The organism is Micromonospora sp. NPDC051543 (assembly GCF_044454415.1).
Lineage (GTDB): Bacteria > Actinomycetota > Actinomycetes > Mycobacteriales > Micromonosporaceae > Micromonospora.
Map to the genome: position 1 here is coordinate 1 of NZ_JBITDT010000011.1, position 115,343 is coordinate 115,343.

General features: G+C 71.2%; 82 protein-coding genes and 1 pseudogene (1 of these 83 running past the window's edge). 51 read left to right on the plus strand and 32 right to left on the minus strand.

The window, feature by feature from the left end; all coding sequences use genetic code 11:
- Positions 1-236: 236 nt before the first annotated feature.
- The 3 genes from ACIA3K_RS20680 to ACIA3K_RS20690 are packed head-to-tail and all read right to left on the minus strand — an operon-like array spanning position 237 to position 2,517.
- Positions 237-1,253, minus strand: coding sequence for a hypothetical protein (locus ACIA3K_RS20680; protein WP_396802967.1), 1,017 nt, complete (start codon positions 1,251-1,253; stop codon positions 237-239).
- Entirely contained in the window at positions 1,250-2,131 is an 882-nt protein-coding gene (locus ACIA3K_RS20685; protein ID WP_396802968.1) for an ABC transporter ATP-binding protein, read from the minus strand. The genes ACIA3K_RS20680 and ACIA3K_RS20685 overlap by 4 nt, the downstream gene beginning before the upstream one ends.
- The gene (locus ACIA3K_RS20690) at positions 2,128-2,517 is read right to left on the minus strand and encodes a GntR family transcriptional regulator (RefSeq protein WP_355047873.1); all 390 of its coding nucleotides are present in this window, start codon (positions 2,515-2,517) and stop codon (positions 2,128-2,130) included. Before ACIA3K_RS20690 ends, ACIA3K_RS20685 begins: the two co-directional genes overlap by 4 nt.
- 301 nt (positions 2,518-2,818) lie before the next feature.
- On the opposite strand from ACIA3K_RS20690, the gene ACIA3K_RS20695 reads away from it, so the two are divergent.
- Positions 2,819-3,685 carry an alpha/beta fold hydrolase gene (locus ACIA3K_RS20695; RefSeq protein ID WP_396802970.1) on the plus strand — a complete coding sequence of 289 codons (867 nt, stop codon included), beginning with the start codon at positions 2,819-2,821 and terminating at the stop codon, positions 3,683-3,685.
- Between the two features lie 114 nt (positions 3,686-3,799).
- Here the strand turns inward: ACIA3K_RS20695 and ACIA3K_RS20700 are convergent, their stop codons facing one another.
- Positions 3,800-4,648, minus strand: a complete 849-nt coding sequence (locus ACIA3K_RS20700) for an alpha/beta fold hydrolase (protein WP_396802971.1) — start codon at positions 4,646-4,648, stop codon at positions 3,800-3,802.
- 9 nt (positions 4,649-4,657) lie between these two features.
- Positions 4,658-5,491 (minus strand): alpha/beta fold hydrolase, encoded by an 834-nt coding sequence (locus tag ACIA3K_RS20705; RefSeq protein WP_396802972.1) that lies wholly within the window; start codon positions 5,489-5,491, stop codon positions 4,658-4,660.
- A 215-nt stretch (positions 5,492-5,706) separates the two neighbouring features.
- Here ACIA3K_RS20705 and ACIA3K_RS20710 point away from each other — a divergent pair, with 215 nt between their 5' ends.
- Together ACIA3K_RS20710 and ACIA3K_RS20715 are read left to right on the plus strand one after the other, a co-directional pair.
- Positions 5,707-8,574, plus strand: coding sequence for a BTAD domain-containing putative transcriptional regulator (locus ACIA3K_RS20710; RefSeq protein ID WP_396803298.1), 2,868 nt, complete (start codon positions 5,707-5,709; stop codon positions 8,572-8,574).
- A 53-nt stretch (positions 8,575-8,627) separates the two neighbouring features.
- Entirely contained in the window at positions 8,628-9,095 is a 468-nt protein-coding gene (locus ACIA3K_RS20715) for a LuxR family transcriptional regulator (RefSeq protein ID WP_396802974.1), read from the plus strand.
- Between the two features lie 24 nt (positions 9,096-9,119).
- Here ACIA3K_RS20715 and ACIA3K_RS20720 read toward each other — a convergent pair whose 3' ends face one another.
- The 10 genes from ACIA3K_RS20720 to ACIA3K_RS20765 all read right to left on the minus strand — a co-directional run bounded on the left by ACIA3K_RS20720 (position 9,120) and on the right by ACIA3K_RS20765 (position 25,429).
- A complete protein-coding gene (locus ACIA3K_RS20720; RefSeq protein WP_396802975.1) occupies positions 9,120-9,695 on the minus strand; it encodes a copper resistance protein CopC in 576 nt (191 codons plus the stop codon).
- Entirely contained in the window at positions 9,692-10,897 is a 1,206-nt protein-coding gene (locus ACIA3K_RS20725; protein ID WP_396803299.1) for a Dyp-type peroxidase, read from the minus strand. The genes ACIA3K_RS20720 and ACIA3K_RS20725 overlap by 4 nt, the downstream gene beginning before the upstream one ends.
- Positions 10,898-10,920: 23 nt before the next feature.
- On the minus strand, positions 10,921-11,523 hold the full coding sequence (locus tag ACIA3K_RS20730) for a copper chaperone PCu(A)C (protein ID WP_396803301.1): 603 nt from the start codon (positions 11,521-11,523) through the stop codon (positions 10,921-10,923).
- Between the two features lie 231 nt (positions 11,524-11,754).
- Positions 11,755-13,107, minus strand: coding sequence for a ricin-type beta-trefoil lectin domain protein (locus ACIA3K_RS20735; RefSeq protein WP_396802977.1), 1,353 nt, complete (start codon positions 13,105-13,107; stop codon positions 11,755-11,757).
- Between the two features lie 303 nt (positions 13,108-13,410).
- On the minus strand, positions 13,411-14,625 hold the full coding sequence (locus ACIA3K_RS20740) for a nucleotide disphospho-sugar-binding domain-containing protein (protein WP_396802978.1): 1,215 nt from the start codon (positions 14,623-14,625) through the stop codon (positions 13,411-13,413).
- Positions 14,622-15,293, minus strand: a complete 672-nt coding sequence (locus ACIA3K_RS20745) for a VC0807 family protein (RefSeq protein WP_396802979.1) — start codon at positions 15,291-15,293, stop codon at positions 14,622-14,624. The genes ACIA3K_RS20740 and ACIA3K_RS20745 overlap by 4 nt, the downstream gene beginning before the upstream one ends.
- Positions 15,290-15,907 (minus strand): TetR/AcrR family transcriptional regulator, encoded by a 618-nt coding sequence (locus ACIA3K_RS20750; RefSeq protein ID WP_396802981.1) that lies wholly within the window; start codon positions 15,905-15,907, stop codon positions 15,290-15,292. Before ACIA3K_RS20750 ends, ACIA3K_RS20745 begins: the two co-directional genes overlap by 4 nt.
- Before the next feature lie 120 nt (positions 15,908-16,027).
- Positions 16,028-22,219: a S8 family serine peptidase gene (locus ACIA3K_RS20755; protein ID WP_396802983.1), complete on the minus strand. Its 6,192-nt coding sequence runs from the start codon at positions 22,217-22,219 to the stop codon at positions 16,028-16,030.
- Positions 22,220-22,232: 13 nt separating this feature from the next.
- Complete coding sequence (locus ACIA3K_RS20760; RefSeq protein ID WP_396802984.1) at positions 22,233-22,376, minus strand: hypothetical protein; 144 nt, start codon at positions 22,374-22,376, stop codon at positions 22,233-22,235.
- Between the two features lie 98 nt (positions 22,377-22,474).
- Positions 22,475-25,429, minus strand: coding sequence for an ATP-binding protein (locus tag ACIA3K_RS20765; RefSeq protein WP_396802985.1), 2,955 nt, complete (start codon positions 25,427-25,429; stop codon positions 22,475-22,477).
- Positions 25,430-25,528: 99 nt separating this feature from the next.
- Here ACIA3K_RS20765 and ACIA3K_RS20770 point away from each other — a divergent pair, with 99 nt between their 5' ends.
- Positions 25,529-26,776: an FAD-dependent oxidoreductase gene (locus tag ACIA3K_RS20770; protein ID WP_396802987.1), complete on the plus strand. Its 1,248-nt coding sequence runs from the start codon at positions 25,529-25,531 to the stop codon at positions 26,774-26,776.
- A gap of 8 nt (positions 26,777-26,784) precedes the next feature.
- Positions 26,785-27,255, plus strand: a complete 471-nt coding sequence (locus ACIA3K_RS20775) for a MarR family winged helix-turn-helix transcriptional regulator (RefSeq protein ID WP_396802988.1) — start codon at positions 26,785-26,787, stop codon at positions 27,253-27,255.
- Between the two features lie 73 nt (positions 27,256-27,328).
- On the opposite strand, the gene ACIA3K_RS20780 is transcribed toward ACIA3K_RS20775, so the two are convergent.
- Positions 27,329-27,892, minus strand: a complete 564-nt coding sequence (locus ACIA3K_RS20780; protein ID WP_396802989.1) for an ester cyclase — start codon at positions 27,890-27,892, stop codon at positions 27,329-27,331.
- 89 nt (positions 27,893-27,981) lie between these two features.
- Here ACIA3K_RS20780 and ACIA3K_RS20785 point away from each other — a divergent pair, with 89 nt between their 5' ends.
- Entirely contained in the window at positions 27,982-28,605 is a 624-nt protein-coding gene (locus tag ACIA3K_RS20785; protein WP_396802991.1) for a TetR/AcrR family transcriptional regulator, read from the plus strand.
- Positions 28,606-28,650: 45 nt separating this feature from the next.
- Here the strand turns inward: ACIA3K_RS20785 and ACIA3K_RS20790 are convergent, their stop codons facing one another.
- On the minus strand, positions 28,651-29,496 hold the full coding sequence (locus tag ACIA3K_RS20790) for an IclR family transcriptional regulator (protein WP_396802992.1): 846 nt from the start codon (positions 29,494-29,496) through the stop codon (positions 28,651-28,653).
- Positions 29,497-29,630: 134 nt separating this feature from the next.
- Here ACIA3K_RS20790 and ACIA3K_RS20795 point away from each other — a divergent pair, with 134 nt between their 5' ends.
- Complete coding sequence (locus ACIA3K_RS20795; protein WP_396802994.1) at positions 29,631-30,842, plus strand: fumarylacetoacetate hydrolase family protein; 1,212 nt, start codon at positions 29,631-29,633, stop codon at positions 30,840-30,842.
- Positions 30,839-32,356: an aldehyde dehydrogenase family protein gene (locus ACIA3K_RS20800; RefSeq protein WP_396802996.1), complete on the plus strand. Its 1,518-nt coding sequence runs from the start codon at positions 30,839-30,841 to the stop codon at positions 32,354-32,356. Before ACIA3K_RS20795 ends, ACIA3K_RS20800 begins: the two co-directional genes overlap by 4 nt.
- A 242-nt stretch (positions 32,357-32,598) precedes the next feature.
- Here the strand turns inward: ACIA3K_RS20800 and ACIA3K_RS20805 are convergent, their stop codons facing one another.
- Positions 32,599-34,122 (minus strand): alpha-N-arabinofuranosidase, encoded by a 1,524-nt coding sequence (locus ACIA3K_RS20805; RefSeq protein ID WP_396802998.1) that lies wholly within the window; start codon positions 34,120-34,122, stop codon positions 32,599-32,601.
- Between the two features lie 489 nt (positions 34,123-34,611).
- Here ACIA3K_RS20805 and ACIA3K_RS20810 point away from each other — a divergent pair, with 489 nt between their 5' ends.
- The 7 genes from ACIA3K_RS20810 (at position 34,612) to ACIA3K_RS20840 (ending at position 44,105) form a co-directional block, all read left to right on the plus strand.
- Complete coding sequence (locus ACIA3K_RS20810) at positions 34,612-35,625, plus strand: LacI family DNA-binding transcriptional regulator (RefSeq protein ID WP_396802999.1); 1,014 nt, start codon at positions 34,612-34,614, stop codon at positions 35,623-35,625.
- A 91-nt stretch (positions 35,626-35,716) separates the two neighbouring features.
- Positions 35,717-37,891, plus strand: coding sequence for an alpha/beta hydrolase (locus ACIA3K_RS20815; RefSeq protein WP_396803001.1), 2,175 nt, complete (start codon positions 35,717-35,719; stop codon positions 37,889-37,891).
- Between the two features lie 105 nt (positions 37,892-37,996).
- The gene (locus ACIA3K_RS20820; RefSeq protein WP_396803003.1) at positions 37,997-39,337 is read left to right on the plus strand and encodes an ABC transporter substrate-binding protein; all 1,341 of its coding nucleotides are present in this window, start codon (positions 37,997-37,999) and stop codon (positions 39,335-39,337) included.
- Between the two features lie 80 nt (positions 39,338-39,417).
- Positions 39,418-40,359 (plus strand): carbohydrate ABC transporter permease, encoded by a 942-nt coding sequence (locus tag ACIA3K_RS20825; RefSeq protein WP_396803004.1) that lies wholly within the window; start codon positions 39,418-39,420, stop codon positions 40,357-40,359.
- Positions 40,360-41,244, plus strand: coding sequence for a carbohydrate ABC transporter permease (locus ACIA3K_RS20830; protein ID WP_396803006.1), 885 nt, complete (start codon positions 40,360-40,362; stop codon positions 41,242-41,244).
- Between the two features lie 42 nt (positions 41,245-41,286).
- Positions 41,287-43,014, plus strand: a complete 1,728-nt coding sequence (locus ACIA3K_RS20835) for an IlvD/Edd family dehydratase (protein ID WP_396803008.1) — start codon at positions 41,287-41,289, stop codon at positions 43,012-43,014.
- Between the two features lie 65 nt (positions 43,015-43,079).
- Complete coding sequence (locus ACIA3K_RS20840) at positions 43,080-44,105, plus strand: LacI family DNA-binding transcriptional regulator (RefSeq protein ID WP_396803009.1); 1,026 nt, start codon at positions 43,080-43,082, stop codon at positions 44,103-44,105.
- A 24-nt stretch (positions 44,106-44,129) separates the two neighbouring features.
- On the opposite strand, the gene ACIA3K_RS20845 is transcribed toward ACIA3K_RS20840, so the two are convergent.
- Together ACIA3K_RS20845 and ACIA3K_RS20850 are read right to left on the minus strand one after the other, a co-directional pair.
- Entirely contained in the window at positions 44,130-45,536 is a 1,407-nt protein-coding gene (locus ACIA3K_RS20845; protein ID WP_396803011.1) for a ricin-type beta-trefoil lectin domain protein, read from the minus strand.
- Between the two features lie 88 nt (positions 45,537-45,624).
- Entirely contained in the window at positions 45,625-47,016 is a 1,392-nt protein-coding gene (locus ACIA3K_RS20850) for an endo-1,4-beta-xylanase (protein ID WP_396803013.1), read from the minus strand.
- 518 nt (positions 47,017-47,534) lie between these two features.
- Here ACIA3K_RS20850 and ACIA3K_RS20855 point away from each other — a divergent pair.
- Both ACIA3K_RS20855 and ACIA3K_RS20860 read left to right on the plus strand, forming a co-directional pair.
- Positions 47,535-47,765: a hypothetical protein gene (locus tag ACIA3K_RS20855; RefSeq protein ID WP_396803015.1), complete on the plus strand. Its 231-nt coding sequence runs from the start codon at positions 47,535-47,537 to the stop codon at positions 47,763-47,765.
- Positions 47,766-48,158: 393 nt separating this feature from the next.
- Entirely contained in the window at positions 48,159-50,882 is a 2,724-nt protein-coding gene (locus ACIA3K_RS20860; protein WP_396803017.1) for a DNA/RNA helicase domain-containing protein, read from the plus strand.
- A gap of 60 nt (positions 50,883-50,942) precedes the next feature.
- On the opposite strand, the gene ACIA3K_RS20865 is transcribed toward ACIA3K_RS20860, so the two are convergent.
- Positions 50,943-53,297, minus strand: a complete 2,355-nt coding sequence (locus ACIA3K_RS20865; protein WP_396803019.1) for an AbfB domain-containing protein — start codon at positions 53,295-53,297, stop codon at positions 50,943-50,945.
- 278 nt (positions 53,298-53,575) lie between these two features.
- Between ACIA3K_RS20865 and ACIA3K_RS20870 the strand changes: the two genes are divergently transcribed.
- Positions 53,576-54,268, plus strand: coding sequence for a type 1 glutamine amidotransferase domain-containing protein (locus tag ACIA3K_RS20870; protein WP_396803020.1), 693 nt, complete (start codon positions 53,576-53,578; stop codon positions 54,266-54,268).
- Between the two features lie 75 nt (positions 54,269-54,343).
- Here the strand turns inward: ACIA3K_RS20870 and ACIA3K_RS20875 are convergent, their stop codons facing one another.
- A complete protein-coding gene (locus ACIA3K_RS20875) occupies positions 54,344-55,957 on the minus strand; it encodes an FAD-dependent oxidoreductase (protein WP_396803022.1) in 1,614 nt (537 codons plus the stop codon).
- A 190-nt stretch (positions 55,958-56,147) separates the two neighbouring features.
- Between ACIA3K_RS20875 and ACIA3K_RS20880 the strand changes: the two genes are divergently transcribed.
- A complete protein-coding gene (locus tag ACIA3K_RS20880; protein WP_396803024.1) occupies positions 56,148-56,639 on the plus strand; it encodes a cupin domain-containing protein in 492 nt (163 codons plus the stop codon).
- A 149-nt stretch (positions 56,640-56,788) separates the two neighbouring features.
- On the opposite strand, the gene ACIA3K_RS20885 is transcribed toward ACIA3K_RS20880, so the two are convergent.
- On the minus strand, positions 56,789-58,069 hold the full coding sequence (locus ACIA3K_RS20885; RefSeq protein WP_396803025.1) for an MFS transporter: 1,281 nt from the start codon (positions 58,067-58,069) through the stop codon (positions 56,789-56,791).
- 46 nt (positions 58,070-58,115) lie between these two features.
- On the minus strand, positions 58,116-59,306 hold the full coding sequence (locus ACIA3K_RS20890; protein ID WP_396803026.1) for an MFS transporter: 1,191 nt from the start codon (positions 59,304-59,306) through the stop codon (positions 58,116-58,118).
- A 164-nt stretch (positions 59,307-59,470) separates the two neighbouring features.
- On the opposite strand from ACIA3K_RS20890, the gene ACIA3K_RS20895 reads away from it, so the two are divergent.
- On the plus strand, positions 59,471-60,895 hold the full coding sequence (locus ACIA3K_RS20895) for a class I adenylate-forming enzyme family protein (protein ID WP_396803303.1): 1,425 nt from the start codon (positions 59,471-59,473) through the stop codon (positions 60,893-60,895).
- Between the two features lie 43 nt (positions 60,896-60,938).
- On the opposite strand, the gene ACIA3K_RS20900 is transcribed toward ACIA3K_RS20895, so the two are convergent.
- Entirely contained in the window at positions 60,939-61,568 is a 630-nt protein-coding gene (locus ACIA3K_RS20900) for a 4'-phosphopantetheinyl transferase family protein (protein ID WP_396803027.1), read from the minus strand.
- Positions 61,569-61,583: 15 nt separating this feature from the next.
- Between ACIA3K_RS20900 and ACIA3K_RS20905 the strand changes: the two genes are divergently transcribed.
- The 7 genes from ACIA3K_RS20905 to ACIA3K_RS20935 are packed head-to-tail and all read left to right on the plus strand — an operon-like array spanning position 61,584 to position 67,032.
- Positions 61,584-61,871 (plus strand): acyl carrier protein, encoded by a 288-nt coding sequence (locus ACIA3K_RS20905; RefSeq protein WP_396803028.1) that lies wholly within the window; start codon positions 61,584-61,586, stop codon positions 61,869-61,871.
- 2 nt (positions 61,872-61,873) lie between these two features.
- Entirely contained in the window at positions 61,874-62,116 is a 243-nt protein-coding gene (locus ACIA3K_RS20910; RefSeq protein ID WP_396803029.1) for a hypothetical protein, read from the plus strand.
- Positions 62,113-63,228, plus strand: coding sequence for a beta-ketoacyl-[acyl-carrier-protein] synthase family protein (locus ACIA3K_RS20915; protein ID WP_396803030.1), 1,116 nt, complete (start codon positions 62,113-62,115; stop codon positions 63,226-63,228). Before ACIA3K_RS20910 ends, ACIA3K_RS20915 begins: the two co-directional genes overlap by 4 nt.
- Positions 63,225-63,782 carry a beta-ketoacyl synthase chain length factor gene (locus ACIA3K_RS20920; RefSeq protein WP_396803032.1) on the plus strand — a complete coding sequence of 186 codons (558 nt, stop codon included), beginning with the start codon at positions 63,225-63,227 and terminating at the stop codon, positions 63,780-63,782. Before ACIA3K_RS20915 ends, ACIA3K_RS20920 begins: the two co-directional genes overlap by 4 nt.
- 1 nt (position 63,783) lies before the next feature.
- Positions 63,784-65,088, plus strand: a complete 1,305-nt coding sequence (locus ACIA3K_RS20925) for a beta-ketoacyl-[acyl-carrier-protein] synthase family protein (RefSeq protein WP_396803033.1) — start codon at positions 63,784-63,786, stop codon at positions 65,086-65,088.
- A 10-nt stretch (positions 65,089-65,098) separates the two neighbouring features.
- Positions 65,099-66,028: a phytanoyl-CoA dioxygenase family protein gene (locus tag ACIA3K_RS20930; RefSeq protein WP_396803034.1), complete on the plus strand. Its 930-nt coding sequence runs from the start codon at positions 65,099-65,101 to the stop codon at positions 66,026-66,028.
- Between the two features lie 20 nt (positions 66,029-66,048).
- On the plus strand, positions 66,049-67,032 hold the full coding sequence (locus ACIA3K_RS20935) for a phosphatase PAP2 family protein (RefSeq protein ID WP_396803035.1): 984 nt from the start codon (positions 66,049-66,051) through the stop codon (positions 67,030-67,032).
- Here ACIA3K_RS20935 and ACIA3K_RS20940 read toward each other — a convergent pair.
- Positions 66,965-67,762 (minus strand): thioesterase II family protein, encoded by a 798-nt coding sequence (locus ACIA3K_RS20940; protein ID WP_396803036.1) that lies wholly within the window; start codon positions 67,760-67,762, stop codon positions 66,965-66,967. The two genes, ACIA3K_RS20935 and ACIA3K_RS20940, sit on opposite strands and share 68 nt — an antisense overlap.
- Positions 67,763-67,863: 101 nt before the next feature.
- Here ACIA3K_RS20940 and ACIA3K_RS20945 point away from each other — a divergent pair, with 101 nt between their 5' ends.
- Genes ACIA3K_RS20945 through ACIA3K_RS20970 form a run of 6 tightly spaced genes read left to right on the plus strand, consistent with a single transcriptional unit; the run spans position 67,864 to position 89,369 of the window.
- Positions 67,864-75,711: a type I polyketide synthase gene (locus ACIA3K_RS20945; protein ID WP_396803037.1), complete on the plus strand. Its 7,848-nt coding sequence runs from the start codon at positions 67,864-67,866 to the stop codon at positions 75,709-75,711.
- Between the two features lies 1 nt (position 75,712).
- Entirely contained in the window at positions 75,713-82,396 is a 6,684-nt protein-coding gene (locus tag ACIA3K_RS20950; RefSeq protein ID WP_396803038.1) for a thioester reductase domain-containing protein, read from the plus strand.
- A gap of 5 nt (positions 82,397-82,401) precedes the next feature.
- Positions 82,402-84,141, plus strand: coding sequence for an NAD(P)/FAD-dependent oxidoreductase (locus tag ACIA3K_RS20955; protein ID WP_396803039.1), 1,740 nt, complete (start codon positions 82,402-82,404; stop codon positions 84,139-84,141).
- A 23-nt stretch (positions 84,142-84,164) separates the two neighbouring features.
- Positions 84,165-85,925, plus strand: coding sequence for an NAD(P)/FAD-dependent oxidoreductase (locus ACIA3K_RS20960; RefSeq protein ID WP_396803040.1), 1,761 nt, complete (start codon positions 84,165-84,167; stop codon positions 85,923-85,925).
- A gap of 22 nt (positions 85,926-85,947) precedes the next feature.
- Positions 85,948-87,615 carry an NAD(P)/FAD-dependent oxidoreductase gene (locus ACIA3K_RS20965; RefSeq protein WP_396803041.1) on the plus strand — a complete coding sequence of 556 codons (1,668 nt, stop codon included), beginning with the start codon at positions 85,948-85,950 and terminating at the stop codon, positions 87,613-87,615.
- Positions 87,616-87,623: 8 nt separating this feature from the next.
- Positions 87,624-89,369 carry an NAD(P)/FAD-dependent oxidoreductase gene (locus ACIA3K_RS20970; RefSeq protein WP_396803042.1) on the plus strand — a complete coding sequence of 582 codons (1,746 nt, stop codon included), beginning with the start codon at positions 87,624-87,626 and terminating at the stop codon, positions 89,367-89,369.
- On the opposite strand, the gene ACIA3K_RS20975 is transcribed toward ACIA3K_RS20970, so the two are convergent.
- Complete coding sequence (locus tag ACIA3K_RS20975) at positions 89,347-89,937, minus strand: TetR family transcriptional regulator (protein WP_355047930.1); 591 nt, start codon at positions 89,935-89,937, stop codon at positions 89,347-89,349. The genes ACIA3K_RS20970 and ACIA3K_RS20975 overlap by 23 nt on opposite strands.
- 151 nt (positions 89,938-90,088) lie before the next feature.
- Here ACIA3K_RS20975 and ACIA3K_RS20980 point away from each other — a divergent pair, with 151 nt between their 5' ends.
- The 5 genes from ACIA3K_RS20980 to ACIA3K_RS21000 all read left to right on the plus strand — a co-directional run bounded on the left by ACIA3K_RS20980 (position 90,089) and on the right by ACIA3K_RS21000 (position 95,739).
- Positions 90,089-91,225, plus strand: a complete 1,137-nt coding sequence (locus tag ACIA3K_RS20980) for an acyl-CoA dehydrogenase family protein (protein ID WP_396803044.1) — start codon at positions 90,089-90,091, stop codon at positions 91,223-91,225.
- Between the two features lie 31 nt (positions 91,226-91,256).
- Positions 91,257-92,816: an AMP-binding protein gene (locus tag ACIA3K_RS20985; RefSeq protein ID WP_396803045.1), complete on the plus strand. Its 1,560-nt coding sequence runs from the start codon at positions 91,257-91,259 to the stop codon at positions 92,814-92,816.
- 32 nt (positions 92,817-92,848) lie between these two features.
- Positions 92,849-93,367 (plus strand): flavin reductase family protein, encoded by a 519-nt coding sequence (locus ACIA3K_RS20990; RefSeq protein ID WP_396803304.1) that lies wholly within the window; start codon positions 92,849-92,851, stop codon positions 93,365-93,367.
- Between the two features lie 9 nt (positions 93,368-93,376).
- Positions 93,377-94,813, plus strand: a complete 1,437-nt coding sequence (locus tag ACIA3K_RS20995) for a DHA2 family efflux MFS transporter permease subunit (RefSeq protein ID WP_396803047.1) — start codon at positions 93,377-93,379, stop codon at positions 94,811-94,813.
- Between the two features lie 722 nt (positions 94,814-95,535).
- Positions 95,536-95,739 carry a hypothetical protein gene (locus ACIA3K_RS21000; protein WP_396803049.1) on the plus strand — a complete coding sequence of 68 codons (204 nt, stop codon included), beginning with the start codon at positions 95,536-95,538 and terminating at the stop codon, positions 95,737-95,739.
- Between the two features lie 125 nt (positions 95,740-95,864).
- Here the strand turns inward: ACIA3K_RS21000 and ACIA3K_RS21005 are convergent, their stop codons facing one another.
- The gene (locus ACIA3K_RS21005; protein WP_396803050.1) at positions 95,865-96,386 is read right to left on the minus strand and encodes a methyltransferase family protein; all 522 of its coding nucleotides are present in this window, start codon (positions 96,384-96,386) and stop codon (positions 95,865-95,867) included.
- Positions 96,387-96,619: 233 nt separating this feature from the next.
- Between ACIA3K_RS21005 and ACIA3K_RS21010 the strand changes: the two genes are divergently transcribed.
- The 7 genes and pseudogenes from ACIA3K_RS21010 (at position 96,620) to ACIA3K_RS21040 (ending at position 103,999) form a co-directional block, all read left to right on the plus strand.
- A complete protein-coding gene (locus ACIA3K_RS21010) occupies positions 96,620-97,174 on the plus strand; it encodes a TetR family transcriptional regulator (protein ID WP_396803052.1) in 555 nt (184 codons plus the stop codon).
- Between the two features lie 207 nt (positions 97,175-97,381).
- Positions 97,382-97,660, plus strand: coding sequence for a phosphopantetheine-binding protein (locus tag ACIA3K_RS21015; protein ID WP_355047938.1), 279 nt, complete (start codon positions 97,382-97,384; stop codon positions 97,658-97,660).
- Positions 97,661-97,681: 21 nt separating this feature from the next.
- Entirely contained in the window at positions 97,682-99,037 is a 1,356-nt protein-coding gene (locus tag ACIA3K_RS21020; RefSeq protein ID WP_396803053.1) for an NAD(P)/FAD-dependent oxidoreductase, read from the plus strand.
- Between the two features lie 45 nt (positions 99,038-99,082).
- Positions 99,083-100,162, plus strand: a complete 1,080-nt coding sequence (hppD, locus tag ACIA3K_RS21025) for a 4-hydroxyphenylpyruvate dioxygenase (RefSeq protein WP_396803054.1) — start codon at positions 99,083-99,085, stop codon at positions 100,160-100,162.
- A 5-nt stretch (positions 100,163-100,167) separates the two neighbouring features.
- A pseudogene (locus ACIA3K_RS21030) lies at positions 100,168-101,238 on the plus strand (alpha-hydroxy acid oxidase); the annotation flags it as partial.
- 89 nt (positions 101,239-101,327) lie between these two features.
- Complete coding sequence (locus ACIA3K_RS21035; protein WP_396803056.1) at positions 101,328-102,650, plus strand: PLP-dependent aminotransferase family protein; 1,323 nt, start codon at positions 101,328-101,330, stop codon at positions 102,648-102,650.
- On the plus strand, positions 102,647-103,999 hold the full coding sequence (locus ACIA3K_RS21040) for a cation:proton antiporter (RefSeq protein WP_355047941.1): 1,353 nt from the start codon (positions 102,647-102,649) through the stop codon (positions 103,997-103,999). The genes ACIA3K_RS21035 and ACIA3K_RS21040 overlap by 4 nt, the downstream gene beginning before the upstream one ends.
- A 14-nt stretch (positions 104,000-104,013) precedes the next feature.
- Here the strand turns inward: ACIA3K_RS21040 and ACIA3K_RS21045 are convergent, their stop codons facing one another.
- Genes ACIA3K_RS21045 through larB form a run of 3 tightly spaced genes read right to left on the minus strand, consistent with a single transcriptional unit; the run spans position 104,014 to position 107,271 of the window.
- Entirely contained in the window at positions 104,014-105,312 is a 1,299-nt protein-coding gene (locus tag ACIA3K_RS21045) for a glycosyltransferase (protein WP_396803058.1), read from the minus strand.
- The gene (gene larC / locus ACIA3K_RS21050; protein ID WP_396803059.1) at positions 105,309-106,583 is read right to left on the minus strand and encodes a nickel pincer cofactor biosynthesis protein LarC; all 1,275 of its coding nucleotides are present in this window, start codon (positions 106,581-106,583) and stop codon (positions 105,309-105,311) included. The genes ACIA3K_RS21045 and larC overlap by 4 nt, the downstream gene beginning before the upstream one ends.
- Complete coding sequence (larB, locus tag ACIA3K_RS21055) at positions 106,576-107,271, minus strand: nickel pincer cofactor biosynthesis protein LarB (protein WP_396803060.1); 696 nt, start codon at positions 107,269-107,271, stop codon at positions 106,576-106,578. The genes larC and larB overlap by 8 nt, the downstream gene beginning before the upstream one ends.
- Here larB and larE point away from each other — a divergent pair.
- The 5 genes from larE (at position 107,252) to ACIA3K_RS21080 (ending at position 114,362) form a co-directional block, all read left to right on the plus strand.
- Complete coding sequence (gene larE, locus ACIA3K_RS21060) at positions 107,252-108,145, plus strand: ATP-dependent sacrificial sulfur transferase LarE (RefSeq protein ID WP_396803062.1); 894 nt, start codon at positions 107,252-107,254, stop codon at positions 108,143-108,145. The two genes, larB and larE, sit on opposite strands and share 20 nt — an antisense overlap.
- Before the next feature lie 68 nt (positions 108,146-108,213).
- Positions 108,214-110,538: an HAD-IB family hydrolase gene (locus ACIA3K_RS21065; RefSeq protein WP_396803063.1), complete on the plus strand. Its 2,325-nt coding sequence runs from the start codon at positions 108,214-108,216 to the stop codon at positions 110,536-110,538.
- The gene (locus ACIA3K_RS21070) at positions 110,535-111,794 is read left to right on the plus strand and encodes a zinc-binding dehydrogenase (protein ID WP_396803065.1); all 1,260 of its coding nucleotides are present in this window, start codon (positions 110,535-110,537) and stop codon (positions 111,792-111,794) included. The genes ACIA3K_RS21065 and ACIA3K_RS21070 overlap by 4 nt, the downstream gene beginning before the upstream one ends.
- 50 nt (positions 111,795-111,844) lie before the next feature.
- Positions 111,845-113,422 (plus strand): lactate racemase domain-containing protein, encoded by a 1,578-nt coding sequence (locus tag ACIA3K_RS21075; protein WP_396803066.1) that lies wholly within the window; start codon positions 111,845-111,847, stop codon positions 113,420-113,422.
- A 13-nt stretch (positions 113,423-113,435) separates the two neighbouring features.
- Entirely contained in the window at positions 113,436-114,362 is a 927-nt protein-coding gene (locus ACIA3K_RS21080; protein WP_396803068.1) for a lysophospholipid acyltransferase family protein, read from the plus strand.
- A 74-nt stretch (positions 114,363-114,436) separates the two neighbouring features.
- Here ACIA3K_RS21080 and ACIA3K_RS21085 read toward each other — a convergent pair whose 3' ends face one another.
- The gene (locus tag ACIA3K_RS21085) at positions 114,437-114,925 is read right to left on the minus strand and encodes a hypothetical protein (protein ID WP_396803069.1); all 489 of its coding nucleotides are present in this window, start codon (positions 114,923-114,925) and stop codon (positions 114,437-114,439) included.
- Between the two features lie 204 nt (positions 114,926-115,129).
- Here ACIA3K_RS21085 and ACIA3K_RS21090 point away from each other — a divergent pair, with 204 nt between their 5' ends.
- On the plus strand, positions 115,130-115,343 hold the 5' portion of the coding sequence (locus ACIA3K_RS21090) for an aldehyde dehydrogenase family protein (RefSeq protein ID WP_396803070.1). The gene runs 1,313 nt beyond the window's last position; only the first 214 of its 1,527 coding nucleotides appear in the window; the start codon lies at positions 115,130-115,132; its stop codon lies beyond the right edge, outside the window.

Genomic DNA, 115,343 nt, shown 5'->3' on the forward strand with positions numbered 1-115,343 from the left:
CCCTCTATACCGGAGCTCCGCTGCTTCGTCTCCACGACACGCTTGACAGCCCACCGAAACGCCTAACTGAACGGCGTTGCATCTAGATGACTCACCGGCATCAGGCTCATCAGCGTTACCGCCGCCGCTCAGCGCCGCGGTCCCGACCGGCCAGTCGGCTCGCCGATCTGGAGCGCGCGAGCCGTACGCCGGGCCGAACACCACCAGCAGCGCCAGGTCCTCCACCGGCCGCGCCGTCACACCAGTCGTCGGCGTACCCACCAGAGCGACAGCAGGGACAGCGCGACGGTCAACGCGATCAGGAGGCCGAACTCCCGCCATTGCAGGTTCCAGAACTTCGACCCGGGCACGTAGCTCACCTTCAGGCTGAGGTTCTGCTTCTCCAGCCACACCGGGCACGTCTCGTGGTCGCGGGGCGCTTTCGGGCCGCACTGGGTCATGTCGGCCGGACCGCTGAACTCCGCGCCGGTCGAGGTGATCGTGGTGCTCGACACGATCCAGTCGCCCCTGCGATCGGGCTCGACGTGGAGCGTCATCCGCCCGGTGTCGGGGCTCATCGAGATCCCGTACTCACCGTCCACCTCCAGAGGGCTGACCGTGGTGACCGGCTGAGCCAGCCAGGGGCGTACCACGAACGGCGCGGCGACCTGGAGGCCGACCACCAGCAGCAGGGTCACCGCCATCGCGCCGAGGGTTCGCCGTAGCAGCAGCCCGGCGGCGACACCGATCACGAAGGCCAGCGTCGCGTAGCCGATCGGCACGATCCCTCGGGCCGCGAACACCAGCGGATTCATCCGGTCGGCCGAGGCCCCGTCGATCGGCTGCGCCCACTCGGTCAGCGTCAGGCTGAGCAGGCCGGCGCCGAGAGCGGCGGCGCCACCGCCGACCGCGAGCTTGACCAGCAGCCAACGACCCCGGCTGACGGACTGGCTGAAAACCATGCGGTACGTGCCGGACTCCAGTTCCCGGGCCACCAGCGGCGCGCCCCAGAAGATGCCCACCAGGGCGGGTAGCAGGTACAGCGCCCCGATGGCGGCGATGTGGAACTCGCTCGCCCATCGCGGTTGCAGCGCCCGGAGGAAGGCTTCGCCGGCGGCCAGGCAGCCGTCACCCTGGCAGCCGGTGTATCCGGTCTGCGTGGCCAGCTCTCGCACCTCCGCCCAGGTCAGCGTCAGAGCGCCCAGGAGCACCAGCAACAGGGTGCCGGTGGCCAGGGCCGGCATCCGGAACTGCCGCCAGGTCATCCAGATCATCGCTGTCCCTCCAGGACCCGGTCCGGCCGGCTGCCGGTGGCTCCGCTCATGTACGCCAGCACGATGTCCTCCAGGTCCAGCCGATCGACCTGCCACGACGGATCGACGATCGGCGCGGTGCTGCGTACCACCAGGGTCGACTGCACCTCGGTGTGGCTCTGCTCGATCAAGGCGTGCCCCGCGCCCAGGTCGGTGGTCGCACGCCGTTGCCCGACCAGGCGGTGATGGGTTGCGAGCAGGTCGTCCACGTCGCCCGCCACCTGGACCCGCGAGGCGACCAGCACGATCAGGTGGTCGCAGACCCGCTCCAGGTCGGCGACCAGGTGCGAGGACATCACGATGCTCATGTCCTCGTCGGCGGCCAACTCCATCAGCCCCTGCAGAAAGGTGCGCCGGGCGAGCGGATCGAGTGCCGCCACCGGCTCGTCGAGCAGCAGCAGATGGGGCCGCTTCGCCGCGGCGATGGTCAGCGCCAACTGGGCGCGCTGGCCGCCGGACAGTTTGCCCGCCTTCTGCGCCGGGTCCAGGCCGATCTGGGCGATCCGCCGCTCGGCGAGCCCAGCGTCCCAGGACGGGTTGAGGTGGGCGCCCATCCGTAGGTGGTCCGCGACGGACAGGTTGGCATAGACCGGGGTGTCCTGGGCGACGAACCCGACCTGCGCCGACCCGCTGACCGGCCGCGTGCCGAGCACCTCGATTCGGCCCGAGGTCGGACGGAGTAACCCGCAGGCCAGTTGCAGCAGAGTGGACTTGCCTGCGCCGTTGGGTCCGACCAGACCCACGACGTGACCGGACGGAATGTCCAGAGTGCAGTCCTTCAACGCGAAACGCCGGCCGTACCGCTTGCTGAGACCTTCCGCGATCAGCGCGCTAGTCATGCTCGGGCCTCTGAAAAGACCCGAAAGCTGCTGAGGAAGAGCGCCTCGATGCTCTCGTCGTCCAGGCCCGCATCCCGGGCCTCGTTCAGCCAGCGCGTCAGGTCCTGCCGCAGCGGCTCGTGCTTGTCCAGCGAGTCGGCGCCCAGCGTGCGGGTGACGAACGTGCCCAGCCCGGGCCGGGCCACGACCAGGCCCTCGTACTCCAACTCGCGGTACGCCTTGGACACCGTGTTCGGGTTGATCGCGACCCGGGCCACCACCTCTTTGACGGTGGGCAGCTTGTCGCCCTCGTTCAGGACCCCGAGCCGGAGCGCGTGCCGCACCTGTCGGATGAGCTGCATGTACGGCGCAACCCCGGACCGCGAGTCCAGGTGAAACTCGATCACTTCGCCACCCCATTCCACTAGTTGCCTAGCAGAATAGGGCTATGGGGGTCCCTCCGCTACCGAAGACTCGAAACTCGCACCGTGGAATCTCGACCGACCACCCGATGGGTGGAAAGGCTGCCCTTTTGATGCCGTCTCCGTCTTGATTGCTAAATCTGAGTGACTCTCCTGTTTTGCCCAGGAATCCGCCTCACTGTGAGTACGGTGAGGTCGGGCGATCATGCAGCATGCCGCAGCGGTCGAGGCGGGCCGTCACATCTGCCCGCGTTCGGCATCCACTGACCAACGAGGGAGAACAGACATGCGCAGAATCTCGCTACGTCGGCCGAAGGTCATCGCCGCAGCGCTCGCCGCCGCAACTCTGGTGACGGTGCTCGGCTCAAGCACCCCAAGCGTGTTCGCGGACGGCGGCGTGCAACCAACCCCCGACGAGGGGCACCGCACCAGACCAACGATCGTCCTCGTGCACGGTGCCTGGGCCGACGGCTCAAGCTGGAATGGGGAGATCCGCAGACTCCAGGCGCGCGGTTTCGACGTCCAGGTCGCGCCGCAACCCGGCCGAGGGCCGTCGATCGACAGCGGCTACCTGAAGGACTTCCTGTCCACCATCGAAGGTCCCATCGTGCTCGCCGGCCACTCGTACGGTGGCTTCGTGATCAGCGACGCCGCCACCGGCAACAGGAACGTCAAGGCGCTCGTGTTCGTGGACGCCTTCGCGCCGGACAAGGGGGAGACCGTGGAGGAACTCACCGCGGGCTCCGGTTCGATCCTCGAGCCGGCCCTGACCGACCCCACGAGCGTCTTCAGGCTCGTGCCGTTCCCCGGTGCCCCGGAGGGCGCGGCCGACGCGTACGTCCTGCCGAAGGTGTTCATCAAGGGCTTCGCCAACGGTCTGCCCCGGCGGCAGGCGGAGGTGCTCGCCGTGACCCAGACCGCCCTGGCCACCAACGCCCTGGGCGAGCCGGCCACCGAGCCGGCGTGGAAGACGATCCCCGCGTGGGCGGTGGTCGGCACCGAGGATCTGGTCATTCCGCCGGCCCGCCAGGAGGAGATGATGAAGCGGGCGGGGGCCGACATCACCCGGATCGACGCCGGTCACCTGGGCCTGATCTCGCACCCGGACCAGGTCACGAGGGTCATTCTGGAGGCGGCCCGGACGACCGCCTGACGAGGTCTCGTGACATCGGCAGCAGCAGTGGCCGCGTGGGCTGGACCAGCCCACGCGGCCGCTTCCCGACCGGCCGTGGCATCGCGCTGTGCGGTGCCCCGGCCGGCCGCTGTGTCAGTTGGTCGCCTTGGCGGCGGCCTCGATCTGGTTGGTGACCGCACCCGAGTCGCTGACCATGGACAGGTGGGGGGCGTTGATCTGGATGCTGTGCGCCTTGGCCCGCTCGGACATGACGACCTGCTCGGCGGCGGGGATGACGGCGTCCTGCTTGCCGATCACCGACCACGAGGGGATCGTCTTCCACGCCGGCTCGCCGGACTCCTCGACCAGAGCGCCGAAGGCCAGCGGACGCTGCCGGGCGGCCAGCACCGCCACGTCCTTGGCGGGAATGCTCTTGCCGGTGAACGCCGTACCGAAGACCGACGGCTTCACGTACAGGTTGACGTTGCCGGTGTCACCGGGGATCGCGACCTGGTCGAAGACGGCGGACGTGTCGCCCCCGAAAACCGAGCCCGGCACGGCCGAGGTCAGCGAAAAGACGGTGTCGTGCTGGTCCGGGATGTACGCGTCGACGTACACCAGGGCCTTGACCCGCTCGTTGCCCAGGGCGGCATTCGTGATCACCATGCCGCCGTAGGAGTGCCCGACGAGGACGATCGGCCCGGTGATGGTGTCCAGGTACGCGCGAAGACTCGCGGCGTCGCTCGCCACACCCGACAGCAGGTTCGGCGGTACGACCACCCGGTAGCCGTCGCGCTGGAGCTTGGCGGTCACCTTGTCCCAGCTCGACCCGTCCGCCCACGCGCCGTGCACGAGCACGACCGTCGGCTTGGCCGCTGCGGGGCGCGACTGCGTGACGTGGGTCGCCGAGGCCTGCGCGGTGCCGACACCGACACCGGTCAGGGTGAGGACGCCGATGGCCACGCCTACGGAGACGAGGCGACGCCGGAAGGACAATTTCACGGTTTCTCCTTACTGCTGAACGAAATCGAGCAGGGCGGCGTTGACCTGGTCGGCGTGGGTCCAGGCAATGGCGTGCGGCCCGCCCTCGATGACGAGCAACCGGGCATCCCCGACGAAGGCGGGGACCCGCTGGCCGGTCACCCCGATGGGCAGCACGCGGTCCTGGTCGCCCTGGATCACGAGTACCGGCACGTCGACCTTGGCCAGGTCCTCGCGGAAGTCGGTGAGCCAGGTGGGGATACACGCCACCGCGGCGACCGGGGACCCGGCCTCGGCCACGGCCAGACTGGCCTGGAACGCCTCGTCGCTGACCAGTGATCCGCCGTACACGTCGAAGTTGTAGAAGTTCTCCAGGAACTGCTTGAGCCACCCGTTCCGGTCCGCCCGCGCGGCCTGGATGAACCCGTCGAACAACGCCTGCGGCGCGCCTTCGGGGTTGTCCTCCGTCTTCAGCAGGAACGGCGGAATCGGCGACATCAGCACGGCCTTCGCGACGCGCTCGGTGCCGTAGCGACCCAGGTACCGGGCGACGTCACCGGTCCCCATCGAGTGACCCACGAGAATGGCGTCGCGTACGTCAAGTGTCGTGAGGAGCACGTTCAGATCGCTGGCGAACGTGTCGTAGTCGTATCCACCGGCGGGCTGGCTGGAACCGCCCCAACCGCGCCGGTCGTACGTGATGACGCGGTACCCGGCGGCGAGCAGTGCGGCGACCTGCTTCTCCCAGGCCTGCCCGCTGAGCGGGTAGCCGTGGCTGAGCACGACCGGCCTGCCGGCGCCGTGGTCCTCGTAATGGATGTCGATCGAGTCGGCTCCCTCTGAGCCAACGCTGACATGGGGCATGCACACTCCTTGGGCTTGCGTTCCGCGCTGGGAACCCTGCCGAAGGTACGGATGTGTCGGCGTTTCGGAATCACCCGAATCACGTAGTCCCCGGCGTCGTCGGCCGCCCGAAAGACAACGAGCCATGGGCGATGCGGCGGGCCCGGGAGGAGTCGCAGGCTTGGGCTGAAAAGCGAAGCCGCCACCCTTTCGTCTCTAGGATGTCAATCGTGACAATGCCCGACCGCAGGCTCTCGGACGGGCCGCCGTCCCGCTGCGAGTTCAAGGTCTTCGGCGGTATGGGCTGCCGGCGGGATGGTTCGGACGTCGATCTCGGCCCGGTCCGCCAGCGGGTGATCCTCGCCAAGCTCCTCGCGGCCGGCGGTGACGCGGTCAGCCTCGACAGCATCGTCGACAGCGTCTGGGACGACAGACCTCCGGCCAGCGCCGCCAACCAGATCCACCGGCACGTCGGTAACCTCCGCCGGATCCTGGAACCGGACCTGGACGTCCGCGAGACCGGCCGCTTCCTCCTGCCGGCCGGTACGGGCTACCGGCTGATCCTCGCGACCGAGGCATCCGATCTGGCCATGTATCGCGAGCTGGTCCGGCGGGCCCGCGAGGCGCTGGCTGGCGGGGATGCCGTGGCCGGCGTGCGGGCTTACCTGACCGCCCTGGAACTCGGCCGCAGCCCCGCGTTCACCGACCTTCCGGCCGAAGCGTTGCGTTCGGCGGAGTTCGTGGCCATCGAACGGGAGCGCGTCGCGGTGGCGCTCGCGGCCAGCGAAGCCGCGATGGCCCATGGCATGGCCGACGCCGCGCTGACTCCGCTGGTGAGCGTGGCCGCCGCGGCGCCGCTGGACGAGGCGCTGCAGGCGTGCCTGATGCGCGCGTACGTGGCCACCGGCCACCGGGCGGAGGCGGTGCAGGTCTTCGAGCGGACCCGTCAACGTCTCGCCGAGGAACTGGGGGTGGATGCGGGGCCCGAACTGCGGGAGGCGTATCGGGAACTGCTCGCCAGCGGCGGGAGCTCGCAGGACGAGCTGCGTCCGCTGGAGGCGCCCCGGCCCGCGCAGCTGCCGCCGCCGGTCGCGGGCTTCGTCCGACGGAACGACCTGGCCGCGGTGCTCGACGCCCTGCTGGCCGACGCGTTCAGCGACGCGACGATCGTGATCACCGTGCTCGGCGGCATGGGTGGCATCGGCAAGACCGCCCTCGCCGTGCACTGGGCCCACCAGATCGCCAACGAGTTTCCCGATGGCCAGTTGTTCCTCGACCTGCGGGGCCTGGACCCGGACGGACGGGTCATGTCATCGCAGGAGGCGCTCGCCACGCTGCTCGCGTCACTGGGCGAGCCGGCGGTCTCGTCACCGCAGGAGAACGTCGACGCTCAGGCCGCTCGTTATCGCAGTCGCCTCGCCGGTCGTCGCGTTCTGATCCTCCTGGACAACGCCCGTGACTCCGATCAGGTCCGTCCCCTGCTGCCGGCCTCCCGAGGCTGTCTGGTCATCGTGACCAGCCGCCACCGGATGACGAGCCTGGTCACCCGGGAGGGGGCACGTTACCTGCAGGTCGACCGGCTGACCGGGGCCGAGTCCCGGCAGCTCCTGATCAACCGTCTCGGCACCCGCCGCGCCACAATGGACCCGGTTTCGCTGGACAAGGTCATCAGCCTCTGTGCCGGGCTGCCGCTCGCGCTGGCGATCGTCGCCGCCCGCGTGGCGCTCAACCCGGCCCTGCCCATGAGCGCTGTCGTCAGCGCCGTCTCGGCCCCGTCGGCCAGACTCGACGCGTTGTCCAGCGCGGACCCGTCAGACGATGTCCGGTCGGTGTTCTCGTGGTCGTACCGCGCTCTCGATCCATCGGCAGCCCAGGTGTTCCGTGCTCTCGCCGTCCATCCGGGTCCGGGCGTCTCGCTGGAGTCGATGGCGAGCGTCGCCGGGGTCAGTCGGGCCAGGGCCCGCACGCTGCTCACCGAACTGGTGACCGCGAACCTGCTCGACGAGGCCCAGTCCGGGCGGTATTTCCTGCATGACCTGCTGCGGGCCTACGCGGGTGAGCTTCTCGACGAGGATCCAGAGCGGCCGGAGTACGAGCGGCGTCTCGTCATGCACTACCTGCACTCGGCCCGGGCCGCCTACGCGAGGCACCACCGGCAGCCGGTCGGCACCGCCACCGGGACGCCACCGGACGTGACGCCCGAGACGTTCGACAGCGTGTCCCAGGCTGCCGCCTGGTACGCCCGCGAACGGCCAGCGCTGTGGGCGACGATCGATCTGGCCCTCGCGCACGGCCTGGCGAGCGACGCGGCGGCAATGGTCCTCGCGGCCTCGGCGCCAGGCAGCAACTCCATCCCGGCGGGCCGGACGCCGACCGTACTCGCGATCCTCGACCTTGCCGGCGCGCTCGGCGAGCCGCGGATGGAGGCCGAGCTTCTTCGTACCGTCGGTGAGGTCTTCGCCCCGCTGCCACCGGCCGACGAATACCTCCGTCGAGCCCTGGCCATCTTCGAAGGCGCCGGAGACCTCGCCGGTCAGGCCGACGTCCTGCGAAACCTGGCCGTGCTCTCGTCGTCGCGTGGCGACCACGACGCCGCCAACGCGTACGGCGAGCGCTCGGTGGCTCTCGCTCGGCGGACGGAGCGTCAGGAACTGCTCGCCGTCTCGCTGCTGACACTCGCGCGAGCGCGCCTCGGTGCGGGTCGGTTCGACGACGGCGTACGGATCGCGGACGAGGGGTTGGCCATCGCGATGGTGCAGCACCTCGATCACCTGAACGTCCGCTACGCGCAGCTCCTCGCTGAATCGTCCTGGAAACTCGGCCAGCTGGAGCGAGCGGTGACGATCTCGGAGTGGGGACTGGCGGAGAGCGTCAGTGAGTCGAACGGTCCCCGCTGCGCCGTCGCGGCGATCCTCGCGCGTGCCGCGTTCGACCTCGACGACCGGACCCGCGCGGAACAGGGCTGCCAGCGGTTCGAGGGCCTCATCGCCGGCAACGGCTTCCGGGAACTCATCGAGTTCGCCGGCCTCGGGGACGCCGAGACGTACCGAACCATGGTCGCGTACGTCCGGGCCCGGCTGAGTCTGATGAGCGACGCGTCGTGAGCGGGTAGGGCGAGCACTCAGTCTGCACTCGTCGCGCACAGCGGTGCGTTCGGATGGTCGTCGAGACCCCGAACTCTCGCCCGAGGAGCACGATGCACTGCCCCGTAGCCGAGTCTGCCCGCGTTCTTCCAGGTGCGGCACTGACCCCCCGACAGGCACAGATCGCCCTGCTGGTGGCGGCAGGGTCCACCAACATCGAGATCGCGAGACACCTGGTCATCAGCCCCCACACCGTCAAACACCATCTGCGCGGAGTGTTCCACCGGCTGAACGTCGCGTCCCGCCGCGAACTGCGCGGCAGACTGAGCCACCGCCGCACGACCGATCGCTTCGCCCAGAGCCGTCGCCTGACCACTCAGGAGCGCGACATCGCACGCCGGGTCTCGGACGGCGCGTCCAACCGGGAGGTGGCGGCACAACTGTTCATCAGCCCGAGCACGGTGGACTACCACCTCCGCAAGATCTTCCGGAAGCTCGACATCACCTCACGCCGAGAACTGGCCGACCGCCCTCGTCTCTGACGCGACCCGGTGGGAGCGGTCCGATCAGCGGTGCCTCCTTCGTCGCCACAGCAGTCCGGCGCCCACCACGACGAGGACGGCGAGCGCCGCCCCGGCCACGAGGACGGCGGCACCAGGACCGCGCTCGTCCTGCGCGGACGCGGCGTCGGTCACCGGGCTGACGATCGGCGCGGCGCTGGAGTCGGGGTCGGCCACCGTGAACGGGTACGAACCCTGCGCCGGGTGCCCGTCGGTGGAGACGACCCGGTAGGCGACGGTGTACGTCCCGTTGGGCAGCGCTCCGGTGACCTGGATCGATCCCTTCGCCCCGCTGACCACCGCGTCGCCGGTGGGGACCTTCCGCCGGGCGGCGTCGGTCAGCACGATGGTGGCGAACGCGGGGTCGAGCCGCTGACCGAATTCGAGCACGATCTCGGTGGGCGCGCTGGACAGGGTCGACTCCTGGACCGGTGCCGCCGACCGCAGGGTGTTGTGCGCCCATGCCGGGGTGGCCGGGACGAGCGTTGCCACGACGACGGCGAGCACCGCCGCGACGAGCCGTACGGCGATGGGCCCCGATGGCGCCGCGGTCACGGCAGGACTGCGGTCGACGCGGCTCATCCCAGCACCTGCTCGCCGATCCAGCCGCCCGGCGGGCAGCCGGGCGGGACGGCGAAGACGGCGGATCCGATCGGTGTGGTCCATTCGTTGAGCAGGTCCCGGTCCGCCAGCCGGCGTTGGATCGGCAGGAACTGCCGGGCGATGTCGGCCTGGTACGAGGTGAAGATCAGCCCGGCGTCGGCGTGGCCGTCGGCGTTGGGGATGCCGTCGTAGTTGTAGGGCCGGCGCAGGATCTTGAGCCGGTCATCCGTGACGTGCGCGCGGGTCAGGTGGGAGAAGTCGGGGATGACGGTGAGCCCGTCGGGGCCGGTCGCCGCGAAGTCGGGTTCGTCGTGTTCGGCGCTGCCGCTGAGCGGGGCGCCGGTGTCGAGGCGTCGACCGACGGCGAGTTCGCGGTCGGCGCGGCCCAGCAGGTCCCAGGTCTCCAGGTTCATGCTGATGCGTCGGACGACGAGGGTGGTGCTGTCGCGCAGCCATGCCGGGCCGTCGGGTACGAAGACCGCTGCGTCCATCGGCGTGCCGGGGCGGGGGTTGGCGGTGCCGTCGAGTTGGCCGAAGAGGTTGCGTTGGGTGTGGCCGCTCGGCTCGACTCCCGGACTACGGCGAAAGCCCTGCTGGACCCATCGGACGGTGGCGAACGGCCGGCTGTCCTTGAGCAGCACCCGCTGGGCGTGCGCGACGGTGATCGCGTCGTCGGCGCAGAGCTGAAGGAGCAGGTCGCCGCCGGACCAGGCCGGTTGGAGCCGGTCGACGCGGAACGCGGGCAGGTCGGTGACCGAGGCCGGTCGCCGGTCGTCGACACCCGCGGCGCGGTAGAGGCCCGGTCCGAAGCCGAACGTCACGGTGAGGCGGGCGGGAAGGAGTCCGAGTTCGGCCTCGGTGTCGGCCAGGGCCGGTTGCCCCTGGGTGAGTCGGGCCGCGTCGTCGGTGAGCAGCCGCAGCATCCGGCCCAACGCGGCCCGGTCGACGCCGGCTTGCAGGGTGAGGGCCACGAACGACGCGTGGGCCTGCGGTTCGGTCGCCACCCCGGCCTGTCGGGGTCCGTAGAAGGGCTCGACCAGGCTTCCGACGCTCGCCACCGGCGTCGCGTCGGCCACCTGCCCCCCACCTCGTCCGGTGCGGGTCGTGGCGGAGGCGGCGGCCCCCGTGAGTGCTCCTCCGGCGGCCAGTGTCCCACCGGTGAGCAGACCACGCCTGCTCACCGGGCGGACCGGCGACACGCCGGTCACGATGCCGGGCTCATGCTCATCTCCGGCGTGGCGCTCATGCCCGGCATGGGCTCGCCGTGCCCCGGCGCGTAGCTCTCCTGAGCGCCGGTGAAGGGCTTGGCCACGGCGGTGAACTCCTGGGTCCTGCCGTCGGCAAAGGTGAGGGTGACGGTCAGTTGATCCCCGGCCCGGACGGGCCGGGCGAGGTTCATGAGCATCAGGTGGTCGCCGCCGGGCTCCAACGCATGGCTGCCCTTGGCCTTGATGACGATGCCGCCCTGCTTCTGCCGCATGACCATCTTGCCGTCCTTCATGGTCATCTCGTGCAGTTCCATGGGTGAGGCGGAGGTCGCGACGCCGGTCAGCGTGACGTCGGTGTCCCCGTCGTTGACGAGGGTCCCGAAGGCCGCCGTCATGCCCTTGTCGGCCGCCTTCACCCACGGGTCACGGACCGTGACCACAGCTGCAGGGGCGTTGGCGGACATCGACGGGCTCGGTGGCGCGGCCGATGACGAGTCGGACGATCCGCATCCGGTGGCACCGGTCGCCAGGAGCGCGGCGGCGACGGCGAGAGCGACGGCCGAGCGTCGATGTGAACCGAAAGGGCTGGTGGTGCGCATGAATTCGTCCTCCGATGGTTGCTGCTGCTCGTTGGTCGGTCGCCGCAGCAGGAAAGTTCCGGTGCGCGTCACCGATCGGAGTGGAGGGATCTTCGGCACGCGTTTCGTTCCGGCTCGCGCCAGCGCCGTCGTGGGTCGGTGTCCGCGATGCCGCGCGATCGGACCCGAACGACGCGCGCCGCCCGGGACCGAACCCGGGCGGCGCGTCTGCGACAGGTGGCGGGCGATGCCCTAGGTACGCGTGCTCCACTGCTGGTTGGCGCCGCCGTGGCAGGCCCAGAGGTGCAGCTGCGTCCCGTTGGCCGTGCCGGAACTGACGGCGTCGAGGCAGAGCCCCGACTGCGCGGAGGTGATGGTGCCGTTGGAGTTGACGTTCCACTGCTGGTTCGACTGGCCGTTGCAGTCCCAGATGATGACCGCGGTGCCGTTGCCGCTGCCGCCTCCGCTGGCGTCCAGGCACTTGTTGCCGTAGACGGTCAGGGTGCGGTTGGCGGTCCGGGTCCATCGCTGGTTGGCGCCACCGTGGCAGTCGTACAGCTGTGCGCGGGCGCCGTTGGTCATGCTCGAGTTGGGAATGTCGACGCAGCGGCCGGACTGGCTGCCCACGATCAGCAGGTTCTGCTGGCTGGGCGGCGGGGTGGACGGCGGGGGCGTCGACGGCGGGCCAGTGGTGGGCGGCGCGCCGCCGCCGAACTGCGCGAAGAAGTTCCACACCTCCTGCTTGACCCAGCTCCGCGCGCCGCTCTCACAGCCTGCACACCCGTCCACCGGGCCCTGCTGGTGGCCGCCGTCGAACGCGGCCCAGAGCACCGGATATCCGGGCTGGCAGGAGTAGGCGGTGGTGATGTGGGTCCGGCTGCCGGCCGCGGGCTCGGGTGGGTTCTGCGCGGCGCATCCGTTGTTGCGGACGAACCTATCCCGCAACGCCCGGCCGTTCGGGATGTTGTCGTTGATGCCGTGGATCCCCAGGTACGCCACGGGCTGGGTGCCGCCGCTGCATCCGCTGATCGCCCCCGGAGCCGCGATGGCCGCGACCGCGCGGAACACCGTCGGCCGGGAACACGCCAGCGAGTAGCTCATCGCGCCGCCGTAGCTGAACCCGACGGAGAAGAGTTGCGTCGTGTCGACGCAGAGGGCGTTCTCGATCACGCGGACCATGTCGTCGGTGAAGGTGACGTCCTCACCGTTGGCGTTGCCCCAACCGTTGTTGAGGCCCTGCGGGGCGACGAAGATCGTGGTGTTGTTCGCCTGGGAGAGCATGCCGTAGTAGGCCCACGGCGCGCCGTCGGTTCCGCCCGACGCGACCTGGCTGGCGGTGCCGCCCAACCAGTGGAAGCCGAACGCCAGCCGGTGGGCGTAGGTGTTGTTGTAGCTGTCGGGTAGCCGGAGGATGAAGCTCCGGCTCTTCCCGCCGCTCTGGATGGTGTGGGTGCCGCTGGTCAACCCCGGCGCCTTGCCGCAGCCGGCGGTGCTGGCCGCGGCTGCTGGAGCGACGGTCGTGACGACGTACGTTCCGATGGCGATCAGAACCAGGACCGCCATGGCTGCCCCGATCCAGGGGGCGGACAGTCTGCGAAGTGGCACAGCTGGATCTCCTTGTTCGGGTGGATGAACATCCGTCTGCCGTGCGACACCCCGGCTGCTCGGCACGAGATCCATGCGCGGCGCGGGGTGTGCCGTGACGAGGGCCGGCTCAACGCCACCGGTCCTGCGGCCCGTGCGGGACACCGGTGGTCGTCGAATCGTCGGTGGCCCACAACGTTCGCCCGAACACCACGCGACCGACCGTCGGAGGGTGCCGGAGCACCAGATCCGAGGGTCGAACCGATTCGACTCGACGCTAGATCAAACAGTTAGGAGTGTCAATGTCTGAGGATCCGATTCCGGTCACGCGCGGACCGGATCCCCGTCGGAGGCGAGGGCCACCTCCACCGCGTCCGCTGCCGCTCGACGCCCGCCCGCCGCCCGCACCGTCGCCGACGCGGTACGCAGACGCTCGCGGATCGTCGGATCGTGCGTGAGGTCGCGGATGCCGGCCTCGACGTCGCTGCTCGGACCAGCCCCGTTCGACATGGTCACCCCGAGACCGAGAGCCTCGACCCGTGCCGCGACGACGTGCTGTTCGCTGGTACGCGGCGCGCACACCATCGGAACGCCGAACCAGAGGGCCTCCATGACGCTGCCCATCCCGGCGTGCGTGACGAACAGGTCGGCCTGCGCCAACGCGGCGAGCTGGTCGACGTGCTCGTGGACTTCGACCCGGTCGGGCAGCGTCCCGAGATCGGCGATCGGGAGCCCGCCGGTGGACACGAGCACCCGGCGGTTGGGCGCCGCGGCGGCCGCCGCTCGGATCAGTGGCCGTAGCGCCTCGGGCTCGGCCGCCGCGGTGCCCGCGCTCACGTACAGGAGGCGCTCGTGCACTGCCGGTCCGGTGCCGAGCCGCGAGCGCAGGCACGGTCCGACGAAGTGGTGGTCCGAGCCGAAGCCCTCCCCGTTCCACTGAAACCAGCGCGGGAGGAACGCCATCGATCGCCGCTCGCGTGCCTCGGCCAGGTCGCGTACGGTGCCGCGCTCCAGTCCCCAGCGCGCGGAGAACTGGTCGAGCTGGTCCTGCAACGGGGTGAAGGCGGGGTGTGCCGGGTCGAGGACGCTCGTCTGCCCGGTGGCGGCGGCCAACGACCACGCCGGCCCCTGCGCGAAGGACGGAAACATCGCCACCGCCGGCCGATTCAGCAACTGCGCCAGCGCACGGCCGGCCGGATGCGCGGCCCGATCGTAGAGCAGGACGTCGGGAACGTCGCCGCGCAGGACGGGGATGATCTGGGGTACCACGGCGGCTGCTTCCGCCACGAGCACGAACGGGAGCCACACCGCGAAATCGGCCGGCGGCACCGCCGACGACGGGCGCGTGACAAGCGTGGACTCGTACGTCACGACGTCCGCGCCGGCACGTCGCGCGGCGGGTGCCGCGACGTCCGGGGCGAAACAGGTGACCCGGTGCCCGCGGGCCCGCAACTCCTCGATGACGTCGAGGACGGGCAACAGGTGACCAGTGGCCCCGACGGCGAGGACGGCGACGTGCGCACCGGCCTTCGTGCTCACGCGCGCAGCCCGTGCCGGGCGGTGTACCAGAAGAACCAGGAGAGCAGGCCGGCGAGCATGACGACGTACTGCACGTTGGTGACCGTCGCGACCGCGTCCAGGTCGATCACTGACGCGATGGCGACGCGGACCACGGCGTCCAGCATCAGCACGACGCCGACCACCACACTCACCAGGCGCAGGCGGCGCCGGAAGACCGGATCGTCGGTCCAGCGCCGCTGCCACGCCGCAGCGCCAGCATCACCGACCTTTGCCGTGGCGATGGCCGTGCCGAGGTGGAGCATGAACGGCCGCTTCATGGCCAGCGACAGCAGCACCCACGCACCGAGCAGACCGGTGAGCCAGCCGTCCTTGACGTACAGCAGCCGCGCGTCCCCGGTGACCACGCTCAGCGCGCCCCCCGCCAGGAAGAGGCTGACGACGACAAGGCCGGCGACGTCGACCCGCCGGCTGCGGGCGGCGACCAGGACGGCGTTCGCCGCCGGAACCGCCCCGGCGGCGAGGGTGGCCGCCAGCACGCCGGCGCCCAGGGCGCGAAGCGCGTAGTAGACGAGCAGGGGCAGGACCACGTCGACGACGATTCGTCCGACCAGAGCGCGGCGCGCGTCCTGTCCCGGACGCCCGGCGGCAGTCGGCGTCGGCTGGGTGTCGTTCCTGACCGGCCTCACCGAAGCACCTCCCCGCGATCCATCGTGGCCGGTTCGGCGGCGATCGCTCGGTCGAAGAGCGCGCACAACTCCTCCGCGTAGGCGGCCAGGTCCAACCCTGCACCGCTGGCGAACCGCTCGACGGCGGCGTCGACGGCGGCGCGGACCGTCACCGCCATCACCACCGGGTCGAACGTGCGCAGTTCCCCGGACTCCTGGCCGGCGACGAACAGGTGCGCCAGCAGCATCACCGGTACGTCCTCGCGGACGTCCGCATCCGCCGTGTCCCTGGGCAGGTTGCGGACGATCTCGACGGCCGCGCGGGCGTACGCCGGTCGTTCGCCCAGGAAGCGGAAGTTCGAGCGGAGGTACGCGGCGAGCTTGCCGCGTGCCGTCGACTCAGCCTCGATCGCCGGGACCATGACCTGTTGCGCCCGGTCGACGATGTGGCGCAGCGCCGCGGCGACCAACTCCTGCTTGGTGTCGTAGTGGTACGTGATGAGCCGCGTGCTGCTGAGTCGCGCCGTCTCGACGATCCGCGCGAACGTCGCCCCCGCGTAGCCGTGTTCGGCCAGCAGCTCGACGAACGCCTCCAGAATCTGCGTCTTTCGATCGACCTCCGGTGTTATCTGCATAGATAAAAGTTCAGCAGAAGGTCGACTTCCCGTCAAGCGCGTAAGGATCGGTGCGACGCGGGCGGAACACGGCAGAGCCTCCCCGGCGACGTCGCCGGGGAGGCTCTGACCAGTGAGCGGCTATCCCTTCAGGCGCGGGTCCTCCTGCACCTTCAGCGCGTTGAGGATCGGATCGCCCTCGCCCTTCTCCCGGGTGAACTGGATCGTCAGATCGCCACCGGTGTGCTCGACCGTGACCGTGTTCGTGTCGACGGTCAACGCGCCCACCTTCGCCTGCACGTCATGGTCGTACAGCACGACCTTGCCGTCGGCGAGCACGTCGAAGGCGCGCTTGCCGGCCTTGACCTTCTCGAGCTCCGCGAAGTCGAGGCCGATCCGGTACGTGCCGGCGGGGGCGTTCTTGAACACGTAGCTGAACGTGTCGCCGGTCCGCTGGGTGCGGAACAGCGCGTCGTCCGTCGTACCGGCGATGTCGGCCTTGGTGGTGTGCGCCCTACCGCCCACGTAGCCCCACTGCCGCGAGCCGAGCGCCGCATCGGGCGCCCAGAAGAAGCCCGAGGCGTCGACGTACCCGGACCCGCCCGCGTCGACGCCCTTCCAGTAGGCCGACGTCGCCACGCGGACCGGCTTGAGCTGGCTCTCACCCTTGCCGGCGGTGGACGCCACGAGCACGTCCCCGACGAGTACCCCGGGCTTGATGCCGGCGTTGTCGGCCGTCACCGTGACCGTGGTCGACGTGCCGACCGCGAGCGTGACCGGGCCGGTCGCGGCCGGGCCCGTGAGGGCCAGCCACGGCAGGTCGGCGGCCTCGTGCCCACCGTCGTCGGTGCGCCTCTGCTCGCTGACCCGCACCTCGAGCGGTGCGGAACCGGTGTTGGTGATCGTCACGTCGGCCGTCGCCTTCTGGCCCCTGTCGAGCAGCCAGTCGATGTCCTCTCCGGCGACGGTGGCGATGCCCGTGGTCAGCGCCGTGTCGACCACCTCGGCCTGATCCTTCTTGGCGATGGTCACGGGGTGGCTGGCGGTGACGTAGTTCGGCGCCTCCACCTGCACCGTGTTGCCGCCGATGAGCGCCTGGGCCTTCCACCGGCCCTTCACGTCGGTGGTGATGACCCGTTCACCGGCCGGTCCCTTGAGCGTGACGACCGCGCCCTCGATCGGTTTGCCGTCGTTCTTGTCGGTGACCGTACCCTCGATCGTGCCCGCCGCCGGAAGGGTGTACTCCAGGCCCAGGCCGGCCTTCAGGACGGGCTGGTTGAAGGAGTACTGGTTAGCGGGGTTGCGGTTCAGGCTCTCCACGCCGACCGTCGCCGACGAACCCTTGGTGAGCGGGTTGTCGCCGCCGACGCCGTCGCCGTACCCGATCTGGATCCGTCCGTCGGCGAGCAGGGTGACCGAGAAGCTCACCCGGGCGCTCGGGTCGGCGAAGAAGGTGACGTTGCGCCATTCGACGACCTGCGCCGGTACACCGTCCACCTCGGTCCTGCCGAAGTAGATGCCCGCCTCGTCGTCGACGACGAGGTCGTCCCAGAACGGATAGACCGCGTCGACCGGGTACGGCGACGGCAGCGCCGTGTTGCTACCGGACGTGGAGGCGCGGTCGAAGACCAGCGTGCCGTTCGTCGTCACGCACACGCCGTCCCAGGCCGTGTCGTAGAACGGCTGGAGGTAGTCGGCGTCGAAGAACAGCGGGCCACAGAGGTCGTCGCCCTGCCACCCGGACTCCTGGGTGCCCTGGCGGTAGAGCCCGTCGGTCACCTTCATCGAGTACGAGCGACCGGCGGGCGCCACCGGCACCGGACCCGGGTCCGGCTGCTCGGGCTCGGGCTCCGGCTCCGCCGCGTCCGCCCGTGGGTCGAGCGTCACCCGCAGCGCGGCGATGCTCGGGGCCTTGAGGCCCTTCGAGCCCCGCAGCTCCACGGTCAGTGGGCCGCCCTCGTGCTGCACGACGGCCCTACGCCAGTCCGCGGCGTTCGGCCCCACAGCGGCGGCCGGGTCGTACGCGTAGTTCGTCAGCGTCCCGTTCACGAGGACGTCGAACACCCGCTTGCCCTTCGGCGCCTTCTCGATCTCGGCGAAGCCGAAGTCGACCGCGTAGGTGCCCTTGGGCGCGTCCGGGAATCGGTAGAACAGTTGCTTGTCCGCCGCGGTGCGCTGCGACTGGAACAGGAGGTCGTCCGTCGTGCCGGCGATCGGGGCCTTCGTGGAGGTGACCTTCGTCTTGCCCTCGTAGCCCCACGACTTCTTGCTCGCCGGCTGGTCGGCGGACCAGGTGTAGCCGGTGCCGTCGGTGAGCTTCGCGCCGCCGGCGTTGACGCCGACCTGGTACTTCGTGGTCGTGAGCGTCACCGGCACGTACGTCTTGGACTGGCGTCCGGAGTCGGACCGGACCACGATGTTCGCGCCCTCCACGCCGGGCTTGGCGCCCTTCGCGGAGATCGAGACCTGGACGGTCGTCGACTGGCCGGGGGCGAGGGTGCCGCCGGTCGAGGAGAGCGACAACCACGGCAGGTCGGTGAGCAGATCGTCCTCGACGTCGACGAGGACGACGTCGTCGGCGACCTGATCGACCGCCCACAGCGCTCCGGACGAGTCGGTCTCGAGGCCGCCGCCCTGGTTCGCCTTCTGGCCCGGGAACCACCAGGCGTTGACCAGCGAGCAGTCGTCGGGGTCGACCTGCAGCAGTCGGGTGGGCCGGTTCGAGGTGAGGTCGGTGTACCAGATGGTGTCCGACGCCTGGTTGTAGGCCAGGCCGATGATCTCGGGCAGCGGCGGGGTGCAGAACGAAAGGAGCGCGCCCGGGTTGTCGTGCGACGTACCGGCCACGGTTCCGATCTTGCCGTTCCGCCGGCCGCCGACGTAGAAGACATCCTTGGCCGGGTTGTAGGCCAGACCGGTCAGCTGCGAGGTGACGAAGTCGCCCTTGATCTGCCTCGTCTCCTTGCCGGTGTCCCGGTTGAAGCAGTGGATGAAGCTGGCCGGGCTGTCCTCCATCTGGCACATGTCACCGGTCTTGGTGTCCAGCGCCATGTCGAAGGCCCGGTAGTCGGGGTTCCACGCCGCGTCGAACACCTTTCCGGTCTTCTTGCCGGTCACCGTGTAGGCGGTGTTGGTCCGCGCGTTGTAGTCGTGGACCCAGACGTCGCCGTCGTACCCGACACCGGTGGGCTCCTTGTCCTCGATCGCGCCGGGGATCTTGATCCGGGTGATGACGTCTCCGCCGGAGGTCGTGCCGACCTTGGCTGCCGCCTGGGCCTCCGCGCTGCTCGACGTGGCGGCCTTGCTGTCGGTGCTGGACGGCTTCATCCCGCTCGCACCGGCCTTCCAGCCGGCCAGGTCGATCGTGCTGGCCGCACCCGTGCCGGTACGCGCGGTCGCGCCGGTGGCGTCGAGCTCGGGGTGCCGCGCGGCTTCGCCCAGGTCGTACGTGAGCGGGGCGGAGCCGGTGTTGGTCAGCGTCAGCGAACCCACGCCGTTCTGGTCGGTACCCAACAGCGTCTCGAGGCCGTCGGCCTTCAGGCCGGCGACACCCGTGGTCAGACGCGCGTCGATCTTCGCCTGGGCGTAGAGCTTGTCGAGCGAGAACGGGTACGACCCGGTCGTGTAGTTCGGCGCCTCGACCGTCATGGTGTAGTCGCCCGTCGGAAGCTGGCGGTGCACGAGGCCGGTGCCGTTGGTCGTGACGGCCTCGACGAGCCCGTCCCTGGTGCTGAAGGAGACCTTGGCGCCGGCCACCGGCAACCCGTCGTTCTGGTCCACGACGGTCGCGTCGAGGTACCCGAAGTCCGGCAGGTCGTAGGTGACGATCATCCCGTCGCGCAGCGCCGGGGCGTGATCGGAGAACCGGATGCCGTCGACGCCGGCCCAGCCCTGGATGCCGGTGACGGCGTTCGCGCCGGCGGTCACCGGATCGTCGGATCCGACGCCGTCGCCGTACCCGAAGATCATCGTTCCCGAGCGGGTGAACGTGGCCGAGAAGTTGACCGGTTCCGTGTACTCCGAGCGGATGGGGTAGGCCCAGAGCTTGGCGTTGCGGTATTCGACGACGAAGGCGTCCTCACCGTCGACCTTCGTGGCGGCCGTGAAGACACCACCGCCGGGGGCGAACTCGACGGGGCTCTCCAGGTAGAACGGGAAGGCGCCCGCGCCGCCGTAGCCGGGACCGGTGCTGCCGTCGGGAGAGATGATGCCGCGCAGGCCGACGCCGAGGGTGTCGTGGCTGCCGTTGTACAGCGCGATCGGGAACGGCAGCTTCACCGTCGCCCACACACCGCTGCCGAACGTGACCTGCTCGGTGCCGCGCAGGTACTCGCCCTCGGTGACGGCGCAGCTGTAGCCGCCCTTGTCGACGACGAGCCCGACCGGGATCTCGGGCGACTCGTTCTGTGCTGCGACGGTCAGCGGGAGCGTCCTGGGTGAGAAGCAGGAGTTGGGCGTGACGACCAGCTTGTACGCGCCCTCGGGGACAGCGGTGATCGTGAACGCGCCGTTGGCGTCCGTGCGTACCGGCTTCAGCGGGGTGTCCTGGACCGCGACGTCGGCGTTCTGCACGGGCCGCTTCTTGTCGTCCACGACCCGGCCACTGATGTCGTGCCTCGCGGCGGCCGTGAGCGGCAGCTTGACGGAGGTGTCCTGGCCGAGGGTGACCGTGACGGTGGCGGTCGCGGTCAGGTAGCCGAACACCTTGGTGGTGAGCTGGTAGTCGCCGACCGGCAGGTTCGTCGTGAAGCGGCCGTCCTTGTCGGTGCCGATCGACCGGCTGAACGGCCCGCTGATCGTCACCTCGGCGGCGGGGACCGGGGCGCCGTTGGCGGTCACGACACCGGTGAGGGTGCCACCCTTGCGGGGCGCGAGCTCGAGCAGGCGCACCAGGTCGAGCCGGCCCTCGCCGTACTTGTTGTTGAGCTCGGCGGTGCCGCCGCACTCGGTGTCGTCGACGTCGGTGGCCGACTCGGCGAGCAGGCGACGGGTCTCGTCGACCTGTCCGATCAGGGTCGGGTCGTAGCTCCAGAGCGCCGCGACCGCGCCGGCGACGTGCGGTGACGCCATCGACGTACCGGCCATCTCGACGTAGCTGTTGTTCGGATAGGACGAGCGGACGTTGACACCCGGCGCGGAGATCTCGGGCTTGATCCGACCGTCCTCACCCTCGCCCTTGCGGGAGAACGACGCGATCGTGCCGTCCTCCGAGTAGGCGCCGACGGAGTAGGCGCTCGCCGCGGAGCCCGGCGAGGAGACCGTGTCACAGGCCGCGTACGGCGAGGTGTTTCCCGACGACCAGGTGCTGAAGATGCCCGCCGCGGTCCAGGCCTCGTCGACGGCCTGGAAGAAGTCGTCGAAGTCGTGTTCGACGGTCTGGCCCCACGAGTTGTTGACGACGTGTGGGCGCTTGGACGGGTCGGGGTTGTTGCCCTGGAGGTCGGTCGGGGCGAGCAGCCACCAGCCGGAGCGCAGCAGCGACTCGACACCGGTGCTCTCGCAGCAGCCGTTCGTCGCGATCCACTGCGCGTCCGGGGCGACGCCGACGTGGTCGGTGCCGTCGACGCCGACCATGGTGCCCATCGTGTGCGTGCCGTGTCCGTTGTCGTCGCACGGCACCGCCGAGCACGACCCCCGGGTGGCCATCCAGTTGTAGTTGTGGTCGACGGTGCCGTCCGGCTTCGCGCCACGGTACTGACGCGACAGGGCGGGGTGGTCGAACTGGACGCCCGAGTCGAGGTTGGAGACGGTGATACCCGCGCCAGTGGCGCCCATGGCCCACGCCTGCGGGGCGTGGATGGCCTCGAGACCCCACGTGACGACGTCGTCCGCGCCGGCCTTCGGGGCAGCGGGTCGGGCGGCCTGGTCGGCGGGGAGCTTCTTCTCCACCGGCTGTACCAGGGCGACCTGCGGCGTGGCGTGGATCTCGGCGACCTGCACCCGCGCGGCCACGTCGAGGGCGAGCTTCTCGGTGCCGCCCTTGACGAGTACGGCGTTGGCGATCGGGTAGGGGGTGTACTTGACCCCGGCCCGGTCGAGTTCGGTGGAGACGGAGGCCAGGGAGCTCTTCGACGCCGTGGTGAGTGCGTCGTAGACGAACTGACCACGGGCCGACCAGTCGGCGATCTTCTTCGCCGGCCCGAGGTCGGGCTTCGTGTCGAACGTGATCCAGAAGTCGGAGGCCGGCTGCGTGCGGAAGCGGTCCTTCAGGGTCGGCGCGATCTTCCGGGCCGCCGTGCCGGGATCCGGCTCGGCGGCGGACGCCGGTATCGGCTGGAGCATGCTCAGGCCGACCGCTGCGGCCAGCGTTGCCGCGAGGGCTTTGAATCTCATCGGGGTCCTTCGCCTACAGGGGTTGGTAGGGGTCGTGGCTCTCGTGGTCGACGGCACCGTCGGCGTCGCGTACGTCGGAGGCGTCGCGCGGGGTGACGCGCGATTCGCCGAGCCGCTCGGATGGCGGCCGGTGTTCGAGGGCGGAGTCGTCAGGCACGACGGGACGCTCAGGCATTCATCGCCCATGGGCTATGGATCATGGACTCATGCTCGGTGAGCCGGATGGCCTTAGCTATCCGGCGGATACGTCAAAATTCACGATGCGTTGTCGAGGGATTCGTCCTCGGCGAACACACCGGCCTCCACCGCCTTGACCGCGAGCGCGGTCCGGCTGCTCACCTTCAGCTTGCGCATCGCCGCGCGTAGCTGCTGGTCCACCGTGGCCGGCGACTTCGCGAGGATCCGGCTGATCTCCCGGTTCGTCTTGCCGGCGACGACCAGTTGGACCACGTCGAGCTCGCGGGGGGAGAGCTGGTCGCCGTACCCGCGTCGGCCGCCGCGCCACAGTCGCGGGACCTCGGCGCCGTGTTCGCGAAGCCGCTGCGCGACACGGTCCGCGTCGCCGCGGGCGCCGAGCCGGAACAGCCGCTCGTACTGTGCCGCCAGCAGCTCGCCGCCCTGCTCGGTCCGGCCCTGCGCGATGATCGCCTCGGCTTGGCGTTCGCGGGCGCGCACCGCGTCGTAGGGGCGCGGCAACGCGCTCCAGGCACGCGCCGCGCGGTCGTACGCCATCGCCGCGCGGGCGTGGTCCCCGGTCGCGGCGAGCAGCAGGGCGCGACACACGGTGAGCGCGGCGCGCGGCGCGGGCGCCGTACGGCCCCGCAGTCCTCTGGCGAACTGGTCGGTCAGGCGTGTCGCGGCCGTCAGGTCACCGGCGGCGAGGTACGCCTCGATCCGGGCGGGGACGAGGTCCGTCGCCCAGACCCAGACGCCCTTTCGGCGGACCGTCTCCATCGGCTCGTTCGTGATCCGCAGGGCCCGGCCGCTGTCGCCGTCCGTCAGCCACAACCTGGCCAACGCCGCGGCGGCCTCCATCGTGTCGTCGGCCGCGCCGAGACGGGCGGACTCCTCGAGGACGAGCCGGAACTGCTCCTCCGCGGCACGCCGCCGTCCGGCTGCGGCCGCCAGGCGGGCGGCGAGGCGAATGCTGCCCAGGTAGTGTGCCGGCCGGTCCCGGTCGGCGTCGGCGAGTGCCGCGCTCGTCTCCGGAAGGCCGTCCCACCGACCGGTGAGCCACGCCAGGTTGGCCTGTTCGAGTCGGACGTTGTGCTGCAACCGGGACGCCTGCTCGACCTCGGCGAGACCCATGGCCACGTCGAGGTGTTCCTCGGCGTCGGCGTACCGACCCCAGATCAGCGCGCCGGTGCCGACATTCGTGTGGATGCGGGCCACGTCGAGACGCTCCGCCGAGGTCGAGCCACCGACGGGCAGCTCGGCGACGACCGCCCAGGCCTCCTCCTCGCCCAGCATGAGCAACGCCGCGGCGCGGTTACCGGCCAGGTTCAGCCTCTCGGCGGGGGAGTCGATCTGGGTGGTGAGGTCGGCGGCGCGATCGAGCCATCGCCGATGGGTGGACGCCGGCCACGGTCCCGCGTAGGCCCAGCCGAGGTAGGTCATCGCCCGGGCGGCCTCGACCGGGTCGTGGTCGAGGTTGGCGACCGCCTGCTCCAGCTCGCGGAGGGCGGCCTGCGCCTCACCCCCGGTGATGAGAAGCCGACCCAGGGGGTTGCGGATCTCGGCCTGTTGCCGTGCGGAGAGGCCGGGGGTCTCCAGCACCGAGCGCAGGGTACGGATCACCCGGTGGTGTACCTGGTCGACCTCTTCCCGGCGGCCCAGGGCGGCGACTCCGGCGATGCGGGCGACCCGCGCCCGGTCCACCGGCGGCAGCACGGCCCACGACAGCAGGTCGACAAGCATGTCGACCGCCTTGGTGTGGTCGCCCGAGGCGATGGCCAACTCGGCGCTCTGTTCGGCGTACCGCGCCCAGGACGCGGTCTCGCCGGCCTCTCGGAAGTGGTGGGCGAGGCGCGCCACGGGCGGCGGGTGGAGGTGCTCCAGGGCGCGCCCGGCCAGCAGGTGGACGTGTCTGCGGTCGGTCAGCGGGATCGACTCGTAGACCGCGGTGGCGGCCAGCACATGCCGGAAGCGCCACCTGCCGCGGTCGTCTCCGTCCAGGACGCCGGCGCTGGCCGCCTCCGCGATGGCGGCCCGGCACTCGGTCGGCGACAGGCCCGCGGTCATCGCGATCGTCGCCGCTAGGGACCGTTCCGCCAACGTCGCCGCGGCGCGCAACGCCTGCTGCGCCGTGGGCGACAGGCGGCTCACCCGCTCCCGGGTGGAGTCGCGCACCGTCGGTGGCACCTGTAGCTCGCGCAACTTCAGCCGGACCCACTGGCCATCGCGGAAGACGAGATCGGCCCGATCGCACATGAGACGGACCGACTCTTCCAGCGCCAGCGGGACGCCGCCGGTCCGTTCGTGCATGAACGTCGTGAACTCCTGCGAGATCGGATTGCCGTCCAGCATCGAGGACACCAGCGCCGCCGTGTCGTCGGGTCGCATGGGCGCGAGGGCGATCCTCAGCTGCGTCACGCCAGCGGGCAGGCGGGACGTCAGCCGCAGCAGCAGCGAGCCGTCACCGACCTCCTCGGGCCGGTACGAGATGACGAGGCTCGGACCGTCCGAGTGCTGTCGGGAGATGACGAACAGCAGGAACTCCAGCGTCACCTCGTCGGCCCAGTGCGCGTCCTCGAGGACCAGCACGTCGACCCGCAGCGCCCGCAGCAGCTCGTCCAGGGCGCGGAACAGTCGGTGCCGGGCCGCCTTCGCGTCGTCCAGGGGTGGCAGCGCGGGCGGCAGGCTCGCGGACCATTCGGGGAACAGAGGCCGGAGCGCGCCCGCGAGCGCGGTGAGCCGCAGCTGCGACACCGGACTGTCGATCCCCCGGAACGCGTCGACGATCGGCCCCAACGTGAGCGACTCGCGCAGCGGTGGGCACACCGACACCAGGGCGGTGCGCCGGGCCGGGGCGGAGTGCCACTCGCGTAGCAGCCGGCTCTTGCCGATGCCCGCCTCGCCCTCCACCAGCACGATCGCCGGTGGCCGGGCCAGGGCGCCCCGGAGTGCCGCCAGCTCCCGGTCACGACCCACGAAGCGTGGGGTGGAGACGGTTGGTGCGGTCCCGTCGTCCTCGTTTGCGGGGTCGAGCATGCGTGATGATCTCGCTTTTCGGTGCGTCGACACAAGACCATCGCCGCCGGTGGTCCCGGGCGACCTTGCGGAAATCATCTTAGTCATTAAGATAATCGCATGGGCATATCGACGGACTTCTCGGTGGCTATCGCCGGCGGCGGCCTCTCCGGTCTCTGCCTCGCCCAGTACCTGACGCGGGCCGGCATCGACGCGCACGTCTACGAGCGCGACCCCGGCCCCTTCGTCCGGCGACAGGGCTACCGGATCATCCTCGACCGGTACGGGTTGGCCGCGTTGCGCGAGAGTCTGCCCCGTCCGCTGTACAACCTGGCGCTGGCCACCGGCGACGAGCCCGGCGGGCACCTCCGCTTCACCGACAGCCGACTCCGGGACGCGTTCGCCATCGCGTTCAAGGACGAGCCGTACGCGACCCGCCAGGTCGATCGGTTGACGCTGCGCTCGATCCTGCAGACCGGGCTCGACGGGCGGATCCACTACGGCAAGGAGGCCGTCGCGGTGGACAGCGGCGGCCCGGCCGGGCTGCGACTGCGGTTCTCCGACGGCGGGGCCGTCGCGGCGACCGTCGTCGTGGGCGCGGACGGCGTGGGCTCGGCGCTGCGGGCGCAGCTCATGCCCGACGCGGCCCCGGCGAGCGCGCCGATGGCGGGCATCTACGGCCGGTCACCCCTGCGCCGCAACGGGGAGAGCATGATCCCGGACGCGCTGCGCAACAGCGGCGTCCTGGCCATCGCCGACCGACCCGGCCTCGCCTTCTTCTTCACCTCCATGCGGTTCGGCGAGCGGCCACGGGAGGCGTTCGCGCGTCTGGCCCCGGGCAGCTACGCGCCCACCGGCGACGACTACGTGATCTGGGGACTGCTGCTACCACGGGAGGAGGTGCCCATCGCCGTCCGCGGCGACCTGCTGGCGCTCTGGCGACTGGCGGCCGGAATGAGCACGGGCTTCCACCCGCTCGTCCGACGGCTGGTCGCCACGGCCGAGTTGGACGCCACTGTGCTCAACCTCTTCGCCACCGGCCGACGCCCGCAGCGGTGGGCGGTGCCCCGGGCGACGATGATGGGCGACGCCGTGCACGTCATGCCGCCGTTCGGCGCCCACGGCGGTAACACCGCGCTCCGCGACGCGGCCCTGCTCGGCCGCAGGCTGCTCGAGGCCCGGGCGACCGGTCGGGCGGTGGAGGAGGCGATCGCCGCCTACCAGGACGAGATGGTGCCCTACGCCTTCCGCGCCGTCGACACCGCCGGCCGGCTGATGCGCCGTCTCACCGGGGGCGCGGCCGCACCACACTGGGTGTTGACCCGCCTGTTACCTCGGCTGCACCGGGTGACCGTGCCGGAGGCATGATTGCGGGCATGTCCCAGGTGCCGGCCCGTGCGTCCGCGATCGCCGACCTCATGCGCGCCGGGCGGGAGATGTCCCGACTCTCCATGGTGTTCCGGTACGCCATCGCGGAGCGGCTGGGCCTGACCGTGAGTGACCTGGAGTGCCTGGACTACCTGGCGGACGTCGGTTCCGCCACCGCGGGGCAGGTCGCCGAGCGGACCAACCTCACCACCGGGGCGGTGACCAGCATGCTGCGCCGGCTCCAGCAGGCGGGTTACGTGACGGCCGAGCGTGACCCGGGGGACCGACGGCGGGTGATCGTCACCCTGCGCCCGGAGCGGATGGCCGAGCTGACGCGGCCGTACGAGCGGTTCGCCGAGAGGGCCGGACAGCTCGTCGAGGGCTACAGCGTCGAGGAGGTCACGCTGCTGGTCCGGCACTACGACCGCATGCAGGCGATGTACCTCGCCGAGTTGGACCGCCTCCGCCGCCTGCCATGACGACACGGTGCGCGCTGCGGTTGATCGCAGCGCGCACCGTCCGCGTCTCGCCGAACGGATGAGCACCGGTGGCCTACTGCTCGGTGGTCGCCGTGACCTTGAGTTGCGTGACGAGCAGCAGCGTGTCGGCGTTGAGCCAGTAGTCGGTGATGAGGCCACGCCTGATGCGCAGCGTGTCCGTGCCGGTGAAGCGGACCGGGGTGCCGGGCGCGGCGGTCGCGCCCGGGAAGCCCCCGCCGTACGTGCCGTTGGCGACCCAGCGCACGACCACGTGGTCACCGTCGATGATCGGGCCGACCTCGACGGTGAAGTGCAGGTCGGGGAAGGCGGACCGGATCTGGCCGACCAGGTCGGCCATACCGTGTGGACCCTTGACGGCGCTGCCGTCGCCGCCGTCGAGCAGCGCGGCCCGGACCCGGACGTCCGGGGAGATGATCCGCTCGGCCAGCGTGTAGTCGCCGTTCCAGAGCTGAACCCAGGCGCGGGTCACCTGCCGCGCCTGACCGGCGCTGCCGTGCTCGTCGGGCTGCTGGTGGGCGAAGGCCGTCCCGCCGGCCAGAGCCGGTACGGCGCCGCCGGCGAGCGCGGAGCCGCTGATCAGGAGGGTGGCGATGGTGGCTGCGCGGAGGTGCTTCACGATGACTCCTCAGGTAGGTAACACTCGTTCGCTTCCGTTACACCGTATAACTGCAGTAACCTGATGTCAACGCGAGGGGGAGGTATGGCATGGCGGACCAGGCCCGTACGGCCGGTGAGCAGTCGGCGGAGTCGCTCGTCGGGCCGCGCGAGCGCTATCGGCGGCAGGTCCAGGACGAGGTACGCGCACACGCGTGGAAGCAACTCGCCGAGGCTGGCGCGGCGGGGCTGTCACTCAAGGCCATCGCCAAGCAGATGGGGATCACCGCGCCGGCCCTCTACCGGTACTTCGCCAGTCGCGACGACCTGCTCACCGAGCTGATCCTTGCCGCCTACCGCGACCTCGCACAGATGGTCGAGGTCGCGGCCGGCACCGGCGCGACCCCGCGCGACCGGCTGACCGCGATCGCAACGGTGATCCGTGACTGGGCCCGGAGCGATCCGCACCGCTACCTACTGCTGTACGGGACTCCGGTGCCGGGCTACGCGGCTCCGGCCGAGGCCACCGAACTCGCCCGCCGCATCTTCGCCCCCGTGCGTGATGCCTTCTCGCACGCCGGCGAAGATCAGTCGATGCACCGATCGCTGACCTTCTGGACCCGCGTGCACGGGGTGATCAGCCTGGAGGTCGCCGGGCACTTCACCGGCATGCCGTTCGACCCGGCGGGCCTCTTCGCCGCGGAGGTCCGGTCCACGCTCAGCGACCTACCCTGAGGTGGGCCGCCTCCGCCGGGGCGACACCGGACGGCGGGGGCGCGGTCAGGTCGCGGAGGGCCGCGGGTAGCCGATCTCGTACGAGATCTGGTTGGCGGTCTCCAGAAGCAGCGGCAGGTTGCTCCTCAGCTCGTCGAGGCTCGCGATGACCTCGATCGCCGTGATCGAGACGGCGGCGATGACCTGCCCTCGGGAATCCCTGATCGGTGCGGCCACGCACATCACGTAGGTGTCGTGCTCACCGTTGTCCACGGCCCAGCCGCGTTCCTGGATGTCGGCGAGTTCGGCGTCGAGCGCGCCGCGGTCGGCGAAGGTGGTATCGGTGAACCTCTCGAAGACGACGTGCGAGAGCAGCCGCTCGCGATCATCGAGGGGCAGGTACGCCAGGATCGTCTTGCCGACGGCGCTCGCGTAGATCGACACCGCGCGCCCGACCCGGGACGGGAGCTTGACGGCGTCGAACGCCGGACTGTCCACCTTGTCGATATAGATGATCTCGTCACCGGTCAGCTGCGCGAGGTGCACGGTGTGGCCGGTCTCGCGTTGCAGCGCACGCAGGTGTGCGGCGGCCGGCTGGCGCAGGTCCATCGAGCCGAGCGCGAGGTCCGCCAGCTCGATCAGCCCGCTGCCGAGCACGTAGGCGCCCGCGCCGGTACGGCGGACGAAGCGCGCGGACTCCAGGGTGTGCAGGATCCGTAGGGCGGTCGACTTGTGCACGCCGAGCACGTCCGCGGCCTCCGTCAGGGACAGTGGACGTTCGGCCGATCGACGGATGAGGTCGATCGCGCGGCGGATCGATTGCGCCAAGGCTCTGTCTCCCCTCGCACGGCGCGGCATCGCCGCTGTCGTTGCATCATGTGCAATGTAGATGACGCGATGCGCAATCGCCACTTGACAACGTTGCACATGTCGCTACGATCGTTGCAATTTATGAGCTTGACTCCGACTTGTAACGGTGGAGCGACGATGGGTAAGCGGTGCGCTCGGATCGGCCCCGCCGGGGCGACGAATTGACGGCGACCGACGTGCCCTCGCGTTCCGGGATCACCGGCGAACCCCGACTCGAGGACTGGGTCGGCACCGCCGCCGAGGCGTTGCCGGACGACGCGGGCAGCGTCCTGATCGGCCGGATCTGGGATCCGTCCGTCGGTGGCCCCACACCCGTGGTCGTGCGCGACGGTGAGGTCCTCGACCTGAGCCACCGGTTTGCGACCGTCCGGGACATCTGCGAGCTGCCCGACCCCGCCGCGACCGTGGTCGGGCTCGACGGTGCGCTGGTGGGGGACTTCGGGGAGATCCTGGCCAACACGGCGGTCACGACCCGCGACCGCGACCGGCCCTGGCTGCTGGCCCCGGTCGACCTCCACGCGCTCAAGGCCGCCGGGGTGACCTTCCCCATCTCGATGATCGAACGCGTCATCGAGGAGCGGGCCCGCGGCGACCTGGCGCTCGCGGCGGACATCCGGCAACGGATGTTCGCCGACATCGGCGTCGACCTGCATCACCTGGAACCCGGCTCGGCCGAGGCGGATCGGCTCAAGAGCCTGCTGGTCGCCGAGGGCATGTGGAGCCAGTACCTGGAGGTGGGGATCGGTCCGGACGCCGAGATCTTCACCAAGGGTCAGATCCTCTCCGCCGTCGGCACCGGCGTCGACGTCGGCGTGCTCGCCGCGTCGACCTGGAACAACCCGGAACCCGAGATCACGCTCATCGTCCAGTCCAGCGGCCGGATCGTCGGCGCCACCCTGGGCAACGACGTGAACCTGCGCGACATCGAGGGCCGTTCGGCGCTGCTGCTTCCCCTGGCGAAGGACAACAACGCCTCCTGCGCCCTCGGCCCCCTGATCCGGCTCTTCGACGACCGGTTCGGCATGGAACGGGTGCGCGAACTCGCCGTCCGCCTGGAAGTCCGCGGCGTGGACGGCTTCCGGCTGGAGGCGGTGTCGGAGATGACGCACATGTCGCGCGACCCGGAGGACCTGGTGCGGCAGCTGATCGGCCCGCACCACCACTACCCCGACGGCGCCGCCCTGATGCTCGGCACCATGTTCGCGCCCATCCAGGACCGGGGCAGCCCCGGCGAGGGCTTCACCCACAAGGTCGACGACGTGGTACGGATCAGCTGCCCGGCGCTCGGCACCCTGGTCAACCGGGTGCGGCACGCCCAGGAGTGCGAGCCCTGGCACTTCGGCATCCGTGACCTCATGGGCAATCTGGCAAGGAGAGGACTGCTGTGAACGTGGTCAGCACGGTCGATCCGCGCGACGGCCAGCGCCGCGCGACGGATCTCACCGAGACCGACGAGTCCGGGGTGGACGTGGTCGCCGGCCAGGCGTCCCGGGCGACGCGCTGGTTGGCCGACCTGGGCAGGGACGGCCGGGCGGAGCTGCTGGACGCGATCGCCGCCTCCCTCCAGGCCCGCCGGGCCGACCTGGTCGCGGCCGCCGAGGCGGAGACCGGGCTGGCCCACGCGCGGCTGGACTCGGAACTCACCCGGGCCGCGGTCCAGTTCCAGATGTTCGGCGACGTGCTCCGCGACGGGGCGTACGTCGAGGCCGCCATCGACCACGCCGCCGACACCCCGCTCGGGCCCGGCCCGGACGTGCGGCGGATGCTCGTACCCCTCGGGCCGGTCGCCGTCTTCGGCGCCAGCAACTTCCCGTTCGCCTTCTCGGTCGCGGGCGGTGACACGGCCGCCTCGCTCGCCGCCGGCTGCCCCACCGTCCTGAAGGCCCACCCGTCCCATCCGCTGACCTCGCACGCGTCCGCCGCCGCGATCGAGGCGGCCGTCCGCGACCTCGGCGGGCCCGACGGAGTCATCGGGGTCGTGTACGGGGAGCAGGCCGGCCGCTGGCTGGTGCGGCACCCCGCGATCCGTGCGGCCGCCCTCACGGGCTCGGTCAACGCCGCCCGCGCCATCCAGGCGGCCATCGACGATCGACCCGATCCCATTCCCCTGTACGCCGAACTGAGCAGTGTGAACCCGATCGTCGTGCTGCCCGGCGCGGCCGTCGACCGGGCCGACGGGATCGCCGAGGGACTGTTCGCCTCCTTCACCGCCTCCGGTGGCCAGCTCTGCACCAAACCGGGCCTCGCGTTCGTGCCGGCCGGTCCCGGCGGTGACCAGCTGGTCGACGGTCTGCGCGAGAGGGTCGCCGGCTCGGGCGGCGCGATCCTGCTCAACGAGCGCATCCGGGACGCGTACGAGATCCGCTCGGCCGAGTTCGAGCGGGCCGGGGCCCGGGTGTCGGCGCAGCCGCGGGTCGAGCCCGGCGCGGGCTTCGCCGTCGCGCCGAGGCTCCTGGAGGTCGACCTGCCGAAGCTGACCGCCGAGATCGCCGACGAGTGTTTCGGGCCGCTCATGATCGTGGTCCGGTACGACGACACCGCCGACCTCGACGCTGCGCTTCGCGCCGTCCCGCCGTCGCTGACCGGATCCGTCCACAGTGGCCCGGAGGACGACGCCCACGTGGTCAGTGGCGTGGTCGACGTGCTCTCCGCCCGCGCGGGTCGCATCGTCTTCGACGGCTATCCCACCGGTGTCCGGGTCTCCTGGGCCCAGCACCACGGCGGGCCCTGGCCGTCGACGAACGCCGTGCACACGTCGGTGGGCGCGACGTCGATCCGACGGTTTCTCCGGCCGCTGGCATGGCAGGACGCCCCTGCCTGGGTGCTTCCCGAGGAGTTGCGCGACGATTACACCGCGATTGTGCGGCGGATCGACGGGAGGTTGACGCCAGCGGTCGAATAATTGCGTCCACGGTCTCTCGGGTGCATTCTGACGGCACCCGCCGCTGACGCGTGGAATCCGTTGCGAAAATGAGCGGACCGGGCACCCGCGCGCCAATTCGACAGGCGCTCACCGCGTTTTCCTCGGACGCAATTGTGTCGGTCCTGGCTGGACCGCCCACGCGATTCTCCGTACTCCCTGTGGTGGGGAAGTCCCGGCCGCGCGCCCCCGGGCGAAAGCCGGGGGTGCGCGGCCGGGGTGTCCTACGGGGTCACGTCGGTGACGTGCAGCCGAAGCATGGTCCACGACGCGGGCGCGAGAGTCAGGCGGACGCCGAGGTCGGTCGCCTGGACCGTGTCGTTGGGGCGCGGTTCGGCGTGGTCCGGGCCGTCGGCGGTGTTCTTGGCATCGAGGTCGGCGCCACCCACGGTGACGCATTCGACGATCCCGCCCACCTGGGCGCCGGCGAGGTCGACGGTCACCTCGGCCGGGGTGTCGACCACCCGGTTGACGAGGAACACGGTCATCTCCGCGGCGCTGTCGTCCCAGGTGGAGACCGCGTCGACCGCGTCGATGACGCCGTAGCGGTCGGTGGTCGTGGTGCTGCCGTCGCGCAGTACGTCCAGCACGACGCCCCGGGCGTGCCGAGCCGTGCGGGCGAACGGGTGGAAGATGGTCTGCCGCCAGGCCCGGCCTCCCGGTTCGGTCATGATCGGCGCGATGACGTTTACCAGTTGGGCCTGGCACGCCGCGGTCACCCGGTCGCTGTGCCGCAGCAGGCTGATGAGCAGGCCACCGACGACGACGGCATCGGCCACGCTGTAGTGGTCCTCCAGCAGCGGCGGAGCGACCGGCCAGTCCTCGCCACTGGGCGGCGTGGACGGCGCCGCCGACTGGTACCACACGTTCCACTCGTCGAACGCGATCATGATCTTCCGGGTGGACCGGCGGATCGCGCCCACCGAGTCCGCGATGGCCGTGACGGCGTCGATGTACCTGTCCATGTCCTCGGCCGAGGCGAGGAAGCTGGGCAGGTCGTCGTCGACCGGCTGGTAGTAGGCGTGCAGCGAGATCAGGTCGACGTCGTCGTACGCCTCGGTCAGCACGTCGCGCTCCCAGCTGCCGAAGGTCGGCATGCCGAGATGGGACGAGCCGCAGGCGACCAGTTCGAGGTCGGGATCGAAGCGGCGCATCGCCTTCGCGGTCTGCGCCGCGAGTCGCCCGTACTCGGTCGCGCTCCGCTGGCCCACCTGCCACGGGCCGTCCATCTCGTTGCCCAGGCACCACAGGCGGATCCCGTACTCCTCGGCGGCGCCGTTGTCGCGGCGCTGGTCGGCGAGGTGGCTCCCCGCACGGTGGTTGGCATATTCCAGCAGGTCGACGGCCTCGGCGGTGCCGCGGGTGCCGAGGTTCACCGCCATGATGGGATCGACGCCCGCCTTGCCGACCCAGCGCATGAACTCGTCCAGCCCGAAGGCGTTGGTCTCCAGGCTGTGCCAGGCGAGGTCGAGCCGGGCCGGTCGTTTCTCGACCGGGCCGACGCCGTCCTCCCAGCGGTAGGAGGACACGAAGTTGCCGCCCGGATAGCGGACCGTCGTGACGCCCAGCTCGCGGACGAGCGCGAGGACGTCGCCCCGGAAGCCGTCCGCGTCGGCGCTCGGGTGGTCGGGCTCGTAGATGCCGCCGTAGACACAGCGGCCCAGGTGCTCCACGAACGAGCCGAAGATCCGTCGCGGCACCGGTGCGACACGTCGCCGCGGGTCCAGGAGCAGGCGTGCGGTGTTCACGACCGCCCTCCCGGCTGGCTCGGACGAGGCCGGACGGGCGAGGCGGCGCGGTCCGGGAGTGGGGGCGGCGCTGCGTCGAGGTGGGTGTTCAGGGCGGGCTCCTCTCGGAGGAGGCCTCCGACGTCGGGATCCGTGTCGCGGCGCCGGGGACCCGGGGGTGGTGGGTCGGTGCGAGCTCTGGACATCGCCATGATCATCGATTACGTTCGCGATCGATGTAAACGTTACCGATCATGCTCCCCGGAGGGAACACCGCGTTCCGGAAATGGCGCCTGACAGAGAGTGCCGTCCCGTTGTCGACGGGTGTATCCCACGCGCGAAATGGCGCGGCTTTGCACCCCGGGAAGTCCACCTTGCACAATCCCGTCAGGATCCGCTCACCGGTGCCCGCGCGGGGATGAATGGGTCTTGTGTTCGCAATCTCGGTCGGTTACGTTGGCAACATCCTGGAAACGTAACCGATAACGATTGCAGTCCAGAGAGAGCGGCATGATCGAAGCGAATGCGCCGGTAACAATGAGTGATGTCGCCCGGATCGCCGGCGTTTCCACCGCCACCGTTTCGCGCGTCGTCAACGGGCACTACGGCGTCAGCGCCCGCACGATCGCTCAGGTCCGCACCGCCATCGAACAGCTCGGTTACGAGTCGAGCCTGGTGGCCTCGAGCCTGCGGCGCAGCCGCACCAACGTCCTCGGCCTCGTGGCGCACAGCTTCCAGTCGTACACGGCGGAGGTGCTCAAGGGGGTCATGAAGGCGCTCAGCCGCTCCGGCTTCGACCTCATCATCTACGCCAACAGCGACCTCTACGGGTCCTACTCGGAGGGTTGGGAGCAGCGGCACCTGACCCGCCTGTCGGGCACCCTCACCGACGGATGCATCGTCGTCACGCCCTGGGGTGAGATGCGCAGCCGTACGCCGGTCGTGGCCATCGACCCGGTGCGCGGCGCGACGGCGCCCTCGGTCATGGCCGACAACCTCGCCGGTGCCACCACCGCCGTCGAGCACCTGCTCGACCTGGGCCACCGACGCGTCGGGTTCATCGCCGGGCGTGACAGCCTCGCCTCGGCGTGGTCCCGGGAGGAGGGCTACCGGGCGGCTCTCGCCGCCGCCGGTGTCCCGGTCGACCCGACCCTGATCGGTCGGGGGGACTTCAATCCCGAGTCGGCCGTTCCGTTGGCGCGCGCCCTGTTGCGACGGGCGGACCGGCCGTCGGCGATCTTCGCGGCGAGCGACGGGATGGCCCTCAAGGTCCTGGAGGTCGCCAGGGAGTTGGGGCTCTCCGTCCCGGGGGACCTGTCCGTCGTCGGCTTCGACAACATCCCCGAGTCGGCGTCGACCGTTCCGGGTCTGACCACGGTGGACCAGTCGATGTACCAGCTCGGGTACGAAGCCGCGCGGATGCTCAAGTCACTGGTGACCGGCGAGTGGGACGAGCCGCACCAGATAGTCCTTCCGACCAACCTCGTGGTCCGTGGCTCGACCGCAGCACCGGCGAGGGACTGAAGGAGGTGAAGACACCGCACGGCGAGATCCACCGATGGGTTGAGCTGGCCAGCGGGTCGCATCCGCTGCCGGCACAGGAAAGGAGTGGAGCGTGACAACCGAACATTATCACGGGCGCCTACGCCGGCTCGGCGTACGCCGGCTCTCGGCGGTGTTCAGCGCCGGAGTCGTCGCCCTGGCGGCGGCCCTGATCGCGCCGCAACCGGCAGCGGCGGCGGACACGCCGTGGCTGGACGTCTCCCCGGACCGCTACGCCTCGTTCACCGTTCCGGCCGCGTACGTCCAGGAGCACCTCGGCACCGTCTCGCAGGTGGTCGTCGAGGGCAACTTCGGCCCGTCCGCCACCTGGGCGGAATTCGGTCTGACCCGCCGCGGTGACGTCTGGTCCGGTGTGCTCGGCGCGTTGACGCCCGGGCTGTACCGCTACCAGGTGACCGCCGACGACAACAAAACGATCAAGGACCCGACCAACAGCGCGGGAGTGGCGTCCGATCCGCTCCTGAGCACGTTCCTGGTCACCGGCGAGTCGGCGCGTTGGCTGGCCGACGTGCCCGCCGGCAGCGGCGGCACGGTCGCCACGTTGACCTACCGGGTCCGCGCCGAGCAGCGCTCGGCCCTGGTCTGGACGCCACCCGGGTACGCGGCCAGGAAGCCGAAGGGCTATCCGACGCTCTTTCTGGAGTCGGGGGGCGGCGTGGCCGCCACCGACTGGCTCGATCTCGGTCGCACGAAGCAGATCCTCGACAACCTCTCGGCGGCGGGCGCGATGCAGCCGATGGTCGTGGTGATCGCCGACAGCACGGACGACCGGGAGTTGAAGGATCTCCGCAAGGCGGTCGCCGACAACTACCGGGTCCTGCGCGATCCGGCGCACCAGGGGATCGCCGGTGTCGCCGACGGCGCGGCGCGGGCGGTCCGCGCGGCCGTCGCCAAGCCCGGTCAGTTCGGCTCTGTCGGCTGGTTCTCGGGCACGACGGCCCCGACGATCGACCGCCGGGACGCCACGGCGCTCAACCACCTCAAGCTGCTGCGCCTCTACACCGGGAACGTGACCGACCCGGCCTACAACACCACCTACCGGCTCACGAAGGCGTTGGACCGGGCCGGCGTCCGGTTCGAGTTCGACGGGGTCAACCCGGACGGCGGCGGGAACTGGACCACCTGGCAGGAGAACCTCGTCGACTTCGTGCCACGGCTGTTCCGGCACGTGGCGGACCACGGGCCGAGCCCGGGCCACGGCCGGTTCACGGGCGAGTTCTCGCCTCCGCCGGCCGGCACCACCCCGACGCCCTTCGTCACCGAGGACGGGTTCGTCACCTTCGAGACCACCACCGATTTCGCGGACGCCCAGCACGTCACGGTGTGGGCCAACATCGCGCCCGGCGGCAGTTGGCTGCGCGTGCCGCTGACGCGTGACGGCGACCGGTGGCGGGCGACCGTGGGGCCGCTCAAGCCCTGGTTCTACTACTACCGCCTGATCGTCGACCGGGTGCCGTTCAAGGACGTCTCGAACCCCACGAAGGTGACCACGGAGCCGATGTGGAGCACCTTCCTCGTCCCGGGCCCTGCGGCCCGACTGCTGACCGACGTGCCGGCCGGCCAGGGCGGCAAGGTCGAGAGCATGACCTACACCAGCACGGTGGCCGGCCAGGACCGCACCGCGCTGGTCTGGACCCCGCCGGGGTACGACCCGCAGCGGGCGCAGCCCTATCCCGTCCTCTACCTCCAACACGGTGGCGGGCAGAACTACACGGACTGGGTCGAGATGGGCCGGGCCAAGCAGATCCTCGACCATCAGTTCCTCGACGGGGACCTCACACCCATGGTCGTCGTGATGGGCAACGGCAACTCGTCGAACTTCAACCGGGAGCTGTTGGAGAACATCGTGCCGACGGCCCGCTCCCGGTATCACGTCTCCAGCGACCCCTCCCAGCAGGCCCTCGCCGGGCTGTCGATGGGCGGAGGGCAGGCGTTCGGCGTGCTGAAGGCCTACCCGGGCCAGTTCGCCTACGTCGCGGCGTTCTCGGCCGGCTTCGGCAGCGGCACCGGCGTCGACGTCGCGGCCATCAACAACGGCACCAGGATGCTGCGCCTCTACGTCGGTGACCAGACCGACTTCGTGTACCCCAGCTTCATGGCCTCGCTGACCACGATGGACACCCTCGGTATCCGCTACGAGTTCGACGGGGTCACCCCCGGACCACACGGCTGGGACGTGTGGCAGAAGAACCTCATCGACCTGGCGCCCCGTCTGTTCAAGCGCTAGGAGCCTGCCCAGGCGACGCCACCGGAAGCGAGGTCCCAGCGCCTCCGGTGGCGCCGCCGACGCATCGATGTCCGTGCACCGCCACCTTCGAAGGGAACCATCTCAATGAAGAGAAGACGCATACTCGCCACGGTGGCCATGCTCGCGGCCGGGAGCGGCCTGGTCGCCTGCTCCTCGGACGACGGCGGCAGCGACGCGAGCAACTGCACGAACACCATCACCAAGCAGAACGTCCCGGTCGTGACGATGTGGGGCTGGTACCCCAACACCCAGCTCGTCGTCGACAACTTCAACAAGCTGCACGACGACGTGCAGGTCTGCTGGACCAACGTCGGTCAGGGCGGCGACGAGTACGACAAGTTCCAGACCGCCATCTCGGCGGGCACCGGGGCACCCGACGTGATCATGGTCGAGGCCGACCGGATCCCGACCTTCCAGATCCAGGGCGCGCTCGTCGACATCAAGCAGTACGGCTACGACGCGGTCAAGGCCAACTACGGCGAGGGCGCCTGGAAGGACGTGTCGGTGGGCGACGCGGTCTACGGCGTCCCGGTCGACGGTGGGCCGATGGGCATGATCTACCGCAAGGACATCTTCGACAAGTACAAGATCACCCCGCCGAAGACCTGGGCCGAGTACGAGCAGGCCGCGCAGAAGGTGAAGGACGCCGGCGGCCCGTTGTTCGGGGACCTCGGCGCGAACGTCCCGGCCGTGATGATGTCGCTCCAGATCCAGAAGGGCGCGTCGCCCTTCACCTTCGATCCTGCCCAGCCGAAGTCGATCGGCGTGAAGCTCGACGACCAGGCGTCCAAGGACGTGCTGGACTACTGGGGTGGCCTCGCCAAGAAGGGCCTGGTCGGTACGCAGGACCAGTTCACCCCGGAGTACATCTCCGGTGTGATCAACGGGAACTACGCGACGTACATCTCGGCGGCGTGGGCGCCGGGTTACCTCACCGGGGCGGGCGTCGGTAAGGGCCAGGACACCGGCAAGTTCGCGGTCGCGCCACTGCCGCAGTGGGATCCGACCAACCCGGTGCAGGTGAACTGGGGTGGGTCGGCCTTCTCGGTGACCAAGCAGGCGAAGAAGCCGGAGCTGGCGGCGAAGGCCGCCTACGGGCTCTACGCCGACAAGGAGTCGCTCACCGACGGCTGGACCAACCAGATCATCTTCCCGCTGAACCTCACGGCGCTCAAGGATCCCGCGTTCGTCGACCTGAAGGTGGCGTTCTTCAGCGGCCAGCAGGCGAACAAGGAGGTCTACCTGCCCGCCGCCGAGGCCTACAAGGGTATGTCCTACGCGCCCTTCGGCCAGTACTACCTGGACGCCATGACGAAGCAGATCAGCGAGGTCATCAAGGGCTCGATCACCGGCTCGCAGGCGGCCGACAAGCTCCAGGACGACGTGGCGAAGTACGCCAAGGAGCAGGGCTTCACCGTTCAGTGACCGCTCCGGGTGGGTCGTCCCGGCGGTGGCCGGCCGGCCCACCCACGACCCCCCGCGTCCACGCCCTTCGGAGACCACAGATGACAGTCCTGACCGAGAAGCGCACACCGCGTCCGCCGAGCGAGACGCGCAAGATCCGTGGCAAGGTGCACCTCCGCGAGCACCTGATGGGGTGGCTCTTCGTCGGGCCCTTCGCGATCGTCTTCCTGGCGTTCCTCATCGCGCCGTTGGTGTACGCGCTGTACCTCAGCCTCTTTCAGAAGAAGCTGATCGGCGGAACCAGCTTCGTCCTCTTCGACAACTACGTGAAGGCGTTCACCGACCCGAGCTTCCTGTCCGGAGCCTGGTTCGTCATCCGCTTCTCGCTCGTCTCCATCCCGTTGCAGATCGTCCTGGCGCTCGTGATGGCTCTCATCCTGGACGCCGTGACCACGCTGTTCGCGCGCTTCTCCCGCCTCATGATCTTTCTTCCGTACGCGATCCCCACCGTCATCGGGGCCGTGATGTGGGGGTTCCTCTACAGCAAGGGCTTCGGCCCGCTCACCGACATCTTCGGGCTGTTCGGCGCCACCGCTCCCGACTTCCTGGGCAGCGACCTGATCTTCTACGGACTGCTCAACGTCGTGACCTGGCAGTGGGCCGGCTATTACATGATCATCCTGTACGCGGCGTTGCAGGGCGTCGACCCGACGCTCTACGAGGCCGCCCGGATGGACGGCGCCGGACGGTGGCAGATCGCGACGCGTATCAAGATCCCGCTGATCGCGCCCGCGCTGATCCTGATCCTGGTCTTCTCGCTCATCGGCACCCTGCAGTTCTTCAACGAGCCGCAGATCCTGCGTTACCTCGCCGCGGGCACGATCGGGGCCGACTTCACCCCCAACATGTACGCGTACCAGCAGGCGTTCTCACTCGCCAACTTCAACTACGGGTCGGCGATCTCGTTCGCGCTCGGCGGCATCGTCTTCATCTGCGTGTACGCCTTCCTGTTCTTCACCCGCAAGCGGAGGAGCTTCCTCTAGATGGCCGACCACACCAGCGTCCGCGCCGGCGTCCGCCGGCCGCAGCGCTACCTTCCCCTGCAGATCCTCCTCGGCTTCCTGGTGATCTACTTCCTGGTCCCGTTCTGGTGGGTCGTCGTCAACAGCTCCAAGGACGCGCCGGGCCTGTTCGGGGGCGGCAACACCCTGTGGTTCTCCGACCAGGTCGACTACGTCGGCAACCTCCGGCAGCTCTTCACCTACGACGGTGGCATCTACCTGCGGTGGATCCTCAACTCCACGCTGTACGCCATCGCCGGCGGAGTCGGCGCCACGGTCCTGGCGGTGATGGCCGGCTACGGGTTCGCCAAGTACCGGTTCGCCGCGCGGCGCTTCAGCTTCGCCGTCGTGCTGGGCGCGCTCATGGTGCCGGCCACGGCCCTGGTCATCCCGACCTTCATCATGTTCTCCCGGCTCGGCCTGACGAACACGGTCTGGGCGGTGATCCTGCCGTCGCTGCTCAACCCGTTCGGCGTCTACCTGATGCACGTGTACGCGCGCGACGCGGTACCGGACGAGCTGCTCGACGCGGCGCGGGTCGACGGCGCGGGGGAGGTGCGCACGTTCCTGCAGATCGCGCTTCCGCTGATGCGTCCCGCGGTGGTCACCGTGCTGCTCCTGTCCGCCGTGGCGTCCTGGAACAACTACTTCCTGCCGCTGGCCATGCTCTCGGACAACCGGCTGTTCCCGGTGACCGTCGGTCTCGGCCTCTGGCAGGGGATCGCCTCGGCGAACAACTCGGGCGGCACGTCGCTGTGGAGCCTCATCATCCTGGGCTCACTGGTGTCCGTGATCCCACTGGTCATCGCGTTCTTCAGCCTCCAACGGCACTGGCGCGGCGGCCTGTCCGTCGGGGGCCTTCGCTAGGTCGCGCCGAGCGATCTTGAGGCATGACAGAAAGGTGTGCTGATGTCGACGACAGATCGGCCGCTGCGCAGCGCGCAGTGGTTCGGCGCCGAGGGCCGCAACGGGTTCATCCACCGGTCCTGGATGCGCAACCAGGGATTCGCGGACGACGTCTTCGACGGTCGCCCGGTGATCGGCATCGCCACCACCTGGTCGGAGCTGACCCCCTGCAACGCCCACCTGCGCGACCTGGCCGAGTCGGTGAAGCGCGGCGTGTGGGAGAGCGGCGCCCTGCCGCTGGAGTTCCCGGCCATGAGCCTGGGCGAGCCCCTCATGCGTCCCACGACCATGCTCTACCGCAACCTGCTCGCGATGGAGCTGGAGGAGTCCGTCCGGGCCAACCCCCTCGACGGGGTGGTCCTGCTCTCCGGCTGTGACAAGACCACTCCCGGCCTGCTGATGGGGGCGGCGAGCGTCGACCTGCCGACGCTGATGCTGACCGGCGGCCCGATGCTCAACGGCAAGTTCCGTGGCCAGGACATCGGCTCGGGCACGGTCGTCTGGCGTTTCACCGAGGAGATGCGGGCCGGCCGGATGAGCGCCGCCGACTGCGCCGAGGCGGAGGTCGGCATGTCCCGCAGCCGGGGCCACTGCATGACCATGGGGACCGCTTCCACCATGGCCTGCGTGACCGAGGCGCTTGGCGTGCAGCTACCGGGGGCCGCCGCCGTACCCGCCGTCGACTCCCGGCGGTACGCGCTCGCGCAGGCCGCCGGACGGCGGATCGTCGCCATGGTGCACGAGGACCAACGGCTGTCCTCGGTGCTCACCCGCGAGGCGTTCGAGAACGCCATCCGGGTCAACGCGGCGATCGGTGGCTCCACGAACGCCGTCGTGCACCTGCTCGCGATCGCCGGACGCCTCGGCGTGCCCCTGTCGCTGGAGGACTTCGACACCCTCACCGCCGACGTTCCGCTGCTGGTCAACCTCATGCCGTCCGGGGCGTACCTGATGGAGGACTTCGCCTACGCGGGCGGCCTCCCGGTGGTGATGAAGGAACTCGCGCCGTTGCTGCACACCGAGCACGTCACGGTCAGCGGCCGGAGCGTGGCCGAGAACGTCGACGGCGCGCAGTGCTGGAACTCCGAGGTCATCGCCACCATGAAGGAGCCGTTCCAGGCCGCCGGCTCGGGCACCGTGGTGCTGCGCGGGTCGCTGGCGCCGTCCGGAGCGGTGCTGAAGGTCTCCGCCGCCACCCCCCACCTCCTCACGCACACCGGTCCGGCGCTCGTCTTCGACCGGATCGAGGAGTACGTCGTCGCCGCCGACGACCCGGACCTGGACGTCACACCGGACACGGTGATCGTCGTTCGCAACGCCGGCCCGCGTGGCTACCCCGGCTTCCCGGAGGTGGGCAACGTGCCCATGCCCCGTCGACTGCTCACCGACGGCATCACGGACATGGTGCGGATCTCGGACGCGCGCATGAGCGGCACCGGCTACGGCACGTGCGTCCTGCATGTGGCGCCGGAGGCGTCCGTGGGCGGTCCTCTCGCGCTGGTGCGCACCGGCGACCTGGTCCACCTCGACGTCGCCACCCGCCGCCTCGACCTCCTGGTCGACGAGGCGGAACTCGCCGAGCGTCGCTCCGCCTGGAAGCCGCCACCGCCGGTGGCCGACCGGGGTTGGGTACGGCTGTACAGCGAGCACGTCCTCCAGGCCGACAGTGGGGCCGACCTCGACTTCCTGGTCGGTGGCAGCGGCAGTGACGTGCCCCGTCACTCACACTGACGAACGAGGAAACGACTCATGGAAGAACGGACGGCCCGCCAGTGCGAGTTCGCGCGGAGAAAGCAGTGACGACCGCCCATCGGCCCCCGGTCATGGCGGACGTCGCCCGTCTGGCGGGCGTGTCCCACCAGACGGTGTCCCGGGTCATCAACGGAGCGCCCGCGATCCGGCGCGAGACGCGGGAGCGGGTCCTCGAGGCGATCCGGCGACTCGACTACCGACCCAACACGGCCGCCCGGGCGCTGGTCCGCGGACGTTCCGGGATGATCGGCATCATCGGGACGGCGCGAACGCTGTTCGGTCCGACGAGCATCCACCGCAGCGTCGAGGACGCGGCCCGCGCCGCCGGCTACTTCGCCACCTCGGTCAGCCTGTCGGAGGTGACGGTACGGGCGCTCAGCGACGCCACCGAACACCTCATGCGCGTCGGTGTGGAAGGCGTCGTGATGATCGCCGGCAACGACGAGGCCCTCGAAGTCGTGCGGATGACCCGCTCCGGGGTGCCCTTCGTGGTGGTGGAGGGCGACCTGTCCAGGGCGAGCGTCACCGTCGGCGTCGACCAGGTGCTCGGCGCCCGGATGGCGACCGAACACCTGCTCGGCCTCGGACACACCGAGATCGTGCACGTGTCCGGTCCGCTCAACTGGGCCGAGGCCCGCGCCCGTCGCGACGGCTGGCGTACGGCGATGGTGGCCGCGGGCGTACGCCCACCCGAGCCCGTCGAGGGTGACTGGATGGCCCACAGCGGCTACCTCGCCGGGCTGCGGATCTGCGAGATGCCCGGCACCACCGCGGTCTTCACCGCCAACGACCAGATGGCCATCGGCGTGCTGCGCGCGCTGCACGAGCGTGGTCGGCGCGTGCCGCAGGACGTCTCGGTCATCGGGTTCGACGACGTGCCCGAGGCGGCGTACCTGATTCCGCCGTTGACCACGATCCAGCAGGACTTCGGCGCGGTCGGTCGCCGGGCCATCACGGCGGTCACCCAGGCCATCGACGACACGGTGCCGCAGCCCCTGCCGTTGGTCGTACCCTCGCTCGTGGTGCGTGAGAGCACGGCGCCGCCGCACGGCGGGGCGGGCCCGGCGTGATGCCGAGCCCGCCTGGTGCGGTCGCTAGAGCGCAGCGAGCCGGAACTGCTGGTTGGTCTGGCCGTGGCAGTCGTAGAGCTGGATCTGGGCGCCGTTGGCGGTGCTCCAGACGTCGAGGCAGCGTCCGGACTGGACGCTGCTGATGGTGCCGTTGGAGTTGATGTTCCACTGCTGGTTGGTCTGACCGTGGCAGCTGTAGATCTGCACGGCCGCGCCGTTGCCGCTGCCGGCGGCGTCGAGACACATGGTGCCGTACACCTGTAGTTGTTTGCCCGAGGTGTAGGTCCAGGACTGGTTGATCTGCCGGTTGCAGTCGTAGAGGGTGACCCGGGTGCCGTTGGTGCGCGACGCGTTCGGTACGTCGACGCACCGGCCCGACTGCGCGCCGATGATCTGGCTGGCGGAGCCGGGTGGGGTGGTGGGCGTGACGGTGGGCGTCGGTGTCGGGCTGCTCGTCGGGGTGGTGGTCGGCGTCGGGGTGGTCGGCGTCGACGGCAGCAGCGGGCAGGTGCTGCGGTAGGTCACCACACCGCTGTTGTCCAGCAGCGGGCAGAGGAACTGGCTGTACCGGGCGTCGTTGTCGATGAACATCTTGACGAACGGCAACATGGTCCGGACCATCACCGGGTTCGACCGTCCCACCATGAAGCCGTGGTCCGCGCCGGCGACCTCCAGGTAGACGCTCTCGGTGGTGCTCGGGATGCTGTTGTAGAGACCGGTGGCGTAGGACGGGGTGACCACCGTGTCTGCCTGGCCAGCGAAGATCATGGTGGGTACCCGGTCGTTGGCCAGGTTCGACGACGGCGAGTACGGCGCGATGCCGACCACGGCCTTCAGCGACGGACGCCGCATGGCGGCGCTCAGCGCCCCACCGCCGCCCATGGAGTGGCCCGCGACGGCCAACCGGTTCGGGTCGACGCGGTCGCGTACCGGGCTCTGCTGCGTCAGGTAGTCCAGCGCGGCGAGGAGTTGGGTGCCGCGCGCCGTGTCGAAGTCGTTGCGGCTGTTGGTCTCGATGCCGATCACGACGAAGCCGTGCGAGGCCAGCCATGGTCCCATCCAGGCCAGTTCGGCGGAGAACAACGCCGTGTAGCCCGGTGAGATCGCGATGGCCCCGAAGGTGCCCTGGCTGGTGTCGGTCGGGTAGTAGATCCGGCCGCCGTTGAAGCCGTACCCGGTCGGGACGGCGACCGACGTGTTGGCGAAGGGGCCGTTCACGGCGGTGACGCTGGTCCGGGTCGGGTCCGGGCCCCGCTGGTACAGGTTGTCGGCCGCGGACGCCGACCCGGTCGCCAGGGTGATGGTGAGCAGCCCGACCGCGGCGGCCATCCCGGCGGCGGCAAACGTGAGCAGCCGTTGCCGGATGCCGGACGACCTGCGGTCGACAGGGGTGTCCGCCGGGGGCGGTGGGTGGTGTGCGGGTCCTCGCACGGTCGGTACCTCCTGGGGGTGGTGGCGGTGGAAAGACGAGGGGCGGGCGGGCTCGTCCTGCGGTGAGCCCGCCCGCCCCGGCGGATCGTCAGGACGAGAGCCGGAACTGCTGGTTGGTCTGGCCGTGGCAGTCGTAGAGCTGGATCTGGGCACCGTTGGCGGTGCTCCAGACGTCGAGGCAGCGTCCGGACTGGACGCTGCTGATGGTGCCGTTGGAGTTCAGGTTCCACTGCTGGTTGGTCTGACCGTGGCAGCTGTAGATCTGGACCGCCGCGCCGTTGCCGGAGCCGGCCGCGTCGAGGCACATCGTGCCGTACACCTGGAGTTGTTTGCCCGACGTGTACGTCCACGACTGATTGGCCTGCCGGTTGCAGTCGTAGAGCTGCACCCGGGTGCCGTTGGTGGTCGAGGCGTTGGGCACGTCGACGCACCGGCCGGACTGCGTGCCGACGATCGCACCGGCCGAGCCGGGTGGGGCGGTGGGCGTGACGGTGGGGGTCGGACCCGGCGTAGTGGGCGTGGGGGTGGTGCCGGGGCCGGCGCTGTTCAGCGCCTCCAGGGTGGCCGTGTACGCGGCCTTCTTGTTGCCACTGCAGTCGAAGAGCAGCGGGGTGCCACTGGAGCGCCACGAGTCGCAGTCCCGCACTCCCCACACGGTGAGCCCGTTGCAGCGCGCCACGGCGAGGCAGTCGTTGACCACGCTGCGGTAGGTGTTGGCCTGCGTCGTGCCGGAGCCCTCGATGTCCAGCTCGGTGATCTGCACGTCCACCCCGAGGGCGGCGAAGCTGGACAGCGTCGTGCGGTAGTTGCTGTTGTACGGCGAGTTGGCGTTGAAGTGCGACTGGAACCCGACGCAGTCGATCGGCACGCCACGGGACTTGAAGTCGCGCACCATGTTGTACACGGCCTGCGTCTTGGCCCAGGTCCAGTTGTCGGTGTTGTAGTCGTTGTAGCAGAGCTTCGCGTCCGGGTCGGCCGAGTCGGCGGCGCGGAACGCCGCCTCGATCCAGTCGTTGCCGGTGCGCTGGAGGTTCGAGTTGCGACGGGCGCCGCTGTTGCCGTCCTCGAACGCCTCGTTCACCACGTCCCAGGAGTAGATCTTGCCCTTGTAGTAGCCGGCCACCCGGTTGATGTGGTTGAGCATGGCGCTGCGCAGCGCGCTGCCCTCCATGCCCTGCATCCAGCCGGGCTGTTGCGAGTACCAGGCCAGGGTGTGACCGCGCACCTTCCAGCCCCGGGAGAGGGCGTGGTTGACGATCCGGTCCGCGTTGCCGAACGTGAAGTTGTTCTGCTGCGGTTCGGTCGCGTCGATCTTCATCTCGTTCTCGGGCGTGATCGCGTTGAACTCGCGGTTCAGGATCGTCGTGTACGCGCTGTCGCCGAGCTTGTTGGCGGCCACGGCGGCACCGAAGTACCGGCCGGACTGGGCCGCTGCCGCGCCGAGGGTCGTCTCGGCGGCCTGCGCCAGGTTGGGCAGCATCGATACGACCAGGGCCGCAATTATCGCGGCTGTTCCGGAAAGAGTGAACGCTCGTAGTCGGGTACGCCCGAGGGGACGGGGCCGGGAAACCATGCTGATCCTCCGGTGGTGGGGTGGGAGAACTCGGTCCTCTTCGGATGGGTGACCCGCTGTGCTGGCCGCGGTCGCGATGCTGGGGTCGCTCCGGCGGGCCGACGGTCGCATGCGTTGTCCGGGCGACTGCGGTCCGCCTGACCAGCGGCGGAAGGGTGGCGGTGGGGGCGGTGGTGGACGCGGTCGGATGGCTCGTGATTGGGCCTGGCGGATCGGGTGAGGCGCCTCCGGTGCGATAAATGATCATGTTAACGATCACACTGATCGATGTCTCAGGCTCGCAGAAAATTCCGGCTTTATCAACCGGTAGTTTCAGGGCTGTTGCGAGTCAACCGAGCGCTGCGCAGCCCTTGCTGGGTCCGCAAAGCGCGCCGCTCGGCACGTGACCCGAGCGACGCATCTTCGACCCGGTTGACCCTTGGCCGATGCGCGCGCTGGACCACTGTGCTGCCGTGCTTCTCGACAACCCCTTCCTCGATCCCTCTGGCCGGCCGCGCGCCGGACACCTGGCCGGGGGCGATCGAGGTGAACCGGCCGCGGCCCGTGCGGCGGTCGCCGAGGCGTGGGAAATCCGCACCCTCCAGGGGGTCAGCCACTGGTCCGAGCGCCGACAGGACGCAGCCCAGCGATCCGCCGAATCGATCGACTTGACGTGACCGCTACGCTTTTGTTGGTCAACCACGGTGACCAAGTCGTCATGGACCTCCCGGCTGGGGTCCAGCGAGGGCGACTGAAGGGTGTACCACCCTCCGCGCGTTTCACCCTTGTCGTTGTAGGTGCGTTATCTCGATTGCCGTTGGCCGGGCAGCGGAACGGGAGACGAGCGTGCCCTCATTCGACCTTGCGGCTGTGCCGGCCACAGTGGTGCGACCGCTGATTGTCGCGATCGCCCACCTTCCGATCATGCTGCTGGCGCTGTGTATCGCGCCGATCTTGCTTCTTGTAGCGGTAAGGCCCCAGTCTCATGGGGACCTGGCGGTCCGACTCCTGTGTGAGTTGCGGACCTGGAGCCGAGACGCGGTGGGTGCCGCGAGCGGCCGGCGTACGCGATGACCCGCGACCAGATCAAGGATCTCGCACGCGCCCGATGCCGCTACACCGGCGAGAGCTACCAGCAGGCTCATAGCCACGTCGCGGCTCTGCCTGCTGGTGAGTCGCTGCTGCCCGATGCACTCGGCGAGCCGCAAGCGGCCGTCGAGTCCGCTGTCATGAACCAGCTTCTCCTTGCGTCGCGGGAGCTGTCGGTGGACATCGCTGATCGATGTCTTCCCTTACCGGTGCAGGCCGTTCGCCCTCTGGCGGCGTCGCTCCTCGTTACGGTTCCGATCAACGAGGTCGAGCAGTTCGCCGCCATGCTCTGTGCAGGAGCCACCACCTCGGGCGGCCGGGCGGGCGAGGCATTCATGGTCGCCTCGGCCAAAGATGTCGTGACGGTAGCCTTGCCTGGTCAGCCGGATGGGCAGGTGCACCTGCGGTGTTCGTGGGACCGCCTTCGCGCAGCGCTACACACGGCCCCTGGCGTCGAGGTCCTGTCCGGTAGCCGGCTGCGGGTGTTTTCTGGCTCGCTGCAGGTGGCAACCCGTCCGGAGCACCGTGCGGCGCTCAGCGCCTGCCTTCGGCGCGTCGGGCTGTTTTCGACCCTGCCCGCCCTCTCCTGGTTGGTGGACTGGAACGAGTGGGTGGTCTCAGACCGCCGGCAGGATCGCCCGGTGCCGCCGGAGTACGTGCGGTCGGCCTTGACCAAGTCACGCTTCGGTCCAACCGGCGCCGAGGTCTCCGCGCTCCTCTGGGGAGGGACCCAGCTGAGGACGGCCGATGCTCCGCGACCACGACGTTCTGTTGACCGTGCCGCTCTGAGCACTGCCCCCACAAACGTCTCCCCGGAACCTGACGGCAACAGGGTGTCTCTCGCCGGCGTCACATTCGTTCTCTCTGCCGCCGAGCTGACGCGACTCGTCGCCGAGCGTGCTCTGCCTGATGTGGTCATCGGGCCCACCCAACCCGGCTCGGATCCCATCTTGGCGGCTGCGGTCCGCGCTGCGATGCGCCAGGTTGCGGTGCTGGCCGAGGACCTTGTGGACGCTCGGCTCGGCGCGGTCTCCATGATTATCGGTTTCCAACTCCCGCTGAGCACCCGGCAGGTCGACGTGGTGCTCGCCGGTGTGCATCCGGAGACCGGGCGCGACGCGTACGTGGTTGTTGAGTTGAAGCCGTGGACGCATGCGCGATCGACAGCGGATTCTGATGCGCTGGTGGCCGTCGGGCACTCAGTAGGCGACAGGTTGCATCCGGCCGTGCAGGTTGGCGCCTACTGCGAATACCTGAATGATTTCCTCGGTGTGCTGACCGCTGACGGGGACGGTTCGATCCGCGGTGCCGCCTATCTTTACCAGGCCATGGACCGCGACGTCAGCGACCTGCTCACCGGCCGTGCCGATGACCTTCGCCCGGTCTTCACCGCGGAACGACGCGGACAGTTCCACGACTACCTGCGCGCTCACCTCGGGTCCGCCTCTGGCGTTGGTGCCGCTGAGCGCCTACTGGCGAGTGTCGTACGTCCCAGCAGGCACCTGCTGGCACAAGCCGCCCAGGGACTGCGGGAGCGCTCGCACTTCAGGCTGCTCGACGAGCAGCGCATGGCGTCCGAGTTGGTACTGCGTGCAGTGAAGCGCGCTCATAGCGCGAAACGTAAGACGGTTGTGGTGGTGTCCGGTGGGCCAGGTAGCGGCAAGAGCGTCATCGGCCTGTCACTGCTCGGCGAGCTGGCCCGGCAGAACCACTCGGTAATGCACGCCAGCGGGTCGCGGTCGTTCACGCAGACCTTGCGCCGGTACGTCGGTAGGGGAAGTAAGCGGCTCCGGGACCTCTTCCGCTACTTCAACAGCTTCGTGGAAGCCGAGCCGAATAGCCTCGACGTGCTGATCTGCGACGAGGCTCATCGCATACGTGCAACCTCGGCCAACCGATTCACCCCGAAGAGTCGGCGGGAGCGGTCTCGGCCGCAGATCGAGGAGTTGATCCGAGCCGCCCGGGTGCCGGTCTTCCTCCTCGACGAGGACCAGGTGGTGCAGCCTGGCGAGCTGGGCAGCCTGAGCCTCATCACCCGGTATGCCAGTCGGCACGACATGGAGATCGAGGTCGTCTCCTTGGGCGACCAGTTCCGCTCGGGCGGTAGCCGCAGCTACGTGCAGTGGGCCGAAGCCCTGCTCAGCGTCGACGACGAGTCGAGGAAGTGGACCGGGGACGGTCGCTTCGACCTGCGGATGGCCGACTCGCCGGAAGAGATGGAGGCGTTCCTCGCCGACCAACTCGCGGCTGGTGAGACCGCGAGGATGTCGGCCGGCTACTGCTGGCCATGGAGCGACCCTCGGCCGGACGATTCGCTCGTACCGGACGTGCAGATCGACGGGTGGGCCCGGCCCTGGAACGCCAAGAGTGAACGTAGCGTCGGCGACGCCCCGGGTTCTGCCTTCTGGGCAACCGACCCCAACGGCTTCGGTCAGATCGGCACCGTCTACACCGCCCAGGGCTTCGACTACGACTGGGCCGGCGTCATCATCGGTCCGGACCTTGTCGCCCGCGACGGTCGACTGGTCACCCGCCCTGCGCAGTCGAAGGATCCGATCTTCCGCAACCGGTCAGCCGTAAGTGACGAAACCGCCGATCACCTCATTCGCAACGCCTACCGGGTGCTGATGACCCGGGGCATGCGTGGCGTGCTGCTCTACTCCACGGATCCAGAGACCCAGGCGTTCCTCGCTTCCCGCACCTAGGGTGCGGGCCGGCGGCTGTGCGCCGGCCCGCACCGATCATCGGAGCGCGGTCCGTCGTGGTCAGGGCGCCCAGGGGGCGGCGATGTTCCAGGTGCTGTCGGCCGCCCAGAGGGTGGGGCTGTTGTAGGCGTCACCGCCCGTGCCGTTGCTGAGCCAGACCTCCGAGTTGTAGTGCCGGAGGTACTTTCCGCGGAAGTTGTACGACTCCAGCGACACGCCACTTCCGGTCAGCCCCACGCGGGCGCACCAGGTGGCGTCGGCCCGCAGGAGCGCCGACCCGTCGTTCGGCGAGTTGCGGACCCGGGAGTCCTGGTGCCGCAGGTACTGACCGGGATAGTTGACCGACTCGAAGGAGTAGCAGGCGCCGTCGGCCAGGCCGGGCCGGATCGTGTACGTCGCGTCGTTCTTGAGCAGCGCCGAACTGCCCGCGTCGACGACCTCGGTGTACGCCAGGCTGTTCTGGTGGCGCAGGTAGCGGTTGGTGTAGCCGGGGGTGGTCACCTGCAACGACCGTCGGGTGTCGACCGGCAGGGCGACGGGGGAGGAGCTGCCGATCGCCCTGGACGCGTCGACGAGGGCGGTGTTGGCCGCGCGGACCCGGGCCTGGTCCATCTTGACCACCTGTCGGTCGTAGGTGAGGAAGCCGTTCAATTCCCCCTCCTGGTCGGCGATCTCGGTGTAGATCGAGGCGCTGAGACCCTTGCCGAGCATCAGGTTCCGTGCGCCCTCCACCAGCCCCACGTACCGGTCGGTGAGCGCACCGGAGGTGGGCTGCCACTCGTACGCGAAGAACTGCCCGTTCGGGCTGTACTCGTGGCCGGGTGCGCGCAGGCCCAGGCCGCCGAACTCGCCGAGCACCGCGATCCGGCTGCTCGACGGCGAGGGTGAGTCCGGGCCGAGGTAGACGTGCCAGTCGTCGATGTCGCCGTTGCCGGGGTTGCCGAGGGACTGGCAGCAGTTGTAGCCGCTGTGCGGGTTGACCAGCCGGGTCGGGTCCTGATTCTTGATGTTCTGCGCCACGCGGCGGGTGTCGGCCAGGGAGCGCTCGCCCCAGCCCTCGTTGTAGGGCGTGTAGGCGACGACCGCGGGGGAACTGCGGTGCTCGTCGACGATCTCGCGTGCCTCGGTCTCGAACTGCGCCTGCTGGGCGTCGGTGGGATCGATGTTCTGCGCGGTGAGCGACGGGATGTCCTGCCAGACAAGCAGGCCGAGCCGGTCGGCGTGGTAGAACCAGCGCTGCGGTTCGACCTTGATGTGCTTGCGCACCATGTTGAAGCCCAGGTCCTTGTGCTTCTGCAGGTCGAAGGCGAGGGCTGCGTCGGTCGGCGCGGTGTACAGGCCGTCCGGCCAGAAGCCCTGGTCGAGGGTGCCGACCTGGAAGACGAACTGGCCGTTGAGCTTGGGTCGTAGCACCCCGTTGACCACGCCGGTGGTGATCTCCCGCATCCCGAAGTAGTGGGCGGTCTGGTCGACCGTCGCGCCGCTGGCGTTGCGTAGGCGAATTCGCAGGTTGTACAGGAACGGGTCGTCGGGCGACCAGCGGCGGGCGTTGGGCACCGGGACGCTGAAGTCGGTGAAGCCGCCGGTGGCGGAGCCGACGACGGTGCTTCCGTTCAACGCCTCGGCGAGCACGCTGTGCCCGCTCACGTCGCCCCGGGTGAAGACCCGTACCCGCAGGGTGTTGGCGCCCAGGTTCGGATAGACGTCCACGCTGCTGATCGACGCCGCGGGCACCGGCTCCATCCACACCGTCTGCCAGATGCCCGAACTGGGCGTGTAGAAGATCCCACCGGGCTGCTTGGTCTGCTTGCCGATCGGTGGCAGGCTGCCGTTCTGCCGGGTGTCGGTCGGATCCCACACCTTCACCACGATCTCGTTCACGCCGCCGTTGAGCTGCGCCGTCACGTCGAAGGTGAAGGCGTCGTAGCCGCCGGTGTGCGCGCCGACCCGTACGCCGTTGACCCAGACCGTGCTCTGCCAGTCCACGGCGCCGAAGTGCAGCAGGGTCCGCCGGCCCGACCAGTTTGGCGGGACGGTGACGGTGCGTCGGTAGAACAGGTAGTTGCGGTTGTCGTTGGCGGCCCGCTGGACACCGGAGAGGGCGCTCTCCACGGGAAACGGCACGTTGACCCGTTCCGGCAGGTCGGTGTTGAACTGCGGGGCGTCGTCGGTGCCGGACTGCCGTAGCTGCCATTCCCCGTTGAGGTTGAGCCAGTCCGGGCGCGTCATCTGTGGACGCGGGTACTCCGGCAGAGGCGTCCCGGCCAGCGCCTGGCTGGTCCACGGGGTGGTCAGTGGCGGCGTCTTGGCCGGGGCGGCCTGCGCCGGTCGGGCCGGTGCGGCGAACACGCCGACGATGAGGGTGAGGATGAGCAGTAGGGGCAGGGCGGGGCGGGCGGGGGCCTGACGTGTCATGCCGTCTCCGAGGGGCGGGTTGCCGCGGGCCGTGCAGCTGAGCCCGCAGCGCGGCGGGCGGTGGACATCGGTTATAGAGGCATCCCGGAGCCCAGTCAATCGCCAAACGTCAATGCACCTCCGGTCCAGTGCTCCTCCACTGGCATCGCCTACAACTCCAGGTGCACGGGTTCATCACCCAGCCCGAAGTCGCCTTCGGCGTCTGAGCCGCCGGACCCTGGGTATGACCGCCGACGCGACGGACGGCGGTGCCGGCCTGATCAATCAAGGAGTGGAACATGACCAAGGTTCTGATGGTGTTGACCTCGCACGACCAGCTGGGTGACACCGGCCGCAAGACCGGGTTCTGGCTGGAGGAGCTGGCCACGCCCTACTACCGCTTCCGGGACGCCGGATGGGAGGTGACGCTCGCCTCGCCGCAGGGCGGGCGGGCGCCGCTGGACCCGAAGAGCGACGAGCCGGACTCCCAGACCGACCAGACCCGCCGGTTCACGGCGGACGCCGAGGCGGAACGCCAGCTGGCAACGACCGTACGGCTCGACTCGGTCGCCGTCGCGGACTACGACACCGTCTTCTACCCGGGCGGCCACGGCCCACTGTGGGACCTCGCCGAGGACGACACGTCGATCAGGCTGATCGAGCAGGTCGTCGCGGCGGGCAAGCCGATCGCGCTGGTGTGCCACGCCCCGGGGGTGTTGCGGCACTGTGTGACGCCCGACGGCGAGCCGCTGGTGTCCGGCCGGCGGGTCACCGGCTTCACCGACAGCGAGGAGGAGTACATGGGTCTGACGAAGGTGGTGCCCTTCCTCGTCGAGGACGAGCTGGTCGCGAAGGGCGCCGACTTCTCCAAGGCGGGCAACTTCGAGCCGTACGTGGTGAGCGACGGGTTGCTCGTCACGGGCCAGAACCCGGCGTCCTCGGGGCCGGCGGCGGATCAGTTGATGTCCCTGGTGGGCCGTAGCGACGGGTAGCGGCCGTGACCTCCGTCCGGCGGGTGTCACCGCCCGCCGGACGGGGCCGTCAGGTGGCAACGCCGCCCGGCGGACTCAGCGGGACCGCACGGTGTGCACCGCGGAGACCGCGCCGGCCCCCTCGCCGACGGCGGTCGCCACCCGCTTGGTGGAGCCGGAGCGGATGTCGCCCACCGCGAAGACGCGTGCGGCGCTGGTCTGGAACGGCAGCGGCGCGTCGTGCGTGCCGGGAGGCAGTCGGCTGTCGGTCAGCACGAAACCGCTGTCGTCCGTCGCGATGCCCTTCATCCATCCGGACTCCGGTTCGGCGCCGATGAAGCAGAACAGCCCTCGACAGTCCAACCGCGTGGGATCGCCCTCCTTCGCCACGACGATCGCCGTCAGGCTGTCTTCTCCGTGCAGCTCCCGCAGGGTGCTGCCGGTGTGGACGGTGATCCGGGGATCGGCCCGGATCCGGTCGGTCAGGTACGCCGACATCTTGGCCCCGAGGTCGGCCGCGCGCACCACCAGGTGTACGGCGCAGCCGCGTGCGGCCAGGGAGAGCGCGGCCTGCCCGGCCGAGTTGGCGCCGCCCAGCACGGCGACCGGCTGCGACTCGTACCCACGCACGTCCAGCTCGGTGGCCGCGTACCGGACGCAGCCGCTCTGCTCGAACTTCGCCCACCGCTCGATGTCGAGGCGGCGGTACCGCGCTCCGGTGGCCGCGATGACCGCGGACGTCCCGATCCGGGTGCCGTCCGCCAACTCCACGACAGGACGCCTCTGGTCGGAGACGTCCAGGCCGACCACCGCGCACGGCGCGTAGATCTGGACGCCGAACTTCAGCGCCTGGAGCATCGCCAGCCGGGCCAACTGTTCACCGCTGACCCCCTCGGGGAAGCCGAGGTAGTTCTCGATGCGCGCGCTCTTGGCCGCCTGGCCGCCCAGGCCGGTGCCGTCCAGCAGCACCGTGATGAGCCCTTCGGACGCGCCGTACACCGCCGCGGCCAGGCCGGCCGGCCCGGCGCCGACCACGACCAGGTCGGGGTCGCGCGCCGTGGCGACGTACGTCAGACCGAGGGCCTCCGCGACCGTGCCGGGAGTGGCGCGACGCAGTACGCGGTTGCTGGTGACCGCGACCGGAAGGTCGTCCTCGCCGACGTCCTCCGCCCGCAGGAGCGCCCGCCCGGGCAGCGACGCCGCGTCGAGCCAGGTGTGCGGGAGGAGCATCTGGTTCACGTACGTCCGCAGCTCCAGCGACTCGGCCACGTGCGGCCGACCGACGATCTCCAGGGCGTTACCGGCCGCGTCGCGCATGAGTTCGCGCCGGGCCCGGAAGGTCTCGATCAGCACGTCGGCGATGTCGACCTGGTCGGCGAGCACCCGGCGCAGGTCGGGGGCGGTGATCCGGACGACCGTCCCGGCCGTCACGACGCGGACCGTGAGGAACACCTGCTGCCCGGTCAGCAGGCTCAGTTCGCCGAGGAACTCGCCCGGTCCACGCCGGTAGATCAGCCGTTCGGGCTCCAATGCCGTCGCGTTGCGGACCGCCTCGGCAGTCGCCGTACGCAGCAGGAAGAAGTCGTAGGTGCTGTCGCCGGCGGCGTACAGGTGTTGGCCCTGGCGGACCTCTTCCTCGGCGCCGTAGCTGGCGAGGCGGTCGAACTGCTCCGCGTCGAGGACAGGACCGTCGGCGTCTCCGGTGCTCACCATAGAAGAGTAGGTGCCCGGTGTTGACGGCAACTGGACCGACACTGACTTATCCGACAGCGCCGGGCGGGTGGCTTCCGCGGCTTCCCCGTCGCGACCGCTGCCCCCGGCGGTAACTTGCTGGTCACTGGAAATCGTGTGCCCCGGTGTTGGCTTGACGCGCTGTGGACGGCACGAGAAAGGAACGACAGTGGAGAAGCAAGGGGACTGGGGTCGGGACGGGTGGGCGGTCCAGCCGGGCGAGGGGGAGCTGATCGAGCTGGGCGGCCCGCACCGGCCGGAGATCCTCGTCCGGGGTGCCGAGGCGGATGGGGCGTTGGGCGCCTTCCTGTTCCATCACGACGTGATCGTCGAGAATCCGCCCCACGCGCATCACGACTTCATGAAGATCGCCTACGTCCTGAAGGGCGAGTACCACTTCCGGGTGGGGAACGCCGAGTTCTCCGGTGGCCCGGGTACCACGGTGGTGGTGCCCCGGGGCGCCTATCACACGTTCGTCACCCCGACCGGCGGGAAGCTGCTCTTCGTCAGCGCGCCGGCCGGCAACGAGCGGCTCTTCGAGGAACTCGGAAGTCTCGGCCCGAACCCCACGCCGGAGCAGCTCGCCGAGATCGACAAGCGCTTCGCCACGACCCGGCTTCCGGGCGAGGAGGGCCGCCCCTGGAGTCAGCTGCGGGGTTGAGCCGGGACGGCTCACTGATCTCCCGGAGACACCGCGCGTACCGCGACCGGCGTCGGCCAACCTGTGGCCGACGCCGGTCGGGTAGGGACCGGGTCCCCGGCGAGAGCTTCGCATCGGGGACCGCCCCGCCGGCGGGTGCCGGTGAACGACTACGCGGGCCTGACGGCCGGCCTGGTCCGACCGACGGTGGTGAGGTAGAGGACCAGGCCGGCGCTGGTGAGGACGAATCCCGCCCACACCGTGGAGAGGGTTCCCCAGCCGACGCCGAGGGCGACGGCGCCGCCGATCGCGCCGAGCGAGTTGGCGAGGTTGAGGGCGGCCAGGTTGAGCGCGCCCATGAGGGTCGGCGCGTCGGGCGCGAGCTGGGTCAGCCGTACCTGGATGGCGGGAATGGCGAACATCATCGTCGCGCCGACGCCGAACAGCGCCGGCATGAGGATCAGGATCTCCCGGCCGGTGAATGCGATGGCCACGAGCAGCACCAGGACGTAGCTGAACCCGTAGATCAGCGGTCGGCTGACGTCCTGGTCGGCGGCGCGACCGCCGAAGTAGTTGCCGAACGCCATGCCGAGGCCGAAGACGGCCAGGGCGACCGGGATGAGTGACGTGCTCTCCCGCGCCGCGTCGGTGACGAACGGCCCGATGAAGGTGTAGACGGCGAAGATGCTGGAGATGCCGAGCGCCGCGACCGCGACCATGAGCCAGACCTCGCGTCGCCGGAGGGCGGCGAGCTCGTGCGCCACCGAGCTGCCGTGCAGGTCGTCGGTGCGCGGCAGCCACATCAGGAGCGCCGCGCCGGCCAGCAGCCCCAGGCCGACCACGGTCCAGTAGGTCGCCCGCCATCCGGCCTGCTGGCCGACGAGGGTGCCGAGCGGCGACCCGAGGATGGTGGCCACCGTCAGCCCGCCCATCACGGTGGCGAAGGCCCGGCCACCCTTGCCGGGACCGTAGACGTACGCGGCGACGACCGCCCCCGCGCCGAAGAACGCGCCCTGCACGCTTCCCGTGATGAAGCGGAAGACCACGAGGGTCGCGATGTTCGGGGCCAGGCCGGACAGGACGTTGCCGACCAGGAACAACGCGATCAGACCCAGCAGGAGGGTACGGCGGTTGGCGCGCGCCGCGAGAAGCGTGATCGCCGGTGAGCCGATCATGACGCCGAAGGCGTAGGCGCTGATCGCGTACGTCGCGACCGGGATGGACGCGCCCAGGTCGGCGGCGAAGAGTTGCAGGATCCCGTTGCTGCCGAACTCGCCGGTGCCGATGGCGAAGGTGCCCAGCGCCAGCGCGAGGAGGGTCAGCACCGGGCGGGGACCGGGCCGAGCGGCGGTGGCCCGCTGCGTTGGAGTGTTCTGCTGGTTTTCGTCCGAATCGCCGTGAACGGCGGGATGCGCCGACTGGAGCCGGGTGCTGTTCTCTGACGTGGTCATGGAGCCTTGTCCTCGCGGTGGAATGCCGTGCGCGGACATCCTGGCGTCAGCCAGTTGACACCTTCTGGAGTTTGTCGGACCGGGCGGCCGTCCGCGCGTCCCGGGTGAGCAGCAGGAGCGCGGCCAGCGTCAGCAGTCCACCGACGAGCGCGAGCACGCGCGCCCCCGACGTGGGCAGGAGGGCGCCGCCGAGCAGCGAGCCGCCGGCGATGCCGACGTTGAAGGCGGTGCTGACGCCGGCCGACGCGATGTCGGTGCTGCCGGGAGCCAGGTGCAGCATCCGGTTCTGCACGGCGGAGGCGAACGCAGCGTAGGCGAGGCCGAGCCCGGCGAGGAACGCGACCGCGCCGGGTCGGAGCACGCCGAGTCCGTACATGCCGAACAGCGCGGCCGTACCGATGCTCAGCGGCGTCAGCAGCGAGGCGATCGGCCGGGCGTCCAGGGTCCGGGCCGAGAGCAGGGTGCCGACGACGGCCGCGACACCGGCGGTGAACAGCAGCGGCGTCAGGGCCGCGTCGGTGAAGCCGCTGACGTCCAGCAGGAACGGTGCGATGTAGGTCTGCAGGGTCAGGAAACCGCCGACGCCGAGGGCGGTGGCGGTCAGCAGCACGGCGAAGCGCCGCCGGTCCGGTGCGGTGCCCCGGGCCGCGCCGCCAGCCTCGGGAGGGTACGTGGGCACCAGGACGAGCACCGCGGTGGCGATCACCAGGCCGCCCCCCGCCAGCGCCGCGAACGATGCGCGCCAACCTGCCTGCTGACCGATCCAGGTGCCGAGGGGCACGCCGAGCACCGGCGCGAGCGTCACTCCGGCCCCGAACAGCGCCACCACCCGGCCCCGCACCGCGAGGGGGAAGGGCCCGATCGCCGTCGCCGTGGCGATGGACCAGAACAGCGCCTGGGCGACACCGGTCACGAGGCGGGCGCCGGCCAGCATGGCGTACGTGTGCGCGAGCGCGGCGGTGCCGTTCGCGGCCGCGAACAGGAACATCGTCACGCCGAGCAGGTGACGACGGGGGATCCGCCGGGTCAGCCGGGCCAGCGGGACGGACGCCAGCACGACCACGACGGCGTACCCGCTGACCAGCAGACCCACCCGCGAGCGGGACCGGTCGAGATCGACCGCGATGTGGGTCAGCAGGCCGACCGGCAGCAGCTCGGTCGTGACGAACGCGAACGCGGCCAGGGAGAGCGTGACGAGGACGGCCCAGGCCCGGGACGGCGACACCTCGGGCGTCACCGTCGGGGCCACCGTCCGGCGGGCGCTTGACGGTGGAGACCGCGCCGATATAATTCATCGAACCGGGATGTCATCAGATGAGGAAACTCCTCCGTTCGGCACGTACATACCCGTCGAGTCGAGCCGGCCCGCCGTTCGAGCAGCGTGGAGGCCTTGTGTCCACTATAGATTCGCCGCTGGCGGCTGTCCGGCACGATCTGCCCGCGCACGGCACGGGCTGGGTCGACGACGTCCTGCTGGCCGGGCCGGGCAACGAGATCTGCCTCGTCCTCGGCACACCGATCACGCGGGCGCAGCTGCGCGCCGAGGTGGCCTCCCGGCAGGCCCGGCTGACCGACGCCGGGCTGCGTCCGGGCGGCGCGATAGCGCTGCGACTGCCCTCCTCGCTGGCGTACGTGGCCAACCTGCTCGCCGCCTGGCGGATCGGGGCCCAGGTCACGCTGCTCGATCACCGGCTGTCGCGCGGCGAGGTCGAGCGGGCGCTCGAACGCGTCGGCGCGCAGTTCCTCGTGCAACCCGCCGACGCCGTGCTCCCGCCCCTGCGCGGCTTCGTGACCGTCGACGAGACGGTCATCGCGCGCCCGGCCGGCCGGCCCGCGTCGACGCCGCACGCCCTCATCCAGCTGAGCTCCGGGTCCACCGGCCCGTCGAAGGTCATCGGCCGCACCGTCGACGACCTCGTCGCCGAGATCGAGCGCTACACGCTGACCGACGGCGTGCCCCGACCCGGCGAGCGGCTCGTGCTGCTCGCGTCGATGGCCCACGTGCTCGGTCTGGTCGGCGGCCTGCTCTACGCCCTGCACGCCCGCGTCACGCTCACGCTGCCCGAGCGGATGACGGTGGGTGGCGTGCTGGGCGTCATCGCGGGGGACTCCACGCCGACCACGGTGATCGGCGTGCCCGTCCACCTCGAGATGCTGATGGCCGGCCGTCCCGCCGGGCCGTTGCCGCAGTTCGTACGGATGACCACGGCGGGCGAGCTGGTCCGGCCCGGCGTTCCCGAGCGCTTCGCGGAGTGCTACGACACCGTGTTGGGCAACATGTACGGGATGACCGAGGTCGGCGTCATCGCGACCGACCTGTTCGGCGCGCACCGGCCCGGGGTGCGCCCGGCGCCCGGGATCGACGTCCGGGTCGTCGACGGTGAGCTCCAGGTCCGTCGGCCCGTCACGCCGTACGTGGGGCTCGTCGACGAGAGTCGCTGGTCCGACGGCTGGCTGCGCACCCGTGACGCCGCAACGATCGACCCCGTCACGGGGCTGGTCACGATCCGCGGTCGCCTCGACTCGCAGGTGTCCATCGGGGGCCTCAAGGTCGACCTCACCGAAGTCGAACAGGCCGTCCTCGACCTGCCCGGCGTCACCGAGGCGGTCGTGACGTTCGACGGCGGCGCCATCGAGGCGTACACGGCCGTCGACCAGCCGTTGACCGGCCGTGAGCTGGACGCCGCGTTGGAGGATGTCCTGGCCCCGTACAAGCGACCGCTGCGGTGGTTGATCCTGGAGCGGCTGCCGCGTACGTCCAGTGGCAAGCTGGTGCGCGACGTGGCCGTGTTGCGTCGCGCGTCGGCCGAGCCGACGTCGTCATGATGCTCCGAGACGGGACGTGGGTGGCGCGGCCGCCGATCGACCTTCACGACGCGGGCGCCGCCGGTGGGCCGATGAGCAGCCGGATGCGGCCGGTGTCGTCCTGGCCCGGTCGGTCCTGCCCGGCGACGGCCAGCACCAGGCCCTCGGGGAGGGTGCCGCAGGCCACACCCGCCCGGCTGCCGGGCACGGGGCGCAACGGCAGCGACCCCGGCGGGTCCGGCCAGACGGTCGGCAGCACCAGCGGCTGCCGCAGGCCGCCGCCGCGCAGGCCGGTGCCGCGTGCCTTGCCGATGGCCTCCTTCTGGGTCCACAGCCAGAGGAACGCGTTGGTGTGCAGCGAGCCCGGCTGGTCGGTCAGCCAGTCGGCGTCGGCCGGCGCCATCCAGCGCCGAGCCAACGCCGCGCCGGGCAGCGCGCGTTCGCGCTCGACGTCCACCCCGACCGGAGTCACCGCGGAGACGGCCACCGCCACCACGCCGCGCCCGTGGCTGATGCTCGCGTGCAGCCCGCGCGCCGCGCCGGTGAGCCTCGGCCGGCCGGTCTGGTCCCGTGCCACGCCAACGTCGGCGGCCGGCACGCCGAGCAGGTCGGCAGCGGTGCCGACCAGATGCTCCGACGCCCGGCCCCTGGGGTCGCCGGTGATCGTCGCAATCCGCACCACGACCCATTCCATGGGAGGAGTCAAGCAATGTCAGATGAGGTTCGCCAGTCCATCGTCGATGCCCTGGCCCAGATGAACTACGACGTCGACGACGTCACCGGCGAGACGGTGCTCGGTCCCGCCGGGCTCGACCTGGAGTCGCTGGCCGTCGCCGAACTCGCCGTCCGCGTCGAGGACACCTTCGGCGTCAAGTTCACCGACGAGGAGTTGGAGAAGCTGGCCGACTACTCGCTCGACCGGTTCGCCGCGGAGGTGGCCGGGCGCGCGGAGCCGGCGCGGAGCGCCCCCGTCGCACCGGCCACCTCGGCGGAGTGACGGTGGGCGACAGCGATCGCCGCGACGAGATCCTGTCGATCCTCGCCGACGTGGGCTACCGGAGCGTCGACGCCTCGCGTGAGCGCATCGACTCGCTGGAGCTCGCCCGGCTGGTCTACGAGATAGAGCGGCGCTACGGCCTCGACCTCGACCTGGACGACGACGAGCTGGCGGCCATGTCCACGGTGACCGGTGCGGCGGAGATCCTCGGTCGTCTCACCCTGTCGGCCGCGGAGTCGGAGTGACCCGCTCGACTGTCGTGGTCACCGGACTGGGCCTCCTGACGGCCCACGGCCGCGGCCCCGCGCCGCTGCTGGCGGCGGTGCTGGCCGGAACGCCCGCGTTCGGCGAGGTCCGTCGCTTCGACCCGGGCCGCAGTCGGGTACGAGCGGCGGCCACCCTCGCCGACACCGGCGACCTGGCCACCGAGGTGATCGCCGTCGTGGCGGACGCCTGCGACGACGCCGGGTTGGCACACCGGCGCGCCGAGTGCCCGCTGTACTTCGCCACCGGCACGGGCACCAGCGTGGTGCGCGCCGGAGGAGCGGGCAACGGGCCGGCCGAGCTGGCCGCCACCGTGGCCCGGCGAAGCGGCCTCGGCGGCGTCGCGCGGGTCTACACGTCAGCGTGTGTGGCGGGCAGCACCGCGCTGGCCGAGGCCGCCTCCATGATCGCCCGGGGTCGGTGCGAGCGGGCCGTGGTCGCCGGGGGCTTTCTCGTCGACGCCGACCACCAGGCCCTCTTCGACGCCGGTCGGGCCCTGGCCGACGACGGCGCCGTCCGCCCGTTCAGCAACGGCCGGCGCGGCATGCTGCTGGGCGACGCGGTCGTCGCCGTGGTGCTGGAGTCGGCGGCCGCCGTCCAGGGGCGGGGCGGTCGGGTGCGGTCCCGGCTGGCCGGGTGGGCCCGGGCCGGCGACGCCTACCACGTCTGCCAGCCCGATCCGGGCGGCGCCGGGATGGCCTCGGCCATCCGCGCCGGCCTGGCCCGGGCCGGGGTGACGCCGGAGGAGTTGGCGTACGTCAACGCCAACGGCACCGGCACGACACGTGCCGACGCGGCCGAGAGCAGCGCGTTGCGCGTCGGCCTCGGCGCGTCGGCCGAGTCGGTGGCGGTGAGCTCGACCAAGTCCGTGCACGGGCACGCCCTGGAGGCGTCCGGTCTGCTGGAGTTCGCGGTCACCGCGCTGGCTCTCGACGCCGGCCGGTTGCCGGTCAACGCCGGCTTCACCGAGGCGGACCCGCAGTGCCCGGTACGGGTGGTGCGCGAGCCCGGCCCGATGGTCGGCCGGTACGCCCTGAGCTGCAACTTCGCGTTCGGTGGCGCCAACACCGCTCTGGTGCTGGGGGCGGTGTGACAGACCTCGACACCGCTTCAGACGCGGTCCGTGAGCTGGCCCGCGCGGCGTGGCCCGAGCCCGGCGACGCCGGCCGGCCACCCGCGGTCCGCGGGTTCGTCGCCTCGCCGTTCCCTCCGCTCGTCGTGGCCGTCGCCGGCCGCTGCCTGCGACGGCGCGCCGGCGCGGGTGCCCACGGGCCGACCGCCATCGTCCTGGTCAGCGCGTACGCCGACCAGGCCACCGCGGCGGCCATCGCCGGGGAGGTGGACGGGGGCCGGCGGGTGTCGCCGATGTACTTCTTCCAATCCGTGCCGAACTCGGTCCTCGGCCACGTCGCCACCGAGTGGGCCCTGACCGGACCGGTCGTGTCGCTCAGCCCGAGCGGCGATCCCTTCGGCGAGGGCCGGGCGGTGGCGGAGGGCCTGTTCGCCGACGGGGACGCGGCGGAGGCGCTGGTGATCGTCGTCGAGCACGACACCGACCCGGCCCAGCCCACCGGCGCGACGGCCCTCTTGCTCACGCCGGACCACGTGATGACCAGGCCGCCGACCGGCGGCGGACAAGGCGGTTGACATGACCGGATCGACCCGACCCTCGGCCACCATCACCGGTATGGGGCTGGTGACGCCCGTCGGGCGGGGGGTGGCGGACTTCTTCGCGGCGATCTGCGACGGGCGCTCCGGGCTGGTGCGCCCGCCCGAGGGGCACGGCGCGGCCGCCGCCACGGAGGTGGTCGGGATCGCCCCGGACATCGACCCCACCACCGTGCTGCCGCCCAACGAGGTGCTGGCCGCCGACCGGTTCCTGATCATGGGTCTGGCCGCCGCCGACGACGCGATGCGTGATGCCGGCCTGGAGGTCGGCCGCGACGTCGACCCACTGCGGGTCGCCGTGGTCGTCTCCAGTGGCGCGGGTGGTCTCACCACCTACGAAGCGCAGGCCAAGGCCCGCGAGGAGCGCGGGCGCACCGCCGTGAGCGCGTACCTCTATCCGGGTTTCCTCCCCAACATGGCCGCCGCGCGCATCGCCATCAGGTACGGCATCCAGGGCTACAGCTCGTGCATCGCGACCGCCTGCGCGGCCAGCGCGCACGCCGTGGCGGAGGCGCTGCGACTCATCCGGGCCGGCGACGCGGACGTGGTCGTGTGCGGCGGGGCGGAGTCGCCGCTCGGACCGACCGGCACCGCCGGCTTCGCCAACGCGCGGGCGCTCGCGACCGGCTGGTCCGACCCGACGCAGGCGAGCCGCCCGTTCGACCGGCGACGCAACGGCTTCGTGCTCGGCGAGGGCGCCGGGATCTTGATCGTCGAGCGCGCCGACCACGCGGACGCGCGCGGGGTCGCCGGCTACGCCGACATCATCGGGTGGGGCGCCACCACCGACGCCTTCCACCCCACGTCGCCGCGGGCGGACGGCGCCGGCGCCGCGCAGAGCATGCGCCGGGCGGTCGCCGACGCCGGCGTCGCGCCCACCGACGTCGACTACATCAACGCCCACGGGACGAGCACCAAGCGGGGGGACCTGGCCGAGACCCGCGCCGTCCACACCGCATTCGGCACGCACGCCCCGGCGGTCAGCTCCACCAAGGGCGTGACCGGGCACCTGCTGGGCAGCGCCGGAGCCGTCGAGGCGGCGGCGACGGCCCTGGCGGTCACCTACGGGATGCTGCCGCCGACCCACAACCTGGACGATCCGGACCCGGCCTGCGACCTCGACCACGTGCGGGGTAAGGCGCGTCCGGTCCGACCCCGCGCGGTCCTGTCCAACTCCTTCGCGTTCGGCGGACACAACGTCAGCCTGATGTTCGGCCCGCCCTCCACGGCGCGGGTCCGGGAGTCGGGACCGGCGGCGGCGGTCACCACCACGGATCAACGATGAGAGGAGCGCGATGACAACGACGGAATTCACGCTGACCGACGAGGAGCGGGCCGCGCTGCCCACCGACGAGGACGTCCGGTCGTACGCCGAGCGGGGCTGGTACCTCAGCCAGAAGCTGCTCACCGACGACGAGGTGGACACGCTCGTCGAGGCCAGCGAGCGGTTCTACGCGGGTCGCCGCGACCGGCGGTTGCCCCGGCGGCCGGCGAAGCTGGCCTACTGGGAGCCGGAACACGGCGACGTGCAGCGACACAACGACTACGTGCACTACGAGAGCGACGAGGTCGCCGCGATCCTGCGCAAGCCGATCATCGGCGCGGTCGCGGCGCGGCTGGCGGAGGCGGCCGAGATCCGGGTGTTCCAGAGCACCTTGATCCTCAAGCCGCCGAGCCCCGGCGAGCCGACCAACATCGTGCCCTGGCACTTCGACCGTCACTACTGGCAGACCTGCACCTCCGAGCGGATGCTGACCGCCTTCATCCCGATGCACGAGTGCACCGAGGAGATGGGCACGATCACGATGGTCGACGGCAGCCACACCTGGAAGGAGGTCGGCGGCGACGACAAGACCACGAGGCACTTCGCCGAGCGCGACCGTTCCGAGCTGGAGGATCTGCTCGTCAGCAACGCCGAGTACAACGGCGTGCAGGTCAACAAGATCCCGATGCACATTCCCAAGGGCCACATGAGCTTCCACCACTGCCGTACGTACCACGGCAGCGGGGCCAACCGGAGTCCGCGTCCCCGGCGCGCCATCTCCCTGCACCTGCAGGACGGCGACAACCGCTACCGGCGGTTCCACCGCTCCGACGGCGACCTCGTCGTCTACAACCACGATTCCCTGGTACGCCGTGACGAGGCGGGTCTGCCCGACTACGCCGACCCGCAGTTCTGCCCGGTTCTCTGGCGCTCCTCGACCCCCCAGAGCGAGACGGCGTGACCGTTGGCACGCCCCGGCCCGTGGCAGTCGCACGGGACCGGGGCGACAGCCGGCGCGATCCGCTGCTGTGGCCCGAGGAGTGCCTCTTCGCGGTGGCCCTCACCCTCGTCGCCGGGCTCGCCCTCGTCACCGGCGCGGTCTCCTGGGCGCTGATCGCCGCGTCGGCCGTGCTGGCCGGCGCGCTGATCGCCGGGATCGCCCTGTCGCGCCGCAGGCGTACCGCCGCGTCCGGCGCGGCGGCACCGACGGGCGGTCCGGCGAGGCTGGCCAGGTTCGTCGGCGGGGTGGCCAGGACGGCGGTGCCGTTCCTGGCCTGCCTGGTGATCTACTCGAGTCTGCGCGACATCACCCCGGAACTCGACTTCCCCCTCGTCGATCCCGCGTTGATCGAGTTCGACCGCGCGGTCTTCGGCGGCGACGTGAGCCGTTGGCTCAACGACACCATCGGGTCACCCGCGCTGACGCTGTTCATGGCGATCTGTTACCTGAGCTACGGCCTGTCCCAGGGTGCGTACGCCATTTTTTCGTACGTGCGCGGCCATGTGCGGGAGTACCACGACTTCGCGCTCGCGATCTCGATCACCGCGGTCGTCGGCTACTCCGGCTACGTGCTGGTGCCGGGGGTGGGTCCGCACATCTACCAGACCGACGTCTACGCCGACCCGCTCCCCGGCCACGAGGGATCGATCGGCGGCGCGCTGGACACCATCACCGCCGTCCAGGGGCCGGCGCGGGATCTCTTTCCCAGCCTGCACACCGCCATGACGGTGGTGCTGATGGTCTACCTGTGGCGCGATGCCCGTCGCCTGTTCTGGTGGTACCTGCCGATCGGCCTGGGGCTGCTGCTGTCCACGTTGTACCTGCGCAAGCACTACGCCGTCGACCTGCTGGCCGGGGCGGCTCTCGCGGTGCTGGCCGTGGTGGTCGCCGGGCGGGTCAACCGCTGGTGGTACCGGCCCCGGATCGACCCACCCGCCGAAGCAGCTCGGTCATTCGCGCCGTGACCACGTCGACGACCTGCGGATGGTCGAGGATGAAGTGCCCGCCGTCCACGACGGTCAGGTCGAAGCGATCCGCCGTCTCCTGCTGCCAGGCCAGCGCGCCCGCCGCGTCGGCCATCCGATCGTGGCGGCCCACCAGGGCGGCGATCGGACACCCCAACGCCGCCCGGGGTGGGCGGGCGTAGGTCTCCGCCAGCCGCAGGTCGGTCCGCAACACCGGCAGGGCGAGCCGCATCAGCGCCGGTTCGGTGAGAACCTCGGCCGGGGTGCCGCCGAGACGTCCCAGCGACTCGATCAGCCGGTCGTCGTCCAACGCGTGCAGGGGGCGGTGGGCGAGACCGGCGGTGGGTCCGTTGCGTCCCGCGACGATCACCAGCTCGGGGCCCGGGCCGGTGCGCGCCAGCGTCGCCGCCACCTCGTACGCCAGCAGCGCGCCGAAGCTCTGCCCGGCCAGGACGTACGGCCCCGACAGGCGGTCGCGCACCGCGTCGCACGCGGCGGTCACCAGCCGGGGCCAGTCGTCGATGGCCGGCTCCTGCCGGCGGGTGCCGTGGCCGGGCAGCTCCACCGGCTCGACGACCACTCGGGTCGGCAGCCACCGCCTCCACCTGGTGAAATGCGACGCCGAGCCACCGGCGGCCGGAAAGCCGAACACCGTCAACGACGGGGGGCCTGAACGGCCGTTCTCCCGTGTTTCCTCGGCAACCAGGACGTGATCTATCAGCATTGACATCTCGCTTCTCGTCCGATGTACTTCAACGTACAGGGAAATCATCAGGCGGGGAATGGCCGCTGCAGTTCACCGAACGGATGCGCGTGGGGGGTGCCGTGGGGATGCGCCGCGACCGTCGCTCAGCCTCCAGGGCAGGTGCCACCGACATCGCGGTGGTAGGCGTCGGTTGCCGGTTCCCCGGGGGAGTGGACGGCCTCGACTCGCTGTGGCGCGTCCTGGACGAGGGGCGCGACGTCACCGGTCGTGTACCGGCCGGGCGGCCCGGCGCCGCCTCGCTCGAAACGGTCGGCACCGGCGGGTTCCTGCCCGACATCGACCTGTTCGACGCCGAGTTCTTCGGTGTCTCGCCCCACGAGGCGCGCGAGATGGACCCGCAGCAGCGGCTTCTGCTGACGCTCGCCTGGCGTGCCATGGAGCACAGCGGCGTGCCGCTGTCCGCCTGGGAGGGCAGCAACACCGGGGTCTACTTCGGCATCCTGGCGATGGACTACGCCGTCCTGCACGCCCGCACCCTCGGCGTCGACCACGTGGGCGCGCACTACGCCAGCGGCAAGGAGTTCAGTTTCGGGTCCGGCCGGGTGGCGTACACGTTCGGTCTGAACGGGCCGTGCATGACCCTGACCGCCGCCTGCGCCTCGTCGCTGCTGGCGGTGCACCTCGCCGCGCGTGCCCTGGCGGCGGGCGACTGCGACACCGCGCTGGCCGGTGGGGTCAACCTGATGGTCGGTCCGGAGCTGACCCTCTACATGCGACGTATCCAGGCGCTGTCACCGCAGGGGCTCTGCCGCCCGTTCGACGCGGACGCCGACGGCGTGGTGCGCGGCGAGGGCGGCGCGGTCGTCGTCCTCAAGAGGTACGCGGACGCCGTCGCCGACGGCGACCGGATCTGGGGCGTGATCAAGGGAAGCGCGACGAACCACGACGGCCGCAGCGCCGGCCTGACGGCGCCCAACGCCCTGGCTCAGGAGCAGTTGCTGCGCGACGCGCTCCGCGACGCCGACGTGTCGCCGGCCGACATCGCGTACGTCGAGGCCCACAGCACCGGCACGCCGCTGGGTGACCCGATCGAGCTCAGCGCGTTGGCAGCGGTCTTCGGTCCCGAACGTGCGCCGGAGCGCCCGTTGCTCGTCGGCTCGCACAAGGCCAACTTCGGTCACCTCGACTCCGCCGCCGGTATCCTCGGCCTGCTCAAAGGCCTGCTGGTCGCGCGTACCGGGGTGGTGCCGCCGCAGATCAAGCTGGCGCAGCCGACCCCACGGTTCGGCTGGTCCGGTTCCGGGTTGGCGGTCCCCACCACCCGTACGGCGTTGCCCCACGCACCTCACCGCCTCACCGGCGTCAGCGCGTTCGGTCTGTCCGGCAGCAACGTGCACGTCGTGCTCGCCGCGCCCGGAGAGGACCGCGCCGCGCAGCCGTCGCCGCCCGTGTCGTGGCCGGTGCTGGTGCTGTCCGGCCCCTCCGAGTCGGCCCTGGCCGACCAGGTCACCCGGCACGCGGCTCTGCTCGACGACCTCACGACGGCGGAGCCCGACCAGCTCGGCGACCTGTTGTTCAGCACCGGCGCCCGGCGCAGTCACCACACGCACCGGCTCGCCGTCACCGGCGCGAGCGCCGCCGACCTGCGCGGCGCGTTGGCCGGTCACCAGGCCGGCGAGCGGTCCGCCAGCGCGGTCAGCGGCGAACTGCTGCACGACGGTCCGGCGTACGTGGTGCAGGTGTTCTCCGGCCAGGGCTCGCAGTACCCCGGCATGGGTCTCGACCTCTACCGCGCCGACCCGACGATGCGCGCCACGCTCGACGAGTGCGACGCGTTGACCCGGCGGATAGCCGGGTGGTCGCTGCTGGACGAGCTGGGTCGCCGCACCGGCAGCCGGTTGTCCGAGACCCGGTTCGCCCAACCGGCGATCTTCGCGATCCAGATCGGGCTCTCCCGACTCTGGGCCCGGTGGGGTGTTCCGCCGGACTCGGTCGTCGGTCACAGCATGGGGGAGGTTGCCGCGGCCTGCGCGGCCGGCGCGCTGCCGCTGGAGGACGCGCTGCGGGTCATCGTGCTGCGGGGAGAGCTGTTGCAGCCGGCGTCCGGCAGCGGACGGATGGCCGCCATCGCGCTCTCCGCCGACGAGGTCACCGCCGCCATCGAGAGGTACGCCGAGGTGGTGATCGCCGCGGTCAACGGGCCTCGCTCGGTCGTGGTCGCCGGCCCGGCGGCCGCCGTGGACCGGCTGCTGGCCGACCTGACCGCCGCCGGGGTGCGGTGCGTGCCGCTGGCCGGCGACTACGCGTTCCACAGCCCGGCGGTCTCGGCGTACGGCGACGAGTTGGAGCGCCGACTCGACGGGCTGACCATCGCCGAGCCGCGCGTGCCGATGCTGTCGAGCGTCGACCCGACCGGCGTCGTACCGGAGTTCGGGCCGGCCTACTGGGGCCGTAACGTGCGCGAACCCGTGCTGTTCTGGCCGGCGATCGACCGGCTGCTGTCCCGGCGGCCGGCGGTCTTCGTGGAGCTGGGTCCGCATCCGGTCCTGACCGGGCCGCTGGCGGCGTCACTCGCGGCCCGCTCCCGTCGTGGCGCGGCTATCGGCAGCCTGGTTCGGGGCCGTCCGCCGGTGGAGACCCTGACCCGGGCCCTCGCCGAGGCGTACACCGCCGGCGTCGCGGTGGACTGGGCGGCGGTGTACGGCGAGGGTCGGCGCTATCTGCCGCTGCCGCCGGTCCGGCTCTCCGAGGAGCGGTACTGGCTGCCGACCCCCGAGTCCGTCGCCTCGCCGTCGGCGCAGGCGGTGCGAGGAGGCGCCGTCGGCTCCGCGCAGGGTGCCCCTGGCGTCGCCGGCGTGGCGCTGGGCGAGCTGCGGGCCGAGGTACGCCTCATCGCGCCGGACGGCACCGTCGTACAGACGCTGGCCGGGGTCGGTGTGCCGACGGCCCCCGCCCTCAACGGCGGCGGTGGCCAGGGTGGCGAGGCTGTCGGCGGTGCGGCGGCCAACGGCGCGACTGCCGGCGGTACGGGTGCCGCGGGTGTCGGCGGTGGCGGGAGCGGCATCGGCGGCCGCGCAGCCACCAACGGGGCCGGCACCCGCGCTCGCACTCCCGGGGAGCGGGAGCGGATGGCCGCCCTGGTCAACGATGCCGTCGCCGAGGCCCTCGGGTACGAGCCCGGCCGCCGTCTGGCGCGCGGGCGCGGCTTCTTCGAGCTGGGCATGGACTCGCTCGCCCTGGTCGCGCTCGTCAGCCGGCTCGAACGTGAGCTGGGCACCGTCCTCGGGGCTGCCGTCGGCATCGAGCACCCGACCATCGACGCCCTCACCGACCACCTCGTCGCCGAGGCACTCCCGGCCGGGCCGCCACCTCCCGCCGAATCGACAGAGCCGCCCCGCCCGGCTGAGCCATCGCCGATCGCCCCGGCGGCGGCCGTTCCGGTCGCGCCGGTCGTCCGTGGGCCGGCCGAGCCGGTGGCCATCGTGGGCATCGGTTGCCGGCTGCCGCGGGCCGACGGTCCCGAGCAGTTCTGGCGGCTGCTGTCCGACGGGGTCGACGCCACCGGCGACGTGCCGGCGGACCGGTGGGACGCCGAGGCGCTGCTCGGTGCCGGGCCCGGTGCCCCCGGCACCGTGGTCACCCGTCGTGGCGGCTTCCTGGACCGGGTCGACCTGTTCGACAACGCGTTCTTCCGGATCTCGGCCCGGGAGGCCCGGGCCATGGACCCGCAGCAGCGCCTCTTCCTGGAGGTGGCCTGGGAAGCGCTCGAGGACGCCGGGATCACGCGCGAGCACCGGCGATCCGCCCGGGTCGGCGTCTTCGTCGGCATGAACACCACCGACTACCAGCAACTGCTCACCCGGCGAGCCCGGGACGTCGACCTCTACTACGGCACGGGCAACTCCTTCAGCGGCACGGCCGGCCGGTTGTCGTACTTCCTGGACGTCCGCGGCCCCAGCCTGGCGATCGACACGGCCTGCTCGTCGTCGCTGGTCGCGGTGCACCTGGCCGTGCAGAGCCTGCGTGCCGGTGAGGCCGACGTCGCGCTCGCCGGCGGGGTGAACGTGATGGTCCGGCCCACCGTGCACCTGGCCATGTCGGCCGCGGGCGCGCTGTCGACCGACGGTCGCTGCAAGACGTTCGACGCCAGCGCCGACGGCTACGGGCGCGGTGAGGGCGCCGGCGTGGTGGTGCTCAAGACACTCGCGCAGGCCGAGCGCGACGGCGACCGGGTCTACGCCGTGATCCGGGGCAGCGCGGTCAACCACAACGGCGCGAGCGGCGGCCTGACCGTGCCCGGCGGCGAGGCACAGGAGGAGCTGATCCGCACGGCGCTCGCCGCCGGCGGCGTCGCCGCGTCGGACGTGGACTACCTGGAGGCGCACGGCACCGGCACGGTGCTCGGCGACGCCGTGGAGCTGCGGGCGATGGCGCGTGCGCTCGGCGGCGGGCGGCAGCCGGACCGGCCGCTGCTGGTCGGGTCCGTCAAGACCAACATCGGCCACCTGGAGGCGGCCGCCGGTATCGCCGGGCTGATCAAGACCGCGCTGGCGCTGCGACACGGCGAACTGCCCGCGCACCTGCACGTCACTCGTCCCACTCCGCAGGTGGACTGGGCGCGGCTGCCGGTGCGGATCACCACCTCCACGACGGCGTGGCCGACCACCGGCGGGCGACCCCGGGTCGCCGGGGTGAGCGCGTTCGGATTCACCGGGACCAACGCCCACGTGGTGCTCAGCGGGCCAGCCACCCCGGCGTCGCAGAACGGGCACCGGACAGCGGGCGTCGCCGCGTCCTCCACGGCCGGCGCGATCATTTCCGGCCGGGCTCACCTCCTGGTCCTGTCGGCCGCCGGAGACGGCGCCCTGGCCGCCGCGCGGGAGAGCTTCGCCGACGTGCTGTCCGCGCGGGCCGGCGGGGACATCGGCGACATCTGCCACGCCGCGGCGACCCGCCGCGCTCACCTGGAGCACCGGCTGGCGGTGGTCGGTCGCGGGATCGCCGACCTCGCCGCCGGGCTGTCCGGAAGCGACGGCGCGCACCAGGGCGCGGCGTCTGACGAGGCCGAGCGGCTGGTCCTCGTGTACGGGGACCGGGCGCCGGTCGACTGGCGGACCCTCGATCGCGACGAGCCCGCCTTCCGGGCCACCTTGGACGCGCTGGACGACAGCGGCGCGCTGCGTACGGCGCTGACCGCCGGCGACGCGGATCGGGGCGCGCCGGCCGCCGTGCTGGCCGTCCAACTCGCGCTCACCGCCGTCTGGGAGGCGTACGGGGTACGGCCCGACGCGGTCGTCGGACGTGGCGTCGGTGAGCTGGCGGCGGCGTGCGCGGCGGGTGCGCTCGACCGGGCGCGGGCGATCGGCGCGGCGCTCGACGGTACGACCGTCACCGTGGCGGCACCCACCGACACGTCCTCGGCGCCCGTGCTGTGGCTGGCCTCGGCCGGCGGGCCGGTGTCCGGGCCGCACCCGGTGCCCGCGCGGTCACCGGCGTCGGGCTGGGACGCGCTGGCCGCGTCGCTCGCGGCGGCGGGGGAGCGGGTGTGGCTCGCGATCGACGGCGGGCCGGACGCCGCGGCCGTCGCCGCGGGTGGGGAGGCGAGCCTCCTGGCGGTCGGGGCGGATCTGGGCCGTCCGGAGGGATTCCTCGACGTCGTCGCCCAGCTCCACGTGGTCGGTGTCGGCATCCACTGGGAGCGGCTGTTCGGCCGCCGCCCGTACCGGGCGGTGCTGCCGCGCTACCCGTGGCAGCGACGCCGGCACTGGGCGGACACGCCGGACCCGGCGACCGGTTCGACACCCGTCGCGGAGCGGTCGGCCTCCGCGACCACGACGCCGGCCGTCACGACCACTCCGGCTCTCACCGCCGCCACCCTGCCCGACGGCGTCCGGGACCGCTGCGCCGCGCGTACGTTCACCGTCCGCTGGCGTCGCGTCCTGCCGCCCGCCCCGAAGGCGGCGGCCGGGCGGTGGCTCGTCGTCCCGCTCACGAGCGCGTCCGTCGAGGCGGGTCAGCGGGTGGCCGACGGTCTGCGGCTCGCCGGCGTCGAGGTGACCTGGCGGCCACCGTCCGCCGGCTCCGGCCGCGACGACGACCGGGGCGGTAGGCCGACCGGCGGTGTGGGGGAGGGCGACCTGCCACCGTGGGTCGATGTTCCGCCGGACCACGGAATCGTGCTGGTCGCGGCGGCCGCACCCGGCAGCGTGCCGGTCGAGGTCCTGGTAGCGGGTGTCGTGCGGGCAGCCCGTCAGCTTCGCGCCGGACTCGACGTGCCGCCCGGGCGGTTGCGCGTCGTCACCGCCGGGGCGTACCAGCCGACCGGTGCCGGCGAGGCGGACCCGGCGCAGGCGGCGGTGTGGGCGGCCGGGCGGGTACTCGCCATGGAGGCCGCGCCCGGGTGGGGCGGTCTGGTCGACATCGACCCGCGCCTGCTCGGCACCGCGCCGCGTCAGGCGGGCGGCGACCCGGTCCAGGCGGGCGGCGACCCGGGTCAGCAGGACGCCGGCTGGACTCCCGCCGACGCTGCCGGGCTCGCCGGTGCGCTGACGGCGCCGCGCGGGCCGGCTACCGATCCGGCCGAGGACGAGCTGCTCCTGCGTGAAGGAGCCTGGTACGCCGGACGGTTGTCCACGGCGGACCCGCTGCCGACCGCGCTGCCCGAGCTCGACTGTGATCCGGACGCCTGGTACCTGGTGACCGACGCGCTGCACCCGGCCAGCCGACCGTTCGTGGACGTGCTCGTACGCCGTGGCCTGCGTCGGCTGATCGTCGGGGAAGCCACCCCGTCCGACGCCACCCCGTCCGACGGCGCGTCCCCGGGGAACGTACGGCTCGCCGAGCTGGCAGCGGCGGGCGTGCAGGTGCGACGGATCGACCTCACGGCGGCGGACCGCGGGGCGGACGAACGATCGGCGGCAGAACGCGCGGCGGATCTCGCGGCCGTCCTGACGCCGGACGCGTTGGGCGCCCCGCTCGGTGGCGTGCTGCTGGTCGGCATGCCCGCGCCGGCCGCCCCGCTCGACACCCTCGACGAGGGCGTGGTGTCGTCGGCCCTGCGCTGGGCTGAGGTCGTACACCGGCTGGACCTGGCGACCCGTGACCTCGCGCCGCCGCTGTTCTGCGTGACCGGCGCGGCGGCCGCGGTCTGGGGGGCCGCCGGGATGGCCGCGCGGGCCGCCGCCGAGGGCGCGGTCGACGCGGTGACCACGGCGCGGGAGCAGGCCGGTCTACCCGTGCAGGTGGTGCGGTTCATGCCCGTCGACGATCCGGCCGAGCTGTCCCGCCGGGATCGGATGGTGATGGTCGACAGCGGCCTGCGGCCGCTGACCGGCGCGGAGGTGGGCGAGGCCTTCGAGGTGGCGCTCCGGGCGGGTCTGACCCAGGTCACGGTGGCGGACGTGGACGCGCCCCGGTACGCGCGGGTGTGCCGGGAGCGGGCCGACCGCGCGTTCCTGGCCGAGGTGGGCGTCGAGTCGGTGGCGGGCGACGGCCGATCGCAGGAGGCCGGGCCGCCGGTCGCGCCGCTGGCCGCCGTCGTGCTGGCGCTGCCGGCCGAGCAGCGGGCCGAGCGCCTGTTGGAGGCGGTGCTCGACGCGGTGGCCGAGGTGCTGGGCGAGGCGTCCGGGGTAGACGTGCTGGCCCACCAGGGCTTCTTCGACCTCGGCATGGACTCGGTGATGTCGTTGAGCCTGCGCGGCTGGCTGGAGCGCGCGCTGGGAGTGGACCTGCCGGCGACGCTCACGTTCGAGTTCCCCAACGCGGCGGCGCTCACCGACCACCTGCTGACGCTGCTCGATCCGGCCGCCGCTCCGGCCCGGTCGAGCACGCCCGCCACCACGGCGACCACGGCGACCGGCCGGCCGGCCACCACGGCGACCGGAGTGCCCGACGACGCCGACGACGACCTGGCGGCGATGTCCGAGGACGAGCTGATCGCGCGGCTGTCGGCCGCGCTCGCGGAGGGGGGCTGAGATGTCGACGACCGCTTCGCGTACACCGGACAGCCGCCGGCTCATGGCCGACGCGCTGCGCACCATCGAGGACCTGCGCCGCCGCCTGGCCGACAGCCGTGACGGCTGGTTGGACGAACCCATCGCCATCGTCGGGATGGCCTGCCGGTTCCCCGGCGGCGCGCACTCGCCGGAGGAGTTCTGGACCCTGCTGCGCAACGGGGTGGACACGACCTCGGAGTTCCCGGCGGAGCGCGCCGACGCCCGCGCGTACCTCGACCCGGACCCGGAGGCGCCGGGCAAGGCGTACACGATCCGGGGGGCCTTCCTCGACCAGGTCGACCGGTTCGAGCCGGAGGCGTTCGGGATCTCCCCACGCGAGGCGCTGGGCATGGACCCGCAGCACCGCATCGCGCTGGAGATCTGCTGGGAAGGGCTGGAGCGCGCCGGCTACGCGCCGGACCGGCTCGACGGCTCACGCACCGGCGTCTACTTCGGACTGAGCACGACCGACTACGTACGCGCCCGGCAGAGCGCCGGCGACATCGACGACGTCGACTTCTACCAGCTCACCGGCGAGCCCAGCTTCCTGGCCGGCCGCATCTCGTACCTGCTCGGCCTTCGGGGGCCGAGCAAGGTCGTCGACACCTCCTGCTCGTCGTCGCTGGTCGCGCTGCACGAGGCGTGCCAGGCGCTGCGGCTGCGAGAGTGCGACCTGGCGCTGGCGGGCGGGGTGAACCTGCTGCTGTCCCCGTACGGCTTCGTGATGATGAGCAAGTTCCGCGGGCTGTCCGCCGACGGGCGGTGCAAGACCTTCGACGCGTCGGCCGACGGCTACGCCCGCGGCGAGGGCGCCGGTGTCGTGGTGCTCAAGCGGCTCTCCGCCGCGCTGGCCGACAACGACCCCATCGTCGCGGTCGTCCGTGGCTCGGCGGTCAACCACGACGGTCGCTCCAGCGGCCTCACCGTGCCGAACCCGCTCGCGCAGCAGGACGTGGTCGGCGCGGCCATGAGCCAGGCCGGCGTCGGGCCGGACGGCGTGGACTACGTCGAGGCGCACGGGACGGGCACCTCGCTTGGCGATCCCATCGAGCTGCGTTCGCTGGAAGCCGTCATCGGTCGGCACCGCCGCCCCGACGACCCGCTGCTGGTGGGCTCGGTGAAGACGAACATCGGGCACCTGGAGCCGGCCGCCGGCATGGCCGGCCTGTTCAAGGTCGTGCTCGCCATGTCGAACGGCGAGATCCCACCGCACCTGCACCTGAGCGAGCCCAACCCGAACCTGGACTGGTCCGGCCTGCACGTGCGGGTGCCGGTGACCTGCACGCCGTGGCCGGATCGGGGCCATCCGCGCACCGGCGGGGTGAGCAGCTTCGGGGCGAGCGGGACGAACGCGCACGTCGTGCTGGCGGCGCCGCCGGCCGGTGCCGTTCGGGCCGGTGCTGAGCCGCCGTACGGGTTGTTCCTGGCCTCGGCGCGTACCGAGGAGGCGCTGCGTGAGACGGCCGAGCGGCACGCGCGGTGGCTGCGCGGGCCGCACGCGGTGTCCCTCGCCGACGCCTGCTACACGACGCACGTCGGCCGGGCGGTCCAGACGCACGGCCTCGCGGTCACCGCCGCCGACACCGACGAGCTGGCGGACGTCCTGTCGGCGTACGCGCAGGGCCGCCACCCGCGCGGGCTGACGGTCGCCGCGCTGCCCCGCCGCCGCGATCGCAAGGTCGCCTGGCTGTTCACCGGCCAGGGCGCCCAGTACCCGGGCATGGCCCGGGGGCTGTTGGGAAACTCCGCCTTCCGCGCGGCCTTCGAGGAGGCCGCGGCGCTCTTCGACAGCGAGCTGCCCCGCCGGTTGGCGGACGTGCTGTGGGCCGACGGTCCAACGCCGCTCGACGACACCCGGTACACGCAGCCGGCGCTGTTCGCGGTCGAGTACGCCCTCGCCCAGATGTGGCTCTCCTGGGGCCTGCGACCGTCCGCGGTGGCCGGTCACAGCGTCGGCGAGCTGGTCGCCGCCTGCGTCGCCGGTGTGCTGGACCTGCCCGCCGCCGCGACGCTGGTGGCCGCACGGGCGCGGTTGATGGCCGAGCTGCCGGCGGGCGGCGCGATGGCCGCCGCGGGCTGCGCGGAGGAGGTCGCCGTCGCGGCCATCGACGGGTACGCGGACACGGTCGCCGTCGCCGCGGTCAACGGGCCGGGCGACGTCACGATCTCGGGTCACGCGGCGCATCTGGCCACCGTCCTGGAACGGCTGGCGACCGACGGCGTCCGCACCCGGCGGCTGGCCGTGTCGCACGCGTTCCACTCGCCGCTGATCCGACCCATGCTGGAGCCGTTCCGGTCGGTGCTGGCCGGGCTGTCGTTCCGCCCGCCGCGCATCCCGTTGGCGTCGAACGTCACCGGCCGACTGCTCGGCGCGGACGACCTCGGTCCGGACTACTGGCTGCGGCACGCGGCCGGCGCGGTCCGTTTCCGTGACGGGGTGCGCGCGCTGCACGACGCGGGCGTACGCACCTTCGTGGAACTCGGGCCCGCGCCCGTGCTGACGGCCCTCGCGGCCCGCTCGCTCGCCGGCGAGCCGGATTGCGCGTTCGTGCCCACCCTGCGGCGGGGCGGTGAGGACCTGCGTGAGGTGCTCGGCGCGGTCGGCAGCGTGAGCCTGCGGGGTGCACGCCCCGACTGGCGGGCCTTCCACGAGGGCGAGGACGTGCGCGCGGTACCGCTGCCGACGACACCGTGGCGCGGCGCGCACTACTGGTTCCGCGAGGTCGGGCCGGTCGCCCCGCCGGCGTCCGCGCCGGTCGCCGCCGAGGAGACCGGGGCCGCCGCCGTGGTCGGCGACATCCCGGGCGTCGGCCGCCGCCTGCCCGGGCCCGTGCCGGCGTACGAGGTGACGCCCGAGGCGCTGCCCGGCGAGTCGCCGGGTCTCGGCGCGGTGCTGGACGTGGCGGTCCGGGCCGCCACGGACTGCCTCGGTGGCGGGTGGCGGTGCGCCGAGGATCTGCGTGTCCACGCGATGGTCCCGACCGGCGACCGGGGTCAGCTGCGGCTCACGGTCACGGCGCGGGACGACGGCTCGGCCGACTGGGAGCTGGTCGGGGCCACCGCGGCCCGCGAGGCGCTGGCCGCGCCGTGGATCCGCCACGCCAGCGGGGTGCTGCGGCGCCGGTGGCCGGCCGAGCGCCCGTACCCCGACGAGGCCACCGTCGTCGAGACCGCGCCGGAGATCCCGGTGCCGGACGGCGCGGGCTGGCACGAGCTGCTCGACGCCGCGCAGGTCGTGGTGACGGCGGCGGGTGCGGTCGATCCGGACGTCAGGTCGACACTGGCCGGTTGCGGCGCGCTCGGTGGCACGCCCGCGACGTCGAGTGACGTCGTGCCCCCGGGCGGCGTACGGGCGGTGCGGGTCCGCGTCGGGTCCCTGCGGGCGGTCGGCGACACGCTGACCGGCACCGTCGACCTGCTCGACGCCGGCGGCGTCCCGATCGGGTACGCGCAGGACGTGACCGTCGCGCCGGTGCCCGCGCCGGCGCACTGGGAGGACCCGGCCGACCTGCTCTACGAGCAGACCTGGGTGCCCCTGCCGGGGCCGTCCCCGCAGCCGCCGGCCGACCTGGCCGGACGGAGCTACCTGCTGGTGGCCGATCCGACGGGATCGGATGCCGCGCTGGTGACCGGGCTGGCCGCGCTGCTGCGGGAGCGCGATGCCGCCGTGACGGTGGCGGCGCCGCCGGTGGTGGGCCAGGGGCCGGACTGCCGCCCTGACTTCGAAGCCGTCCAGGAGCTGGTCGCCACCTGGTCCGCCGGCCCGGGTCGTCCCCGGCTCGCGGTGGTCCTGACCGGGCTTGACGCGCCCGCGTCCAAGGACTGCGACGCCGCGAGCCTTCAGGAGTACGCCGGTCGCGCGGACCTGACGACCCTCGCCCTCCTGCGCGCGATGCTCGACGACCCGGGGTGCGCCGACGCCCGGCTCAGCCTCGTCACCCGCGCCGCCCTGCGGGTGAGCACGGAGACCGCCGTCCCGGACGCGGCCGCCCCGGTCGCCGGCACGCTGTGGGGCCTGGGCCGGGTGCTGGCGCTGGAACACGCGGACCGGTGGGGCGGCGCGATCGACCTGGACCCGCAGCGCCGACCCGGCGAGGACCTGATGCTGCTGGCCGCGTTGACCACGGGCGGGCTGGTCCCCGGCGACCCGTCCGACGTCGGCCCGGCCGACGCACAGGACGGCTACGACGACCAGCAGGCGCTGCGCGCCGACCATCGGTACGCGCTGCGCCTGACCCCCGCGCCACCACTGCCACCCGAGGCGCTGCGCCGTCGGCCGCCGGTCCACGACGAGGCCACGTACCTGATCACCGGGGCGTTCGGCGGAATCGGCCTGACCGTCGCCGAATGGCTGGCCCGCGCCGGCGCCGGCCGTCTGGTGCTGCTCGCCCGCACCCCGCTGCCCGAGCGGGACGGTTGGGCGGACGCGACCGGGGAGGCCGCGCGGCGGATCGACGCGGTGCGGCGGCTGGAGCGGTTGGGGACCACCGTCGACGTGGTCGCCGCCGACGTGGTCGACGAGGCGGCGATGACCGACGTGTTCGCCGCGTTGGCGGGCGATCCCCGGCCGCTGCGCGGTGTCGTCCACGCGGCCGGCGTGTCCGAGCCCGAGTTCGCCCGTACGGCCACCGACGCGGCGTACCGGCGGGTGTGGCGACCGAAGGTGATCGGCGGCTGGCTGCTGCACCAGCTCACGCGCGGCGTGGAGCTGGACTTCTTCGTCGGCTTCTCGTCGATCGCCGCGACCTGGGGCTCGCAGCACCTGGCCAGCTACGCGGCCGGCAACGCGTTCCTCGACGCGCTGGCGGGGCACCGCGACGCCGCCGGCCTGCCGGCCCTGTCCGTCGCGTGGGGCCCGTGGGACCTGCCCTCCGCTCTCTTCGGCGAGGAGGTGATGGCGTTCCTGAAGGCCACCGGGTTGCGGCCGTTGCCGGCCGAGCAGAGCATCCGGTTGCTCACGGCGCTCGCGGCCGGCGACGCCACGCAACGGGTGGTGTGCGCGGTCGACTGGTCGGTGTTCAAGCCGGTCATGCAGGCCCGCACGGAGCGGCCGATGCTGCGCGGCATCACCGCCGACGAACCGGCCGCGGACGACGTCGCGGAGGCGCCGCTGCTGGCCGGCCTGCGCGCCGAGCGCGACCCGCGCCGGGTGCGGGCGGCGCTCGGCGCGTACGCGGTCGAGTTGGCGACGGACGTCCTGGGCGCCGGCTCGGGGGCCCTCGACGAGGAGAGCGACGTGCTGGCCAGCGGCATGGACTCGCTCATGGTCATGGACGCCGTCCGGCGTTGCCGGCGGGATCTCGGCCTCACCGTGCGCGCCGGTGACCTGCTCACCCTCGCCACCCCGGCACAGTGGGCCGACCTGTTCGCCGGGCTGCTGACCGACCGGTCCGTCGACGGGTCCGCCGACGACGGCGTCCCGTCCGCCGGGGACCAGGGCGGCGGCGACCTGGCGGATGACCGGGCCAGTGACCCGGCGTGGATCGCCGGCGATGTGACTCTCGCGCCGGACATCCGGGTGGTCGGCCAACCGCCGGCCCGGGTGCGCGACCCCCGGCACGTCCTGCTGACCGGCGCGACCGGCTTCGTGGGCGGCTACCTGCTGCACACCCTGCTCGAATCGACCACGGCCCGGGTCTGGTGCCTGGTGCGGTGTGCCGACGAGGAGACCGGCCTGCGGCGGCTGCTGGACAACATGGAGCGTTACCTCCCCCTGCCGGCCACCGCCGTCGACCGGATCACGGTGCTGCCCGGTGACCTGGCCCGACCCGGGTTGGGCCTGTCCGCCGAGCGGTACGACGAACTCGCCGACCTGCTGGACGGCATCTACCACTGCGGCGCCCGGGTGCACTTCGGTTACAACTACCAGCAGCTCCGGCCGGACAACGTCACGGGCACCGAGGAGATCCTGCGGTTGGCCGCGCGTGGGCGGCCGACCGCGGTCCACCACGTCTCGACGTACGGCATCTGGGGCCTTCCGGCCCCCGGCCGCGACGTCGTCGGCGAGGACGACGACATCGCCTCGGCCGGTCGGCTGGTGACCGGATACGTGCAGACCAAGTGGGCCGCGGAGCGGCTGGTCGAGCTGGCCCGCGCGCGCGGCGTGCCGGCCGACATCTACCGGCCGGGCCGGGTGCTGGGCGACTCGCGTACCGGCGCGAGCCTGACCACCCACTTCACCACCCGGGTCATGAAGGGCTGTGTGCAGCTCGGATTGGCGCCGGACATCGACATCAAGGTGGAGATGACGCCCGTCGACTACGTGGCGGGCGCCCTGGTGCACATCTCCCGGTACGGCCCGGCTCTGGGTGGCACGTACCACCTGGTGAGCCCGTACAAGGCACTCTTCGCGGACGTGGTGCGCGCGCTGCGTCGGCACGGCTTCGCGGTCGAGGTCGTACCTGTCGAGGAGTGGTGGCAGGCGCTCAAGGCGACCTACGCCGTCGGCACGAACGAACTGCACCCGGTCATGCCGGTGGTCCAGGAGTTCGTGGTCGGCGGCGAGGAGGCCGTCCACTACGGCGTCGACAACACCGAGGAACAACTGCGGGGCACCGACGTCCGGTGCCCGCCGTTGGACGACGACCTACTCGACATCTACCTGCGCTGGATGGTGCGGACCGGCTACCTGCCCGCTCCCACAGCGGCCGATGAAGGAGCTTGAACGACATGACTGATCATCCGCGCAGTACGCCGGAGTACGACGTCGCGATCATCGGGTCCGGCCTGTCCGGCACCATGCTGGCCGCCTGCCTGGCCCGCAACGGCGCCAAGGTGCTGATCGTCGACGGCACGACCCATCCGCGGTTCGCCATCGGCGAGTCGACCATTCCGGCGACGTCGATGATGATGCGGCTGGTCAGTGAGCGGTACGGGGTTCCCGAGATCAAGTGGCTGTCCACCTTCGAGGGCGTCCAGTCCAAGATCAATACGACGTCCGGGGTCAAGCGCAACTTCGGGTTCGTCTACCACCGGCCGGGGGAGCGCCAGGACCCGCGCGAGACCCACATGTTCCCGATTCCCAAGGTCACCCACACCGAGAGCCACTTCTACCGCCAGGACATCGACAACTGGATGCTCACGGTGGCCGCCAAGTACGGCACCACGGTCCGCCAGCAGGTGCGGATCACCGGCGTGGAGATCGACGACGACGGCGCGACGCTGAAGCACACCGGCGGCCACTTCCGGGCCAAGTTCGTGGTCGACGCCAGCGGCTTCCGCTCGGTGCTGGCCGAGCAGTTCGGCCTGCGGGAGGAGCCGACCCGGTTCCGACACCAGTCGCGGTCGCTGTTCACCCACATGGTCGGCATCCGGCCGTACGACGAACTGGCCCCCAAGTCCCGGTACGGGCACCCCAGCCCCTGGCACGACGGCACGCTGCACCACCTGTTCCGGGGCGGCTGGATGTGGGTGATCCCGTTCGACAACCACCTGCGGGGCACCAACGACCTGTGCAGCGTCGGCCTGCAACTCGACCCACGGATCCACCCGGTGCCGGACTGCACCCCGGAGGAGGAGTTCCGCCGGTTCATCGCGCAGTACCCGGACATCGAGCCGCAGTTCGCCGAGGCCCGATCGGTGCGGGACTGGACCCGCACCGGCCGGCTGCAGTACTCGTCGCGGCAGACCGTCGGCTACCGGTGGTGCCTGACCTCGCACGCGGCCGGCTTCCTGGACCCGCTGTTCTCCCGAGGGCTGTCGAACTCACTGGAGACGATGCACGCGCTGGTGCACCGGCTGCTTTCCGCGATCGAGGACGACGACTTCTCGGTCGAGCGGTTCGAGTACATGCAGGAGTTCGAGCAGGGTCTGCTGGACTTCAACGACGACCTGGTCGCCAATGCGTACACGTCGTTCGGTGACTGGCGGCTGTGGGACGCCTGGTTCCGGATCTGGTCGCTCGGGCAGTTCATCGCCACCTTCGAGGTGAACCGGGCGTACGCCCGTTTCCTGGACACCCGCGACCCGGCGGTGCTGGCCCCGCTGGAGCGGCCGTGGTGGCGGGGACGGGTCATCCCGCAGGACTCGCCGTACGGCGCGGTCATGGTCCTGTTGCAGCAGGTCAACGACATGACCCGAGCCGTGCAGGAGGGGCGGGCCGACTCCGGTGAGACGGCCGCCGAGCTGCTGCGGCTGCTGCGTGAGGCGGACTTCGTGCCGCCCGCGTGGGGCCTGGCCGACCCGGACAACCAGTGGACCGACGCCAACTTCTTCGAGATCGGCAAGACCCTGCGCTGGGCCCGCAAGAAGGCGCCGAAGGCCGTCGGCGACCTCACGTACGACGGCCTGACCCTCTTCATGAAGAAGCGCTTCTCGCCCGGCGAGTTCGCCGTCGGCGAGGAACTCAAGCATCTCCTCGCGCGCTGGCCCGTGGTCGGCAAGCGACTCCGCGTCCCGACGCCGAAGTGAATCCAATGGATAAGGAGTCCATGATGGAAGGTGCGGCCGCGCACAACGGGATGTTCGACGTGGTGGTGATCGGCTCCGGGCTGGCGGGCTCCACCCTGGCCGCGTGCCTGGCCGCCAACGGCGCGCACACGCTGGTGATCGACGCCGGCACGCACCCCCGCTTCGCCGTCGGCGAGTCGACCATCCCGTACACGTCGATGGCGATGCGGCTGATCAGCGAGCGGTACGGCGTGCCGGAGATCAAATACCTGAGCACCTTCGAGTCGGTGTACGCGCACATCAACACCACCGGCGGGGTGAAGAGGAACTTCGGCTTCGTCTACCAGCGGCCGGGTGAGAAGCAGCAGCCCGAAGAGTCCAACATGTTCCAGATCCCGAAGATCCTGAACACCGAGAACCACTTCTTCCGGCAGGACATCGACAACTTCATGCTCACGGTGGCGGCGAAGTACGGCGCCGTGATCCGGCAGCAGACGCGCATCGCGGGCGTGCAGGTCGACGACGACGGCGTGACGCTCGACGTCGGCCCCGGCGCGCCCGTGCGGGCCCGCTACCTGGTGGACGCGAGCGGCTTCCGCTCGGCGCTGGCCGAGCAGTTCGACCTGCGGGAGGAGCCGACCCGGCTGGAACACCACTCGCGGTCTCTGTTCACGCACATGGTCGGCGTGCGGCCGTTCGACGACTTCGCCCCGCGCGGCACGTACGGCAACCCGACCCGCTGGCACGAGGGGACGCTGCACCACATCTTCGAGGGCGGCTGGATGTGGGTGATCCCGTTCGACAACCACCCCCGGTCCACCAATGACCTGTGCAGCGTCGGCGTGCAGTTCGACCCGCGCAGGTACCCGGTGCCGGACTGCTCGCCGGAGGAGGAGTTCCGCCAGTTCCTCGACCGGTACCCGGGCATCGCGCAGCAGTTCACCCACGCCACCCCGGTGCGCGAGTGGGTGCGCACGGGTCGCCTGCAGTACTCGCCGAAGAAGACGGTGGGCTACCGCTGGTGCCTCATGTCGCACGCGGCGGGCTTCGTCGACGCGCTGTTCTCGCGTGGCCTGTCGAACACCATGGAAATCATCAACGCGCTGACCCAGCGGCTGCTGGACGCGCTCAAGGACGACGACTTCGCCGTCGAGCGGTTCGAGTACGTGCAGGAGCTCGAGCAGGGTCAGCTCGACTTCAACGACGATCTGGTCAACAACGCGTACATCGCGTTCCGGGACTGGGACCTGTGGGATGCCTGGTTCCGGGTGTGGGCGCTGACCCAGATCCTCTCCACCTTCGAGATCAACCGCGGCTACGCGCTCTACTCCAAGACCCGTGACCCCGCCGTGCTACGGCGGATGGAACGGCCCTGGTGGCGGGTGGAGCTGCGCGAGTTCGACCGGTCGAAGGTCGACGACCCGGACCACGCCGAGGTGCTCGAGTTCCTGGCCGGCGTCAGCCGGATGATGCGCGCCGTCGACGCGGGGGAGGCGGAGCCGAAGGACGTCGCCAAGCAGATCCGTGACCAGCTCGCCAGCGCGCGGTTCGTGCCGCCGGCGTTCGGCCTGGCCGACCCGGCGATCCGGATCACCGGCGCTTCCCCGGCCAAGGTGCTCGGCACCCTGCGCTGGGCGAAGCGGGACGCGCCGCCGGCGATCGGTGAGCTCACCTACGAGGGTCTGACCCTCTTCATGCGCAAGCGCTTCGCCCGGGGCGAGTTCGAGCCGGTCGAGGAGATCAAGCAGAAACTCGCTGGCTGGCCGGTGCTCGGCTCCCGGCTGCGCGTCCCCGAGCCGAAGTAACCCGAGGAAATTGGAGCACACGGTGAGTGAATTGATCGAGGCCGAGAAGGCCACCTATGACGTCGCCATCCTCGGCGCGGGTTTCGCCGGCTCGATGCTCGGCGCGATCCTGGCCCGCAACGGCGCGAAGGTGCTGCTGGTCGATGCCAAGGCGCACCCGAAGTTCGCGATCGGGGAGTCGACCATCCCCAACATGCTGGTGTCGCTGCGCACCATGTCCGAGCGGTACAAGGTGCCGGAGTTGATGACCCTGGCGACGCTGACCGCCTGCCAGAAGATCATCTCGCCCTGGCACGGCAAGAAGGACCACTTCGCCTTCCTCAACCACCAGGAGGGCAAGCCGCAGGACCCGAAGCAGGTCACGATGTTCAACTTCCCGAGCCTGCTGCACGAGACGCCGCACATGTACCGGCAGGACACCGACGCGTACCTGTTCCACGCGGCGATCAAGTACGGCTGCACGGCGCGGGTGAACTTCACGATCGCCGACGTCGACTTCGACGACTCCGGCGTGACGGTCAGTTCGACTCGGGGCGAGCAGTTCCGGAGCCGGTACGTCGTGGACGCCAGCGGTTACCGGTCTCCGCTGGCCGAGAAGTTCGGGCTGCGCGAGGACCCGTGCCGGTACAAGCACCACTCGCGGGCCGTCTGGAACCACATGATCGATCTCAAGACCACCGACGAGGTGTTCCAGCGCACCGGCGCGGACAAGCCGCCGGTGCCGTTCTACGAGGGCACCGTCCACCACCTGTTCCCGCGCGGCTGGTCGTGGGTGATCGCGTTCAACAACCACAAGGACTCGAAGAACCCGCTGTGCAGCGTGGGCCTCACGATGGACCCGCGGATGTATCCGAAGACGCCCGGCATGTCGCCGGAGGAGGACTTCTGGAAGCACATGCAGCGGTTCCCCGGCATGGCGGCGCAGTTCGAGGGCGCCCGGCCGATGCGGGAGTGGGTGGGCACGGACCGGGTGCAGTATTCGTCCAAGACCACCGTCGGTGACCGCTGGGTGCTGCTGGCCCACGCCGCGGCGTTCATCGACCCGCTGTTCTCCCGTGGTCTGTCCAACACCTGCGAGGCGGTCAACGTGCTGGCCTGGCGGATCCTGCGGGCGGTGGGGGACGACGACTTCTCGGCCGACCGGTTCGAGGGGGTGAACACCCGCCAGCAGGCGCTGTTCGACGGCAACGACAAGCTGGTCAACGCCGCGTACGCCTCGTTCGAGCACTACTCGCTCTGGACGGCCGTGTTCCGGATCTGGGCGTGGGGCTCGAACGCCGGCACCTTCCGGGCCCACGAGGCGTACCGCCGGTGGCGCTCCACCGGCGACGACCGGCATCTGAACGAGCTGGAAGAGGTGAAGAACCCGGGTCTGCACTGGTCCGACCACGAGGGCTACGGCGAGCTGTTCGAGGACATGGTCAAGCAGTGCGGTGACTTCGAGGCCGGCAAGATCACCGGCGACGAGGCGGCGGACGCCCTCTACGACCACCTCAACCGGGCGCCCTTCGTGCCGGACCACTGGGGCTGGAAGGACCGCCACCTGCGGTTCATCAACCCGACTCCGCTCAAGATCGGCCGGACGATGCTCTGGGCGGCGACCAAGGCGCCGCCGGACGTGCGACGGCTGATGCTCGGCTTCCTGCGCGAGGCCGGCAAGGAGCAGCTCATGGGCCGGAAGATCTTCTAGGAGACCGGATGACCACCATCGAACCCGACGCCCCGGTGTCGTACGACGTCGTGATCCTGGGCAGCCATCTGGCGACCGGCCTGCTCGCCACGGTACTGGCCAAGCAGGACCTGCGGGTCCTGCTCGTCGGCTCGCCCGACGACACGGTGCTGCCGTCGGGCGACAGCACCGTGCCGTACACGACCGCTGTGCTGCACCTGCTGGCCGAGCGGTTCGACGTGCCGGAGATCGCCTCCTTCGCGCACTTCGAGGACCTGCCGGACGCGGTGCGCCGGACCAGCGGGATCAAGAAGAGCCTCGCCTTCCTGCACCACACGGCGGGCCGCCGGCACGACCCGGCGCACGCCGTGCAGTTCCACGTGCCGGGCGAGCACAGCGAGTGGCACCTCTACCGGCCGGTCGTCGACGGGTACGCCCGGGAGTTGGCCGTGCGGTACGGCGCGACGGCGCTGCCGGAACGGGCGTCCACCACCGAGGTCCGGCTGTCCCCGGAGGCCGTACACCTGATCTTCGGCTCGGGACGGACGGTGACCGCGCGGTTCGTGGTGGACGCCCGCGACCAGGAGTCACCCCTGACGGCGACCGCCGAGGGTGATCCGAAGCCGCTGTTGCTGCGGTCGAAGATGATGCACGCCCACCTGCGCGGCGTCCGGCCGTTCGAGGAGTGCAGCCGGCTCGCCGACTACCACCGGGCGACGACCTGGTCGCGGGGGACCGTGCACCACCTCTTCGACGGCGGCTGGATCCAGGTGGTGGACTTCCGCAACCACGACGACGCGGCCAGCGACCTGTGCAGCGTGACGGTGGGGCTGGACCACGACCGGTTCGACGACCTGCCGGCGGACCCGGACGCCGCGTTCCGGGCGCTGGTCGCGCCCTTCCCGAGCCTGGCGGAGCAGTTCGCGTCCGCCACGGCAGAGGGCGGCTGGACCACCTCGCCGCACTGGCAGCGCCGGGCGGCGGTGACCCACGGGCCACGGTGGTTCGCCATGGAGCGATCGGCCTGCCGTACCGACGAGTTCCTGTCCCGGGACGTGACGATGACGGCGGAGATGGTCCACGCGCTCGGGGCCGCGCTGCCGCGAGCGCTCCGCGACGAGCCGGCGACGGGCGCGGTGCTGGCCGAGGCGGCGGCCTTCCAGGACGCGCTGATCGAGTTCAACGACCAGATCCTGGCCGCTGCCCGCACGGCCGCCGGCAGCTTCGCGTTGTGGAACGCGTACAGCCGGGTCTGGCTGCTCTGGCAGATCCTGGGCCACCTGTCGCTGAAGCGGGCCACCAACGATGCCCTGGTCGCCGGGACGTGGGACCCGGTCGAGCGGTTCGCCGACGGCGGACTGTGGTTCCGCACCCCGGACGGTCTGCGCCAGATGTTGGACTGGTTCTTCGAGGTGTTCGCCCGGGTCCGGGCCGGTGGGCTGCGGCAGGCCGAGGCGGCGGACATGATCTTCCGCGAGCTGCGCCGGGCGCGGTTCGTGCCGCCGCTGTACCGGTTCGGCGACCCGAACGCGCGGTACTACCACTTCACGATGCCCCGTCGGCTCCTCATGGTGGCCTGGGTCATGACGGTCGCGCCGGCGGACTTCAAGCGGCTGCTCACCAAGGACAACGTGACCGGCCGGCGGGATGACGCGCCGTCGCCGACCCGGGGGCGGTCGTCGGTCGACGACGGGCGGCTGGCAGCTCACGACGTCGAGCGCGCCGACGGCTCGGCCGCCGACGCGCCCGGCGTCACTCAGCCAGGTCGGCGGTGAGGTAGTGCTGGATCGTGCGACCCATCATCCGGGCCAGATCGTCGCGGTCGTGCCGGGACAGCTCGGTGCCGTCGATCAGGTAGCGGCACAGGGCCAGACCGATCACCTGGGACGCGGCGAGCGCCGCCCGCAGCTCGTGTCGGTCGGGGCTGACGCCCTCGGCCAAGGTGCCGAAGAAGGCCCGCACGAACTCGTCGCGCATCAGCTCGGCGATCTCATCACTGGTCAGCGAGGCGGACAGCCGGGCCCGGTAGGAGATCGTCGTACGAGGGCTGTCCCAGTGGGTGAGCAGGGCGGTCGCGGTGGCCCGACCGAGCCGGCGACGGCTGCCGGCCAGCAGCTGTTCGGCCAGCTCGACGGGGTTGCCGTCGACCTGCACCGCGTGGCGCAGGAGCTGCTCCTTGGAGCCGTAGTAGTGCCGCACGAGCCGCGGGTCGACACCCACGCGTCGGGCGACGCTGCGGATGCTCACCCCGGTCAGGCCGCACTCGGAGATCTCCCGCCGGGTGACGTCGAGGATCGCCTGTCGGATGCCGCTGCCACCGTCGAATCCCTGCTGCGTCGTCAAGGCAACCTCTTACGAGTTCCCGTACGCCCGAGCGCACGACCCGATCAAATCCCTGAGTCTAGACCTTTGAGGATATGTCAGTCCGGTCCGGGTTGCTCCTGCAAGCCGGTCAATCCGTCGCGCCGGTTCACCGCGCGGCCGAGGGGGCACCGTGGACTTCGCCTGGACGCCTGAACAGCGGGACGCTTACGACGAGGTGCGCGCGAGCGCCGAGCGGGCGTTCCCGCCCACCGCCGACGCCAGCCGGCTGCACGACCGCGAGGCCTGGCGGCGTCTCGGTCGGCTCGGGCTGCTCGGCCTCTGCATTCCCGCCGAGTACGGCGGCGGCGGGCTGGGCGCCCTGGACACCGCGCTGCGTGTCGAGGCGTTCGGTCGGGGGTGCGCGGACACGGGTCTGGTGTTCGCGGCCAGCGCGCACCAGTTCGCGTGCGCGGTGCCGATCGCCGGGTTCGGCACGCCGGAGGTGAAGAAGGGCCTCCTACCGCGGATCTGCTCGGGCGAGGTGGTGGCCGGCAACGCGATGACCGAGGCGGGCGCGGGGTCCGACGTCTCGCGGCTCGCCGTCACCGCGACGGAGACGGCGGACGGCTACCTGCTCAACGGCGAGAAGACGTTCGTGACCAACGGACCGGTGGCCGACGTGCTGGTGACCTACGCGACCACCGATCCGGCGGCCGCCCATCTCGGTGTCACCGCGTTCGTGCTGGACCGGGACACTCCCGGCCTGACGGTCAGCGAGCCGTTCGACAAGATGGGCCTCGTGTCGGCGCCGGCCGGCCGGGTGTCCTTTCAGGACTGCCTCGTGCCGGTGCAGCGGGTGCTGGGCGAGCCGGGCCAGGGCGCCGCGATCTTCCAGCACTCGATGCGCTGGGAGCGGGCCTGCCTGTTCGCCGGATATGTCGGTCTGCTGGACCGCCTGGTGGAACGCTGCGTCGAGCACGCGAGGACGCGCCGCCAGTTCGGCCGGCGCATCAGCGACTTCCAGGCGGTCGCGAACCGGATCGTCGAGATGAAGCTGCGGACGGAGTCGGCGCGGCTGTTGCTCTATCGCTGCTGCTGGGAGATGGACAACGGCGGCGGCTCGGAACTCAACGTGGCGTTGTCGAAGTTGGCCGTCTCGGAGGCGGCGGTCGCCGGGGCGCTCGACGCGGTGCGCCTGTTCGGTGGCCTCGGATACCTGCGTGACACCGGGATCGAGACCATGCTGCGCGACGCCGTCCCCAGCACGATCTTCTCCGGCACGTCGGACGTCCAACGGCTGCTCATCGCCCGCGAACTGGGCCTGTGAGGGCCGCGGCTTGACCAGGGAGGTGTCGACCGTGCGGGACGTGGACCAGTCCGACACGCCGGGTGGCGCGGGAATCCACGGCTACGTGGCCGAGTGGGCCCGCCGTACACCGGACGCGCCGGCGGTGATCGCGGACGACGGCCAGCTCTCGTACGCGGAGCTGGCGACGGCCGCGCGGCGCCTGGCGGCGGGGCTGGCGCGCGCGGGGGTGTCCCCGGGCGACCGGGTGGTGCTGTGGTCCGACAAGCGGGCCGACGCGGTGGCCGTCATGCAGGCGGCGCTGTCGTTGGGGGCGCCGTACGTCCCGGTGTCCGCGGCGAACCCGCCCGCCCGGGTGTGGCGCATCGCGGCCGACTGTGCGGCGACCGTCGTCGTGGCGGACGGTCCGGCCACGGACCGGGTCGCACGCGAGGGCGGTGTTCCGGACGGGCCACCGCTCGTGTCGCTTGACGAGTTGCAGCGGTTGGGGGCCGAGGGTGACCTTCCGCCGGTGCACCGACCGGCCCCGGACGAACCCGCGTACATCCTCTACACCTCCGGGTCGACGGGAGCCCCGAAGGGTGTCTGCCTGAGCCACCGCAACGCGGCGGCGTTCGTCGAGTGGGCCGGCGACCTGCTCGCCGTGTCGCCGCGGGACCGGCTGGCCAACCACGCCCCGTTCAACTTCGATCTGTCGGTCTTCGACCTCTACGCGGCGTTCCGCGCGGGCGCGTCGGTGCACCTCGTACCGGCCGAGCTGGCCTACGCGCCGGTGCAGCTGGCGCGGTTCGTACGCGACGAGGGCATCACCGTCTGGTACTCCGTGCCGTCCGCGCTGACCCTGATGATCCGGGACGGCGGGTTGCTGGACGGCCCGCCGCCGCCGGCCCTGCGGGCCTGCGTCTTCGCCGGTGAGGTGATGCCGATCCGGTACGTGCACGACCTCCGTGCCGCCTGGCCGGGCGTGCGGCTGCTCAACTGGTACGGGCCCACCGAGACCAACGTCTGCGCGTCGTACGAGGTGACCGACGCCGACGAGGGCCGCGACCGCCCGTTGCCGATCGGTCGACCGGCCAGCGGCGCGGTGCTGACCCTGGCCCCGGCGAGCCCCGACGGCGCGGGCGCCGCCGGTCGCGGCGACTGCCCGGAGGGCGAGATCGTGGCGGACGGGCCCACCGTGATGCTCGGCTACTGGGGGCGGGAGCCGCAGCGGGGACCCTATCGAACGGGTGATCTCGGGCGGATGTCGTCCGACGGCACGCTGGAATACCTGGGCCGCCGCGACGACATGGCCAAGGTGCGCGGCAACCGGGTGGAGCCCGGCGAGATCGAGGCCGTCCTCGCCGCGCATCCCGACGTCGCGGCGGCCGCGGTGGTCGTCGCCGGCGTCGGGCTCGCCGCGCGGCTGCACGCGGTCGTGGTGCCGGCGGGCGACCGTCGGCCCGGCCTGCTGGAGATCAAGCGCTGGTGCGCCGGGCAGCTGCCGACCTACATGATCGTCGACTCCGTCCAGGCGGCCACGAGCCTCCCGCTCACCCCGAACGGAAAGACCGATCGAGCCGCGCTGCTGGCGGCGATCGAAGGAGGTGGACCATTACTGGCACCGAACTAGTCAACGTGGAACCGAGTGCGTTCTTGGCGATCATGGGCTCGCTGGCCAGCGGCGTCAGCGTGGTGACCGCGCTCGACGCGTCCGGTCAGCCGCACGGCCTGACCTCGTCGTCGGTATGCAGCGTCTCCAAGGACCCGCCGCTGCTGTTGTTCTGCGTGCGGCAGGTGAGTTCGACCCTGGACGCCATCCGGGAGACCGGCGGATTCGCCGTCAACTTCCTCGACGCCGACGGCCACGAGGTCTCCGAACTGTTCGCCAGCTACAGCAGCGACAAGTTCGCCAATGTGGCCTGGCGGCCCGGCGACGTGGCCGGCATGCCACGGCTGGAACCCACCGTCGCCTTCACCGAGTGCGCGCTCCATGACGTGATCACCGCTGGTGATCACGTCATCGTGCTCGGCCGTCTCGTCGGCGGCGCGACGGCGTCGGACCGATTGCCGCTGGGCTATTGGCGCGGGACGTATGTCCGGGTCTCCCGCCCCCCTTACCAACGAGAGGAGCGCAACGGACATCGTCCCAGCGATCCTTCCCAGTCAATCCATCTCGAGTAGGGAAACAGAGTGGACAAGAACCAACCAGCGACCCACAGCGCGGCGTGGACATGGGTCGCGGCCCTGGTAGCCGTGTTCATGGTCGCGATCGACACCCTCGTCGTCACGACGACGCTGCCGGTCATCCGTACCGAACTCAACGCGAGCCTTGAAGATCTTGAATGGATCGTCAACGCGTACACGCTCACCTTCGCCGTCTTTCTGTTGACGGGCGCGGCGCTCGGTGACCGCTTCGGCCGGCGCAAGGTATTCACCATCGCGCTGCTGGTCTTCACCATTGCGTCCGGGCTGGCGGGTCTCGCCGACAACATCGAATTCCTGATCGCCGCACGCGCGGTGCAGGGCCTGGGTGCCGCGGTCGTCCTGCCGCTGACCCTCACGCTGTTGGCCAGTGTGGTGCCGGCACGTCAGCGCGGCCACGCGTTCGGGTTGTGGGGCGCGATGGTGGGTCTCGGTATCGCCCTCGGGCCGGTCATCGGCGGCGCGGTGACCGAAGCCTGGTCCTGGCAGTGGATCTTCTGGGTCAACGTGCCCATCGGTCTGCTGCTGCTGCCGGTGATGACGCGGGTCCGCGAGAGCCGTGGCGGCTACGGTCGCCTGGACCCGGTCGGCGTCGTCCTGGTCACCGCCGGCATGCTCGGCATCGTGTCCAGCCTCGTGCGGGGCAACAGCGCCGGCTGGGACAGCCCCTCCATCCTGGCGGGGTTCATCGTCGGCGGTCTCCTCCTGCTCGTGTTCGTCTTCTGGCAGTCGCGGGCGCGCACGCCGATGGTGCCGCTGTCGTTGTTCCGCAGCCGGGGCTTCAGTCTCACCATGGTGGCGACCATCATCATGCCGTTCGGCGTGTTCGGCGCCGTCTTCCTCGGCACCCAGTACCTGCAGAGCGTCCTCGGCTACTCCCCACTGGAGGCTGGCGTTCGCACGCTGCCGTGGACGGCCATGCCGATGATCGCGGCACCGATCTCGGGCATCCTGACCGACAAGATCGGCGGTAAGCCGCTGGTGATCCTGGGCCTGACGATGCAGGCCATCGGCGTGGGCTGGATCGGCTCGGTGGTCGGCGACCTGACGTACTCGAAGCTGGTGGTGCCGTTCGTCATCACCGGGCTCGGCCTGGGCATCTTCCTCGCGCCGATCGGCCGCCTGGCCTTCGGGTTCGCACCCGCCGAGTTGGAGGGCGTGGCGTCCGGTGTGTCCAACGCGATCCGGCAGACCGGCACCGTGATGGGCGTGTCGGTGGGCGGCGCGATCCTTGGCGCGAACGGCGGCTACGAGTCCGTGGCCACGTTCGTCAACGGCCTGGAGGAGGCCCACCTGGTGGCCGCCTGCGCGCTCGCTGCGGGTGCGGTCATCGCGCTGTTCATTCCGCACCTGCGCACACAGGGTCACGGCCACGCGGTCGAGGAAGAGGAGGAGGAGGTCCTCGCGGCGGGCGCCCCGACCTGAGCGATCCACGGGAATCGAGGCCCCGGCCCCGCGGTCGGGGCCTCGATCGCGCCAGGGGGGCTTGGCGCGATCGAATCCATCGATGGTGAGGTGGCTGACCACCGGTAGCTCGTGTCGCAATGTCGGCAGGCGCGATGGTGGGAGCTGGTTGCGTCGCGGAGGCGGCGGGCGCCGGCTCGACGTGCCCGGTCCGGGACGTCACGGCGCGGACCGCAGGGTCGTGGCGGGCTACATCGGCATTGGCGCACGTCAACCGGGCTGGCCGGTGGCGGCCGAATGCGGTGCTCGCATTCGGGTGCGACATCCCTGCCCGGCGCCTGATGCCCGATGAGACCTATTCGGTCCGTAACGGTCTGCAACCCGACCGGTGCCGCGTGATCGCCCACCCATTTAGGGGGGGACAGCGCGCCCGTCGGCAGGATAACATCCATCGATGAACTGGCGGTACGCTAATGGGGGATGGGGCCACCAGGGATATGAAGTCATCAGCGCTAGCGGTTACGGATGTCCAGGTACTCTTCTACGAGCCGGAAGGGCTGTTATTGACAGCGGGACTATTGCCGGCGGACGTAGGTGGGCACGAGTTCCGCGTAATGTTTCAATTAAGTTACCTGGGCAGTGGTGAGATTACGGCGCACGTCGGCTTCCAACAGTGCGACGGCACCGACAAGACGGCTCCCGAGTTCGTCACGGTGGAATTGCTGGGAGCGGGGCGACACCGTATGCCCATTATCTGGACGGCCTCGGCGTCGGTGCGCGCGGAGCAGGTGAACTGCCGGCTCATCATCTGGGGGGAACCCGACGGCGAGGACCTGTTGCGGGGGGAGTTGATCGCCGAGGTCTCCGGGCGGCTGCCGGTGTTGACGGCCAGTTGCCAGGCATCGGTGACGCAGGCGGAGCTGCCCACCCGGCAGCGGGTCGCCTAGACGGCTGGCTGCCCTTCGTCGTGGGCGGAGGGCAGCCAGCCTTCGGGGGTAGGCGACATGGCAGTCCCTTCGCGGGTCAGCGGCTCGTTCGATCGGCCGCACGGCTGGTGGGGCGAGTTATCGGGTCACGCCTGCGGTGAGCTGGCCTCCTGCTGCCACGGCCGTAGGCGGGGAATCCACGCCGGGACTGCGGCGCGGTAGGTGTCGTACGCGTCGCCGTATCGCCGGCGCAGACCGGGTTCCTCGTAGAACCGCACGAACGCGGCCTGGATGAGGGCGATGGCCAACCCGTACCACAGGAGCGCGGCCTGGCCGAAGATCAGTGCCTGGCCGAGGATGGCCGTCACCACCGCGACGTACATCGGGTTGCGGACGTACCGGTAGGGCCCGCCGATCACCAGGTGCTCGGTCGGCGCCACCGGGGCCGGAGTGCCCAGACCCTCCACGACGAAGCGCACGAACGACTGTAGGAGAAACGCCACCGCGACGACCAGCATCAGCGCGCCGAGGACTCGTACCGGCTGGTAGTAGGCGAACGGCTTTTCGACCTCCCAGTCGGAAATCCACCATGGACCGAGACCGGCGACCACACCCGGCGCGGCGCAAAAGAAGACAAGACTTCCGACGACGGCCCGTGTTCGTAGCACTGCGCCATGCTACGGCCCGTGCGGGGCACCATGTCAAGGCATCGTTACGTACTGTTGTCGTTGCCTGTCTGTAGAACCTCCGTATTTCCGCACGTAGGAAGGCGATACTATGGCGTTTGCCCCCATACGATGAATAGGGCATGCGATGAACTGGGAAAGGTGAACTTGTGGGCGCGGAGGTGTCCCCGAACGGTGCTCCACGACGACGGACGGGGCGACGTGTCGGGCCGACGGTGAGCCATCAGCTCATCCTCGAGATCGCTCGTGGCCAGTTCGCGGAGCGGGGCTACGAGGGCACTACGGTGCGCACCATCGCCCAGGAGGCGGGCGTCGACAGCGCGCTGGTGCACCACTTCTTCCTCACCAAGGAAGGCCTGTTCGAGGCGGCGGTGCGTGGCGCCCTGCGGCCGCCGGATCTGGTGGAGCGGGCGATGAAGGGCCCCCGTGGCCAGGTCGGCCGGCGTGCCGTCGAACTGTTCTTCAGTCACTGGGACGAGCCCGACACGGCGGCGCGGCTCGGTGGCATCCTCCGGTCGATGACGGCCAACGACATGGCGGCGGACGCCGTCCGTAACTTCCTCGGCGACCAGGTGATCCTCCCGCTGGCCCGGGCCCTGGGCCACTCCCAGCCGGAGCTGCGCGCCGCCATGGTCGGCTCGCACCTGATCGGTCTCGCCACCACCCGGTACGTCTTCCGCGTTCCGGCGATCGTCGAGCTCAGCGCCGCCGCTCTGGCCGCGGGCACGGGCAAGGCCATCCAGACCTACCTCACGGGCGTCCTGGCCTGATTGGTCCGCCCTCGGCGGGCGGGCTCCACCGTCGTCGCGCCAGTGGTCGACGTCGATCCCTGCACGGCATCCCCTTGACGAACCCGCGTGGGCTTCTAGAATTCATCGAGCAGGGATGTCATCAGAGGGGGAAGAGTCGGTGGGTTTCCCGGCCTCCCGGATGACGCCCCACGGGGGAGACCACGTCCGGCGACCTGGGAGGGGTTTGTGCCGACAGACCAACGCGACGAGATACTCGGCCAACTGATGGTGTACGTGCGCCACGAACTGATTGGCGACCAGGACGAGGCGGTCACCGGAGTCGACCTGCGCCCCGACTCGCCACTGCTGGAGTGGGGCGTTCTGAACTCACTGAACACGGCTCGGCTCATCGCGTTCGTCCGGGCGGAGCTCGACGTCGACGTGCCGCCTTCGCACATCACGGGACGACACTTCCGCAGTCTCGACACCATCACCGACCTGATCCTGTCGTTGCCCCGCGCCTGACAGGCCTGCCGAGGAGGCGTCATGAACACCAAGCCAGCAGAGTGGGACATCGGCATCATCGGTGGCGGGCCCGCCGGGTCCACGGCCGCCGCCTACCTGGCCAAGGCGGGGCTCTCCGTCGTGGTCTTCGAGAGCGCGCACTTCCCCCGCGAGCACGTGGGCGAGTCGTTGGTCCCGGCCACCACGCCGGTGCTGTTGGAGACCGGGGCGATGGCGGCCGTCGAGGCGGCCGGCTTCCCGCGCAAGTTCGGCGCGGCGTGGACGTCGGCCGAGTCGCGGCCGGTGAGCCACATGGGCTTCTCCAACCTCACCCACGACTTCCGGCTCGCCGAGGTCATGTTCAACGAGCGGGATCAGGCCGGCGTCGACCGCGATTACACGTTCCACGTCGACCGGGGCAAGTTCGACCAGATCCTGCTGGAGAACGCGGCGAGTCTCGGCGCGGAGGTTCATCACGGCGTGCGGGTCAACCGCGTCGACTTCGAGGGCGAACACCCCGTGCTGCACACCCGGTCCGCGGACGGGCAACGCGAGGTGCCGGTGCGGATGGTGATCGACGCCAGTGGCCGGAACACCACGCTGGGCAGTCAGCTCAAGGTGAAGGTCGCCGACTCGGTCTTCAACCAGTACGCGATCCACACCTGGTTCGACGGCTTCGATCGACAGGCGCTCTCGGCCGAGCAGGCGAAGTCCGACTTCATCTTCATCCACTTCCTGCCGCTGACCGACAGCTGGGTGTGGCAGATCCCCATCACCGAGACGATCACGTCGATCGGCGTCGTCACCCAGAAGAGCCGGTTCGCCGAGGCGGCCCGGGAGGATCTCGAAGGGTTCTTCTGGGAGTGCGTGGGCAGCCGGCCCGAGCTGGAGGCGGCCCTGCGCAGCTCGAAGCAGGTGCGGCCGTTCAAGGCCGAGGGCGACTACAGCTACGCGATGAAGCAGATCTGCGGCGACAACTTCGTCATGATCGGCGACGCCGCCCGCTTCGTGGATCCCATCTTCTCCACCGGCGTCAGCATCGCGCTCAACAGCGCCCGGCTGGCCTGTAACGACATCATCGCCGCCGCCGAGGCGGGCGACTTCAAGCGCGAGCGGTTCGCCACGTACGAGATGCTGCTGCGGCGCGGCGTCCGCAACTGGTACGAGTTCATCTCGGCCTACTACCGGCTCAACATCCTGTTCACCGCGTTCGTCCAGGACCCGCGGTATCGCCTCGACGTGCTGAAGATGTTGCAGGGCAACATGTACGACGAGGCCGAGCCCAAGGCGCTCGTCGAGATGCGGAACGTCATCCGGGCCGTTGAGCAGGACCCCGAACACCTCTGGCATCCGTATCTCGGTGAGCTGTCGGCTCCGACGGCGGCTCCCATCTTCTGACCACAAGGGGGCCGTGCGGCCCCGGTAGGGGGGACATCAGTGAGCGTGGGCAGCAGTGTGTTCAGCGACCTGGCTGTGCACCACGTCGAATTCCACGTGACCGACGCGGTCTGGGCCGCACGCGAGCTCGCCGCACAGTACGGCTTCGCCGTCGCCGGTTCGCGCCGCGACGAGGACCACGTGTCGGTGGCACTGCGGCAGGGTTCGACGGTTCTCGTGGTCACCGAGGGGCTCACCGACGCGCACCCGGCGAGCCTGTACGTGCAGCTGCACGGCGACGGCGTGGCCGACCTGGCGATGCGTACCCCGGATGCCCGGGCGGCGTTCGAGGTCGCGGTGTCCCGCGGCGCGCGGGCGGTGGCCGAGCCTGCCGCCCGCGACGGGTTCGTCACGGCCACGGTGGGCGGCTTCGGCGACGTGACGCACACGTTCGTCCAGCCACCCGAGGGGTCGGCCGGTCCGGTGCTGCCCGGCCTGACGCCCGGTCTTCCGGACGGGCACCTGCCGGAGGCGGGGCCGGCTCTGGGCCTGGGTGTGGTCGACCACCTCGCCGTCTGCCTCGAGGCGGGCACGCTCGACCCGACCGTCGACTTCTACCGCACGGTGCTGGATTTCGACATGACGTTCGAGGAGCACATCCTCGTCGGCAACCAGGCGATGTTCTCCAAGGTGGTGCAGAGCCCGTCGCGGTTGGTCACGCTCACGCTCATCGAACCGGACGCCTCGGCCGCCGCCGGGCAGATCGACGACTTCCTCAAGGGACACGGTGGCCCCGGTGTGCAGCACGTGGCGCTGTGCTCGCCGGACATCGTGTCGGCGATCTCGGCGCTGACCGATCGGGGTGTGGAGTTCCTGCGTACGCCGGAGGCCTACTACGACCTGCTCGGCCAGCGACTCGACCTCGCCCGGTACGACGTGGACCAGCTGCGCTCGCGCAACATCCTGGTCGACGAGGACCACGACGGCCAGCTGTTCCAGATCTTCGCCAGGTCCACCCATCCGCGCCGGACGTTCTTCTTCGAGGTCATCGAGCGGCTGGGTGCGCGCACCTTCGGCACCGGGAACATCCGGGCGCTGTACGAGGCGGTCGAGGCGGAGCGGACCAAGACCCACGACGTCCTGTGACCACCATCGCGGCCCAGGGAACCGACCTCGCCGGCCTGCTCTGCCTCGACGACGTGGCGTCGGCGGCGCGGCGGGTGCTGACCGAGCCCGTCTGGGACTACGTGGCCGGGGGCAGCGGCACCGAGTCGACGCTGCGCGACAACCGGGAAGCGTTCGACCGGGTGCACCTGGTCCCACGGGTGCTGGTGGGTGCGGAGACCTGCGACCTCGGCACGGAGTTGCTGGGCACGCCGATGGGTCTGCCCGTCGGGGTGGCGCCGATGGCCTACCAGCGGCTCCTGCACCCGGACGGTGAGGTAGCGCTCGCCGAGGCGGCCCGGGACGAGGGCGCGGTCTTCGTCGCCAGCATGCTCAGCAGCGAGCCGGTCGAGCGGATCGCCGCCACCCGGGCGGAGGTTTGGATGCAGCTCTACTGGCTGCGCGACCGCGGGCTGGTCGCCGACCTGGTGGCCCGCGCCGAGGCCGCTGGCTGCCGGGCTCTCATGCTGACGGTCGACGTGCCCCGAATGGGTCGGCGCCTGCGGGACATGCGGTCCGGGTTCACGCTGCCCGACGACGTGGTGGCCGCCAACCTGCCGCCGGAGGTCGGCGCGCCCGCGCACTCCGGCGGTCTGCACAGTTCGGCGCTGATGGTGCACACCGGCCTCGCGTTCGACCCGAGGTTGTCCTGGCGGGATCTGGACTGGCTGCGGCGACGGACGCGTCTGCCGATCATCGTGAAGGGCGTCCTGCACCCGGACGACGCGGTGCGCGCGACGGACCTCGGGGCGGACGCGGTCGTGGTGTCCAACCACGGCGGCCGCCAGCTCGACGGCGCCGTGCCCAGCATCGCGGCGCTGGAGCCGGTGGTCGCGGCCGTGGCCGACCGGTGCGCGGTGCTCCTGGACAGCGGCGTCCGCAGCGGCGTGGACGTGGCGCGGGCGCTGGCCCTCGGCGCGTCCGCGGTGCTGGTGGGCCGGCCCGCTCTCTGGGGGTTGGCGGTGGGTGGCCGGGCCGGGGCCCGCCGGGTGCTCTCGTTGCTGCGGGCCGAGTTGGAGGATGCGATGGCGATGATGGGCTGCGCCGACCTGCGGGCGTTGGGCCACGGCACCACCGTGGCCGGTGACGGGCCGGTGTCGACGCGGCGGGGCCGGGCGTCCGGTGACGCCCTCGCGGGATGGTCCCCGTGACCGGCCGGACGGGGACGACCACGGTGGGCGCCCGCGCGCCGATCGCGCTGGCCGACCTGCACGGTTCGCTGGCCGACCCGGTGCTCGACTCGATGACCTTCCTCAACGAGATCGCCGGTCGATTCCCGGACGCGGTGTCGTTCGCGGCCGGCCGGCCGTACGAGGAGTTCTTCGAGGTCGAGGCGGTGCATCGCTACCTGCGCCGCTACTGCGACCACCTGCGGGACGAGCACGGGTTGAGCGAGCGTCAGGTCAACCGCACGCTGTTGCAGTACGGGCGGACCAAGGGCATCGTGCACGACCTGGTGGCCCGCAACCTGTCCGTCGACGAGGGGATGGACGTCGACCCGGAGTCCGTCGTGGTGACGGTGGGCGCGCAGGAGGGCATGTTCCTCGTGTTGCGGGCGTTGCGGACCGACCCCCGCGATGTGCTGCTGGCCGTCTCGCCGAACTACGTGGGCATTCGCGGGGCCGCGTCGCTCGTCGACATGACCACGCTGCCGGTGCGCGACGGCTCGCGCGGCATCGACCTGGCCGACCTCGCCCGGGTGGTACGCGACGCCCGGGCGGCCGGGCAGCGCCCCCGCGCGCTGTACCTCGTGCCCGACTTCGCCAACCCGGCCGGGGCGAGCCTGGACACCGAGACCCGGGTGGCCGTGCTGCGCGCGGCCGCCGAACACGACCTGCTGATCATCGAGGACAACCCGTACGGGCTGTTCCACGCCGGTGGCGACCGCCCGGCCACGCTCAAGGCCATGGACGACGAGCGTCGGGTCGTCTATCTCGGCTCGTTCGCCAAGACCGGGATGCCTGGCGCCCGGGTGGGTTACGTGGTCGCCGACCAGTCGGTGGCCGGCCCCGGGGGAACGGGCCTGCTGGCCGACGAGCTGTCGAAGATCAAGAGCATGGTGACCGTCAACACCTCACCGCTGGCGCAGGCGATCATCGCCGGCAAGTTGCTGGAGCACGACTGCAGTCTGGTCCGCGCCAACGAGCGCGAGGCCGGCGCGTACCGGCGCAATCTGCGGCACGTGCTGGACGGCCTGGCCGCGCGCTTCGGGCCGGGCGCCGGCGTTTCCTGGAACACCCCCGGCGGCGGCTTCTTCCTCGTGGTGACGGTGCCGTTCGTGGTGGACGACGCGCTGCTGGAGCGCTCCGCCCGCGACTTCGGTGTGTTGTGGACGCCGATGCACCACTTCTACGCCGACGGAGGTGGACGTCACCAGCTCCGCCTGTCGGTCAGCCTGCTGGAGCCACCGCAGATCGAGCAGGGGCTCGACCGACTGGCGGCCCTGATCACGGAGATGAGGCCGCTATGAACGCACCCATCATGCCGCTGGCTGGCGGACAGGTCGTGATCCTGCTCGTCCAGATCGCGTCCCTGCTCCTGCTCGGCCTCGGCCTGGGCCGGTTGGTGGCGCGGTTCGGCCTGCCCCCGATCGTCGGCGAGCTGATGGCCGGCGTGGTGCTCGGGCCGTCGCTGCTCGGCCACGCCGCTCCGGCGGTGCACGACTGGCTGTTCCCCGCCGACCCGGCGCAGATGCACCTGCTGGACGCGGTCGCCCAGATCGGCGTCCTGCTGCTGGTGGGGGTGGCCGGCATCGAGTTGGACACCCGGATCGTGCGCCGCCGTGGCACCTCGGCTCTCCGGATCAGCCTGGGCGGTCTGCTCATCCCGATCGGCTTCGGCATCCTGATCGGTTACCTGGCACCGGCCGTCCTCGTGCCGGACACCACCGAACGTCCGGTGTTCGCGCTGTTCCTCGCCGTCGCCATGTGCGTGACGGCGATCCCCGTGATCGCCAAGACGCTGGCGGACATGAAGCTCATCCACCGCGACGTCGGGCAATTGATCATGACGTCCGGCATGGTCGACGACGCCGTGGGCTGGTTCCTGTTGTCGGTCGTGTCGGCCATGGCGACCGTCGGCGTGCGCGCGGGTCAGGTCGCGCTGTCCCTGCTGCTGCTGGTGGCGTTCGTGGTCGCCGCGATAGTCGTCGGCCGACCGCTGGTGAGTGGAGCGTTGCGCCTCGCCGGCCGGTCCACCGAGACCGGGCCGACAATCGTCACGGCCGTGATCATCGTCCTCGCCGGCGCGGCGATCACCCAGTCGCTGCACATGGAGGCGGTGTTCGGCGCGTTCGTCGCCGGCATCCTCGTCGGGCAGGCGATCCGGGATCGACGGGCGGTGCTGGCTCCCCTGCGGACCGTCGTGCTCACCGTGCTGGCGCCGATCTTCCTGGCCTCCGCCGGCCTGCGGATGGACCTCGGCGTGCTGCTCGACCGCGACGTGGCGATCGCTGCCTTCGTGGTCCTCGCGGCGGCGATCCTCGGCAAGTTCACGGGCGCGTACCTCGGTGCGCGATCCAGCCGGCTCGGCCACTGGGAGTCCCTGGCCGTCGGCGCCGGCATGAACGCCCGGGGCGTCGTCGAGATCGTCGTCGCCATGGTGGGGCTGCGCCTCGGCGTCCTGGACATCGCCACCTTCACGATCATCGCCCTCGTCGCCATCGTCACGTCGATGATGGCGCCGCCACTGCTGCGCCTGGCGATGTCCCGGGTCGCGCACAGCGCCGACGAACTCCTGCGCAAGGCCGACCACGAGGAGCAGTGGTCGACCGGACCGGCCGTCCGGCCGGCGGGCACGGGCGCCCCACCGGCGGCCTAGGAATCAACCAGGGATCAACCGAGGACGCCGGCGGGGCCGATGGGGTCGGCCTCGCCGGTGTCGTGCAGGGCGAGGATGGCCTCGGCCGCGTTCGCGGGCCCGTCGGTGGCCGCGTACCAGCGCTGGACCCGCCGGGCCGCCTCGCGGTAGGACGGGTCGGCCAGCATCTCCCCGGCGAGCGTCGCCAGTCTCGCGCCCACGTGCCTCGGCGCCAGCAGGCGTGCCGCGCCGATCCGTTCCAGCAGCGCGAGGTTCAGGTCCTGCTCCGGTTGGAGCGGAAAACCGAGCACCGGCGTACCGCCGGCCATCGCGGTCTGCACGCTGCCCTGCCCGCCCGCGGTGATCGCCAGGTCCACCTCCGGCATGATCAGGTGGCTCGGCAGCACGCCGCCGACCATGACCCGGTCGCCGGCCATGTCGTGCAGGTCGTGGTGGGTGCCGGCGACCAGCACGCGCACCGGGAGGGTGGCGATGGTCGTCACCACCCGCCGCACGAAGCCGACCTCGGCCGAGTTGACCGCCACGTAGACGACCGGCCCCGGCTCGGCGAGGAAACGGGCGACCCGCTCCGGCAGCGGCAGGTCGAGCCGAGCGTAGAGCGGCCCGACGCAGCGCAGCCGGGTGCCGGCCCGATAGCCGGACCGACCGTCCGGCCGCCAGTCGGCCACCTCCGTGGCGGAGACGCCCAGCACCTCCGGCACCTCCGGGATGAGCGCCAGGTCGCCGAGGACGAGCGCGGCGAGGCTGGGTACGCGCGGCACGCCCAGATCGGCCGCCAGCCGGTTGAACCCGCCGCAGTAGAAGCCGACCCGGGACGGCAGGGAGTTGGACAACCACCGCAGCAGCGGCGACGGCAGCAGGCCGAAGTGCGCCTGGCTCGGCGCCGGCAGCATCCCGCGTTCGAACAGCGGCGGTACCCAACTGCCGGCGTGCTCGGTGACCAGCCGGGCGCCGGCCAGCCGGGTCGACAGCAGGGTGGTCAGCGTGAAGCCGGTGACCACCGTACGGATGTCGTGTCGGCGGAAGTACTCGGTCTCGGCGGTGACGTAGTCGCGCATCTCCCGGTCGGTGTACATGCTCTGACCGACGTACCCCATGCCGATCTCGTCACGGATGAACCGTTCGCACCGCTGCGGCGTCATCCGCTCACCGACGATGTCGTACGGGACGCCGACGTCGCGGAGCACGTGCTCGTAGGTGCCGCCGTGCGTGGCGATGCGGGCGGTCACCCCGCGCTGGCGCAGCGCGCGGTAGATCTCCAACATCCGCGAGGTGGCGGAGAGGAAGCCGCAGTGCGGCATCAGACAGATCACGCGGTCGTCGCCTCCGGTAGCGGTTCGGCCTCCGGTGACGGGCCGACCCCGCGGGCCACGGCGCGTACCTCGTCCAGCACCCGGGCGACCGGCACGTCGGCGCGCTGGGCGACCGCCAGGGCGTCGTCGTACTCCGGTTGCACGCTGACCAGACGGTCACCCAGGTAGCCGCGTTTGACCCGTACGGCGGTGTCGCCGTACGGCATGGCGATCTGGTCGCGGCGCAGCCGGCGTCGCTGCACGGTGGACACCCGTACGCCGAGGGTGCCCGTCCAGGTGAAGACCAGCCGGCAGACCAGGTCGAGCTGCGCCGGTGCGGCCAGCACGCTGAGCAGTTGCCCCGGTCGGCCCTTGCGCATCAACACCGGAGTGCACCAGGCGTCCGCCGCGCCCACGGCCCGCAACCGCTCCAGCAGATCCGGCCAGATCCGCGGGTCCACGTCGTCGATGGTGGTGTCGATCCGGTGCAGCGGTTCGCCCTGCCAGGGCGTGGCGTCGGAGTCCGGGGCCGCCGAGGCGCCCACCAGCACCCGCAGGATGTTCGGGTGCCCGGCCGGGTCCCGGGTGCCGGCGCCCACCCCGACCGCGTGCGGCACCAACGCCGGTGGCGGCCCCCAGCCGGTGGCCAGCGTGGCGAGCAGGGCGGCGCCCGAGGGCGTGCACAGCTCCATCGCGGCCGGGTGGGCGGCGATCGGTGCGCCCGCGCCGGAGAGGATCTCCAGAACGGCGGGCACGGGTACCGGCATCGGGCCGTGCTCGGTGCGGACCACGCCGGAGCCGACCGCGACCGGACCCACCACCCGGATCGGCGCGTCGAGCAGCCCCAGGTCGGCGAGCGCGAGCGCGCATCCGACCAGGTCGACCACCGCGTCGAGGGCGCCGACCTCGTGGAAGTGGATGTCCGCCAGGGGTACGCCGTGCACCCGCGCCTCGGCCCGCGCGAGGGTGGTGAAGGCGGCGACCGCGAAGTCGTGCACCGCCGACGGGAGCGTCGCCCGGGCGATGATCGCGGTCACCGCGGCCAGGTCGCGGTGGGTGCCGCTGTCGGGTGCCGTGACGACCAGTCCGGCGGCGCGCAGGCCGTGTCGGCGTACGCTCACCAGCTTCAGTGTCACCGGCTCGACCGCGAGTCGCGCCACGCCCTGCTCGACGGCGGACAGGCTCGCGCCCGCGTCGAGCAACGCCGCCAGCAGCATGTCGCCGGCGGCGCCGTTGCTGGGGTCGACCCACAGAGCGGTCCGTGCTGCCTCAACCGCCTGCGGCTCAGCCATTCGCGTCTGCGCAGCTCGGCGTGCGGCGGGCGATCCTGGCGGCGGCGACGCCCGCGCCGAAGCCGTTGTCGACGTTGACGGTGAGCACGCCCGGGGCGCACGAGTTGAGCATGCCGAGCCAGGCCGTCAGGCCGTCCAGGTGCCAGCCGTACCCGACGCTGGTGGGCACCGCGATCAGCGGGCTGCCGACCAGTCCACCGAGGACGGACGGCAGCGCGGCCTCCATTCCGGCGATGGCCACCACCACGTCGGCGCGGGCGATGCGGTCCCGCTCGGCCAGCAACCGGTGCAGGCCGGCCACCCCGACGTCCACCACGAGATCCGCCCGGGCGCCGAAGACGGCCACGGTGGCCGCGCACTCGCGGGCGACCGGCAGGTCGCTCGTGCCGCCGCAGGCGATGGCGACTGTGCCTACAGGTGTTCGCTCAGGGCCCACCACCGCGGTCCGGGACACCGGATCCACCACGTCGGCGCCGAACTCGTCGGCGCACCGGGCCATGGCGGCGTCGGTGAGCCGGGTGGCGAGGATCGGGGTGTCCGGGTGGGCGACGCGTAACGCGCGCATCGCTCCGGTCACCTGTTCAGGAGTTTTGCCCGCGCCGTACACCACTTCGGGGTCGCCGGTGCGCGACAGACGGTCCACGTCCATCCGTGCGAATCCTAGGTCGATGAATTCCGGTGCGGACACCTCACGCTCCTTCCAGTACTGTCGAGCTGTGAGACCTGATGGATGGGCCTGGGGGGCCGCGGATCAGCTCGTCGCGGAATTCACACGATACGGCAAGACGCTCGTCGCATTCTCCGGTGGCGTGGACTCCAGCGTCGCCGTGGCGGCGGCGGCGCGGGCTCTGGAACCGGCCGATGTCGCTGCGGTGACGGCGGTTTCGGCCGCTGTCCCCGCCGCCGAGGTCGCCGCCGCCCGCGACTTCTGCGCCCGGCTCGGCGTGGCGCACCACGTGCTCGGCACCCGCGAGTTGGAGGTTGAGGGCTACCGCGAGAACGGCCCACGCCGGTGCTACTTCTGCAAGAGCACGCTCATCGACACCGTGCGCGAGCTGGCCGACCGGCTCGGATTCACGACGGTGGTGACGGGCACCAACGCCTCGGACCTGGCCGCCGGCTTCCGGCCGGGGATCGCCGCCGCAGCCGAGCGCGCGGCCCGCACGCCGCTCGCGGACCTCGGGCTCGACAAGCCGGCGGTACGCGCGATCGCGGCGCTCTGGGGGCTCGACACGGCCGCCAAGCCGGCCGCCGCGTGCCTGGCGAGTCGGATCGCGTTCGGCGTGCCCATCTCGCCGGCCCGACTGGCCCGGGTGGAGCTGGCCGAGCTGGCCGCCCGTCGCCTGCTGGATTCGCACGGGGTGGTCGACCTGCGGGTCCGTGACCTGGGTGACGGCGTACGCCTCGAGGTCGACGCGCCCATCGTGGAGCGAGCCCGCGCGGACAAAGGGCTAGCCGCCGCCATCCGCGCGGCCGGATTCCCCGACGTGCCGCTCACGGTGGAGGCGTTCCGGTCCGGGTCGATGAACGAACTGCTCGACGATCCGGACCGCTGGCGCTGACCGGCGGCGTCGTTTTTTCCACGAATCGGTGGGCTGACGCGCGGCCCGTTTGACGCTATCCTCATCTGGTGAATTACAACCCGGGTGACCGACCCGCCACGCCGAACTGGTCTCTCGATGGTGCCCACGTCCTGCTCACCGGGGTGACCGGGTTCCTCGGGCAGGCAGCGCTGGAGCGGCTGCTCGCCGACCACCCCGACACCCGGGTGACGGTGCTGGTGCGCGGGCGCGGCGCGACGTCGGGCGCCGACCGCGTCGCCGGACTGGGGCGCAAGCCGGTGTTCCGCACGCTGCGCCGCCGGATCGGCGGGCCGGCGCTCACGCAGCTGCTGGCCGAGCGGGTCAGCGTCCTCGAGGGCGACCTCACCGGCTCGGTCCCGGCGCTGCCGGACGACCTGACCGCCGTCCTGCACTGCGCGTCCACCGTGTCCTTCGATCCGCCGATCGACGAGGCGTTCGAGGTCAACGTCGGCGGCCTGGTCAACCTCTACGACGCGGTCGTCGCGCTGCCGCGACGTCCGCACGTGGTCCACGTCTCCACGGCGTACGTGGCCGGCGCCCGCAAGGGCGTGGTGCCCGAGGCCCCACTGGACCACGACGTCGACTGGCAGGCCGAGCTGACCGCCGCGCGGGCCGCCCGCGCCGAGGTGGAGCGCGCCTCCCGCCGCCCCGAGGCGCTGCGCGCGCTGTTGGCCGAGGCCCGCGCCGAGCACGGCAAGGCCGGCCCGCAGGCGACGGCGCGGGCCGCCGAGGAGGCGCGGCGCCGCAAGGTGACCGAGCGGCTGGTCGACTACGGCCGGCTGCGCGCGCACAGCGTGGGCTGGCCGGACGTCTACACGTTCACCAAGGCGCTGGGGGAGCGGGTCGCCGAGCAGTACGCCCGCGACGAGGGGCTGCGCCTGTCCGTGGTGCGCCCGGCGATCGTGCAGAGCGCGCTGCGTCATCCGTTCCCCGGGTGGTTCGACTCCTTCAAGATGGTGGACCCGATCATCCTGTCGTACGGGCGCGGCACGCTTCCGGACTTTCCCGGCCTGCCCGACGCGGTGGTGGACATCGTCCCCATCGACCTGGTCACCAACGCCCTGCTGGCGGTGGCGGCCGTCGAGCCGGAGCCCGCCGCGCCGGTCTACTACCACGTCGGCACCGGCGCGCGGAATCCGCTCACCCAACGCCAGCTCGACGAGAACATCCGCAACTACTTCCGCCGTCATCCGCTGCCGGAGGCGGGTCGGGGTCACATCGCGGTGCCGACCTGGCGCTTCCCGGGCGCGAGCCAGATCGAGCGCAAGCTGCGCACCGGCGAGCGTGCCGTCTCGCTCGCCGAGCGGGCGCTGCTGCGGCTGCCGGCCTCGCCGCGCACCCGCGACTGGATGACGAAGGTGCACAAGGAGACCAAGCGGATCGAGTCGCTGCGCCGACTGTCCGACCTCTACGGCGTCTACACCGAGGTGGAGGCCATCTACACCGACGGCAACGTGCTGGCGCTGCACCGCCAGGTGCCCGAGGAGATGGTCAGCCGGGGCAGCTTCGACGTGGCCGAGGTGGACTGGCCGCACTACCTCCAGGAGGTGCACTGCCCGGCCATCACCGCGCTGCTGCGGCAGTCGGTGACCCGGCGTCCCCGCTCGGGCGCGCGCGGGCCGTTGCCCGAGGGCCGCGACACGGTGGCGGTCTTCGACCTGGAGGGCACGGTGGTGGCGTCCAACCTCATCGAGACCTTCCTGTGGGCCCGCCTGTCCGACCGGCCGAAGGGCGGCTGGGCCAAGGAACTCGCCGCGCTCGCCGGCGCCGCGCCGCGCTACCTGCGCGCCGAGCAGCGCAGCCGGGGCGAGTTCATCCGGACCTTCATGCGGCGGTACGCCGGCGCCTCCGAGGAGGCGCTGCGCGAGCTGATCCGTGAGCGGATGGGTGACGCGCTGCTGCGGCGGGCGCTGCCGGAGGCGATCCGGCAGATCCGCGCCCACCGTGCGGCCGGCCACCGCACCATCCTGATCACCGGCACCGCGGACATCCTCATCGAATCGCTGCGACCGCTCTTCGACGACGTGGTCGCGAGCCGGTTGCACGTGCGCGACGGCGTCCTGACCGGCTTCCTGGCCTCACCGCCGTTGGTGGGCGAGGCCCGCCTGGCCTGGCTCCGCCACCACGCCGACGACATCGGCGCAGACCTGCGCAGCTCGTACGCGTACGGCGACAGCTTTTCCGACCGATCACTTCTTGAGGGGGTGGGCAACCCGGTGGCCGTCAACCCCGATCCCAAGCTGTACCGCCACGCGAAGCGCCAGAACTGGCGCATCGAGGAGTGGGGCGGGCACACGGTCGGCGCCGTCGAGAACATGGTCGAGCTGACCACCTCGGCCGCCGGCCCCGGCGCGCGGGGAGCGGCCCGATGATGCCGGCCCTGGAATACCGCCAGTCGACTCCCCGCTTCCTCGCCGCCCGGGGCGCCAGCTCCACCAAACTCGGCGGCCGGATGTCCGGCGTGCTCGCCAGCAACGTGGCGCCCCTGCGCCTGGTGCACCGGGCCGAGCCCAGCCTGCCGTCGGGCGACTGGGCCCGGCTGCGACCGCTGCTCTCCGGCATCTGCGGCTCGGACGTCAGCCTGCTGACGGGCCGCTCGTCGCCGTACTTCGGAGCGGTCGTGTCGATGCCCTTCGTGCCCGGGCACGAGGTGGTGGCGGAGACCCTGGACGACCTACCCGACCTGCCCAAGGGCAGCCGCGTCGTGGTCGACCCGGTGCTGTCCTGCGCGGTCCGCGGCGGGGAGCCCTGCCGGTGGTGTGTCGCGGGGCAGCACAGCCGGTGCGACCGGGTCACCGCCGGTCGTGTCTCCGCCGGCCTGCAGACCGGCTACTGCACCGACACCGGTGGAGGCTGGGGTCGGCAGATGGTCGCGCACGCGGCCCAGCTGCATCCCGTACCCGATGCGATGGACGACCGCCGGGCGGTGCTCGTCGAGCCGCTGGCCTGCGCGGTGCACTCGGTCCATCGGGCGCAGGTGCCGGCCGGGGCGGCCGTGCTGATCGTCGGCGCGGGCACGGTCGGCCTGCTGACCCTGCTGGCGCTGCGTGCCCTGACCAAGGCCGGTCCCATCTACGTGGTGGCCAAGCACGCGCACCAGCACGCCCGGGCCCGCGAGCTCGGGGCCACCGAGGTGTTCCAGCCGTCCCGCGCGGCCCGCGCGGTACGCCGGGCCTGTGGCGGCACGCTGGAGCAACCCATGATCGGCGGCGACTTCCTCCTCGGCGGGGCGGACGTGGCCTTCGAGTGCACCGGTGCCGGGGCCGGCCTGGACATGGCGCTGCGGCTGGTCCGGGCCGGCGGGACGGTGCTGCTGTCCGGGATGCCTTCCGGTGGGGTGGACCTGACACCCGTCTGGTTCCGGGAGCTGAACCTCGTCGGATCGTACGCCTCCAGCGGCAGCGCGGCGGCGAGCCCGAGCGCGGAGCCCGACGCCGACGTGAAGGAGGCCGACGAGCCCGTCGGCGGCACGTTCGCCGAGGCGATGGCGCTGGCCGCCGAGGCGCCCCTGGACGGCTACGTCGACGCGATCTACCCGCTGTCGCGGTGGCGCGAGGCGCTCGGCCACGCCGCCAAGGCTGGGCAGTTGGGCGCCGTCAAGGTCGCCTTCGACCCCAGCCGCAACTGACCAAGCAGCCCGACGCACAGGCACGAGCCGGAACGACGAAAGGACAATTCATGAGCAGACCTGGCTTCGTGCTCGAGGTCGACGAGCGTACGCCGCCGCTGCTCGTTCACCAGGGGGAGGGTTTCCTCCTCGAGCGGTTCCCGCTCGGCACGCGGGTGGTGTACCCGCCGGACTCGCTTCCGCCCATCGCCAACGTCGACGCCGCCATCCAGCGCGCGCTGCTGCACCCGGTGGACTCGCCGCCGCTGCCCGACCTGCTGCGCCCCGGGATGCGACTGACGATCGTCTTCGACGACCTGTCGCTCCCGTTGCCGCAGATGCGCCCGCCGGACATCCGGCAGCGGGTGATCGAGAACGTGCTGGAGCTCGCCGCCGAGGCCGGTGTGGACGACGTCGAGCTGATCGCGGCGAACTCGCTGCACCGGCGGATGACGCCGGCCGAGTTGAAGCGGATCGTCGGCGAGCGGGTCTTCCGGGCGTTCTTCCCCAAGCACCTGAAGAATCACGACGCCGAGGACCCGGACGGTCTGGTCCACCTCGGCACCACCCCGCACGGCGAGGACGTGGAGATCAATCGGCGGGCGGCCGAGAGCGATCTCATCGTGTACGCCAACATCAACCTCACCGCGATGAGCGGCGGCAGCAAGTCGGTCACCGTGGGTCTCGGCTCCTACCGGAGTCTGCGCCACCACCACAACGTCCACACGCTGCGCCACTCGCGCTCCTTCAACGACCCGCCGAACTCGGCCATGCACCACTCGTACGACCGGATGGCCGAGGTGCTGGGCGAGGCGGTCAAGGTCTTCACGGTCGAGACCACCCTCAACCTCGACTCGTTCCCCAACCAGGTCGGCTTCCTCAACAAGCGCGAATGGGAGTGGGGGATCGGCGACCAGCTGTCCTACCTGGCCGCCAAGCGGGCCAACGACCTGACGCCGGCCAAGCTGCGCCGACGCGTCTGGCAGAACAACGACGCGCCGTACGGGGTGACCGGGGTCAACGCGGGCCGTCCGGACTCGGTCCACCCGCTCACGCTCGCCAACGTGCACCGTCAGCAGCTCACCGAGGTGCAGGGTCAGAGTGACATCGGCGTGTGGGGCCTGCCCTTCATCTGCCCGTACAACGTCAACTCGATCATGAACCCGATCCTGGTGATGTCGCTGGGCCTGGGCTACTTCTTCAACCTCTACCGCAACCAGCCCATCGTGCGGCGCGGTGGGGTCGGCATCTTCTACCACCCGATGCCCAAGGAGTTCCACCCGGTGCACCACCCCAGCTACATCGACTTCTTCGAGGAGGTCCTGCCGCAGACCACCGACCCGGCGGCGATCGAGGCGAAGTACGAGCAGCAGTACGCGCAGGACCCCTGGTACCGGCACCTGTACCGGACCAGCTACGCGTACCACGGCGTGCACCCGTTCTACATGTGGTACTGGGGGGCGCACGCGATGGAGCACCTCGGCGACGTGATCTTCGTGGGCGCCGACCGGAAGACGGCGGCGGTGATGGGCTTCCGGGCGGCGTCCTCGCTCGCCGACGCGCTGGAGATGGCGCGCGACACCGTCGGGTCGAGCCCGAGCATCACGTACCTGCACGCCCCGCCGGTGACGCTGGCGGACGTCCGATGAGCCGGGAGGCGACGTGCGCCTGATCGACGAGGTGCGGCTGTTGCGCGGTCGCCGCGACTGGCGTGGCCGGGCCACGACGCCCCGCTCCGCCGAGCCGTACGAGATTCGCCGTGAACGCTCCGAGTTCCCCACCGCCTGGGCCCGCACCCGGGCGGCGGGGGCGGTCCGTTTCGGCCTGCAGCGGGGCGTGCTCAAGTCGGTGGCCTGGACCCAGACCCATCCGGTCATCCGCGGCACGGAGTACCTCGACGGTTTGCAGGGGCCTGCCGTCTTCGTCTCCAACCACGCGAGTCACCTGGACACGCCGTTGATTCTCGGCTCGGTGCCCCGTCGGTTCGCGCGGCGGCTGGCCGTCGGGGCCGCCGCCGACTACTTCTTCGACGCGCGCTGGCGCGCCGTCGTGACGTCGCTGGTGTTCAACGCCTTCCCGATCGAGCGGCAGGGTGACCGGCGGCTACGCAGCCTCGCGACCAAGCTGCTCGGCGACGGTTGGAGCCTGCTGCTCTTTCCGGAGAGCAGCAGGTCCACCGACGGCTGGATGAGCGGCATGCGGTTGGGCGCCGCGCACCTGTGCTGCACGCACAACGTGCCGGCGGTGCCGGTCGCGCTGCGGGGCACGTTCGGCGCCATGCCGCGCGGCCGGAACTGGCCGGTGCCCGGTCGGCGCACGGTGGTGGTGCGCTACGGCCGGCCACTGTGGCCCCGCGAGGGCGAGGGGGCGCGGGCGTTCCACGAGCGGATGTCCGCCGCGATCGGTCGGTTGTGGGTGGAGGAGGAGGTCGGCTGGTACCGCTCACTGCGGACCGCGCCGGCCGCCGCCATCGCGTCCACCGCCGGGCCGCAGGCCGCCGAGTGGCGGCGGTTGTGGGAGTCGACCCGTCCGCTTCCCGCGGCCGACGGTCGCCCGGCCCGCCGCATCTGGCCGACCAGCCGCTCCTGACCGTCGAGCGACACTCCGCTCGGACGGGCTACGCCGCACGCCAGCGCCGACCGTCCGGGCGGTCGGCGTGCGGGCTACGGCCGCTCGCGCGGGACATCGGTGGTTGTCTGCCCGGCGGCGTTGCCGGCCGGCAGACGGTACGCGGCGAAGAAGACCGCGAGTCCCACCACGACGGTGAGCGCCAGCAGGGCGTTCTCCGCGACGCTGTCGACGGTTGGCAGCGCCCCCGCGTGGGCCAGGTGGAACAGCAGGTGGGGCGTGTTCGCGACAACCGACGCGGCCGCTGCGGCGAGACACAACTCCCGCACCGGCCGCGCGGCCGCCCACCCGAGGACGACCGCCAACGCCAGGTAGGCGTAGCCCAGATCGGACAGCAGGTGCTCGTTGTACGGGCCACCGGCGGCCACCCAGCCCCCGCCGAACGGGAACCAGTCGAAGAACCACCGTGGCGCGACGGCCGCCGGCACGCCGAGGGCGAGCATCTGCGCGGCCAGTGATGCCGATCCGATCCGAATCCACCGCGTGGGGTTTTTCCTGGGCGCTTCCGCGTCGTGTGTCGGCATCTTGCCTCTGCTCAAAGGTTCGTTGACACCCTTCAACGAGGGCATCTATGGTTCGACCGTTCCTCGACTAATGAATTAGTAGCACAGACTCGCTTATGGGAGGGGGCTGCGACGTTGCGATCGTACGGGTCCTACATCGCAGGTCAGGACGTTCCAGCGGACAAGTGGGTACATTGCCTGCGCGCCTCGGCGGTGCTCGACGACATGCTGCCCCAGCTTTCCCTCAAGCGTGACCTGGACCGCGGCCGTCGCCACGACGGCGACGACCACGCGAGCGTCCTGGCCCGCTGCGCGGTGGCCGACGACGCCGTCGTCGAGCAGGCCATCCAGGCCGCCGCGGCGGCCGCGCCCGTCTGGGGCGCGATGCCTCTTCGGGTACGACTCCAGGTGGCGCACCGACTCCACGAGGAGCTGCGCC

Bases quoted from the DNA above. Each gene is read 5' to 3' on its own strand.
- ACIA3K_RS20940 (WP_396803036.1), bottom strand. From the start codon at position 67,762: ATGTCAATGCTGATAGATCACGTCCTGGTTGCCGAGGAAACACGGGAG.
- ACIA3K_RS20730 (WP_396803301.1), bottom strand. From the start codon at position 11,523: ATGCGCACCACCAGCCCTTTCGGTTCACATCGACGCTCGGCCGTCGCT.
- ACIA3K_RS20680 (WP_396802967.1), bottom strand. From the start codon at position 1,253: ATGATCTGGATGACCTGGCGGCAGTTCCGGATGCCGGCCCTGGCCACC.
- ACIA3K_RS20945 (WP_396803037.1), top strand. From the start codon at position 67,864: ATGCGCCGCGACCGTCGCTCAGCCTCCAGGGCAGGTGCCACCGACATC.
- ACIA3K_RS20810 (WP_396802999.1), top strand. From the start codon at position 34,612: ATGATCGAAGCGAATGCGCCGGTAACAATGAGTGATGTCGCCCGGATC.
- ACIA3K_RS20900 (WP_396803027.1), bottom strand. From the start codon at position 61,568: ATGGAATGGGTCGTGGTGCGGATTGCGACGATCACCGGCGACCCCAGG.
- ACIA3K_RS20715 (WP_396802974.1), top strand. From the start codon at position 8,628: ATGGTCGTCGAGACCCCGAACTCTCGCCCGAGGAGCACGATGCACTGC.
- ACIA3K_RS21040 (WP_355047941.1), top strand. From the start codon at position 102,647: ATGAACGCACCCATCATGCCGCTGGCTGGCGGACAGGTCGTGATCCTG.
- ACIA3K_RS20850 (WP_396803013.1), bottom strand. From the start codon at position 47,016: ATGCTGCCCAACCTGGCGCAGGCCGCCGAGACGACCCTCGGCGCGGCA.
- ACIA3K_RS21000 (WP_396803049.1), top strand. From the start codon at position 95,536: ATGCCCATTATCTGGACGGCCTCGGCGTCGGTGCGCGCGGAGCAGGTG.
- ACIA3K_RS20860 (WP_396803017.1), top strand. From the start codon at position 48,159: ATGACCCGCGACCAGATCAAGGATCTCGCACGCGCCCGATGCCGCTAC.
- ACIA3K_RS20785 (WP_396802991.1), top strand. From the start codon at position 27,982: ATGGCGGACCAGGCCCGTACGGCCGGTGAGCAGTCGGCGGAGTCGCTC.
- ACIA3K_RS20955 (WP_396803039.1), top strand. From the start codon at position 82,402: ATGACTGATCATCCGCGCAGTACGCCGGAGTACGACGTCGCGATCATC.
- ACIA3K_RS21075 (WP_396803066.1), top strand. From the start codon at position 111,845: ATGAGCAGACCTGGCTTCGTGCTCGAGGTCGACGAGCGTACGCCGCCG.
- ACIA3K_RS20925 (WP_396803033.1), top strand. From the start codon at position 63,784: ATGACCGGATCGACCCGACCCTCGGCCACCATCACCGGTATGGGGCTG.
- ACIA3K_RS20950 (WP_396803038.1), top strand. From the start codon at position 75,713: ATGTCGACGACCGCTTCGCGTACACCGGACAGCCGCCGGCTCATGGCC.
- ACIA3K_RS21085 (WP_396803069.1), bottom strand. From the start codon at position 114,925: ATGCCGACACACGACGCGGAAGCGCCCAGGAAAAACCCCACGCGGTGG.
- ACIA3K_RS20825 (WP_396803004.1), top strand. From the start codon at position 39,418: ATGACAGTCCTGACCGAGAAGCGCACACCGCGTCCGCCGAGCGAGACG.
- larE (WP_396803062.1), top strand. From the start codon at position 107,252: ATGAATTCCGGTGCGGACACCTCACGCTCCTTCCAGTACTGTCGAGCT.
- ACIA3K_RS20970 (WP_396803042.1), top strand. From the start codon at position 87,624: ATGACCACCATCGAACCCGACGCCCCGGTGTCGTACGACGTCGTGATC.
- ACIA3K_RS20905 (WP_396803028.1), top strand. From the start codon at position 61,584: ATGTCAGATGAGGTTCGCCAGTCCATCGTCGATGCCCTGGCCCAGATG.
- ACIA3K_RS20820 (WP_396803003.1), top strand. From the start codon at position 37,997: ATGAAGAGAAGACGCATACTCGCCACGGTGGCCATGCTCGCGGCCGGG.
- ACIA3K_RS20750 (WP_396802981.1), bottom strand. From the start codon at position 15,907: ATGCAGATAACACCGGAGGTCGATCGAAAGACGCAGATTCTGGAGGCG.
- ACIA3K_RS20885 (WP_396803025.1), bottom strand. From the start codon at position 58,069: ATGACCACGTCAGAGAACAGCACCCGGCTCCAGTCGGCGCATCCCGCC.
- ACIA3K_RS20855 (WP_396803015.1), top strand. From the start codon at position 47,535: ATGCGCGCGCTGGACCACTGTGCTGCCGTGCTTCTCGACAACCCCTTC.
- ACIA3K_RS20770 (WP_396802987.1), top strand. From the start codon at position 25,529: ATGGGCATATCGACGGACTTCTCGGTGGCTATCGCCGGCGGCGGCCTC.
- ACIA3K_RS20830 (WP_396803006.1), top strand. From the start codon at position 40,360: ATGGCCGACCACACCAGCGTCCGCGCCGGCGTCCGCCGGCCGCAGCGC.
- ACIA3K_RS20765 (WP_396802985.1), bottom strand. From the start codon at position 25,429: ATGCTCGACCCCGCAAACGAGGACGACGGGACCGCACCAACCGTCTCC.
- ACIA3K_RS20990 (WP_396803304.1), top strand. From the start codon at position 92,849: ATGGGCTCGCTGGCCAGCGGCGTCAGCGTGGTGACCGCGCTCGACGCG.
- ACIA3K_RS20720 (WP_396802975.1), bottom strand. From the start codon at position 9,695: ATGAGCCGCGTCGACCGCAGTCCTGCCGTGACCGCGGCGCCATCGGGG.
- ACIA3K_RS21070 (WP_396803065.1), top strand. From the start codon at position 110,535: ATGATGCCGGCCCTGGAATACCGCCAGTCGACTCCCCGCTTCCTCGCC.
- ACIA3K_RS20710 (WP_396803298.1), top strand. From the start codon at position 5,707: ATGCCCGACCGCAGGCTCTCGGACGGGCCGCCGTCCCGCTGCGAGTTC.
- ACIA3K_RS20865 (WP_396803019.1), bottom strand. From the start codon at position 53,297: ATGACACGTCAGGCCCCCGCCCGCCCCGCCCTGCCCCTACTGCTCATC.
- ACIA3K_RS20960 (WP_396803040.1), top strand. From the start codon at position 84,165: ATGGAAGGTGCGGCCGCGCACAACGGGATGTTCGACGTGGTGGTGATC.
- ACIA3K_RS20835 (WP_396803008.1), top strand. From the start codon at position 41,287: ATGTCGACGACAGATCGGCCGCTGCGCAGCGCGCAGTGGTTCGGCGCC.
- ACIA3K_RS20705 (WP_396802972.1), bottom strand. From the start codon at position 5,491: ATGCCCCATGTCAGCGTTGGCTCAGAGGGAGCCGACTCGATCGACATC.
- ACIA3K_RS20870 (WP_396803020.1), top strand. From the start codon at position 53,576: ATGACCAAGGTTCTGATGGTGTTGACCTCGCACGACCAGCTGGGTGAC.
- ACIA3K_RS20930 (WP_396803034.1), top strand. From the start codon at position 65,099: ATGACAACGACGGAATTCACGCTGACCGACGAGGAGCGGGCCGCGCTG.
- ACIA3K_RS20755 (WP_396802983.1), bottom strand. From the start codon at position 22,219: ATGAGATTCAAAGCCCTCGCGGCAACGCTGGCCGCAGCGGTCGGCCTG.
- ACIA3K_RS20685 (WP_396802968.1), bottom strand. From the start codon at position 2,131: ATGACTAGCGCGCTGATCGCGGAAGGTCTCAGCAAGCGGTACGGCCGG.
- ACIA3K_RS20775 (WP_396802988.1), top strand. From the start codon at position 26,785: ATGTCCCAGGTGCCGGCCCGTGCGTCCGCGATCGCCGACCTCATGCGC.
- ACIA3K_RS21020 (WP_396803053.1), top strand. From the start codon at position 97,682: ATGAACACCAAGCCAGCAGAGTGGGACATCGGCATCATCGGTGGCGGG.
- ACIA3K_RS20695 (WP_396802970.1), top strand. From the start codon at position 2,819: ATGCGCAGAATCTCGCTACGTCGGCCGAAGGTCATCGCCGCAGCGCTC.
- larC (WP_396803059.1), bottom strand. From the start codon at position 106,583: ATGGCTGAGCCGCAGGCGGTTGAGGCAGCACGGACCGCTCTGTGGGTC.